Genomic DNA, 110,712 nt, shown 5'->3' on the forward strand with positions numbered 1-110,712 from the left:
CACCTACCCCTCCCCCCGCCGACTCCCCCCCCGCGCCCCCCCCCCCGGCCGCGCGGCGGGCCGCCCCCCGCCCCCGGGCGCGGCGCCCCCCCCCCGGGGGTTTGGGGGGTGGGCGGGCGTTCGCGGGGCAGGTGGGGACGTGCCGTAGGCTCACCTGAAATCGCTGCGCCGTAGCCGCGCGGACCACCAGCGTGGCGGGGAGTACCCAGAGCAGATGAGCACGGCATCGAGCACCGAGTCGTCCAGCACCGAGCCCGGCGCGCCCGCGGCGCCGGAGGCGGAGCGGCCCGCGGAGCGCTCCGAGGAGCGGGCGGGCCGGCGGCCCGGGCGGTTCGGCGCCCTGGTGGAGCGCTTCGCGCCCGCGCTCGGGGCGTACGCGGTGGTCAAGGCCATCGGCCTCACGGTCTTCATGCTGCTGCTGTCGCACACCGGGGACTACCTCAAGAAGAACCCGGGCCGCGGCGGCGGCGCCCAGCCGTGGGACGTGCTGGGCACCTGGGACGGCGTCTGGTACCAGCGGATCGCCGAGAACGGCTACGACCCGCAGCTGCTCCCGATGCACGGCTGGCCGCTGGCCTCCTACTACGAGAACTCGGCCGCCTTCTTCCCGCTCTACCCGTGGCTGATGCGGCTGGTCGGCGCGGTCACCGGGCTCGGCCCGTACGGCTCCGGGATCGCCGTCTCGGTGATCGCCTCGCTCGTCGCGGCGGCGGGGATCTTCGCGATCGCGGAGCGGCTCGGCGGTTTCCGGGCGGGCGTGATCGCCGCGGTGATCTGGGGCCTGTTCCCGGGTTCGGGGGTGGAGTGGGCGGTCTACTCGGACTCGCTGTTCGTCGCGCTGTCCGCCTGGGCCTGCTACTGCGTGATGACCCGCCACTGGCTGACGGCCGGCGTGCTGGCGCTGGTGGCGGGCCTCAACCGGCCGACCGCCGCCGCGCTGATCGCCGCGGTGTCGATCGCCGCGCTGGTGGCGCTGATCCGGCGCACCGACGGGGTGGCCCGGCCGCTGACCGCGATGCTGATCACCCCGTGGGGCCTGATCGGGTACGTCGTCTGGGTCGGCTACCGGATGGGCGACTGGGGCGGCTACTTCAAGCTCCAGCGGGGCGCCTGGAACCGTTACTTCGACGGCGGCGCCTCCACGGTCCGCACCGTCATGGACGTGATCACCGGGCACTGGAACTTCTGGCAGTCCAACCCCATCCCGGACCTGATCGCGATCGCCCTGCTGATCGCCCTGCCCGGACTGCTGGTGCTGCTGTGGCGCACCCGGCCGCCGCTGGTGCTGGTGGTCTACACGGTGCTCACCATCGCCACCGCGCTGAGCAGCAACCAGATCTTCGGCAACATCTCGCGCTACCTGCTGCCGGCCTTCCCGCTGTTCATCGGCCTGGCGGTGGCACTGCGCCGGGTACGGACGTCCTCGCTGGTCGGCCTGCTCGCGATGCCGGTGGTGGCGGCGGGCTGGTACGCGGGGTATGCGCTGTTCGAGTTGGGCATCCCGTAGACCCGGGGTTGGTTGCCAACGGGATCATCCGGCAGCGGACGGGCCGTTGCTAATCTCGGACGTATGACGACGACCCCGCCCGTGCGCCAGATCCGTGACATCTCCGGCCTGCTGGACCACGCGAGCCACGTGCTGGCGACCCGGATGGCGGCCGCCTTCACCGAACTCGGGATCACCCCCCGCGCGTACTCCGTGCTGTTCCACGCGCAGGAGACCGAGCGCACCCAGATCCAGCTGGCCGAGCTGTCGGACCTGGACAAGACCACCATGGTGGTCACCGTGGACGAGCTGGAGAAGGCGGGCCTGGCCGAGCGCCGCCCGTCCGCGACCGACCGCCGGGCCAGGATCATCTCCGTCACCGAGGCGGGCGAGCGCGCCGTCGAGCGGGGCACCGCGATCGCCGACCGGGTGCACCGGGAGGTGCTGGAGTCGCTGCCCGGCCCGGAGCGGGACGTGTTCGTGTCGGCGCTGACGCGCCTGGTGGACGGGCCGCTGGCGGAACCGGTGGAGAGCGAACGGGCGGTACGGCGGGCGCGCCGCGCCCGGACGAGCTGACGCGAGGTCATATCCCTTCGTCCCGGCCGCCGTTCGGCGGGCGGGACGAAGGATTCCGGGAAGTCCTACGGCCAGACCAGGCAGTACAGCTGGTGCCCGGCCTCGTGCAGGCGGTTGGCGAAGTCCTGCCACTCGTGCAGCATGCTGTAGATCACGAAGGCGTCGCGCGGTCCGCGCCGGTCGGGGACGGTGGACCAGATGAAGGCGGCGGCGCCGAGTTCGGTCTCGTCGGCCTTGCGGAGCGGTTCGACGACGTTCTGCGGGAGTTGGACGACGGCGTAGTCGGGGTGCAGCACGACGAGTTCCAGCGGCGGGACCTGGTGCAGCGGGACGCCCTGGATGCCGGTGAGGACCATGGCGCTCATGGTCTCCGGCTTGATCTTGGTGGAGAGGTGGCCGTTGGGGGAGCCGCTGGTCTCCATCAGGTCGCCGAGCCGCCCGAGCGAGCCGAGTTCGCCGGCGTCCAGGCCGAGCCCGCCCGGTCCGAGGGCGGTGGGGACTCTGGCGGCGGTGGCGCGGTCCGGTGCGCCGAAGTACTTGTACGTCACCCCCACGCGTCCCTCACCCCGCCTCTCGCCGCCGCGGCGGCCACGACCCGTGCCCGCTCCCTTACCCCCGCGTGCGGTTTCGGCGGGCCTGCGGGAGCCCCCCGCAGCCTCGTCGTAGCCGTCCTGCGCCTCGGACACTCGGACCATCCTCACCGGAATTCGCCGGAATCGACAGACCCCCGCACGTCCGGCGTCCCTCCGGACGTGCTCCTTACCCGTCATGCGCCGCCGTACCCACTCGCGGTACGCGGCAGTCCTCTCCACACCCCTGCACACAACCGGAACACTTGCGCACTCTGAGTGCACAGTCTGACTGGTCCGTGCTCCGGAGCAGTCAGCGGCCCCGTCTGTACGGACCACCGTACAGACAACGGTGCCCGGATCATCGTTCCAGATGATCGGGTCCGACATGCAGAGCTCAAGGACACGATTTGAGACCATGTCTCCCGTGAGCTACCCCTACGAAGCCCCCCAGTCCCAGTCGCTGTTCGACCGCGCCTCCGTCGTGACGCCCGGCGGCGTCAACTCCCCGGTGCGCGCCTTCCGCGCGGTCGGCGGCACGCCGCGCTTCATGGTGTCCGGCACCGGCCCCTACCTCACCGACGCCGACGGCCGCGAGTACGTCGACCTGGTGTGCTCGTGGGGCCCGATGATCCTCGGCCACGCGCACCCCGCGGTGATCGACGCCGTCCAGCAGGCGGTCACCCGCGGCACCTCCTTCGGCACGCCCGGCCAGGGCGAGGTCGAGCTGGCCGAGGAGATCGTCGGCCGGGTCGCCCCGGTCGAGCAGGTCCGCCTGGTCTCCTCCGGCACCGAGGCCACCATGTCCGCGATCCGGCTGGCCCGCGGCTTCACCGGGCGCGCGAAGGTGGTGAAGTTCGCCGGCTGCTACCACGGCCACGTGGACGCCCTGCTGGCCGCCGCCGGTTCGGGCGTGGCCACCTTCGGCCTGCCGGACACCCCGGGCGTCACCGGCGCCCAGGCCGGCGACACCATCGTGCTGCCCTACAACGACCTGGCCGCCGTCGAGCAGGCCTTCGCCGCCCACCCGGGCGAGATCGCCTGCGTGATCACCGAGGCCTCGCCCGGCAACATGGGCGTCGTCCCGCCGCTGCCCGGCTTCAACGCGGGCCTGGCCCGGCTCTGCCGGACGAACGGCGCGCTGTTCGTCTCGGACGAGGTGATGACCGGCTTCCGCGTCTCCAAGGCCGGCTGGTACGGCCTGGAGGCGGCGAACGAGGGCTGGGCGCCGGACCTGCTGACCTTCGGCAAGGTCATGGGCGGCGGCTTCCCGGCCGCGGCCTTCGGCGGGCGCGCCGACGTGATGGCCCACCTGGCCCCGGCCGGCCCGGTCTACCAGGCGGGCACCCTGTCCGGTAACCCGATCGCCACCGCGGCCGGCCTGGCCCAACTGCGCGGCTGCACCGACGAGGTGTACGCGACCGTGGACAAGGTCGCTGCCGAGATCTCCGGCCTGGTGTCGGAGGCGCTCACCAAGGAGGGCGTGACGCACCGGCTGCAGACCGCCGGGAACATGTTCTCGGTGTTCTTCACCGAGGCCGCCGTCACCAACTACGACGAGGCCAAGACCCAGGAGGCGTACCGTTTCACCGCCTTCTTCCACGCGATGCTCGCCGAGGGTGTCTACCTGCCGCCGTCCGCCTTCGAGTCCTGGTTCGTCTCGGCGGCCCACGACGAGCGGGCGATCGAGCGGATCGCCGCCGCCCTTCCGGCCGCCGCCCGCGCGGCCGCCGCGGCCACGGTCTAGGCCGGACAGGACCCAGGCCCCGATCCATCCCTGCGAGCCCCAGGAGTACTGAGAAGTGAGCGCCAAAGAGATCACCGTCGTCCATCTGATGCGGCACGGTGAGGTGCACAACCCGGAGGGCATCCTGTACGGGCGCCTGCCGGGCTACCGGCTGTCCGAGCTGGGCCGGGAGATGGCCGAGCGGGTCGCCGAGGACCTGGCCGGCCGGGACATCACCCACGTGGTGGCGTCCCCGCTGGAGCGGGCCCAGGAGACCGCCGGGCCGATCGCCAAGGCGCACGGCCTGGACGTCGCGGCGGACGAGCGGCTGATCGAGGCGGACAACATCTTCGAGGGCAAGACCTTCGGCGTCGGCGACGGCTCGCTGCGGAACCCGGGCTACTGGAAGTACCTCACCAACCCGTTCAAGCCCTCCTGGGGCGAGCCCTACCTCGACCAGGTGGTGCGGATGATGGGCGCGCTCGGCGCCGCCCGGGACGCCGCGCGCGGGCACGAGGCGGTCTGCGTCAGCCACCAGCTGCCGATCTGGATCGTCCGCTCCTTCGTCGAGCGCCGCCGGCTCTGGCACGACCCGCGCCGCCGGCAGTGCTCGCTGGCCTCGCTGACCAGCTTCACCTTCGAGGGCGACAAGATCGTCTCGGTCGGCTACCGCGAGCCGGCCCGCGACCTGCTGCCCGCGCACCTGATCGGCAAGGGCGGCAAGGACAAGCCGGTGGGCAAGAGCTTCGGCGCGTGAGCCCGCGGGGCCGTTGGTAAACCCCGCGTAAGTATGGGATCGGGCCGCCCGGCGAGAGCCGGGCGGCCCGACTCCGTCACAGGTCAGAGGGGGTGCGACGCGCTAGGGAGGACCCCGGCGAACCTGCCCGGAACTCCATGCGAAACTTTTCACATGTCTGCCATGGCGCGCCCCCGTCCCCGTGTCGCCGCAGCTGCCGCCACTGTCGCCGCCGCTGCGCTCGTCCTCACCGGCTGTTCGTCCTCGGGCTCGTCGGGCAGCGGCGAAGGCCAGGTCGGCTTCGTCACCGTCAAGGGGACCAACCTGTCGAAGGTGGACACCGGCAGGCGCGGGAGCGCACCGGACATCTCCGGGGAGACCCTGGACGGCGGCCAGACCAAGCTCTCGGACTACCACGGCAAGGTCGTGGTGCTGAACGTCTGGGGCTCCTGGTGCGGGCCGTGCCGGGCCGAGGCGAAGAGCCTCCAGGCCGTCTCGGAGAAGTACAAGGACCAGGGCGTCCAGTTCCTCGGCGTCAACACCCGGGACAGCGACAAGACCAACGCCGTCCGCTTCGAGCAGGAGCAGGGCGTCACCTACCCGAGCATCTTCGACCCGGCGGGCACCCAGCTGCTCAAGTTCCCCAAGGGCAGCCTCAGCCTGCAGTCGCTCCCGACCACCCTGATCGTCGACCGCGACGGCAAGCTGGCCGCCCGCGCCGTCGGCGGCACGACCCAGGACGCGCTGGAGTCGATCCTCCAGCCGGTGGTCGCGGAGCCGAAGCAGTGAGCCTGCCGCTACAGCTCGCCGACAACACCGGGACCCTCCAGAGCGGGGCACTGCTGGTGGCCGCGCCGATCGCGCTGGCGGCCGGGCTGGTGTCGTTCTTCTCGCCCTGCGTGCTGCCGCTCGTCCCCGGCTACCTGTCGTACGTGACCGGCTTCTCCGCCGCCGACCTCGCGGACGCCCGCGGTGCGCGGCGCGGCCGGATGCTGCTCGGGGCGACGCTGTTCATCCTCGGCTTCACCGCGGTGTTCGTCTCGGGCGGGGCGCTGTTCGGCCAGTTCGGCGACACCCTCCAGGCGCACAAGCGGGTCATCTCGATCGTGCTCGGCGCGCTGACCATCGTGATGGGCCTCGCCTTCATGGGCCTCGTCCCCGGCCTGAGCATGCGCGAGGTGCGCTCCCACCGCCGCCCGGCGGTCGGCCTGCTGGGCGCCCCGCTGCTCGGCATGGTGTTCGGCGTCGGCTGGACGCCCTGCATCGGCCCGACCCTGGCGACCGTCCAGAACCTGGCCCTGAACCAGGCCGACGCGGAGCGCGGCGCCCTGCTGATGACCTTCTACTGCCTGGGACTGGGCGTACCGTTCATCGTGGCCGCGCTGGCCTTCCGCCGGGCCCTGGGTGCCTTCGGCTGGGTCAAGCGGCACTACCCGCTCGTCATGCGGATCGGCGGCGGCATGCTCGTCGCAGTCGGTCTGCTGCTCGTCACCGGCATCTGGGACTCGACGATGAGCGAACTGCAGTCCTGGACCGCCGACTTCTCGATCGGAATCTGACCGTGAGCAAGACCACGACCGAGGCCGAGCTGCCCCCGGCGCCGGACGACGCGGCCGCCGAGCGGCTCAGCAGCGCGCCGGTCGAGTCCGAGGGCCCCACCGGCATAGGGGTCCTGGGCTGGGCGCGCTGGATGTGGCGCCAGCTGACCTCGATGCGGGTCGCGCTGATCCTGCTCTTCCTGCTGTCGCTGGCCGCCATCCCGGGCTCGCTGATCCCGCAGTACCAGAACGGCCAGGGCCTGCTCAAGGTCGAGGCGTGGAAGACGCACCACACCACGGTCGCGCCGATCTACGAGAAGCTCCAACTGTTCGACGTCTACAGCTCGGTCTGGTTCTCCGCGATCTACATCCTGCTGTTCGTCTCGCTGGCCGGCTGCATCGTCCCGCGCACCTGGCAGTTCGTCGGCGTGCTGCGGGCCCAGCCGCCGGCCGCGCCGCGCAACCTGACCCGGATGCCGGTCTACGCGGTCTGGCGCACCGAGGCGGACGCCGACGCGGTGAACGCCGCCGCCCACCGGCTGCTGCGCAAGCGCCGGTTCCGCGCCAACCTGGCCGGCGGCTCGGTGGCCGCCGAGAAGGGCTACCTGCGCGAGGTCGGCAACCTGCTCTTCCACATGTCGCTGTTCGCGCTGCTCGGCGGCTTCGCCTGGGCCAGCCTGGCGTCCGGCACCGGCGGCAAGCTGATGGTCGAGGGCGAGGGCTACTCCAACACCATCACCCAGCTCGACGACTTCAACGGCACGCGGTTCTACGGCACCGAGGACCTCGACCCCTTCTACCTGAAGCTGAACGGCTTCACCGCCAAGTTCCAGGACAAGGGCGACCAGATCGGCGCCGCCCGGCAGTTCACCGCGAACGTCGAGTACACGGCGGGCGAGGACACCTCGAAGCTCAAGCAGGGCACGATCGAGGTCAACCACCCGCTGGAGATCGGCGGCAGCAAGGTCTTCCTGATCGGCCACGGCTACGCCCCGGTCATCACCGTCAAGAACGGCAAGGGCGACGTCGTCTACCGGGGTGCCGTGCCGTTCCTGCCGCAGGACAGCAACCTGACCTCGACCGGTGTCGTGAAGGTCTCCGACTACGGCGCTGGCCCGGACGGCAACCCGACCCAGATGGGCTTCTCCGGCTTCTTCCTGCCGACCGCGCCGCTGAGCTTCGAGGGCACCGGCCCGGTCTCGCTCTACCCCGGCGACGCCGCCCCCGAGCTGGTGCTGAACGCCTTCGCGGGCGACCTGGGCACCGACTCCGGCCTGCCGCAGAACATCTACCAGCTCAACGACCGGAAGCTGACCCAGCTGACCCAGGACGGCCAGCCCGCCAAGGCCCGGCTCAAGCCCGGCCAGGCCTGGGACCTGCCGGACGGCTACGGCAGCGTCACCTTCGAGGGCTACAAGCAGTGGGCCAGCTTCAACGTCTCGCACCGCCCGGGCAACACGATCGCCCTGACCGGTGCGGTGCTGGCGATCCTCGGCCTGATCGGCTCGCTGTTCGTGCAGCGCCGCCGGATCTGGGTGCGCGCGGTCGCCCTGCCGGGCGGCGGCACCCAGGTGGAGCTGGCCGGTCTGGCCCGCAGTGAGTCGGCGAAGATCGCCGAGGAGCTGGCCGAACTCGCGGTGGACCTCCAGGACGACGCCCCGGCGTCGGAGGACGAGGACGACGCCGCACCCGAAGGCCCCGCGCCCGAGGATCCCGAAGCCGAGGACCCCGCAGCCGAGGCCCCCGGACCCGAGGCCGCCGCGGCTTCGGACGCACCCGCAGAACCCGCAGTCCCTGCCGACCAGAACTCCAAGGAGTAGACGGTGCATCTCGCCTCGGGGGTCGACCCACAGCTGGCCGACCTCTCCAACAAGCTGATCTATTCGGCGATGGTGGTCTACACGCTCGCCATGTTCGCCCACATGATCGAGTGGACTTTCGGCAGCAAGGGCGCCGTCGCCGTCCGCTCGACGGAGCAGTCGGGCAGCCTGTCCGAGACCGTCGCCGGCACCAAGGGCGCGAAGAAGGTCACCGTTACCGTGGCGGGGGCCGGCGGCGGCACCACCACGCTCACCCGCACCGCCCTGGCGGGCGAGGGCGCGACGGTGGTCACCAGCGGGCGCGGCGCGGACGAGGAGGACGGTCCGGGCGCGGCCGGCAACAGCACCCGGGCCGACCTGGCCGGCCGGATCGCGGTCTCGCTCACCGTGCTGGGTGCCCTGCTGCACGCCGGCGGCATCGTCACCCGCGGCCTCTCGGTCTCCCGCTGGCCGTGGGGCAACATGTACGAGTTCTCCTGCGCCTTCGCCTTCGCCATGACGGCGGCGTACCTGGTGCTGCTGGCCTCGAAGAAGAACGTCCGCTGGCTCGGCCTGCCGGTCGTGCTCGCGGGGCTGCTGACCCTCGGCATCGCCACCACGGTGCTCTACACCGACTCCGAGCAGCTCGTCCCGGCGCTGCACTCGCCGTGGCTGGCGATCCACGTCTCGACCGCGATCTTCTGCGGCGGCGCCTTCTACGCGGCGTTCATCGCCACGCTGCTGTACCTCGGCAAGGACTCCTTCGACAAGCGGATCGCGGCCGGCCTGACCACCGGCCCGCTGGGCACCCCGGCGTCGGTCTGGCGCCGGCTGCCCGCCGCGTCCACCTTCGACAAGCTGTCCTACCGGATCAACGCCCTGGTCTTCCCGCTCTGGACCTTCACCATCATCGCGGGCGCGATCTGGGCCGAGGCGGCCTGGGGCAAGTACTGGGAGTGGGACCCGAAGGAGACCTGGTCGTTCATCACCTGGGTCGCCTACGCCTGCTACCTGCACGCCCGCGCGACGGCCGGCTGGAAGGGCCGCAAGGCGGCCTACCTGGCGCTGGCGGCCTTCGCCTGCTGGCTCTTCAACTACTACGGCGTGAACATCTTCGTCACCGGCAAGCACTCCTACGCGGGGATCTGACCGGGGCACACAGTCACCCACCGGCCCGGCTCTCCGCAGAAGGTAGCCGGGCCGAGGTGCGACAGGGGTAGTTCGTGCCGGCCGCCGGCCGGCACGGGGAGGAACGAGGAGGAAATCGCGCAATGGAGTGCGACGAGGTCATGCTGACCGTCCGAATCACCGCCGCCGAGCGCACGTTGCTCCGCCGGCTCGCCCAGGGACACCGCAGCGACGTGTCCGAGGTGGTGGCCGACGGCCTGCTGGACATCATCCCCACGCTCAGCTCGCCGGTGGACGCCTACCGCCTGCTGGGCGCCCTGGCGGCGCCGGCGCCGTGCGCGTTGACGGTCTGGCTGCCGACCCCGCTGGCCGACCTGCTGGTGCCCGGCGCGGCACGGATCGCGCAGGTCACCGAGGTCCGGATCGAGTCGGCCAGCGCGATGCTGGGCGCGGCGCTGCGGCTCTGGCTGGCCCAGGACCCGGTCCGGCTGGCCACCAACCTCAGCGTGATGCACGCCGGTCGGCCGTCGGCGCTGGTCGCCGCCTAGCGGGCGGTCGAGGGAGCCCAGGGGGTGCTCAGGGGGCGCTCGGGGGAGGCCGGTTCAACTGGCCAGTGGCAGCCGGGGGCTGCCGATGCCCTGGCCGGCGGGGCGGTCGTCGAAGGCCTCCCGCCGGGCGGGCACCGTCGGCGGCTCGCCCGGTCTGTCGCCCGGTCTGTCACCCCGCCTGTCGGCCGGCCTGTCCGCCGATCCGTCGGCGGGCCCGTCGATCGGTTCGGTGAGCAGCCGGCAGTCGGCCGCCGTCCGCCCGTCCTGGACCAGCAGCACCCGGACGGGCAGCCGGCGGCCGTCCGGCGCCTGCTCGTGGACCGCCTGGACGAGGCAGGGCCGGTCCAGCTCGATGTAGTGGTCGAAGGACGTCACCAGCTCGACCGGCACCACCGGTTCGGGGTGGCGCAGCCGCTGGGCGGCCTGCCGGGCGGCCTCCAGCACCAGCATCCCGGGCACGTGGTCCAGCTCGTGGTCGAACAGCACCGGGTGCCCGGCGTCGGTGCGCAGCAGCCAGGTGTCGGGCCGCAGGGTGGGGCTGAGCACGACGTCCGTGGGCTGTGCGCGGCCGACCAGTTCGGGCGCGGTGGGCGCGGGCGGCCGGGGCAGGGTGGCGGCCCGCCGCTCGGGGCCGCGCAGCCGGGCGTAGGAGGCGGGGGAGACGACCCGCAACTGGCCGGAGCCGTGGCCGATCGGGTGGCCGTCCCGGGATATGTCGATGTGCACCCGCAGCGAGACCAGCCGCCCGTGCCGCATCCGGACGTCCTCGCAGCCGACCGCGAGCATCAGCGAGGCCGGTCCGGTGGTGACGGCCAGGCCGCGCAGGCCGTCCGGGCCGAGCGCGTAGGAGAGGTCCTCCATGACGAAGTGGTGGCCGCGCGGCACCCCGAAGCCGGCGTGGCCGATCAGCAGTCCGGCCTGCCGGATGGTCTCGGCCATCAGCACCGGGTCGTGGAAGCGGTCCCCGGGCAGGCGGTAGAAGGCGTGCAGCCGGGGCCACTGGGCGCCGAGCAGGAAGTCGTACGGACCGGTGGCCTGCCAGCCGGTGAGGAACACCTCGGACACCGAGGTGCGGTGCACCAGGTGGCGGGAGACGGTCCGCTCGTGGAAGTCGTAGCCGGGACCGGGGTGGGCGTACGGACCGTGGGCGTCCGGCTCTACGATCAATGGCATGACGGGCCCTACTCCAGGGTGGCGGTCGAGCGGCCGGTACGGCCGCCTGAAAGAAAACATACAGACCACCCGGTTTCTCTTCTGCGTCTGGGGTGGCCCCTGCCGCGCAGCCCGACGCGACCACGCTACCCGGCCTCTGGACTGGGGTAATGGCCGCCCAGGGGGTGGCAGGCCCGGGGCGGGGGTGCTCCCCACTGGACGGCGGGGTCGGCGAAGGAGCTAGATTAGATACCAACCATGCGGTTTCGGTCGGCGCCGTCCGCATGCGAGGCGTCGCCCCCAACGGCGGCGCGCTGACAGCAGCGGGGCGGGCGGGGGGAAACGCGTCCGGCCGAGTCCGGAGGGGCCCAGTGGTCAAGCAGGAACGCGCGGGGCGGACCAGGCGTGCCGTGCTGCTCGCCGCGGCGGACACGTTCGCCGGCGTGGGCTTCGAGGCCGCCAGCCTGGTCGACATCAGCCGCCGGGCCGGGGTGAGCAAGGGGGCCCTCTACTTCCACTTCGTCTCCAAGCAGGCCCTCGCCGACGGCGTGCGTGCCGCCGCCGGGCGCGAGATCGGCTCGGCCGCGCTGCGCGCCCTGCGCTCCGGCGGACCGGCCCTCCAGGGCCTGATCGACTTCTCGCACGAACTCGCCCGGCTGCTGCGCGAGGACGTGATGGTCCGGGCCGGCGTCCGGCTCGGCCGCCAGGGCCCACCCCGGGCCGACACCCCGGACGGCCCGCCCGGCGCGGACGCCGCCTGGCGCAGCCTCACCGCCGTCGTCCACCGGCTGCTGGACCGCGCCGCCGAGGCCGGCGAGCTGCGCCCCGGGCTGGACCGCCGGGCCGCCGCCGAACTGCTGACGACGATGGCGGCCGGCCAGGTGCTGCTCGCCGCCGAGGAGGCCGACCGGCCCGGGCCGGAGGCCGTCGGCCGGCTCTGGGCGGCCGCGCTGCCGGCCCTGGTGGCGGTGGAGCACTGCGCCGACTACCGGCTCCGAGCGGCCCTGGGCGGACAGCTCCGGCAAGCGCCCTGAGAAACGCCCGGGAGGCGTCGCGGGAGGTGCCCCGGAAGCGCCCGGCGTGATCCGGAGGAGAGCCCCTAGGAGGGCACGCGCTCGGCGACGCTCAGCCGGGCGAGCGCGTGCGGCTGGACCAGGCCGGGCAGCACCAGCGTCCACAGGTCGGACATCCGCTGGATCAGGTCCCGCCGGTCGGTCAGCACCTGGGAGCTCAGCTGGATCCCGGTGACGGCCCCGGTGATCACCCCGGCGGCGGCCGCCAGATCGATCCCCGGGTGGAGGTCCCCGGCGTCCCGGGCGCGTTCCAGCAGCCCGCGGGCCACGTCGGACCAGCCCTGGTAGGCGGCGATCTGCGGCTGGGTGAAGCTGCCGTGCTCGATCGTCAGCCGGATGCTGCCGCGCACCAGCGGGTCGTCCTGGAGGGCGTGGGCGAAGGCGTACCCGAGGTCGATCAGGGTCTGCACCGGGCTGTCCGAGGACGGCTGCCAGGTGCCCAGCCAGGCGCCCTGCCCCTCGATGACGGCGAGCGCCAGCTCCTCCTTGGAGCGGAAGTGGAAGTACAGCGCACCCTTGGTGACACCGGCCCGGTCCAGGATCTCGGACATCGTGGCGGCGGCGTAGCCCCGCTCGTCGAACACCTCGGCCGCCGCGAGGAGTACCGTCTGGCGGGTCGCCAGCGCGCGGGCCTGCCTGGCCATCGCAGCCTCCCTGGATAGTTCTGGTCCATCGGCAGCGGCCGATCCTATGGGGGCCGACGGGGCGGCGGGCCGCATACCGTCCAGTAGGTATTCTACCGAGCCGCGCCGGGGCGGAGCGGACACCCGGTGGTCGGACCGGCCGGGCCCGGTGGTCCGGGCCGCCGGGAAGGCCGGAAGGCCGGCCACCCGGGTGGGGTGACCGGCCGTCGCGGGAGGTTCCGGGCCGTCAGGCGGCCTGCTGCCAGCTGACCGGCGAGTAGTAGGCCGGGCGGCGCTCCAGGCGCTGCCAGTTGGCGATCGGCTCGACCTGCGCGGTCGCGGCGGCCTGCTGCGCGACGGCCGCCCGGGCCATCAGCACGGCGGTGAGGGCGGCCAGCTCCTCGTCGGAGAGCGAGCCGCGGACGATACGGACGAGGGGTTCGGCGGAAGCAGTCATGGTCTGGTTTTCTCCCCCGGTGGCTTGTGGTGTGTGGTGGTCGCTCGGAACTGCGTGCTGCGGGCCGCGCGTGGGCGCGGGCGTTACATCGGCGGGTTGCCGTGCTTGCGGCTGGGCAGGTCGGCGTGCTTGGTGCGGAGCATGGCCAGGGCGGAGGCGATCACCTGGCGGGTCTCGGCGGGGTCGATGACGTCGTCGACGAGGCCGCGTTCGGCCGCGTAGTACGGGTGCATCAGTTCGTTCTTGTATTCCTTGATCTTCTGGGCGCGCATGGCGTCGGGGTCTTCGGCGGCGTTGATGTCGCGGCGGAAGATGACGTTGGCGGCGCCTTCGGCGCCCATGACGGCGATCTCGTTGGTGGGCCAGGCGTAGGAGAGGTCGGCGCCGATGGAGCGGGAGTCCATGACGATGTAGGCGCCGCCGTAGGCCTTGCGCAGGATGAGCTGGATGCGGGGCACGGTGGCGTTGCAGTAGGCGTAGAGGAGTTTGGCGCCGTGGCGGATGATGCCGTCGTGCTCCTGGTCGACGCCGGGCAGGAAGCCGGGGACGTCGAGCATGGTGACGAGGGGGATGTTGAAGGCGTCGCACATCTGGACGAAGCGGGCGGCCTTCTCGCTGGCGTTGATGTCGAGGACGCCGGCGAGGGACTGGGGCTGGTTGGCGATGATGCCGGTGACGTGGCCGTCGATGCGGGCCAGGACGCACAGGACGTTGGTGGCCCAGCGTTCGTGGACTTCGAGGTATTCGCCGTGGTCGACGATCTCCTCGATGACCTTGCGCATGTCGTAGGGGCGGTTGCCGTCGGCGGGGACGAGGTCGAGGAGGGTGTCGTTGCGGCGCTCGACGGGGTCGTCGTTGACGGCGGGGGGCGGCATCTCGCGGTTGTTCTGGGGGAGCAGGGAGAGGAGGTAGCGGACTTCCTCGATGCAGGACTGCTCGTCGTCGTAGACGAAGTGGGAGACGCCGGAGACGCCGGCGTGGACGTCGGCGCCGCCGAGGCCGTTCTGGGTGATCTTCTCGCCGGTGACGGCCTGGACGACGTCGGGTCCGGTGATGAACATCTGGGAGGTCTCGCGGACCATGAAGACGAAGTCGGTCAGCGCGGGGGAGTAGGCGGCGCCGCCGGCGCAGGGGCCGAGCATGACGGAGATCTGCGGGATGACGCCGGAGGCCTTGGTGTTGCGCTGGAAGATGCCGCCGTAGCCGGCGAGGGCGGTGACGCCCTCCTGGATGCGGGCGCCGGCGCCGTCGTTGAGGGAGACCAGGGGGGCTCCGGCCGCGATGGCCATGTCCATGATCTTGTGGATCTTCTGCGCGTGGGCCTCGCCCAGCGCGCCGCCGAAGATCCGGAAGTCGTGCGCGTAGGTGAAGACGGTCCGCCCGTGCACGGTGCCCCAGCCGACGATCACACCGTCGGTGTGCGGCTTCTTCGCCTCCAGGCCGAAGCCCTGGGCGCGGTGCCGGCGCAGCGGCTCGACCTCGCGGAAGGAGCCCTCGTCCAGCAGCAGGTCGATGCGCTCGCGGGCGGTCAGCTTGCCCTTCGCGTGCTGGGCCTCGGTGGCCTTCTCGCTGGGGCCGCGCCGCACCTTCTCGCGCAGTTCGTGCAGCTCGGCGACCCGCCCGCGGGCGTCGGCCGCGACCTCGGGGACCTCGCCGTCGACTGGCGCCTCATGCACAACCGTCATCTCGAACCACTCCAAGGGTGAGGGAACTGTCCGACAGCCAACGTCTGCTGTGCCCCCGGCTGCGAATCACTTTCTTCACTTATGACTGTACGAGGGGCCGTGCGTTGGTTTCGGCGTCGATTCCGTACAAGGTCAGGTCCGTTTAGATGTCAGGCCTGCACAGAAGGGGTGGTGTCGAAGCCGGAGCGCTGGGTGTCTGTTCGAATACCGGGGGCTGTCGGTCAGGTGATGGCCCGATGATCTGAACATGAAGAAAAGTGCAGGTCAGGGCTGTTGTTCAGTAATGTAGGGCGGCCCTCTTGCGCCTTGCTCAAGCCCCGCTCAAGTCCGGTCGGGCGCCGGTTCGGATCCGTGCTAGACGGCGCCGAGTCGTAGGGAAGCGCCAAAAACACCACAGCCCACCCGATGCCGTCCGGGTGGGCTGTCCGGGGGATGCCCCCAGTGGCTCCGATCAGCTCTTTCGGCCGTCCTCGGGCTCGTCCTCGCCCCGCAGCTCCTGCTCGCGGCGGCGCAAATCGGCCTCCCACTGCTTCAGCATGTCCTCGTGATCCTTGTCGCTCTTCTTCAACGAGGCGAGGAATTCGGGGTCGTCGTCCGGTGCGAGCGGGCGGCCGTCGCGCCGGACCGGCTGCCCCGGACGGCCGTCGGCGTCGTCGGGCGCCCCGGTCCGCAGGAGGCCGCGCTGCTTGCCGGCCACCAGCCAGGCGATCGGGCCCACCGGCGGGAACAGCAGCACGATGAGCACCCACACCGGCTTGGGCAGGTGCTTCACCTGGTCCTCGGGGGTGGTCAGGCAGTCGATGAACGCCCACACCCAGAGCGCGAGCGGAAGGATGATGGTCAGAAGAATTCTCAGCACGGCGGCGATCTCCCTGCGGGGCGGTCGGGGCGGGTGCCTTCCCGGGGCCCTTGACGGAGCCAGGCTATCCGGTGGCGGATACTGACAGGCATGGCATACGACGATCTCCGCTCGTTCCTGCGGGCACTCGACCGTGAGGGCGACCTCAAGCGCATCAAGGCAGAGGTGGACCCGCACCTGGAGATCGGCGAGATCGTCGACCGGGTCCAGAAGGCCAAGGGCCCCGCGCTGCTCTTCGAGAACGTCAAGGGCTCGTCGATGCCGCTCGCGATGAACGTCTTCGGCACCGAGCGGCGCCTCGCCAAGGCGCTCGGCCTCAAGGGCCCGGACGACATCTCGGAGAAGATCGCCGGCCTGCTCAAGCCCGAGCTGCCGCAGGGCTTCACCGGCTTCCGGGACGCCTTCGGCAAGCTCGCCTCGATGGCGCACGTGCCGCCCCGGCACGTGAAGTCCGGTGACGCGCCGGTCCAGGAGGTCGTGCTCACCGGCGACGACGTCAACCTGGACGAGCTGCCCGCCCTGTTCACCTGGCCGATGGACGGCGGCTCCTTCTTCAACCTGGGCCTCACCCACACCAAGGACCCGGACAGCGGCATCCGCAACCTCGGGCTCTACCGGCTCCAGCGGCACGACCGCCGCACCATCGGCATGCACTGGCAGATCCACAAGGACAGCCGCAACCACTACGCGGTGGCCGCGAAGCGCGGCGAGCGGCTGCCGGTCGCGATCGCCTTCGGCTGCCCGCCCGCCGTGACCTACGCGGCCACCGCGCCGCTGCCCGGCGACATCGACGAGTACCTGTTCGCCGGCTTCGTCGCCGGGGAGCGGGTGAAGATGGTCGACTGCAAGACCGTCCCGCTCCAGGTCCCGGCCGACGCCGAGGTGGTGCTGGAGGGCTGGCTGGAGCCCGGCGAGATGCTCCCCGAGGGCCCGTTCGGCGACCACACCGGCTTCTACACCCCGCAGGAGCCGTTCCCGGCGCTGAAGATCGACTGCGTGACGATGCGCCGCCGTCCGATCCTCCAGTCCATCGTGGTCGGCCGCCCGCCGACCGAGGACGGCCCGTTGGGCAAGTTCACCGAGCGGTTCTTCCTGCCGCTGCTGAAGATCATCATCCCGGACATCGTCGACTACGACCTGCCCGAGGCCGGCGGCTTCCACAACTGTGTGATCGTCTCGATCGACAAGAAGTACCCCAAGCACGCCCAGAAGACGATGCACGCCATCTGGGGCGCCCACATGATGTCGCTGACCAAGCTGATCATCGTGGTGGACTCCGACTGCGACGTGCACGACTACCAGGAGGTCGCCTGGCGGGCCTTCGGCAACGTCGACTACAGCCGCGACCTCACCGTCGTCGAGGGCCCGGTCGACCACCTCGACCACGCCTCCTACCAGCAGTTCTGGGGCGGCAAGGCCGGCATCGACGCGACCCGCAAGCTCCCCGAGGAGGGGTACACCCGGGACGGCGGGTGGCCCGAGATGGTCTCCTCGGACCCGGCCACCGCCGAACGAGTGACCCGTCGCTGGAAGGAATACGGACTGTGAGGAGATACGGCACTATGGGGTCGGACCAGACGCAGGGGGCTGCCGCTCCCCGCACCGGCGGGGGTCTCCCGGAGTACGGACTGTGAGCACCGCTGCGGTCGAGACGCCCGGGCGCACGAAGGCCTTCCTGCGCCTGGTGATGATCGAGCACTCGGTCTTCGCCCTGCCCTTCGCCTACACCGCCGCACTGACGGCCATGTTCCTCGCCGACAAGCGGGTGCACTGGGGCGAGCTGTTCATCGTCACCGTCTGCATGGTCGGCCTGCGCACCTTCGCCATGGCCGCCAACCGGATCATCGACCGCGAGATCGACGCCCGGAACCCGCGCACGGCCTCGCGCGAACTCGTCACGGGTGCGGTGTCGCTGAAGACGGCGTACGCCGGCTCGGCCGTGGCACTGATCGTCTTCCTCGGCGCGGCGGCGATGCTCAACCCGCTCTGCCTGGCGCTCGCGCCGGTCGCCGTCGTGCCGATGGTGGTCTACCCGTACGGCAAGCGCTTCACCGACTTCCCGCAGGCCATCCTGGGCCTCGCCCAGGCCATGGGCCCGGTCGGCGCCTGGCTCGCGGTGACCGGCACCTGGTCGTGGGACGCCCTCGTACTGGGTGTCGCGGTCGGCGTGTGGATCGGCGGCTTCGACCTCATCTACGCCTGCCAGGACGTCGAGTCCGACCGGCACGGCAAGGTGCGGTCGGTACCGGCCCGCTTCGGCATCCCGGCGGCCATCCGGGGCGCGCGGGTGTGCCACCTCGTGACGACGCTCCTGCTGGGGTGGTTCGCGCTCCGGACCCACGCCGGCGCGGCGTTCTGGGTCGGCCTGGTCGTCGTCGCGGGGGCGTTCGTCTACGAGCACACCATCGTCAAGCCGAACGACCTGTCGAAGCTGAACCGGGCCTTCTTCCAGACCAACGGCTTCGTGGGCATCTCGCTGTTCGCCTTCGCCCTGCTGGACCTGATCATCCGTGGGCTCGGAGTCTGAGCCCCGCGGAGTCACTTGCGTGGACCCTGTCGCCTCGGGAGACCTGGATCAGGTGAGCGGCGGGGTCAACTGGCAGACGACGACGAGTTCGAGTCGGGGGACGATGTAGTAAGTGATCAGTCCTCCGGCGACGTCGAGGCACTGCATGGGCTCGCCACTGCCCTCGTACGTGATGCCATCCAGGTAGAGCGCTTCGGCTGCCCGAACCAGTTCGGCGGCCTTCTGCTCGACTGCCGAGAGGAAACTGGCCGGTGCCCCGCCGGTGACGTGCTCCTCGCTGGGCAGGTACTCCCAGCTCCAGCTCACCCGTTCACCGCCGAGAAGGCGGACCGGTACAGCACGGCGACCTCCGTGGCGTGTCGGCGGCACTCCTCAACGGTTGCGGCGTGGTTGGCCAGGTAGTTCTCCCGGTGGTAGGTCTGCGCCGTGGCCGGGACCCGCTCGATCTCCACTACGGTGGCCCAGTGGGCAACGAACGCGCGGATCGGGTTGACGCTGCCTGCCTCGATGGCCGCCGCCATGGCTCTGGTCTGCCCCTCCACCATCTCCGGAAGCCGGTCGGCAGCCACCACGGCGAGCGCGGCCTTGATCGCCGCGGGGGTCTTCTCAGGCCGAGGGATGAGTTCGGTTCCATTCGACACCGGCTGGCTCACAGGGCGCTCCTCTCGTCTCGTCCGAGCCTAGCCGGGTCAGCGGAACAGCGCGGCGTGATCCGTGGCCCAGGTGCGGAAGTTGCGGGGCGGGTGGCCGGTGAGGTCCTGGACCGTCGTGGTGGCCGGGTTCGGGGTGGTGATGCGGGCGTGGATGAAGTCCAGTGCGCTGTCGACGACCGCTCCGGGCCGGCCGGTGGCGGACATGCGGCGGCGGGCCGCCTCGCGGGGGATCTCCTGCCACTTCACCGGGCGGCCGGCGGCCTCGCCGATGATGTCCACCTGTTCCGCCTGGGTGGGGCACTCCGGGCCGGTGAGCAGATAGCGCGCGCCGTCGTGGCCGTCCTCGGTGAGGGCGCGGACGGCGACCGCCGCGATGTCCCGCTCGTCCACCGGGTTCAGTCCGGCCGCGCCGCCGTAGCCCTGCACGGCGCCCCCGGAGCGGATCTCCTCCGCCCACTGGAGCGCGGCGGTGAACCCGTGCGCCCGCAGCACCGTGTGCCGGACCCCGCTCCCGGCGAGCAGCGCCTCCACTTCGCCCTCGGCCCGGACGGCCGTCGAGGAGAGGAGCACGACCCGCCCGACCTCCCGGGCCAGCACCCCCACCGCGTCCGCCGCCTCGTCCGCCGTGGGGAACGGCCACCCCAGCAGCACCGCTCCCGCCCCCTGGACCGCCGCCTCCAGCGATGCCGGGTCGAGCAGGGCCCGCTGAGTCAGCGTCCGCACCCGCACCCCGGCGGCGGCGAGCTGCAGCCCGACGTGTCGCTCGACCGCTCCGGGGGCGCCGACCGCCAGCACAGGCGACGTGCCATCAACTCGCTTCTCTGTCATGTCTCGAACGTAGGCGAGAAGTATGAGACGCCCCATGCGTGCGGGTCTCCGGTTCATGCGCCATCGTCTACCAGGCGCGCGCCAACTCGCATGCGCCCCCGAGTGCTTCGCGCACCGACCTCGCCCTGGCCTCCGCCGACTGACCGGGTGCCGGCTGCGCACAGGAAGTCGGCGAGTCCGACTTCCTGTGCGCTCGGCCCGGGGCGGCTACTCCGAACGGTCGGAGATGAAGGCCTCGTACTGGGCGGCCGTGAGCAGCTGCTTCAGCTCGTCAGGCCTGGTGGCGGTGAGCTCGACGATCCAGCCGTCGCCGTACGGGTCCGTGTTGATCAGATCGGGCTCGTCGCTCAGGCTCTCGTTCACCGCGGTGACCGTTCCGGTGAGCGGCATGAAGAGCTCGCTCACCGACTTGACCGACTCCACCGTGCCGAACGCTTCGTCGGATTCGAGCTGCTTTCCCCCGGTGGGGATGTCGACGAAGACGATGTCACCGAGCTGCTTCTGCGCGAAATCGGTGATGCCCACCTGGGCCTTGTCCTTGCCGGTGGTCCGCACCCACTCGTGGTCCTTGGTGTACTTGAGGTCTTTCGGGACGTTGGCCATGGAGATCTCCGCGAGATCGAGGTGACTGCACTGACGGATCGTCAGTCATGCGGAGGAGCCTGCTACAGGTCCCCGCCCCTCACCGCGAAGCGCACCCGGTCGGGTGAAGGCGGGTGTCAGTTGTGCAGGAAGGACTCCAGTGAGGTGGCCAGCGCCACCGGCGTCTCGTACATCGGGTAGTGGCCGCTGCCGCCGAGCTCCTCCAGTTCGGCGTTGGGGTAGTGGGCGAGCCAGGTGCCGCGCATCACGTCGGCGGTCAGGGCGAGGTCGTGTGCGCCCACGATCACCTTGACGGGGACGGGGTTTCCGCTGATGCGGCGTTCCAGGTCGGCCGTCGCCCAGTCCCGCACGTACCCGCCGAAGGCCTCGGGCGTGGAGAGTCGGAGCGACTGGTCGACCATGCGGTCCAGCCAGACCCGGCCCGCCCGCTGCCCGGTGACCAGGTCGAGGATCGCGTACCGCTTCTCGCGGTCCTCGGCGGCGCCATAGAACAGCGCCTCGCCGTCCGCGTCCAGCGGGTAGGCCCCGGCGGGGACGGGTGCCAGGCCGACGAGCTTGCGCACCCGCAGCGGCGCCTCGGCCAGCACCTGCTGCGCGGCCTTGCCGCCCATCGAGTGGCCGATCAGCGAGAAGCGGTCCCAGCCGAGTTGGTCGGCCAGGGCGAGCGTGTCGGCGGCGATCTCGGCGAGCGTGTAGGAGCCGGTGACGTCCTTGCGTTCCCCGTAGCCCCGGTAGTCGAGGAACGCGTAGCTGAAGGCCCTGCCGTCGAGGTAGTCGAGGAAGGGCCCCCAGCCCGCGCTGGTGCCGAACCAGTCGTGCAGGACCAGGACGTGGTGGTCGCCGGTGCCGGTCGAGCGGTGAGGGATGGTCATGCCCTCGGTCCTTCCCCGGAAGCCTCCCGCCCGAACGGCCGGTCTCCGGCCCGTACGGCGGCCGGCTACGCCGTGGGCCGTCGGGCGAAGGCCGGGGCGTGTTCGGGGCGGGGGCCGAAGGCGATCAGGCGGGAGATGCCCAGCCGGACCGCCGGGACGTGGCGGACGAGCGCGGCGAATCCCATCGGCGGGCCGGACCGCCGGCCGGTGAGCGCCGGGACGAACATCACGCCGTGCAGAATCCGTTGCAGCCGCTGGATGACCACGGTCGGCATCTGGCGCCGCCGTTGCACCCGGGCGAGTGCGGCGGTGGTCGGGCGGCCGCGCAGCAGCGGTTCGGCGAGCAGGGTGGCGGCCGCGACGGCGTCCTGGATGGCGAGGTTGATGCCCACCCCGCCGGCCGGGGACATCGCGTGGGCGGCGTCGCCGATCAGCAGCAGGCCGTCGGTGTACCAGCGGTCCAGCCGGTTGAGCCGGGCGTCGAGCATGTGGACGTCGTCCATGCCCGCCAACTGGTCGACGCGGTCGGCGTACTGGGGCAGCAGCCGGGCGATCCGCTCGCGGAAGCGTTCCACGCCCTCGGCGCGCAGCTGCGGGTCGGAGCCCTTGGGCTTGAAGTAGGCGATCTGGAAGTAGCCGTCGCGGGCGATGCTGAGGGCCAGTTCGCCGTTGCCGAAGCCGGCGACGAGGCTGGGCGGCGCGGCCTGTTCCTCCGCGTGCCGGGGCAGGCGGAACCACCAGACGTCGAAGGGCACCGGGTACTCCTCGGCCACCAGACCGGCCGCCTTGCGCAGGGTCGAGTGTCGGCCGTCGGTGCCGACGGTGAGGTCGGCGCGGAGCTCGCCCTGCTCGCCGTCCCGGGTGCGGTAGCGCACGCCGGCCACCCGGCCGTTCTCCTGGATCAGCCCGGTGGCCTCGGTGTTCATCCGCAGGGTGAAGGTGGGTTCCTGCCGGGCTTCCTCGACCAGGAAGTTGAGCAGGTCCCACTGCGGCATCATCGCGATGTAGTTGTACGGCGCGGGCAGCCGGTCGTAGGCGCTCAGCGGGACTTGGCCGACGCCGGGCACCGGCACCACCAGGTTGCCGAGCCGGCTCTGCGGCAGCGCGGCGAACTTCCGGCCGAGGCCGAGTTCGTCCATCAGTCGCACGGTGGAGGCGTGGACGGTGTCGCCGCGGAAGTCCCGCAGGAAGTCCCCGTGCTTCTCCAGCACGGTCACCTCGACACCCGCCCGGGCCAGCAGCAGGCCCAACATCATTCCGGCCGGTCCGCCCCCGGAGATCACGACGCTCATGGCTCTCTCCCTTGCTGTGCTCGGTTGATCACCTTCCGTGTGGAACTTGCATTTACAGAGTCTCTGGAACTGTCTCAGGTGTCAAGTAGTATGCTGCTTCACATGAAGGATCTGGTGGCGGCCGCCCTCGCGGCGGCGAAGGACCGGGGCCAGGACGTCGCGGACGTTCCGCTGACGGCGATCGCCGCGACGGCCGGAATCTCCCGCAGCACCCTGCTGCGCAGGCTCGGCGGCTGCCGGGCACCGCTGGACGAGGCGGTCCGGCAGGCGGGCGTCGACCCGGGCGGACGGCCGCCGGTACGGGAGCGCGCGATCGCGGCGGCGGCCGGGCTGGTGGCCGAACGCGGCCTGGGCGGGGTCACCCTGGACGCCGTGGCGGACCGCGCCGAGTGCTCGCTGCCCAGCCTGCACACCGTCTTCGAGGGCCGGGACGGCCTGCTCACCGCCGTCTTCCTCCAGTACGGCCCGCTGCCGGACCTGGAAGCGCTCGCCGCGAACCCGCCGGAGTGCCTGGAGGACACCGTCCGGGCGCTCCACCGCGCCTTCGCCGCGGCCTTCGACCGCCGGCCCCGGGTCATGCCGGCGGTCTTCGCCGACCTGTTCGCCCGACCGGACGGCCCCGCCTCCCGGATGATGGCGGCCCACCTGCCGCGGCTGTTCGACGGCCTCGGCCGGCTGCTGCTGCCGTACATCGAGGCAGGACGGCTGCGTCCGCTGCCGCTCCCGGTGCTGGTCCAACTGCTGTTCGGCCCGCTGGTCAACCACATCCTGCTGCGGCCGGTCCTCGAACCGGCCCTCGGCGCCGGACTGCCCTCGCTGGAGGAGTCCATCGACCTCTTCGCCGAGACCTACCTGCGGGCGGTCGCCCTGCCGTAGCGGCGCCGGGAGACTGCCTGATCCGTTCCCAGGACGTCTCTCCCGGAAAGCGCCGAGCCCCGGCTCGTCGGGCGAAGCCGGGGAGCCGGGGCTCGGACGGGGGCGGTCAGGCGCTGCGGCGGCGGCGCGCGACGAAGAGCGCGCCGATGCCGCTGACGAGCAGGGCGGCGGCGCCCGCCGCGGTCCTGATGACGCCGTCCGACCCGGTGTGGGCGAGCTGGCCGCCCGCCAGCTGGGCGGCGGTGCCGGTGGTGCCCGTGGTGCCGGCGGTGTCGGTCTCGTCGGCGGTGCCGGTGGTGTAGGTGGTCCGGATGACGGGGCCGGTGTCGACGCCGGAGGTGTCGGCGGTCGCGGCGGTGAGCTGGATCGCGCTGCCCTGCGGGCCCGCGTCGGCGGCGTGGGCGGTGCCCTCGTTGATGAGGGCGGACGGGTTGACGGCGGTCTGGCCGACCTTGGCCTCGGCGGTGTAGGCGAGGCGGACGTGCTTGGTGATGGTCGCGCCTGCCGCGAGGCCGTCGTCGCTGAGGAGGTAGCGGGCGGGGCCGCCGGACTGGGGGCCCGGGGTGCCGGGCACGGTCTCCCAGGCGCCGTCGGCCTTCTGCATCTCCAGGACGCTGTGCGGGTCGACCCACAGGATGGTGGCGAGCTTGCCGAACCGGGAGGCGCTGGGGTTGTCGACGGTGACGTCGAACTCGACCGGGGCGCCGCCGACGACGGCGGTGGTCGGCGCGTTCCTGAGCTGGACGGCCAGCGACTTCACCGCGACGTCCTTGGTGGCCTCGGCGAGCACGGTGTCCTCGGCCGCCGGGTCGACGACGGCGGAGTAGAGCTTGGTCGGCTGGTTGTAGCCGCCCGCGTCGTTGTTGCCCACGGCGGCGAGCCGCAGCTGGACGGTCCTGGTGGCGCCGGCGGGGACGGTCAGGCCGGTGACCTTGCCGCTGAAGTTGAAGGTCTTGTCGCTCTGCTTGAAGGTCAGCTCGACCGGCTTCCAGGTGCCGTCGGCGTCGCGGTACTCGATGGCGAACGCGTCGCGCACCCGGGCGTGCACGTTGCTCACGTTGAGCTTCAGGGTGAACGGGGCCTCGGCGGTGCCCGGGTTGGTGACGGTCTCGGAGAACTCGACGGGCTCGCCGCCGAACCCGATCGAGGACGGCTCCTGGACGGTCAGCGCCGGCTTGGTGGCGACCAGAGCGGCGGTGACGTCGATCGCGACGAACTGGGGGCCGACGATCGCCTGCATGGCCCCGCTGCCCTGGTCGACCATCGCCCACGGGTGGATGTAGGCCGTGCCGAGCGGGGCGTCGGCGGTGAACGCGAAGCGGACGTGCCGGGTGTCGCTGCTACCGGCGGCGATGGTCCTGTCGTCGGTGAGGTGGTACGTGACCCGGTCGGAGCCCGGCTGGCTGCTGGGGGTGCCGGTGATGTTCTCCCAGGTGCCGTCGGCCTTCCGCACCTGGAGCGTGCTGTGCTTGTCCGCCTCCACGACCTTGTCGACGGTGGTGTAGCGCGAGGCGCTGGGGTTGGTCACGGTGACGTCGAACTCGACCGGGGCGCCGCCGGCGACGGCGGTGGTCGGCGCGTCCTTGACCTGCACGGTGAGGGCCTTGGCCGCGACCTGGTCGGTGCTCTCGGCGAGGACGGTGGTGCCGGTCGCATCGAGGACGGCGGAGCTGAGCGTGACGGTCGAGTCCTGGTTGGACCAGTAGGCGGCGAGCTCGGTGGTGAGGCGCAGCTGGACGGTCCTGGTGGCGCCGGCGGCGACGGTCAGGCCGGGGACGGTGTCGGCGACGGGCTTCCAGGTGCCGTCCGCGTCGCGGTAGTCGACCTTGATGGCGTGCGTCGCGATGGGGCCCGCGCCGCTCGTGCCGATCCTCAGGGTGAACGAGGCCTCGGTGGTGCCGGGGTTCGTGATGGTCTCGGTGAACTCGACCGGCTGTCCGCCGCGGCCGACCGTCGCCGGCGCGTTGACCTTCAACGACGGCTTGTCGGCCGTGGCCGGCGCGGCGGGGGCGGTCGCGGCGGCCGGTGCCTGGGAGGCGTACGCGGCGGGGGAGGACAGCACCGCGCCGGTGGCCAGCAGCACGCCGAGGGTGGCGGCGGTGAGGACGGTGGAGCGGGAACGACGGGCGCGGACAGCAGGCAAGGAAATACCCCCCGGGGTGTTCTGCCGTCGGTATTTCAGCCGCCGGCCGGTACATGTGGTGGAAGTCGGACCCGAAGTTCGAGGGCGTCGCCCCCAGCGCCTCTCGCGGTCCGGGTTCGGCGGGCTTCCCCGCCTCTCACTGACATAGACGTGCGGCGGCCGCTGGGGTTGCAGCTGATCCAGAAGTTTTTTCGAAAATCTCTGAGACCGTCCTGACCTGCGGTTCTTCTCCCCAGCTCCCGCCGGTCTCAGTGCAGCGCGAGCTCGTCGCCCACGCTCAGCCGCCCGGGGGCGGCGACCTCGGCGAGGGCGTCGAGCCGGCCGTCGTGGGCGTGCACGATCGCCTTGAGGATCTCGGGGGCGTGCGGCAGCCCCGGCTGCGGGGCGCCGGTCATCGCGCAGCGCTCGCTGGAGCGGACGAAGGCGAGGCGGGCGCCGGTGCCGCCGTGGCCCTCCCGGCCGAACCAGCGGTCCTCGACGAAGGGCGGGGTGCCCGGGGGCGTCCGCAGCAGGATGTTGGGGCGGAACCGGCGCTCGTCGACCACCGTGAAGGGGGCGGCCTCGCGGACCCAGTCCAGGGTGGCGGTGGTGAGCACGCTGACCGGCAGCTGGTCGAAGTGGGAGACGGCGTCCTCGCGGGCGAGTTCGACGTCCTCGCGCTGGAGGTAGGCGCGCAGGAACGCGGCCGGGTCGGCGACCGGGCGGCCGAGCGGGTCGAACAGTTCGGGGCCGTCGATCCGGTGGCCGAGGCGGGCGGAGAGGCGGAGCAGGCCGTCCATCCGGCGGAAGCGGCGGGTGTTCTTGCCCGAGCCGAGCTTGCCGTCCGCGTCGCGGACGGCGTAGAGGCGGTCGCCGGCCAGGCCGCGCTCGTCCACCTCGACGAAGTCGAGCCGTTCGCCGCCGGTGGACTTCACGGGGTAGCGCCAGAGTCGCTCGATCACTCCGATGATCTCTGCCATGGGCGGACAGCGTAGCGGCGGCGCCGGGGGATGGTCTAGACCAAGTCCCGTGCGGCGACTGGCCGGAACGGCCCAGGGCGTGTCTTCAAACCCCCGTCGGCGCGCGGGCGGGGGTTTGAAGACAGGTCCTAGCCCAGCCGTGCCACCGCCCGGACCGGCGCACCGTCCGCCGCCGCCAGCCGCAGCGGGAACAGTGACACCTCGACCGGCCGCCCGGCCTCCTGGGCGTCCAGCAGCGCCCGCAGATCGGTCAGGTTCTCGGCGATCACCCCGCCGCCGGGCGCCCCCAGCAGCACCCGGTGCGCGGCGAGGGTCGGCTCGTCGGCGCCGGGCTGGTCGTGCTCGTCGGTGAGGTCCGCGAGCAGCGCGGCGACCGCCGGGTCGCCCGGGCCCGGGTCGGGGGTGGGGTCGACGCTCAGCGCGTCCACCCCGACGGTCCGCACCCCGGCGGCGACGATCGCCTCGGCGGCGGCCGCGGTCAGGCTGGGGTGCGCGAGGTAGGCGTCGGTGCCCCAGTGCCGGGCCCAGCCGGTGGCGAGCAGCAGGACGGACCCCTCGCCGACGCGCGCCAGGGCGGGCGCGAGCAGCTCGGGGGTGACGGCGGCCCGGGGCTCCAGCCCGCGCAGGTCGGCGAGCACCGCGGGGCCGGTGAACCGCTCCAGCGGCAGCCCGTCCAGGGTCGGCCAGGTGACGTCCACGTGGTACGGCGCGTCCACGTGCGTCCCGGACTGCGAGCCGAGGTGCAGGGCCAGCACGTTCACCCCGGCGGTGGCGGTGGTGAGAGCGGGCTCCAACAGGACGGCCGGATCGCCGGGGTAGACCGGCATCGCGGTGGTCACCTGATGGGTGAGGTCGACGAGGGTCGCTGCCATGCCCCCATCCTTCCAGGGGAGCCCGCGGATGAGGCCCGACCGGGTGAGTCCGGATAGAAATGGGACATGGGAACAGTCAAGCGTCAGCCGTGGGTGGTCGGGGTCTCTGGTGCGTCGGGGACGCCGTACGCCGCCTCGGTGATCCGGGCGCTGCTCGCCGCCGGGGAGCCGGTGGACCTGATCGTCAGCCGAGCCGCCCGGCTCACCATCCTCGACGAGACCGGCATCTCCTTCCGGGACGCCCACTGGCGCGCCGACCTGGCCGCCTGGCTGGGCTCCGACGAGGGCCTGGACGACGTCCGCTACTGGCCCGCCGGGGACTTCGCGGCCGGCCCGTCCAGCGGCTCGTACCCGGCCAAGGGCATGCTGGTGGTGCCCGCGACCACCGGCGCGGTGGCCGGGATCGCGCTCGGCCTGAGCAAGGACCTGCTGCAGCGGGTGGCCAGCGTCACCCTCAAGGAGCGCCGCCCGCTGGTCGTGTGCGTGCGCGAGACGCCACTCAACGGGGTGACGTTGAAGCACCTGGTGGAGCTCGACGCGCAGGGCGCCGTCGTCCTCCCCGCCTCGCCCGGTTTCTACGCCGGCGGCTCGACCGTGCGGGAACTCGTCGACTTCGTGGCCGGCCGGGTGCTGGACGCGGTCGGCGTCCCGCATTCCCTGTACCTGCGCTGGGAAGGGGAGTTGGGGGCGGCGGCCCGCCGGGCCGACGAGAACGGCAGCGTGTCGACTGAGGGGGAGTGAGGAGGCCGGGGGCGGGAGAGTATCTTCTCTGCGATATCCGGGTTGTTCCGCGCATGGCGCCTTGGAATCCGGATAATGATCTGTGGGTCTGGTGAGGTTCGGAAGGACGCGGACGGTATATGGACACGGTGGACAGACAGCTCATCCAGGCGCTCCGGGAGAACGGCCGCGCGTCCTACGCCGAGCTGGGCCGGCTGGTCGGACTCTCCGGCCCGAGCGTCACGGACCGGATCAACCGACTGGAGCAGGCCGGCGTCATCACCGGCTACCGCGCGACGGTCAATCCGGCCTCGCTCGGCTTCGGCGTCACGGCCCTGATCGGCCTTCAGCTGACCGACGCCGCCGATCACGAGGACGTCGCGCACCGGCTCAAGGACCTCAACGAGGTCGAGGACTGCTGGTTCATCGCGGGTGACGACTCCTACATGCTCAAGGTCCGGGTGGCCGACGTGGCGGGCCTGGAGTCGGTGGTCAAGCGGATCTCGGGCACGAAAGGCGTGGCCCGCACCCGCACCACCGTCGTACTCTCCACGAAGTGGGAGAACCGGGTGAGCGAACTCCCTCCCGAAGGAGAGTGACGGATGGCACTGGTCGGTCTGGAGGAACTGCGCGCCGCTCGGCAGCGGATCGCGGGGGTGGCCGTGCGCACCCCGCTGGTTCCCGCCCCGTGGGCGGACGAGGGGGAGCGCCGGCTCTGGCTGAAGCCCGAGAACCTCCAGCCGACCGGGGCCTTCAAGACCCGCGGCGCCTACAACCGGCTGGCCGCGCTCACCGAGGCCGAGCGGGCCCGCGGCGTGGTCGCCCAGTCGAGCGGCAACCACGCGCAGGCGGTGGCGTACGCGGCGGCGCTGCTCGGCATCAAGGCCGTGATCGTGATGCCGGACACCTCGCCGGCGGTGAAGGTGGAGTCCACCCGGGGGTTCGGCGCCGAGGTGGTCCTGGTGTCGCCGGAGGAGCGGGACACCCTGCCCGCCGAGCTGGCCGAGCGGCATGGCTACGTCTGGGTGCCGCCGTACGACGACCCGTTCATCATCGCGGGCCAGGGCACGGTCGGCCTGGAGATCGCCGAGGACGCCCCGGCCGGGCTGGACACCGTCCTGGTGCCGGTCAGCGGCGGCGGCCTGATCTCCGGGACGGCGGCCGCGCTCAAGCTCACCCGCCCGGGCATCCGGGTGATCGGTGTGGAACCGGAGCTGGCCGCCGACGCCCAGGCCAGCTTCCGGGCCGGCCGCCGGCTGGCCTGGCCGGTCGCCGACACCTACCGGACCATCGCGGACGGCCTGCGCACCCCGTCGGTCGGCGAGCTGCCCTTCGAGCACCTGACCGCGTACGTGGACGACATCGTCACCGTCACCGAGGACGAGATCCGCGCCACCGTCGCCCTGCTGGCCCGTCGCGGCCGGCTGGTCGCCGAGCCCTCCGGCGCGGTGGCCCCGGCGGCCTACTTCCACCGCGCCGCCGAGACCGGGGGCCGGGCGGTCGCGGCCGTGGTCAGTGGTGGCAACATCGACCCTGCGCTGCTCGCTGAGCTGCTGTCGGACCGTCCCGAGCCGAAGGGCGCGCCGGTGCCGAAAGCGACGAGCGACTAGCGCCGGAGGAGCGCCGGAGCGAGGAGCGTCGGCACCGGGTCGGAGCGGCCCGGAGGCGAGCGGACGAGTGACGTAGTCTCGGTCCGGCAAGGAATCGAAGTCGGAGGAGGCGGGGCACCGCATGGACGCAGGGCTGAAGCGCGAGCTGGAGGCGAAGGTCTACGCGGGTGAGCGGCTGACCCGCGAGGACGGGATCGCGCTCTACGAGAGCGACGACCTGGCCTGGCTGGGCGGTCTGGCCCACCACGTGCGGACGCGGAAGAACGGCGACGTCGTCCACTTCAACGTCAACCGCCACCTCAACATGACCAACGTGTGCAGCGCGTCCTGCGCGTACTGCTCGTTCCAGCGCAAGCCGGGCGAGAAGGACGCCTACACGATGCGCATCGAGGAGGCCGTCCGGCTCGCCAAGGCGATGGAGGTCGACTCCCTCACCGAGCTGCACATCGTCAACGGCCTGCACCCGACCCTGCCCTGGCGCTACTACCCGCGCTCGCTGCGGGAGCTCAAGGCGGCCCTGCCGAACGTCTCGCTGAAGGCCTTCACCGCCACCGAGATCCACTGGTTCGAGAAGATCAGCGGCCTGCCCGCCGACGAGATCCTGGACGAGCTGATCGACGCCGGCCTGGAGTCGCTGACCGGCGGCGGCGCGGAGATCTTCGACTGGGAGGTCCGCCAGCACATCGTCGACCACGACACCCACTGGGAGGACTGGTCGCGGATCCACCGCCTCGCCCACAGCAAGGGCCTCAAGACGCCGGCCACCATGCTGTACGGCCACATCGAGGAGCCCCGCCACCGGGTGGACCACGTGCTGCGGCTGCGCGAGCTGCAGGACGAGACCGGCGGCTTCCAGGTCTTCATCCCGCTGCGCTACCAGCACGACTTCCACGACTCCAAGGACGGCGTCGTGCGCAACAAGCTGATGGCCCGCACCGAGATGGCCACCGGCGCCGAGGCGCTGAAGACCTTCGCGGTCTCCCGGCTGCTCTTCGACAACGTCCCGCACGTCAAGGTCTTCTGGGTGATGCACGGCGTCACCACCGCCCAGCTGGCGCTCAGCCACGGCGCGGACGACATGGACGGCTCGGTGGTCGAGTACAAGATCACCCACGACGCGGACAACTTCGGTACCCCGAACAAGCTGGGCCGCGACGACCTGCTCGACCTGATCCGCGACGCCGGTTTCCGCCCGGTCGAGCGCAACACCCGCTACGAGATCATCCGCGAGTACGAGGGCCCGGACCTGGGGCGCCGTGAGGCCCCGCAGGCGATGCGCCTCTGACCGTCGACCTCCCCGCCGCCCGGGCCCCGGCCCGGGCGGCGGCGTTTCTTCACCGCCCCCGCACCTGCCCCGGGTTTACCAACCGGTACACCGTTTGGCAGGATCGGCGGTATGTCCGGTTCTCATCGCGCCACCACGTACCCGTCGTACGAGCCGATACCGGAGCCGGTGTACGGGGTGCCGCAGCAGCCGTACGGGGCGGGTGAGCCGTACCAGCAGCCCGTCCGGCAGGACCACTACGGCGAGTACGGGCAGCTCCCGCAGGCCCCTGACGGGTACTTCGAGGCGTACGAGCAGCCGTTCCAGCCGTCCCAGCCGTACGCCCCCGGGCCGGCGTACGACGTCGAACCGGTGTACGCCCCCGGGCCGGTGTACGACGTCGAACCGGTGTACGCCCCCGGGCCGGTGTACGACGCCGAACCGGTGTACGCGTTCGAGCCGGAGCCCGTCCGGCAGCCCACGCCCCCGCCCGTGGCGGCGCCCGTGGGCGCCCGGGCGGCCGCCCGGGGTCACCGCCGGAAGGCGAAGAAGAAGCGCCACGGCAAGGCGGTGATGGCCGGCACCGCGCTGCTGGTCGCGGCCACCGCCGGCTGGTACACCGTCGGCCAGGACGACGCCAAGCCCGTCGCCGCGACCGCCGACGGCCCCGGCCCGGAGGGCGTCAGCACGCCCGACCAGCCGGCTCCCGCCGCCCGGGCCGCCGCCGACCGGCAGACCCAGCCCCCGGCCGCCGACCGCAGCCAGGTCCGTTCGGACGGCTCGGTCGCCGCGATACCCGGCCTCGGCGCCGACTTCGTCGCGAAGATCCCCGCCGAGACCACCCAGGTGGTGCTCGCCTCCGGCCAGGACAAGAACGGCAACAAGAACGCCGTCACCCTGTGGACCCGCACCCCCGAGGGCCGCTGGCTGGCCGGCGAGACCTGGCAGGGCCACAACGGCAACAACGGCTGGACCGCCGACCACAACGAGGGCGACCTGCGCAGCCCGATCGGCGTCTTCGCGCTCACCGACGCGGGCGGCCGCAAGGCCGACCCGGGCAGCAAGCTCCCGTACGACAAGGACCCGAGCTTCGTGGTCTCCGGGACGGGCTTCTTCGGCGACCAGCTGGCCGGCTCCTTCGACTACGTGGTCGCGATCAACTACAACCGGGTGCCCGGAAACTCCCCGCTGGACCCGCGCCGCCCGATGGGGGCGAAGAAGGGCGGCGGGATCTGGATCCACGTCGACCACGACGGCCCCACCCACGGCTGCGTCTCGATCCCCGAGGACAAGATGGCCGAGCTGATCCGCACCCTGGACCCGGCGGCCCACCCGGTCATCGTGATGGGCGACGCCACCTCGCTCTCCGTCTGACCCCGGCGTTCCGGCCCCGGCCCGGCCCCGGCCCCGGCCCCGGCCCGACACCGGCGTTCCGGCGGTGTCCGCGCGGCGTTCCGGGCGGTGCGGGGCCCGTCACCGGCGGCGGTGCCCGCCCCCTCGTCCGCCTCGGCGTCGACCCCGGCGCGTCCGGAGGCCAGTCGCCGCAACGCCCCTTGTGGGGCTCCTACAGATCGCGGGGGCGGATCCTGTAGCCGGGCGCGCCCCGCTGACCAGTGGGTAACCCGGTTCCATGGCACTATGAGCGGTTCGCGCATTGTGGCACTCGGCCACTACCAGCCCCCCAAGGTCCTCTCCAACGACGACCTGGAGGCGCTCGTCGACACCAACGACGAGTGGATCCGTAGCCGGGTGGGTGTCAGAACCCGGCACATCGCCGAGGGCGAGACCCTGGTCGACCTCGCCACCGAGGCCGCGCAGAAGGCGCTCGCCAAGAGCGGCCGGACGGCCGACGAGATCGACCTGATCGTGGTCGCCACCTGCACCGCGGTCGAGCGCAGCCCCAACACCGCCGCCGCCGTAGCCGCCCGGCTCGGCGTCCGGGCGCCCGCCGCGTACGACATCAACACGGTCTGCTCCGGCTTCTCGTACGCCCTGGCCACCGCCGACCACGCGATCCGGGCCGGCGCGGCCCGCCGCGCGCTGGTGATCGGCGCCGAGCGGATGTCCGACACGCTGGACTGGACCGACCGCACCACCTGCGTGATCTTCGGCGACGGCGCCGGCGCCGCGGTGGTCGAGGCCCAGGAGGACGGTGCCGAGCCCGGCATCGGCCCGGTGGTCTGGGGCTCCGAGCCGGAGAAGGGCGACGCCGTGGTGATCACCGGCTGGGACCCGGTGATCAGCCAGCAGGGCCAGTCGGTGTTCCGCTGGGCCACCACCCAGCTCGCCCCGCTGGCGCGCCGGGCCTGCGAGCAGGCCGGGATCGACCCGTCGGAGCTGAAGGGCTTCGTGCCGCACCAGGCCAACCTGCGGATCATCGACTCGATCGCCGCCAAGCTGGGCCTCACCGACGCGGTGGTGGCCCGGGACGTGGTCGACTCCGGCAACACCTCGGCCGCCTCGATCCCGCTGGCCTTCTCCAAGCTGGTCGAACGCGGCGAGCTGTCCCCGGGCGACCCGGTCCTGCTCTTCGGCTTCGGCGGCGGGCTCGCCTACGCCGGCCAGGTGGTCCGCTGCCCCTGACGGCGCGGAGCCGGGCGTCCGAGGGCCCCTGAGGGGCCGCAACGCGAACATGCCGGTGGGCGGGCACCCTGTGTGAGGGGTGCCCGCCCACCGGCATGTCTGGCGCGCGTGCGGTACGTCGGCGGACCTCCCCCGAGGACACGGCCGCCGTCCGTCGTACCCCGGACAGGAGGCCGGGGCTGCGCGCGGAGCGGATGGTCGGTTGAGCGGATGGTCTACTTGGGCGGCTTCTTGCCGGTGACGCCCAGGTACACCAGGGGAGCGAGGTTGGGCTTGAGGTCCTTGACCTTGACGCCCCAGGAGGTGAAGGCCTTCTGGTGCTCGGCCGCCGAGGCGAGCAGCGAGACCAGGGCCCCGGCGACGGCGTTCGGGTCGAGCGACTTGTCGGCCTGGCCCTTCGCCTGGAGTTCCTTGACGGCCTCCGCGAGCGGCTTGGCGACCGCGTTGAGGACCGTCATGCGGATCTTGAAGAACCGCTTGTCCCCTTCGGCGGCACCGAGCGTGACCACTCGGAGAATGGCGTCGTTCTTGCGCCAGAAGGCGAGGAATCCGTCGACCAGTTCTTCCGAAGTGGTCGGACCGGACTTCCCTGCCCAGGACTTTCCGGCCACCAGCTCTTTGAGGGTGTCGGCGTCCTTGGCCATTTCCTCGGCGATTTCGAGGACAGCGCCCTCGACATCCGGGAAGTACTGGTAGAAGGTCGCGGGGGAGGTACCCGCCATACGGGCGACGTCGATGACCTTGACGTCCCGGTACGGCGACGTGCTGAGCATCTCGCGGAGGCAGTCGAGCAGCTTCTGCCGCGTTTCCTGTCCGCGTCGCCCGGCGACGCGACCGTCGACGGTGCGAACTTGTCCTGTCATGCCGTCAGCTTACCGTGGCACGATCTTGGCGCGATTCGGTGATGCGACTATTACTCCGCACGGGGGGTTGCTATAGGGGCATGAACCACTTCGGACGGATATTCACCGCGCTCCGCAGGTGTCGTTGAAGCCCCCCCGTGTGCCTTTGACCCCACAGCGTGACGGCGAGTCCGCTGAGGGGTGGTCGAGTGACAGAGCGTGACGATCGGCGGCGTCGGAAGATCGGCGCCGAAGTGGAGGGTCCGGGCGTCCGGGTGCAAACCGCGGCCGGAACGGGCGTCAGAATCCGGCCGTTCCGTCATCACCGGCCGGACGGCGGCGCTCCCGGGGCCGCCGTCGGCTCTGGGCGGGGGAGGTTGGAGATGGGCCGGGCGGCATTGGAGAATCGGGTCCGGCACCACGCGGCGGGTGCGGAAAACGGGGAGGTGGCAGCGGAGTGGACCAGCTGACGGCGCACGATCCGAGGCGGATCGGGCCCTTCGAGGTGCTGGGGCGGCTCGGCGCGGGTGGGATGGGGCTGGTCTACCTGGCGCGCTCCGCCTCCGGCCGGCGGGTGGCCATCAAGACCGTCCGGGCGGAACTGGCCGAGGACGAGCTGTTCCGCGTCCGCTTCGCCCGCGAGATCGAGGCGGCCAAGACGGTCGGCGGTTTCTACACCGCGGCCGTGGTGGACGCCGACGCGGACGCCCGGGTGCCCTGGCTGGCCACCGCGTACATCCCGGCCCCCTCCCTGGAGGACCTGGTCGAGGAGTGCGGTCCGCTGCCGGTGGACGCCACCCGCTGGCTGATCGCGGGCATCGCCGAGGCGCTGCAGTCCATCCACGCGGCCGGGCTGATCCACCGGGACCTCAAGCCCTCCAACGTGCTGGTGGTCGAGGACGGCCCGAAGGTGATCGACTTCGGCATCGCCTCCGGCGTCTCCAGCACCCGGCTCACCATGACCAACGTCGCGGTCGGCACCCCCGCCTACATGTCCCCCGAGCAGGCCAAGGACAGCCGTAACGTCCGGGGCGCCAGCGACGTCTTCTCGCTCGGCTCGCTGATGGTGTTCTGCGCGACCGGGCACCCGCCCTTCGGCGGCTCCAACCCGGTCGAGACGGTGTTCCAGCTGCTGCGCGAGGAGCCGGACCTGTCCGGGATGCCGCGCGAGCTGATGGACCTGGTCCGCGCCTGCATGCGGCCCTCGCCCGAGCACCGGCCCAGCCCGGCGCAGATCCAGGCCGAACTGGCCCCGCACCTGTTCTCCCGGGACGACGCCGCCGGCGAGGTCGGCGACTGGCTCCCCGTGAACGCGCTGGAGCTGATCGAGCGCAAGCGCGGCCGCCGCCCGAGCGTGCCGCCCCGGGCCGTCCAGCTACCGGCCGGCGCGCCGCCGCCCCCGGCCGGGCCGCCGCAGGGCGGCCCGCTCCAGCCCCACCAGCCGCCGCAGCCGCACCAGCCGGTCCCGGTGCAGCGCCCCGGCCTGGACGACCCGCGCACCCACCCGGGCGGGGGGCACGCGCCGCCGCCGTCCGGGCCGGTGCACACGGGGCCGCGGCGGGGCCCGGTGTCCGACGGCGAGATCCCGACCGCGAAGATCGCCTCCCCCAACAAGCACCGCGCGCCGGGCGGCGGCGGGGCCGTCGAGGTGCGGCTGTCCGGAGCCACGGTGCGGATAGGCCCCGGGCCGCGGGCCGAGCACGAGCAGACCGGCCCGGGCACCGCCCCGGCCGAGACCGACTGGGTCCGCCGGGTCACCCCGCCGCCGGTGCCGGCCGCCCGCTGGCGCCCCTGGCGGTTCCGGATGTCCAACGACGTCTGGGGCACCCCCGTGGTCGCCGACGGCACGCTCTTCGTCTCCAGCTTCGAGGTGCACGCGCTGGACATCGCCTCCGGCGAGCGGCGCTACAAGACCCGGGACGTCGCCTGGGCGCTCGCGGTGGACGCCGGCCGGGTGCACGCGGCCGACGGCCCGCACCTGTACACCGTGGACGTCGCGGACGGCACCGAGCGCTGGCGCACCTCACTGGACGGCTGGGTCTACTCGCTCTCCGCCGCCGACGGGGTGCTGTGCTGCGGCGTCCGCGGCGGCGGCGTCCAGCTGCGCTCGGCCGCCAGCGGCGCCGAGCTGTGGCGGGCCGACGACGCCCAGCAGGACTACGAGAACCCGCAGTCCGGACCGGTCCTGGTGGCCGGCGCGGCCTACTACTACGGGGCCGGGCGGCTGCGCTGCATCGACCCGCACGGCGCCGGCCTGCGCTGGTCCTTCCCGGTCGGCGAGGACGTGCCCTCGCACCCGGTCGAGCGCGGCGGCGTGCTGTACGTGACGGCCGGCTCCAGGGTGTACGCGCTGGACGCGGCCAGCGGGGCCGAGCGCTGGCGCTTCGAGGCCCCGGTGGTGCTGTTCACCCCGCCCGCGCTGGACGCCGACGCGGTCTACGTGGCCGACTACCTCGGGACGGTGTACGCGCTGGACGCGGCCACCGGCCGGGACCGCTGGCGCGGGGTCACCGGCAACCGCCAGGGCGCCGAGCCGGTGGTGGTCGGGGACGGCATGGTGCTGGTCGGCAGCGGTGGGGTGCTGTACGCCTTCGAGGCGGCGAGCGGCCGGGAGCGCTGGCGCTACACGGCGCGCGGCGAGATCGTCGGCTCCCCGGCGGTGGCCGACGGCCTGGTGCACCTGGGCAGCCGGGACCACTCGCTGCACACCCTGGACCTGGCGAGCGGTCAGCTGCGCTGGGAGCTCGGCACCAAGGGCGAGCTGACCGGCTCGCCGGTCGCGGTCGGCGGCCGGGTCTTCGTCGGCTCCAAGGACCGCTGCGTGTACGCGCTGGACGCCTTCTACGGCACGGCCGTCCCGGCGCGCTGAACCGGCGCGGCGGCGGGGCGGGCGCCCCGCCGCCGTCGACGCGTCCGGTCAGGCCTTGCGGGCCCCGGGGTGGCGGCTGCACCAGCCGTCCCACGCGGAGGCCACCATCTCCGCCACGTCGTGGCGGGCGCCCCAGCCCAGCTCGCGGCGGATCAGGTCGGCCGAGGCCACCACCCGCGCGGGGTCGCCGGCGCGGCGCGGGGTCACCTCGGGGGTGGTGTCGTAACCGGTGACCTTGCCGATCACCTCCAGCATCTCCTTGACGCTGACGCCCTCGCCGCGGCCGATGTTGAGCACCAGCGAGGTCTCGCCGGCCGGGTCGGCGGCCAGCCGCTTGGCGGCGGCGACGTGGGCCGAGGCGATGTCGGAGACGTGGATGAAGTCGCGGACGCAGCTGCCGTCCTGGGTCGGGTAGTCGTCGCCGAAGACCCGCGGGGCCTCGCCGGCGGTGAGCCGCTCGAAGACCATCGGGATCAGGTTGAAGACCCCGGTGTCGGACAGCTCGGGGGAGGCCGCGCCGGCCACGTTGAAGTAGCGCAGCGCCACGGTGGAGATGCCGTGGGCCTTCCCGGCCGCGGCGACCAGCCACTCGCCGGCCAGCTTGGTCTCGCCGTACGGGCTCATCGGGGCGCACGGGGTCGACTCGGTGACCAGGTCGACGTCCGGCATGCCGTAGACGGCGGCGGAGGAGGAGAAGAGGAAGCGCTTGACCCCGCCCTCGGCGGCGGCCTCCAGGACGGTCTGCAGGCCGATCATGTTCTCCCGGTAGTAGAAGAACGGCTGCTCGACGGACTCGCCGACCTGCTTCTTGGCGGCGAAGTGCAGGATGCCCTCGATCGCGTGCTCGCGGATGGCGGCGTCCAGGACGGCCCGGTCCAGGGTGGAGCCCTCGACCAGGGCGACGCCCTCCGGCAGGCGGGAGGCGTCGCCGGTGCTGAGGTCGTCCAGGACGGCGACGCGCTCACCGGCGTCGAGCAGCTGGCGGACGACGTGCCCGCCGATGTATCCGGCACCGCCGGTGATCAACCAAGTCATGGGCCGATTCTAGGGTGTTCGGGTTCCCGTGGTGAGTGCCGGGCGAGTCGAACCGTCAAATCGGACAAATCGGTGAAATGCTGACAAAGATTTCCGTGCTCCCAGCGTGGTGACGAATCGGAGGCAGCCAGGTGAGCCGAAAGAAGGAACACGCCCGCCCCCTGCCGGCCGGGCCCCGGCCGACCGGACCCAGGACGGTCCACGGCCGGCTGCTCGTACCCGGCGCGGTGGCCGTACTGACCGCGCTGGCGCTGGCCGGGTGCAGCAGCGGCTCCTCCACGTCCGCCTCGTCGGCCGCGGGCTCCCCGTCGGGCTCCGGCTCGGCCAGGCCGGCCTCGTCGGCCCCCGCGCGGTCGGCCGACGGGAACCAGTTGCAGGACGACTACCAGCGGGTCATCGCCGACGTGCTGCCCTCGGTGGTGCAGATCACCACCGGCGACAGCCTCGGCTCCGGGATCGTCTACGACGACAAGGGCGACATCGTCACCAACGCCCACGTGGTGGGCACCGCGACCACCTTCACCGTCACCCTCGCCAACAGCACCAAGTCGCTGGACGCCACCCTGGTCGGCAGCTACCCCGACACCGACCTCGCGGTGATCAAGCTGAGCAGCCCGCCGAGCGGCCTCAAGCCGGCCGCCTTCGGTGACTCCGGCAAGGTCCAGCTCGGCCAGATCACCCTGGCCATGGGCAGCCCGCTCGGCCTCTCCAGCAGCGTCACCCAGGGCATCGTCTCGGCCACCGGACGGACCGTCTCCGAGCCCAGGGGCGGCGGCTCGCCCGGCGCCACCATCGGCAACATGGTGCAGACCTCGGCCGCGATCAACCCGGGCAACAGCGGCGGCGCGCTGGTCAACCTGGACAGCCAGGTGATCGGCATCAACACGCTCGCGGCGACGGAGCCCGAGGCCAACGGCGCGGCCGCGCCCGGCATCGGCTTCGCCATCCCGGCGTCCACCATCACCAACATCACCGACCAGCTGATCAAGCAGGGCAAGGTCACCAACTCCGGCCGGGCCGCGCTCGGCATCACCGCCCGGACCAGCTTCAACCAGCAGTTCAAGCCTGCCGGCGCCGTCATCGTGGCGGTCACCGCGGGCGGCCCGGCCGCCTCGGCGGGGATGCAGGCTGGCGACGTGATCACCAAGATCGGGGACGCCGCGGTCGACTCGCTGAACGCGCTCACCACCGCGCTCGCCTCGCTCACCCCGGGCGACAAGGCCACCGTCGCCTACACCAGGGACGGCAGCAGCCAGACCGCCGACGTCACCCTCGGCACCCTGGAGACCCCCTAGGCCCGTCGTACCGGACCGGCGCCGGGACCTCGTCACTGCCTCGACGAGGTCCCGGCGCCGTGCCGCGCTCCGGTTCAGCGGCGGGCGGTGCGGGTGCGCCAGGGAAGTTCGACGGTGATGCTGCTCGGGCCGCCCTCCGGGCTCTGCACCAGGAGCACGCCGTCCACCGCGCGGATCCGCTCGGTCAGCCCGGCCAGGCCGCTGCCCGGGTAGGGCGCGGCGCCGCCCTTGCCGTCGTCCTGGACCAGCACCATCAGCTGGTTGTCGGAGCGCCAGACGTCGACCGAGGCGGTGCGGGCCCCGGCGTGCTTGGAGACGTTGGTCAGCAGCTCGCTGACGGTGAAGTACGCGATGCCCTCGACCGCCGAGTCCGGGCGCTCGGCCTGGCCGTCCGGCCCCTTCAGGTCGACGTTCACCTTGACCCCGCCGGGGACGGTGCAGCGGGCGGCGACCGCGGACAGGGCCGCGTCCAGGCCGCGGTCGGTGAGCACCGCCGGGTGGATGCCCCGGGCCAGGTCGCGCAGCTCCTGGAGGGCCAGCTTCACCTCGCCGTGCGCGTTGTCGACCATCTTCGTGGCGGCCGCCACGTCGTCCTCGGTCTCGACCTCGCGCAGCCGCTCCTTGGCCATGCCCAGGTCCATGGCCAGCGCGACCAGGCGGGCCTGGGCGCCGTCGTGCAGGTCGCGCTCGATCCGGCGCAGGTCGGCGGCGGCGGTGTCGACCACCGTGCCTCGGTCGTCCTCCAGCTCGCGCACCCGCTCGGCCAGGGCACCCGGGAAGAGCAGCGACTCGATCAGGATCCGGTCGATCGCCGCCAGCGCCCGGATCACCCAGGGCAGCACCGGCCACATCACGGTGACCGCGACCAGGGTCACCGTGAAGCTCAGGATGCCCCAGGGCAGCATCAGCACGTTGTAGAGCGCCGAGCGCCAGTTCAGCAGGTCGGTCAGGTGGGCGATGGTGAAGCCCACCACCCCCGGCCGGCGCGGCTGCACCGGCTCCGGCTCGTGGATCGCGGAGTCGTACGCCGCCCGGGCCCGCCGGCGGCCCAGCCCGCCCAGGGCGCGGGAGACGGCCAGCCCGCCGGCCAGCAGCGGCAGGCCGACCACGGTGATCGACATCCCCAGCCCGGCCGTGAGCGTGATGGCGGTGAGCGCGAAGCCGGCGACGCCGAGCGGCAGGTTGAGCAGCAGCTGGCCGACCTGCCGCCACATCCGCGCACCGTACAGCGGCGAGCGGCCCATCTGAGCGTCCTGCTCCTTGATGGCGTCCACGGTGCGGCGGTGCAGCGGCTTCATCTGGATCTACCGTCCCTCTTGGTCGAGCTGGTGGACCAAGCTTCCCGAACCCGGGGCGGAAGATGCCATGGGGGTGATACATCTTCCGGGACGGGGGTTATCCCTACCCCCGTCCTGGTCGTCGGGCCACTGCCCGGTGCTCGCGGGAGTGTCCACCGGACGTCTTGCGGAGCGGGCAGGGTTCGGGCGGAGCGGAGCCGTCCCCTTAGACTCACGCATTGGCCATGATTATGACCGTGCGAGGAAACGTCGTAGAACTGCCTTGAGGGGCTGTTCACGGCCGAGGTGGAGGGCGAAGGCATGGAGGGGCAGCATGCGGCTGCCGTCGCGGCCGACCCGGCGGTCGGCGGCGGCTACTTCGACGCGTACGCCGCGATGGGCCTGCTGGCCGTCGTCGGGGTGCTCTTCGTCGCCGTGGCGTTCACGGCCAACCGACTGCTGCGGCCGGTGGTCTACTCGCCCGAGAAACTCCTCGCCTACGAGTGCGGGGTGGACCCGGTGGGCGAGGACTGGGCGCACACCCAGATCCGCTACTACGTGTACGCCTTCCTGTACGTGATCTTCGCGGTCGACGCGATCTACCTGTTCCCGTGGGCGACGGTCTTCGCCACCGCCGGGTACGGCGCCGGAACGCTGATCGAGATGTTCCTCTTCATCGGCTTCCTCGCGGTCGGCCTGCTCTACGCCTGGAAGAAGGGCGTTCTGGAATGGACGTGACGCACACCCACTCGCACGGCGCCCAGGGCGGCCCGGTCCCGCTCGGCCTCCCGGACCCGTCGCGCCCCGGCGCCGTCGAGCGCCGTGGCATCGGCCCGCTGGCCCGGCTCGCGCCCGACCCGGTCAAGGTCGTGCTCAACTGGGGCCGCCGCTACAGCCTCTGGTGCTTCAACTTCGGCCTGGCCTGTTGCGCGATCGAGTTCATCGCCGCGTCCATGGCCAAACACGACTTCATCCGGATGGGTGTCATTCCGTTCGCGCCCGGACCCCGTCAGGCCGACCTGATGATCGTCTCGGGGACGGTGACCGACAAGATGGCGCCCGCCGTCAAGCGCCTCTACGAGCAGATGCCCGAGCCGAAGTACGTCATCTCCTTCGGCGCCTGCTCCAACTCCGGCGGCCCGTACTGGGACTCCTACTCGGTGACCAAGGGCGTGGACCAGATCATCCCGGTCGACGTCTACGTGCCCGGCTGCCCGCCCCGGCCCGAGGCGCTGCTCCAGGGCATCCTCAAGCTCCAGGAGAAGATCGCCGCCGAGTCGCTGCCCGACCGCTACACCGCGCCCGCGGCGGCGCTGCGCCGCCCGCTGGTGACGGGGCCTTCGACCGAGGGAGGGGTCTCGTGACTTCCGCCGAGCAGTACGCGGCGTCGGTCGGGGAGTGGGCGACCGGCGCCGAGGCTTACGGGCTGGTCACCGTCGACGTCCCCGCCGAGCACTGGATCGAGGCGCTCACCAGTGCCCGCGACACGCTCGGCCTGGGCTACTTCGACTGGCTGAGCGCCGTCGACGAACTGGCCGAGGGCTTCTCCGTGGTCGCCCACCTCGCCTCCGCCGACGCCCCGGGCGTGCGCCACCTGGCGCTGCGCACCCGGGTGCCGCGGGACAAGGCCGCGCTGCCCACCGCCGTCCCGGTCTACGCGGGCGCCGCCTGGCACGAGCGCGAGACCCACGAGATGTTCGGCATCGACTTCCCCGGACACCCCTACCTCGCCACCCTGCTGCTGCCGGACGGCTTCGAGGGGTACCCGCTGCGCAAGGAGTTCGTGCTCGCGGCCCGGGTCGCCAAGGCCTGGCCGGGCGCCAAGGAGCCGGGCGAGTCGGACCACGGCGACGGGCCCGCCCGGCGCAAGATGCAGCCGGCCGGGGTGCCGGACCCGAACGAGTGGGGGCCGCTGAAGGGCACCCTGCCGCCGGTCGCCGAGCGGCCCGCGCGCGGTGCGCGGGCGGCGGGCGCGGCCGGGCGGACGCCCCGGGCTGCTGGTGCTGCTGGTGCTGGTGCTGGTGCTGCTGGTGCTGGGGCCGGTGCTGCTGCCGGTGCCGAGGGTGCGGCGGTGCGGGCGGACCGGCCGCGGCGGACCAGGACGGTGGCGGAGGGGTCGGCGAGTCAGGCGGGGGCCGAGGCTGCCGGTGCCGGTGCTCCGGCCGCTGCTTCGGCTGCTACTCCGAGCGCTGCTTCGGCCGCTGCTCCGGCCGCCGGCGAGGCGGCGCCCGTGGTGCGGGCGGACCGGCCGCGCCGGGTCAGGTCGGTGTCCGACGGATCGGTCAGCCAGGCTGCGGAGCCGGCGCCCGCCGAGGCCGCCGAGGCCGCTGCGCCTGCCGAGCCGAAGGCCGGGGGCTCGGCGTCGCCGCGGACCCGGTCCTCGGACGCGCCCTGGCACAACCCGGTGCCCGCGCACGACGAGCCCGCGAAGCCCGCCGAGGCGCAGGCCCCGGCCGAGCCCGCGAAGCCTGCGGAGGAGCCTGCGGAGGAGCCTGCCGAGGAGCAGGCGCCCGCCGAGCCGGCGAAGCCCGCCGCGCCTGCGGGCGGGCAGGACGAGACGTCGGCCGGACCGGCCGGCCAGGACGGAGACGGCGCGTGAACCTGCTCGACACGGTGCTGCGCTGCGTCGCCACCCTGGTCGTCTTCCTCACCTTCCCGCTGGTCATCGGCCAGACCGAGCACAAGGTCATGGCGCACATGCAGGGCCGGCTCGGCCCGATGTACGCGGGCGGCTTCCACGGCTGGGCGCAGCTCGTCGCGGACGGCGTGAAGTTCGCGCAGAAGGAGGACATCGTCCCGGCCGGGGCGGACCGCCGGATCTTCCAGCTGGCGCCCGCCGTCTCGCTGCTGCCGTACCTCTTCGTGCTGCTGGCGATCCCGGTCGGCCCGAACGGCTTCGTCGGCCAGGCGATCGACGCCGGCCTGTTCTTCGTGCTGGCCGTGATGGGCGTCGGCGTGATCGGCAAGCTGATGGCTGGCTGGGCCTCGGCGAACAAGTTCTCGCTGCTCGGCGGCCTGCGCACGGCCGCGCAGCTGATGTCGTACGAGCTGCCGATGGTGCTGGCGGCGGCCTCGGTGGCGATGGCCGCCGGCACGCTCTCACTGCCCGGGATCGTGGACGCCTGGGAGTGGTACTGGCTGCCCTGGCAGCTCATCGGCGCGTTCGTGTTCTTCACGGCCGGTCTGGCCGAGCTCCAGCGCCCGCCGTTCGACATGCCGGTCGCCGACTCGGAGATCATTTTCGGCGCGTACACCGAGTACACGGGCCTGCGCTTCGCACTGTTCCTGCTGTCCGAGTACGTGGGCATCCTGGTGGTGTCGGCGCTGACCGCGGTGCTCTTCCTGGGCGGCTGGCACGGCCCGCTGGCGGACCAGCTCGGCTGGCTCTGGATGATCCTGAAGACCTTCGCGCTGGCCTTCGTGGTCATCTGGTTGCGGGTCACCTACCCGCGTCTGCGCGAGGACCAGCTGATGCGCTTCGCGTGGACCGTGCTGATCCCGCTCGCCCTCGTCCAGCTGGCCCTGACCGGCGTCATCAAGGTGGCGATCTCATGAGTTTTCCCGGTGCCGGCCTGGCCAAGGGCCTGGCCGTGACCCTGCGGACGATGACGAAGAAGACCGTCACCGCGCAGTACCCCGATGTGCAGCCGGTGCTGCCGCCGCGTTCGCGCGGCGTCATCGCGCTGCTGGAGGAGAACTGCACGGTGTGCATGCTCTGCGCGCGCGAATGCCCGGACTGGTGCATCTACATCGACTCCCACAAGGAGACGCTGCCGGCCGCCGAGCCGAACGCGCGGGCCCGCACCCGTAACGTGCTGGACCGGTTCGCCATCGACTTCTCGCTCTGCATGTACTGCGGGATCTGCATCGAGGTGTGCCCCTTCGACGCGCTGTTCTGGTCGCCCGAGTTCGAGTACGCCGAGACCGACATCCTGGAGCTGACCCACGAGCGGGACAAGCTCCGCGAGTGGATGTGGACCGTCCCGGCGCCGCCGGCGCTGGACCCGGCGGCCGAGGAGCCCAAGGAGATCGCCACCGCGCGCAAGGCTGCGGACAAGCTGGCCGCCGCAGCCGCCGCAGCCGCCTCGGCGGCCTCGGATGAGGGGGAGGCCCAGTGAGCGCCGCCACCCTGCTCGCGGCGACCGGCTCGCTGGAGCCGGCCGCCCGTTCGTTCCTGTCCCCGACCGGGGTGGAGATCGTCTTCCTGCTGGTCGGCATCGCCGTGCTCGGCTCGGCCGTGGTCGCCGTCAGCACCAAGCAACTGGTGCACGCCGCGCTCTGGCTGGTGGTCGCGCTGGGCGGACTGGCGGTGGAGTTCCTGCTGCTCACCGCCGAGTTCATCGCCTGGGTGCAGGTGCTGATCTACCTCGGCTCGGTGATCGTCCTGGTGCTGTTCGGGCTGATGCTCACCAAGGCACCGATCGGGCGCTCGCCGGACGCCGACTCCAAGAACCGCTGGGTGGCCCTGGCCGTGGCGCTCGCCTCGGCCGGGACACTGGTGACGCTGGTCGTCGACGCCTTCCGGACCTCCTGGATCGACCTCGGCGCGGGGGGCGGCTCGGCCGCCGTCACCGGGGCGAGCCTGTTCCGCCACTGGGTGCTGCCCTTCGAAGCCCTCTCCGTGCTGCTGCTGGCGGCGCTGGTCGGCGCGATCGTGCTGTCGCGCGGGTCGAAGCGGCGGGTGCCGCCGCCCCGGGCGGGCCGGCTGCGCGCCGGCCGGCCGGTGGGCTCGAACGGGACCGTCGCCGCCACCGTGCCCCGGCCGGCGCCGGAGAGCCCGGCGGCCGCAGAGGCTGCGCCGTCCGCGTCGGAGGAGAGCTGATGCACCTCGCCTACCCCGTCGTCCTCGCCGCGCTGCTGTTCAGCGTCGGCGTGTACGGCGTGCTCGCCCGGCGCAACGCCGTCCTGGTCCTGATGTCCGTCGAGCTGATGCTCAATGCCGTCAACCTCAACCTGGTCGCCTTCGACACCTGGCTGCGCGACTCGCTGCACGCCGGCCAGGCGCTCACCCTGTTCACCATCACCGTCGCCGCCGCCGAGATCGGGCTGGGGCTCGCCATCGTCCTGCTGCTGTTCCGGGCCCGGGGCACCGCGGACATCGACCGGGCCACCGCGCTCGGCGATCCGGCGGAGCCGCTCGCCGAGGAGACGCCGGCCGGAGCCGAGGCGCTGAAGGGCCAGGCCGCCGCATGAACCTCGCCCTGCCCGCCCTCGTCCCCGTGCTGCCCGCACTCGGGGCCGCCGCGACCCTGGCCGTCGGCAAGAAGGCGCCCGGCCTGGCCCGGCCGCTGGCCATCGTGCCGGTCGCCGTCTCGGCCGTGCTCGCCCTGGTCGTCGCCCTCCAGCTCGGCACCGGCCACGCGCTGGACGCCGCCACCCGGCTCACCCCGACCGGCGGCCCGGACATCGCGCTCGCCCTCCACCTGGACGGCTTCAGCTCGCTGATCTCCGTGCTGGTCGGCCTGGTCGCCACCTGCGTGCAGGTCTACTCGACCGCGTACCTCAGGAAGGACCCGCGCTACCCGTCGTACGCCGCGCTGGTCTCGCTGTTCACCGCGGCGATGTTCCTGGTGGTCTACTCGGGCGACCTGATCGTGCTGCTGGTCGGCTGGGAGGTCATGGGCATCTGCTCGTACTTCCTGATCGGCCACCACTGGGAGACCGAGGACGCCCGCTCGGCCTCGCTCAAGGCCTTCCTGGTCACCAAGCTCGGCGACGTGCCGTTCCTGTTCGGGATCTTCCTGCTCGGCGCGGACGCCGGCAGCTTCCGGATCCCCGACGTGCTGGCCGCCGCGACCGACGGGCGGCTCGGCCACCCGACGCTGATCGCCCTGCTGCTGCTCGCCGGGGTGGCAGGCAAGAGCGCGCAGTTCCCGCTGCACACCTGGCTCCCGGACGCCATGGCCGGCCCGACGCCGGTCTCCGCGCTGATCCACGCCGCCACCATGGTCGCGGCCGGCATCTACCTGGTCGCCCGGCTGCTGCCGGTGTTCCTGCTGTCGGGTGCGGCGCTGGTCGTGCTGGCCGTGATGGCCGCCGTGACGATGATCGGCTCGGCACTCTGCGCGCTCGCCCAGGACGACCTCAAACGGGTGCTCGCCTACTCCACCGTCGGCCAGCTCGGCTACATGGCCGGGGCGCTGGCCGCCGGCGACCGCGAGGCCTCCGTCTTCCACCTGGTCAGCCACGGCGCCTTCAAGGCGCTGCTGTTCCTGGCCGCCGGCGTGGTGATCCACGCCGCGCACACCAACTCGATCTCCGCGATGTCCCGGATCCCCGGGCTGCGCAAGCGCGTCCCGGACGCCTACTGGACGATGGGCATCGCGCTCGTCGCCCTGGTCGGGCTGCCGCCGTTCTCCGGCTTCTTCAGCAAGGAGGCGGTGCTGACCGCCGCCGAGCACGCCGCCAACGGCGAGGCGCTCACCAACGGGCTCGGCCCGGCCTCGGCCGTGCCGGAGGCCGCCGGGTGGATCGTGCTGATCTCCGCCGGACTCACCGCGCTGCTCACCGCCGCGTACGCGACCCGGCTCTTCCTGGTCAGCTTCCACAGCCCGCAGGCTGCCGGGGCGCCGCAGGCCGCAGCGTCTCAGGCCGGAGCGTCGCAGGCCGTGGCGCCTGCGGCAGGGCACGAGGCGGACGCGCCGTACTCGCCCGAGCTCGACGAGGCCGACCCGGCCACCGCCGAGCCGCCCGCGATGCGCTGGCCGCTCTGGGTGCTGGCGATCCCGACCATGGGCTTCGGCGTCGCCGGGCTGCGCTCGGACTGGCTGCCCGCGCTGCTGGACGGCGGCTCGCTGCGCCCCTCGGCCGTCACCGCCGTCATCGGCACCGGGCTCGCCGTGGTCGGCGTGCTCGCGGCGTACGGCGCCTGGCGCTCGGCGACCGCGCGGCTGGCCACCGGCCGCCCGGCCCCGGCCGACGCCGGCCGGGTGCCCGAGCAGGCCGGAGCCCCGGCCGCCGAGGTGATCGTCGCCGACCCCGGGCGCACCCTGCTCGGCCCGCTGTTCGGCCCGGCCCGGCACGGCTTCGGCGTCGACCGGCTGTACCACGCGCTGTTCGTCCGCCCGGTGACCGCCGCCGCCCGGCTGGTCCGCTTCCTCGACCGCGAGGTCGTCGAGACCTACGTGCGAGGCAGCGGGGTCGGCGCCAACCTGCTCGGCCGGGCCGTCCGGCTCGCGCAGACCGGCAACGCGCAGACCTACCTCAGCGCGCTGCTCGCCGGCGTCGTCCTGCTGGCCGTCCTGGTGGCGGTGTAGCGGATGCCGTACCCCCTGTCCCCGGTTCCCCCGATTCCGACCGCCGCCCGTAGGAGCCCCCGATGAACGCAGTCCTCATCGCCCTCCTGGTGCTGCCGCTGCTCGGCGCCGCGCTCACCCTGGCGCCGGCGTTCGGCCGGGAGCCGGCCGCCGCCGACCGGCGGGCGCTGCGGCTGAACACCGTCGTCACCGGCGCGGTGCTGCTGCTCACCGTCGCCCTGGCGGCCGGATTCGACCACGACGAACCCGCCCGGATGCAGGCCACCACCGACGTGTCCTGGATCCCGGCCCTCAACGTGCGCCTCCACCTCGGCGTGGACGGCGTCTCGCTGCCGCTGATCGTGCTGACCGCACTGCTCACCTTCCTCTGCGCGCTGTACTCGGAGAAGCGGCTGCCGGGCGGGGACGCCCGGGGCGAGGCCGCTGATGGGCGCCGTCCGTCGGCGAAGGCCTTCGTCGGGCTGTTCCTCCTCCTCGAAGTCGGCATGCTCGCCACCTTCGCGGTGCTGGACCTCCTGCTCTTCTTCCTGGCCTTCGAGATCGTGCTGATCCCGATGTACTTCCTGATCGCCCGCTGGGGGAGCGGCGCGAAGGCCCCGGCCGCCAACCGGTTCATCCTGTACACGCTGCTCGGCTCGGCCGTGATGCTGCTCGGCTTCCTGCTGATCGGCAGCAAGGCCGGGACCTTCGACATGCAGGCCCTGGCCGCCGCGCACGGCAACGGCCTGAGCCACACCACCCAGGTGATCGCCGCCCTGGCGATCATGGTCGGGCTCGCGGTCAAGGCCCCCGCCTGGCCGCTGCACAGCTGGCTCCCGGACGCGCACACCGCCGCTCCGACGGTCGGCTCGGTGCTGCTCGCCGGCGTGCTGCTGAAGATGGGCACGTACGGTCTGGTCCGCGTCCTCCTCCCGGTCGTGCCCGACGGCACCGCGACGCTCGCCCCCTACCTGGGCGCGTTCGCCGCCGTCGGCATCGTCTACGGATCACTGGCCTGTCTGGCGCTGGCCCGCCCCGGCGCCAAGGGCGACCTCAAGCGCCTGATCGCGTACTCCTCCGTCGGCCACATGGGCTTCGTGCTGCTGGGCATCGCCTCCCTCACTCCGGTGGGCGTCAACGGCGCGCTGTTCGCCAACATCGCCCACGGTCTGATCACCGGTCTGCTGTTCTTCCTCGTCGGCGCCCTCAAGGACCGCTACGGCACGGCGGACCTCGACACCCTCTCCGGCGCCACCGGCGCCGCCCTGTACGGCCGCGCCCCGCGGATCGGCGCGCTGCTCGCCTTCGCCGCCGTCGCCAGCCTCGGCCTGCCAGGCCTGGCCGGCTTCTGGGGCGAGCTGCTCGCCATGTTCGGCGCGTTCGACCCGGCCGACGGCCTGTCGCGCCCCGCGTTCGTCACCTACATGGTCCTGGCCGGTCTCGGTACCCTCCTCACGGCCGCCTACCTGCTGATCGTGGTCAAGCGCGTCTGCATGGGCGACCCCAAGCAGCCCGCCCCGGTGGAGCAGGTCGCCGACATGCGCCCGTACGAGGCCGTCAGCTGGACGCCGCTGGCCGCCCTCACCCTGCTCGCCGGCCTCTGGCCCGCGCTCCTGCTCGGCCTCTCCGACCCCGCCGTCAAGCACCTCCTCGGGGGTGGCTGACCGTGCTCGGAGCCCAGATCGCCGCACTCGGACCTCACTCCACGGGGCAGCACACTGTGACCTCCCTCGCCGTAGCCAACCCGGGCAGCCTGATCCAGTCCGTGGACTGGGTGGCGATCGCGCCCCCGCTGATCGCCGCGGTGGCCGCCCTCGCCGTCCTGCTCACCGACCTGTTCCTGCCCGAGCGGCACCGGAAGTGGCTCGGCCGCCTCGCCGCGGCCGGACTCGCCCTCGCCCTCATCGCACTCCTCCCCCTCACCGGGGGATCACCCCGGGCGACCTTCTGTGTGCAGAACGTAGCAGGGGGGTCTGACAACGCGGGCTGCTCGTACGTCGCCGACCACTTCGCCCTGGTGTTCCAGCTGCTCGCCCTCGGCGGTGCGCTGATCGCCGCGCTGCTCTCCGCGCACACCGTCGAGGAGGAGAAGCTGCCCGGCGGCGAGTACTGGTTCCTGCTGCTCTCCAGCGCCACCGGTGCCGCGCTGCTGCCCGCCTCCCGCGACCTCGCCACCATGGTGATCGCGCTGGAGGTCGCCTCGCTGCCCGCCTTCGCCCTGGTCGCGCTGCGCCGGGACGGCCGGGGCGCCGAGGCCGCGCTCAAGTTCTTCGTCTCCTCCGTCACCGCCACGGCCGTGATGCTGCTCGGCGTCGGCTTCGTCTACGCGGCCAGCGGCAGCCTGCACCTCGGCGCCGTCGCCCAGGGCCTGGAACACGCCCCCGGGCAGCTCAAGCCGCTGGCCGAGGCGGGCGCCGTGCTGACTCTGGTCGGCTTCGCCTTCAAGGTCGCCGCCGTCCCGTTCCACTTCTGGGTGCCCGACACCTACACCGGCGCCCCGCTGCCGGTGGCCGGTTACCTCTCGGTGGTCGGCAAGGCGGCCGGCCTGTCCGGCCTCGCGCTCGCCACCACCATCGCCTTCCGCCCGTACGCGCACACCTGGGGCCTGGCGCTCGCCGTGCTGGCCGCCGTCACCATGACGGTGGGCAACGTCGGCGCGCTGCGCCAGCGCTTCGACACCCGCTACAGCGCGGTGCGGCTGCTCGCCTGGTCGTCCGTCGGCCAGGCCGGCTACCTGCTGGTGCCGCTCGCCGCCGCCGGCTACGCGCCCACCGGGGTCGATCCGCTCGGCGCCACCGCCGCGTACGCGCTGATCTACGGCGTGGTGAACCTCGGCGCGTTCGGCGTGGTCGCGGCGGTCGGCCGCCGGGCCGGGACCAGCGTGGACGACTTCCGCGGCCTGTTCGCCCGGCGCCGCTGGACGGCCCTCGCGCTCGCCTTCTTCCTGCTCTGCCTGGCTGGGCTGCCCCCGGGCGTGATCGGCCTGTTCGGCAAGGTCGTGGTGTTCCGCGCGGCCGTCGACGCCGGGCTGGGCTGGCTGGCCGTCGTGATGGCCGTCAACGTGGTCGTCGCGCTGTACTACTACCTGCTCTGGACGACCCGGCTGTTCGCCCCGGCGCCGGGTGCCGAGGAAGGTGCCGAACCGGGCGCCGCTTCGGTCGGCGGGGCCGGGGCCGAAGGCCGGCTGCCGGCCACCCTGACCGCCACGCTGGGGCTCACCGCCTCGGTGGCCGTGGTCCTCTCCTTCGCCCCGCAGCTGGTCCTCCAGGTCGCCGGCGGAAGCCTGTTCTGAGCGCGCGCCCGCCCGGCCGGCCGCCGCGGTCCGGCCCGGCGGGGTGCCGCGGTGGTGTCACGCCGGTCACAAGGGAACAAGGCCCAGGCCCCCACCCGTTGACCGGGCAAGAGGGACGAGGCAGAAAGGGCTTCCCCACCGCACCATTGGAGGGCCTGACGTGCACCGCCGGCACAACGGACTGAGGACCGCCGTCCTGCTCGGCGGCCTCTCGGCGCTCATCTTGGTGATCGGCGGATTCTTCGGCCGAACCGGCTTGGTGATCGCCCTGCTGGTCGCCCTCGGCACCAACGCCTACGCCTACTGGAACAGCGACAAGCTCGCGCTGCGGGCCATGCGGGCCCGGCCGGTCAGCGAGATCGAGGCGCCACGGCTCTACCGGATCGTCCGCGAGCTCTCCACCGCGGCCCGCCAGCCGATGCCGCGCCTCTACATCTCCCCGACCCCCGCGCCGAACGCCTTCGCCACCGGCCGCAACCCGCGCAACGCGGCCGTCTGCTGCACCGACGGCATCCTGCAGCTGCTGGACGAACGCGAGCTGCGGGGTGTGCTCGGGCACGAGCTGAGCCACGTCTACAACCGGGACATCCTGATCTCCTCGGTCGCCGGGGCGCTCGCCTCGGTGGTGATGTTCCTGGTGAACTTCGCCTGGCTGATCCCCTTCGGTCGCAGCGACGACGACGACGGGCCCGGCCTCTTCGGCATGCTCGCCATCATGATCCTCGGCCCGCTGGCGGCCGGGCTCATCCAGCTGGCCGTCAGCCGCTCCCGCGAGTACCAGGCCGATGCCGACGGCGCCCGGATCACCGGCGACCCGCTCGCCCTGGCCGGCGCCCTGCGCAAGCTCGACGCCGGCACCCGCCGGCTGCCCCTCCCGCCGGAGCCGCAGATCCAGACCGCCAGCCACATGATGATCGCCAGCCCCTTCCGCCCCGGCGAGGCCGGCGCCCGGCTCTTCTCCACCCACCCGCCGATGGCGGAGCGCATCGCCCGGTTGGAGCGGATGGCGGGCTACGGGCGCTGAGGCCCGCGCTCCGCGCGGGGCCGGAGGTCAGGCCGGCAGGTCCTCGTAGGCCCGGCGGAGGCGGTGGATCCCCTCGGCGGTGTGCGCGGAGCTCTCGGCGGCCGCGTAGCTGAGGCGCAGGTGCGGGGCCGGGGGTTCGGCCGCGTGGTACGGGCGGCCGGGGGTGACCTGGACGCCGGCGCGCAGGGCGGCGGCGGTGAGGGCGCCGTCGTCGACGCCGTCCGGGAGCCGCAGCCACAGGTGGTAGCCGCCGGGCCGGTAGGTGCCGAGCAGACCGGGCAGTTCGCGCTGCAGGGCGGCGACGGTGGCGGTGCGGCGGGTCCGCAGTTCCGCCCCGAGGGCGCGCAGGTGCCGGGCCCAGCCGGGGTCGGCGACCAGTTCCAGCGTCGCCTCCTGGAGCGGCCGGGGCACGAAGAAGCTGTCCACCACCTGGGTGGCCCGCAGCCGGGCCAGGGCCGGGCCGCGCGCGGTGAGCGCGCCGACCCGAAGATTGGGCGAGGCGGCCTTGGTCAGCGACCGCAGGTGCACCACGACCCCGTCCTGGTCGTCGGCGGCGAGCGGGCGCGGCAGCGCGGGGGCGTCCGCGTGGACGAGCAGGCGGGCGAAGTCGTCCTCGACGACGAACGCGCCGGCCGCCCGGGCGATCCGCAGCACCTCGGAGCGCCGGGTGGGGGAGAGCACCGCGCCGGTCGGGTTCTGGAACAGCGGCTGGCAGACGAAGACCCGCGCCCGGGTGGCCTCGAAGGCGTCGGCCAGCAGGTCGGTGCGCACGCCGTCGGCGTCGACCGGGACGGGGACGGGCCGCAGCCCGGCCGCGCGGACGACCGCCAGGATGCCCGAGTAGGTCGGCGACTCCACCAGGACGGGCGCGCCGGGCGCGGCGAGCGAGCGCATGGCCACGGTGAGCCCGCCCTGGCCGCCGGAGGTGATCAGGACGTCCCCGGCGCCGATCGGCCCGCCGGTGCCGCCGATGTCGCGGGCGAACCAGCCGCGCAACTCGGTGAGGCCGTCGGTGGGCGGCCGGTTCCAGGCGCCCGGGCGCCGTCCGGCCCGGGCGAGGGCGGTGGCCAGCAGGCGTTCGGGCAGCAGCGAGGCGTGCGGGTAGCCGCTGTTGAGGTCGATGACGTCGGGCGGGGGCACGCGGAGGGTGGCGAACACCGGGGCGGCCAGCAGGTCACGGGGGTCGGAGTCGGCGCTGAGCGCGACCTCCTGCCAGGAGAGGTCGCCGGGACGGGCGGCGGGCGCGGCGGTGCCGGCCGGGCGCCCGGCGAAGGCCGCCGCCCGGAACACCCCGGCGCCCGGCCGGGAGACCACCAAGCCCTCGGCCGCGAGGACCGCGATGGCCCGGGAGACCGTCACCGGGCTGACCTGGTGGCGCTCCACCAGCACCCGGCTGGACGGCAGCTTTCGCCCCTCCGGGTAGCGCTCGACCTCCCGTCGCAGCCTGTCGGCGAGTTCGGTCACACTGCTACGCTCGTTCATGACGGCACAAGATAGCGCTACCCGCCCGTCGGCGGTAGCACCGCGAAGCCCCGCCTCCGGCACCGCCCTGGCCGCCCTCGGGGTGGCCTCCTTCTCCCTCAGCTTCCCCGCCACCGCGTGGGCCCTGACCGGCTTCGGGCCGTGGACCGCGACCGGGCTGCGCGGCGCGCTGGCGGGGGTGCTGGCCGCGCTCTACCTGGCGGCCGTCGGCGCCCCGCTGCCGAAGCGGCGGCACTGGCCCGGCCTGCTGGTGGTGTCGGGAGGCTGTGTGCTGGGCTTCCCGCTGCTGACCACGCTCGCCCTGCGGACCTCCTCGACCGCCCACTCGGCTGTCGTCATCGGTGTCCTGCCGCTGGCCACCGCGGTGGTCGCGGCGCTGCGCACCGGCCGTCGGCCGTCCCGGGCGTTCTGGGCGGCGGCGGTGGCGGGGGCGGCGGCCGTCCTCGGCTTCACCCTGCTGCAGAGCCACGGTCGGCCGACCGTCGCGGACCTGCTCCTGTTCGTCGGGGTAGCGATCTGCGCGGCCGGGTACGCGGAGGGCGGGCGGCTCTCCCGGGACCTGCCGGGCGCCCAGGTGATCGCCTGGGCGGTGGTGGCCGCGCTGCCGGTGACGCTGCTGACCACCGCCCTCGCGCTGCCCGCCGAGCCGGTCCACCTCGGGGCGAAGGCGCTGACCGGGCTGGCGTACACGGCGGCGGTGTCGCAGTTCGGCGGGTTCGTGCTCTGGTACCGGGGGATGGCGGAGATCGGGGTGCCGAGGGCCAGCCAACTGCAACTCGCACAGCCGCTGTTGACCCTGGTCTGGTCGGTGCTGCTGCTGGGCGAGGACCTGCCCGCGGCCGCACCGGTCACGGCGGTGGTGGTGCTGGTCTGCATCGCGGTCACCCAGCGGGCCCGGACCTGAGGCGGGCCCGGAGCTGAGACGGTACGGGCGCGCGGGCCACCGGGTCGTCAGAGCGGGGTGCCCTCCTGGGGGCGGTAGACGCAGAGCGCGCAGATGATGAAGACGTCCAGTGCGATCACCACGAGCGACCAGAGCGGGAAGTACGGCAGGACCAGGAAGCTGTCGAGGGCACTCAGCGAGGTGAGGAGGATACCGGCGTAGCGGGCCCAGGCGGCGCCCTTGAGCAGGAACGCGCCGGTCACCGCGACCAGCACGCCGACGATGATGTGGACCCAGCCCCAGCCGGTGAGGTCGAACCGGAAGACGTAGCGGGGGGTGTGGACGAAGAGGTCGTCGTTGGAGACCGCCATGATGCCCCGGAAGGCCTCCATGATGCCGTTGATCAGCATCAGCACACCGGCGAACATCACCAGGCCGGGCGCCCAGTCGCTGAACTGGTTGCCCGGCGTCGGCTGCGGCGTGCCGGGGCCGGTGCGCCAGGTCTGCCCGGGCTGCTCAGGGTCGGTGCGCCGGGTCTGCCCGGGCTGCTCGGGGCCGGTGCGCGGGGGCTGCTCCGGCTGCTCGGGGTCGGGCGACGGGCTGCTCATGGACTCCTCCAGGGGCCGAACAGGCCTACGGGCGGACCGTACGGACTTCGACCGTCCGTCGGGCCGGGGCGCCGGGCAACCGGGCCGGGGCCGTTCGGGCGACGCGTCGTGCGGGCCCCGCGGTACGCCCGGAGCCCCGGCCCGGCGAGCGTGACGGGGGTCCGGGGCCGGGGTCCGGGAGCGGGGGTCGAGGGCGGTGGGGGCGGGAAGCCCGGCGCGAACCGGTTCGCGCCGGGCCCGCGCTCGTTAGGATGAGCGGGTGCCCCGCCGGCTCCGGGGCGCGGCATCCGGAGGGAGTGGGCCGTCATGGCAGACGAGAGGCACGCCTCGGCGGCCGCGGAAGCGCCCGTCCGAAGGCGCGGCCAGGGCGAGTTGGAGGCACAGGTACTCGCGGTGCTCCAACGGGCGCCCGGCCCGGCCACCGCGGGGTGGGTCCAGGAACGCCTGGAGGGCGACCTGGCGTACACCACCGTGATGACCATCCTGTCCCGGCTGCACGCCAAGAGCGCCGTCTCGCGGTCCCGTTCGGGCCGCTCCTACCTGTGGCAGGCCTCCTCCGACGCGGCCGGGCTGGCGGCCCTGCGGATGCGCCGGATGCTCGACGGAGAAGCGGACCGGGACGCCGTCCTGGCCAGCTTCGTGAGCGCGCTGCTCCCGCACGACGAGGACCTGCTGCGGGCGCTGCTGGACGCCGCGTCCGTCGATCCGGCAGCGGCCGACCGTGAGAGCTGACCCGTGGGCTTCTTCGTCTTCCTCCCGCTCATCCTGCCGCTGACCGCGGTGCCGATCGCGCGTCTCACCGAGCAGCACCTGCACCCGCGCGGTGCGGCCCGGCTGATGACCGTGATCAGCGCGGTGATGGCGGTGTGCAGTGTGCTCTGCCTCGGCCTGATCGGCGTGGTGGGCACCGCGCAGATCCCCGGCAACCCGCTGCCGGACAGCTGGTCCGACCCGGAGGTGCGGGCCGCGCTGCCGTACCACGAGACGTTCGGGACGGCCGCGATGTGGCTGCTGGTCCTGGTGGCCGCGGCCTGTGCCCGGACGGTAGGCCGGCATCTGCGGGTGCGCTCCCGGGCCCGGCGGGCGCTGACCGGGTTGCCGGCGGGGCCGGAGTTGGCCGGCGACCTCGCGGTGCTGCCGGACCGCAGCCCGTACGCGTACGCGCTGCCCGGTTCGCCGGGGCGGGTGGTGGTCTCCACCGGGATGCTGGCCGGGCTGCCCGAGGACGAGCGGGAGGCGCTGCTCGCGCACGAGCGGGCACACCTGCGCCACCGCCACCACCGGTACCTGCTGACCACCCAACTGGCCGCCTGCGTCAACCCGTTCCTGCGGCCGCTGCAGTACGCGGTGGCGTTCAGCGCGGAGCGCTGGGCGGACGAGGAGTCGGCGCAGGAGGTGGGGGACCGCCGGATCACCGCCCGGGCGGTGGCCCGGGCGGCCCTGGTGTCGCACGCGGCGCCGGCGCCCGGCTTCGCGGCCTTCGCCGCCCCGGCGCCCGCGCCCGGCCCGGTGCCGCGCCGGGTCGCCGCACTGCTCGGCCCGGTGCCGACGTCCCGCAACTGGCCCCCGGCGAAGACCCGGGCGGGCCTGGCCGCGATGGTCGCCGCGGCCGGTACGGCGGCGTCGGCGCTGTGCGCGCTCAACGCCGCCGTGGCCCTGCTGGTGGTGCTGAAGGCCGTCACCCCGCTGTAGACCGGGTGGATCAGGCAGATCAGGCAGTGGCGAGCGCGTCCAGGGCGGCCTCGGCGTCGGCCAGGGACTTCGCGGCGATCGGCTGCAGCCCGGCCAGGGCGGGGATGTCGTCGGCGCGGGTGAGTTCGGCCGGGACGATGTGCAGGTGCTCGGCCGGGACGCCGAGCCTGGCGAAGTAGGCCCGCAGGTACGGGGTCTGGAAGTCGAAGGCCTCACGCGGGGTGCCGGGGCCGTAGCCGCCGCCGCGGGCGGCCGCGACGACGACCCGGGTGCGGCGCAGCAGGCTCTCGCCGGTGGCCGGGTCGGTGTAGACGCCGGGGAAGCTGATCCGGTCGATCCAGGCCTTGAACACGGCCGGGACGGTGAGGTTGTACATCGGCACGCCGAGCAGCACGGTGTCGGCGGCGAGCAGCCGGTCGACCAGCGGGTGGGTGAGGGACCACTCGTGTTCCTCGTCCGGGCCTTCGGCGAGGGCGGCGATGTCGGAGGCCGGGATGGTCCCCTTGCGTTCGACGCGGCGGCCGAGCATGGCGTACCCGGCGCCGATCGTGGCGACCGGCTCGGCGGCGAGGTCCCGGTAGACGTACCGGCCGGCGGAGCCGTGCCGGGCGCGCCAGGCGGCGGCGAACCGGGCGGTCAGCGCGCGGCTGACCGAGTCGCCGAGGCTGATGCTGGAGTCCAGGTGCAGCAGGGTGGTGGTGGTCACAGCGTTCTCCCGTCACTTCGGTGGTGGGTGGATCGTCATCGGTGTGACGGGCGGGGCCGAGGAAAGGTGACCGATGGACCGGGACGAGGTGCTGGCGGCGCGGTTCGAGGCCGAGCGGGGGAGGCTGCGGGCGGTCGCCCAGCGGATGCTCGGGTCGACGGGCGAGGCGGAGGAGGCCGTCCAGGAGGCGTGGCTGCGGCTGGACCGGGCCGGCCCGGACGAGGTGGACAACCTGTCGGGCTGGCTGACCACGGTGGTGTCGCGGATCTGCCTGGACGTGCTGCGGGCCCGCGCGGTGCGCCGCGAGGAGCCGACCGGTGACGCGTTGCCGGCCGGTCTGCCGGACCCGGCGGCCGGGGCGGGGGCCGAGGGCGCGGACCCGGAGCGGGAGGCGCTGCTGGTCGACTCGGTGGGCCGGGCGCTGCTGGTGGTGCTGGACCGGCTGGGGCCGGCCGAGCGGGTCGCCTTCGTGCTGCACGACGGTTTCGCGGTGCCGTTCGAGCAGATCGCGCCGATCGTCGGCCGGACCCCGGTGGCCGCCAAGAAGCTGGCCAGCCGGGCCCGGCAGCGGGTGCGCGGGGCGGCCGTGCTGCCGCCGGAGCGGCTGGCCGGGCACCGGCGGGTGGTGGAGGCGTTCCTGTCCGCCGCCCGGGGCGGGGACCTGGCCGCGCTGCTGGCGGTGCTGGCGCCGGACGTGGTGCGCCGGGCCGATCCGGCCGCGCTGCCGGCCGGGCGTTCCCCGGTGGCCCGGGGCGCGGAGACGGTGGCCCGGGAGACGACGGTGTTCGGCCGGCGGGCCCGGTTCGGCGCGGTGGCGCTGGTGGACGGGGTGCCGGGGATCGTGATCGCCCCGGGCGGGCGGTTGCTGCTGGTGCTGCGGGTGGCGGTGGCGGACGGCCTGGTGGCCGGCTACGAGGTGGTCGCCGACCCGGAGCGGCTGGCCGCCCTGGAGCTGGCCGTGCTGCCGGAGTGACCGGGTCGCGCCACCGGATCCGGCGGCCCCCAGCCTCAGCCGTCAGCCGTCCAGCGCGTCCCGGAGCCGGCGGAACTCGGCGGCCAGCCCGTCCAGCGTGTAGTGCGCGTTGAGCCCGCTCGGGTTGGGCAGCACCCACACCTCGGTGTCGCCGATGCCCTCCGGCTGGCGGCCGATCGCGGCCCGCCGCTGCCCGAAGGCCGTCCGGTAGGCGCCGATGCCGAGCACGGCCAGGACGCGCGGGCGCAGCCGCAGCACGCGTTCGGTGAGCGCGGCGCCGCCCTCGCGCAGTTCCTCGGCGGTCAGTTCGTCGGCCTTGGCGGTGGTGCGCGGGGCGACGTTGGTGATGCCCAGGCCGAGCGCGGGCAGTTCGCCCTGCTCGTCCGGGCGGAACTGGCGGGTGGTGAAGCCGGAGCGGTGCAGGGCGGGCCAGAAGCGGTTTCCGGGGCGGGCGAAGTGGTGCCCGGTGGCGCCGGACCACAGGCCCGGGTTGATGCCGCAGAACAGCACCCGCAGTCCGGGCCCGGTGACGTCCGGGATGGTGGTGTCCTTGGCCGCCTGGAGCTGTTCGGCGGTGGGCTTCACGGGAGGGAGGGGCTGGTTCGGCACCCGGCCAAGTCTGCCCGTTCCCTGATGAGCCGGGTACGCCGGTTCCGTAGCCAGCGGAGGCCGAACACCACCAGCGCCGCGTACGCCCAGCCCGCGAAGATGTCCACGATGAAGTGCTCGGCGCCGTACACCAGGGTGAACGCCATCGCGAGCGGATAGGCGACCAGCAGCGCCCGCAGCCAGGGGCGGGCCGTCGGCCAGAAGAAGAACAGCAGCATCGCCGGGTAGGCGGAGTGCAGCGAGGGCATCGCGGCGACGTCGTTGGCGAACTGGCTGCCGTTCTCGACCAGCGAGTTGGCCTGCGGCAGCCCGCTCGTGGAGATCACGTCCCATACGACCCGGGTGAGCCCCGGCAGGTGGCCCTCCTGGGCGACCAGCCACGGCGGGTCGGCCGGGTAGAGCAGGTACGTGGCGAAGCCGGCGAAGGTGAGCCGCAGGTAGCAGGCGAGCAGTTGCCGGAACCGCTCGTGCCGGCGCCGCCAGAGCACCGCGAGCAGGACGAAGACCAGGAAGAAGTGCGAGAGGTAGATGACGGTCGCCGCGTAGTCGTACCAGTGCGGCGAGCCGGGCGTCCACAGCGCGTGCTGGAGCCGGACGGTCCAGGTCTCGCCGAAGCCGAGCACCTCGTCGGCGCGCAGTTGCGGCAGCCAGTGCGGGGCCCACGGGGTGTGCGCGCCGTAGCCGCGCAGCAGCGAGTACGTCCAGACCGCGGCCATCACCGGCACCCAGTCGCGCAGTACCAGCAGGAAGCCGCGTCGGCCGTGCCCGCTGTGCACGGCCGCCGTCAGCAGGGCGCCGATCAGCCACAGGAACACCACGTCGTTGGCGAAGGCCATGCCCTGGGTGCGCAGGTACCAGACGAGCGCGGTCAGGTAGACCGGCCAGGCCAGCAGCCGGAGTCTCGACAGACCGGTACGGCGGGGGCGGGCGGTCACGGGTCGCAGTCGCCCGGCCCGCGCCGGGGTGGGCGGGGCCGGGCTGAGCAGCTTCGTCATGCTCACCGAAACTACCAACGCAAACTTGGAGGACTCTGGGTGAACCATGACCGCCTCGTAAGAAAGTCGCACAGTCGGACCGCCGTTCTGGCGGCGGAGCAGCGGGGTGACGGCCCCGTCATGAGACGAAGCCCAGCTCGTGCGGGGTGTTGTTGAGCCGGCGGCCGCCGGTGGGGGTGACGGTGACGATGTCCTCGATCCGCACCCCGAAGCGGCCGGGCAGGTAGACGCCGGGCTCGATGGAGAAGCACATGCCGGACACCAGCGGCCGCTCCTCGCCCTCGACCAGGTACGGCGGTTCGTGCGTGGTGATGCCGATGCCGTGCCCGGTGCGGTGGATGAAGTACTCGCCGAAGCCGGCCTCGGTGATCACCCGGCGGGCGATCCGGTCGATCTCCTGGCAGCTGACCCCGGGTCGGACCGCCTCGAACGCGGTCTGCTGGGCGAGCCGGACCACGTCGTGCACCTTCTGGACCTCCGCCGGCACCTCGGTGCCGACGTGCACGGTGCGGGTGGTGTCGGAGCCGTAGCCGTCCTTGAGCCCGCCGAAGTCCAGCACCACGGTGTCGCCGGGCCGGATCACCCGGTCGCCGGCCTCGTGGTGCGGGTCGGCGCCGTTCGGGCCGGAGCCGACCACGGTGAAGTCGACCTGGCTGTGCCCGTACTTGATGAGCAGTGCGCCGAGGTCGGCGGCGACGTCGGTCTCCCGGCGGCCGGCGAACTCGACCTCCAGGATGCCCCGGTAGGCGGCGTCCGCGGCGCCGCCGGCCGCGGCCAGCCGCTCCAGCTCCTCGGTGCCCTTGACCGCGCGCAGCATCGGCAGGGTCTCGGTGAGCGAGGTGAAGCCGGTGCCGGGCAGCGCGGCCTGGAGGCCGAGCAGGTGCATCGCCCAGGCGTTGTCGGAGATGCCGTACCGCCCGGCCGGGTCGAGCAGCGGGCGGACGGTGGCGTACGGGTCTTCGCCGTCGGTCCAGTCGAGCAGCCGCAGGGCCGGGGCGCCGGCCGCCCTCTTGGCGTCCGGGCGCTCCAACCTGGGGACGATCAGCGCGGGTGCGCGTCCGGCGGTGATCACCAGGGCGGTGAGCCGCTCGGTGATCGCGGTGGGCTGGTAGCCGCACAGGTAGACCAGGTCGGGGCCGGGGGCGACGACCAGGCCGGACAGTCCGGCGGCGGTCGCTTCGGCGGCGGCCCGGGCCGTCCGGGCGGTGTAGTCCTCGGTGGTGAAGGGTCGAGGCACGGTCGGGTCCTCCTCGAAGGCCGGGCGGGCTACTTGCGGACGGTGTCCTGCAAGTTGAGGTCGTCGATCTTGTCCTGGATCTCGGCGAGCCTGCCCGGGCAGTACACCGAGAGCACGATCGCCTCGGCCCGCACCGCGTCGCGGTCGGACAGCACCGGCCGTTGGCCCGGCCCGTCGGCGCCGTTGGACATGCCGGACGTCCACTGCGCCTGGGTCAGGGCGTTCGACGGGTTCGCGCAGACGGCGCCGCCGTCCTCGCCCAGGGTGTGCACGATCTGGTCCCGCGCGGGCACCGGATAGCCGGCCGAACCCAGCGCCCGGGCGAGCTGCCCGGCCTTGCGGTCGGCCTGGTCGGTGGCGTGCAGTTGGGTGAACGAGAGCAGGCCGGTGATCAGCATCGCGACCAGCAGCCCGATCGCCCCGAGATAGATCCAGCGGTGCCGGGAGGCCATCAGGCTGGTGGTCATGCCGCACCGCCCGCGGCGCCGCGCAGCTCGGCCGACTCCTGCGCGGCCAGCTCCGCCGCCGCCTCCGGGGAGCGCCAGCCGGGCTTGCGCAGCCGTAGGAACAGGTACGGGACCAGCAGGCCGAGGACCAACAGGCCGCCGCCGACGATCCCGATGTACGTCCAGACGCTGCCGCTGCCGAACTGGGACGACGGTACGAAGCCGATCGCCATCGCGCACGCCGAGGCGAGCAGCCCGACCACGCAGATCGGTACCAGCGCCGGGGCCCGGTAGCCGCGCGGGTGGTCCGGCCGGGTGCGCCGCAGCCGGATCGCGGCGGTGAACATCAGCAGGTAGACGATCAGGTACACCTGCGTGGTGATCACCGAGAAGATCCAGTACGCGCTGGAGACGTTCGGGATCAGCGCGTACAGCAGGGCGATCGCCGTGGTGACCACGCCCTGGGCGACCAGCAGGTTCTGCTGGACGCCCTCCCGGTTCAGCCTCTGCAGGAACGGCGGCAGGTAGCCCTCCTGCCGGGAGATCATCAACAGGCCCTTGGACGGCCCGGCCAGCCAGGTCAGCATGCCGCCGAGCGAGGCCGCGATCAGCGCCACCGCGATCACCGGGGTGAGCCAGCCGATGTCGAAGTACTGGAAGAAGGCGTCGAAGGCCTGCATCACGCCGGCCGTCAGGCTCAGCTCGCTGGACGGCACCACCCAACTGATCGCCAGCGCTGGCAGGATGAAGATCAGCAGCACCATCGCCGACGCGGTGAACATCGAGCGCGGGAACTCCCGCGCCGGATTGCGCAGCGAGGAGACGTGCACCGCGTTCATCTCCATGCCGGAGTAGCTGAGGAAGTTGTTGACGATCAGCACCAGGCTGGCCAGGCCGGTCCACTGCGGCAGCAGGTGCGCGGAGTCCATCGGCGCGGCGGAGCCGTTGCCCTGGCCGAGGAAGACGAAGCCGAGCACCACCAGCAGTGTGCCGGGGATCAGCGTGCCGATCACCAGGCCCATCGAGGACAGGCCGGCCACGGCCTTCGTCCCGCGCGAGGAGACCCAGACGCCGGTCCAGTACAGCACCATGATCACCACGGCGGTGTACGGGCCGTTGCTGGCCAGCCTCGGGTTCACCACGTACGCGATCGTCGATGCCACGTACGCCAGCAGCGACGGGTAGTAGAAGATCGTCATCGCGAACTGGCACCAGACGGCGAGGAAGCCCAGCGGCTTTGACAGGCCCTCCGAGACCCAGCGGTAGACGCCGCCCTCCCAGCCGGACGCCAGCTCGGCGGAGACCAGCGCGGTCGGCAGCAGGAACACCAGCGCCGGGACGAGGTAGAGGAAGACGCAGGCCAGGCCGTAGACGGCCATGGTCGGGGCGGAGCGCAGACTGGCCACCGAACTCGTGGTCATCAGGGCGAGCGTCAGCCAGGACATCCGGGGTGCGGTGACCACCCGGGCGGCCACCGCGCCGGTCCGCTCGCGGGTGGTCGGGCCGTCGGGGCTCCTCGGGCCGTCGGGGCTCCTCGGGCCGTCGGGGCTCCTCCGGTCACCGGGGCCTCCCCGGCCGCCGGGGTCGCCCTGGTCACCGGGGCTGCTCGGGTCACCGGACCTGCTGGGACCGTCGGGGGCGGCGGCCTCGCCGGGGCCGCCCCGGCCGGGCGAGGGCGCGTCCGTGGAACCCATCTGTCCTCCTCCGGTACGGCCCCGGCCGGCTGCGCGACGTCCGGGCGCGCGGCGCCGCGGGCGCGGACGCCGCCCGGGAGGGGCCCCGGGGCGGGCCGTACCCGGCCAGTTCACCCGGTTGCCGAGGCCGCCGCATGCGGCGTGCACCCGCGCGGGTGAGCGACTGTCAGGGGCGGGCCGCCGGATCCTGCGGCGCCGGCCAGGCGGCGCGGCGCAGCGTACGGCTCGCGGTCGCGGGCAGCAGGGCGGCCGCGAGCAGGACGCTGATCGCGGCCAGCGCGACGGCGGGGGAGAGGTGGTCCAGCAGCAGGCCGCTGCCGAGCGTCCCGGCCGGCATGCCCGCGGTCAGCAGCGTCATGGTCGCCGCGATCACCCGGCCGCGGAGCTCGTCCGGCACCTGCTGGAACACCAGCAGGTCCAGCATCACCCGCAGGGCCGGAACGCCGATCCCCACCACGAACAGCGCGGCGAACACGGTGGCCACCCCGCCCGGCAGCAGCGGCGCCAGCGTCACCGGCACGGCGGTCCAGGCCACCACCAGCAGCAGGACGCCCGGCCCGGCCAACCGGTGCAGCCGGGACACCAGGACCGCTCCGGCCAGCGCCCCCACCGCCTCGCCGGCCAGCGCCAGGCCGATCCCGGCGCTGCTCGTGCCCCCGTCCCGCAGCAGCACCATCACCGGCAGCATCAGGGCCGTCCCGGCGAAGTTGACCACCAGCAGGACGGCCAGGGCGGAGCGCAGCAGGGGGGCGGCGGCGAGCAGGCGGAACCCGGCCAGGGCGCCGCCGGACTCGGGGGCCGGTTCCGTGCCGCCCGGTTCGCGGTTCGGCTGTGTGGCGGTTTCGCCGCTCGGCTGTGCGTCGGCGGGGCGGCCGGGGAAGCGCACCACGAGCGCGGCCACCAGCGCGAGCAGGGAGGCGAGCGCGGTGCCGAGGAACGGCACCGCGCTGCCGAGCCCGTACAGGAAGCCGGCCAGCGGCGGACCGGCCAGCGAGGCCCCGGTCATCCGGGCCTCGTCCTGGGCGAGTGCCTGCGGCAGCTGCTCCGGCGCCACCACCGAGCGCAGCGCCAGCAGCCGGATCGGGCCGCTGTACGCGATGGTCGCCCCTACGGCGGCGGCGACGAGCAGCAGGTGGGCCAGGGTCAGCCGGTCGAAGGCCATGGCCACCGGGACGGTCGCCGTGACGAGCAGCCGGGCGGCGTCGGAGGCGATCAGCACCCGGCGGCGGTCGAGGCGGTCGGCGACCACGCCGCCGTGGACGCCCAGCAGCAGGGTCGTGATCATCTGTACGGCCCCGAAGGCCCCGGCGGCGGTGGAGGAACCGGTGAGCGCGAGGACCAGCAGCGGGAAGGCGGTGTCGCCGACCCGCATGCCGAGCGTCGCGGCGGCCTGGCCGGCCCAGAGCGCCTGGAAGCGGAAGTTCCGTCGCAGCGGGACGGGCGGCGTGGCCGTCGCGGCCTTCGCTGCCGTCTCCCCTGCCCCCGCTGCCGCCTCTCCTGCCCCCGCTGCCGTCCTCGACTCGTCAGCCGCCGTTCTGTTCCCCGCCATGGCCCACCCCGCTGTTCGCGCTTCCGACATCATTCACGTTGTCGTGAATGATGTCGGAAGCATGATTGGTTGCGCAAGGGTGAGCGCTCACCAGAGCGTGATTGCGTGCGGCGCGGCCGATCTGCCAAGGTGGTGCCCGTGGCCGAGCACGATCTGGAACCCGCCGACGGCGGCGAGCAACCCACCACCTGGGTCAAGGAACGCCAGGTGGCCGACGTCGCCGTGCTCAAGGCGCTGGCCGACCCGCTGCGGCTGGCCATCCTCGGCGCCCTGAAGTCCGGCGAGGAGCGCCCGCTCACCGCCAAGGAGATCGCCGCCGCGCTCGGCGAACCGCAGACCAAGCTCTACCGCCACATCAAGCAGTTGGAGAAGGCGGGGCTGGTCATCGTGGCCGGCACCCGGCTGGTCTCCGGGATCGTCGAGAGCCGCTACGCCGCCGCCCAGGAGTCGATCCGGCTCGCCCCGGAGATGTTCACCGCGGACTCCCCGGGCCGCTCCGAGGCGTACGACGCCATCCTGGCCGCCATGGACCGGGTCCGCGGCGACTTCCGCGCCCAGGTCCTCGGCGGGCGGCTGGACTTCAGCTCGCCCCGGGACGGATCGGTCGGGCCGCCCGGACTGTTCGTGCACTCGACGCTGCGGCTCAGCCCGGACCGGCTGATCCGGCTGCGGACCCAACTCGCCGCAGTCATCGACGAGCTGAACGAGGAAGCGCCCAGCACGGCCGAGGACGCGGTGGACGTGACGGTCTTCACCCTGCTCTACGGACTCCAGCCGGGCACGGAATCATAAACTCCGCGCCGACTGTCGGTGCGGTGGGACACGATGACCGGCATGTCCTATGAACTCCAGGCCCTGATAGGAACATTCGAGCTGTTGGCGGTGGCCGCGGCGGAAACCTCGACGGCCCGGGTGGTGCCACTGGCGCAGGGTCTGGCCCTGATACCGGTCACCCCCGCGGTGCTCTCCGCCCTCCAGACCGACGACGGCTCGACGAAGCCCGCCGAGGGGGCCGGCTTCGGCTGGCACCCGGGCGGCTTCGAACTCCGGCTGGCCGCCTGGTCCAAGGCCGGCCCGATCGCCTGCGTCGAGGCCGAGTACTTCGGCGGCAGCGGCACCCAGCGCGCCGCCGTCTGGGAGGACGGCCGGATCGTCCTCGGACCGCTCACCAAGGGAGAGTTCGAACCCTTCCCGCCCGAGGGCTCCCCGATCTCCCGCGCCCTGCGGCGGATCGGCGCCCGCACCGAGGCCGGCCGGGTGGACGAGTTCGAGTCCGTCGGCCTGTCCGCCCACCGCGGCACCAGCGGCTGGGCAGCCGCCGACTGACCCGCCGCCGACTGACCCGTCGACGACTGAGATGCCGACGACTGAGATGCCGTCGGATGACTCGCCGTCGGGCGGCCCATCGCCGGATGGCTCATCGTCGGCCGGCCGTCGCGCGTCGTTCGGCGTAGCTGCGGTGGCTGCGTCAGGAGTGCTGCCCCACCGTGTGAAGCAGGCGATCCCGCCTGACTCGCACTTGAGAGGGAGCAGCACCCATGCGTGCCACCCGGATGGTCGCCGCGCTGATCGCGGCCCTCGCGCTGACCGTGGTCACCACGGCGTTCGCCACCGCCGCCGACCGCCAAGCCGAGGCCCCGCGCACCACCCTCGCCTCCGCCCCGAACCCCGCCGCCATCCCGGCGCCCGCCGACCTGGTGGTTGCCGCCCCGCTCCTGCCCCCGGACCTGGCCCTGCCGACCGTTCCGGTGCCCGCCGCCCCGGCCCCGCCCGCCGTCCCGGCCCTGCCCGCGACCCCGGACCCGAGTGCGGCCCTCGGGGCTCTCGGCGACGTCATCAACCAGATCGCCGGCCTGCTCTCGGAGGCCACGTCCACCACCCCCGACCCCGCGGCCGTCCAACAGCTCGTCGCCACCCTGCAGGCCACCCTGCAGAGCCTGATCGCCCAGCTCCCGGCCGCCCCGGCGGTGACCGCCCCGACCCTGTCCAAGACCTCCGGCCCGGCCACCCTGCTGGACCAGCTCGCCACCCTGCGCGCCCAGGCCCAAGCCCTCGCCACGGCCACCCACCCCCGCCCCGCCGCCGGCTGACCCCACCCACGCGAAAGGCCCCGCCCCCTGGAGCTCAAGCTCCCGGGAGCGGGGCCCTGCCGCACAACCCTCCGGGGGTCAGCGGTAGTTCACGTACTGGATCGCGAAGTCCAGGTCCTTGCCCTTGAGCAGTGCCTGTACGGTCTGCAGGTCGTCGCGGCTCTTCGAGCTGACCCGCAGCTCGTCGCCCTGGACCTGCGCCTTGACGCCCTTCGGGCCCTCGTCGCGGATGATCTTCGCGACCTTCTTGGCATCCTCCGTGGAGATGCCCTCCTTGATGTCCGCGAAGATCTTGTACTCCTTGCCGGACAGCTGCGGCTCGCCGGCGTCCAGGGCCTTGAGCGACAGTCCGCGCTTGATGAACTTGCCCTGTAGGACGTCCAGGATGGCCTTCACGCGCTCCTCGCCGTTGGCCTTCATCTCGATCTTCTCGCCGGAGCGGCTGATCTCGCCGCCGACGCCCTTGAAGTCGAAACGGGTGGCGATCTCACGGGAGGTCTGGTTGATCGCGTTGTCGACCTCCTGCCACTCGACCTTCGAGACGATGTCGAAACTGGAGTCGGCCATGGGTGTTGGTCTCCTTGATGTTCTGGCTTCACTGGCACGGCCTGCCCCACCGGGCGTCCGCCTCCCCAGCCTATCCAGCGGTACCCCGCCCCCGCCCCCGACAGCCACGCCGTGGCCCTTGATCATCACGTGACCTATCGAGTGGCGGAGCACCCCCTGGCATCAGGTATTGTTTACGACGTCGAACGGGGCGGACGCCCCGGGGGACAAGATCCTGGCTGGTTGCCCGAGCGGCCAAAGGGAGCAGACTGTAAATCTGCCGCGTAAGCTACGCAGGTTCGAACCCTGCACCAGCCACAGGGATACGAAAGAGCCCCTGATCAGCGGAAACGCTGATCAGGGGCTCTTTCGCTGTACTCGAACACTCAGCTAGATCGGGTGCTCGTTATGGGTGGTTTGTCTCACCTGGTTCCGCCTGAATCCCGGCCCTGACCAGGGCATCCGGACCAGCTACGGACCAGAATCCGGGGTCGGCGGCGCCGGACGGTTGCGGTTAAGCCGCTTCGAGATCAGCTCGTTCGCGTACTCGACGGTGCCGTGCAGACACTTCGCGTAGACCCGCAGCAGGACGGCCACACTGTGCCCCGCCCGCCGGGCGACCTCCGTCGGGTCGACCCCGGAGTTCAACCCGAGCGAGATCCCGGCGTGCCGCAGGTCGTACGGCCGCTTGCCGAGCTTCGTCGCGCAGTCGGCCGGCGACAGCACCTCCGTACGGGCCCGCTGCCAGACGACCCCGTACCCGCTCTCCTGCACCATCCCGCCCCGGGAGGTCCGGAACAGCCGCCCGTCCGGCGCGGCGCCGAAGGCGGCGACGTGCTCCCGCAGGATCGCCACCAGCTCGGGCGGGATCGGCACGCGGCGGGTCGCCTTCTCGGCCCGGTGCTTCAACCCGCGCTTGTCGTGCGACGTCCCGTCGTCCGTCCATGACGACCCGACCCGCGGCCGCGTCTCGTCCAGCACCACGTACCCCCACCCCTCGACCGGGAGGTGGCAGCGCGCGAGCGTGAGGAACACGGCTTCGGCGGGCCGAAGCCACCCGTAGTAGAGGCAAGCGAAGAAGGCCCGGAGGTGGGCCCCGCGCTTCCCCTGCCGTCCGGCCGCCGCGATGAGCGCGGCGGCCTGGTCCTCGTTGACCACCACACCGGGGTCAACCTCCTCCTCGGCCTCCGGCGGCTGCCACTGGACGGTCGGAAGGGGGTTGGCGGCCAGGAAGCCCTCCTCCACGGCGTAGCCGAAGAGGTGTCCCAGGATGCGGCGCTTGCGCAGGATGACGGACGGGGCCGCCTTCTTGCCGTCGAGCTTCACCGCGAGGGCGTTCAGCAACCGGCGCACCATCGGCGGCTCCTCGAAGGCGGAGACCGCCACGGACTGCTTCTGCACCCACGCCAACGCCTTGGCCCACTCCGCCGGCGGCTCCTCCGCCCACGCGTTGACGTTGAACGCCCAGCTGTAGAGCGCCCGTCGGACAAGCCGCTTGTCCGGCATCCCAGCCTTCGACTTCACCAACTCGAAGGTGACGGTGGCGAGGGCGTCCGCCCATGTCGTACGGGTCTTGGCCGGAGCCCCTTCCCACCGGGCCTCGACGTATCGCCGGCCGAGCTCGTACCAGGTGATCTGCTTCTCCTTGCGCAGCTCGGAGAGCGGCAGGCCCCGGTCGACGTCGAACGGCTGCCCGTCGCGGAGGGCGGAGATCAGCTCGGACTTCCGGCCGTCGGCGGCGGTCTTGGTCAGGAAGGACTCGGAGAACTCCTTTCCGGCGACGGTCCAGCGGACCATCCAGGGCGCCCGGCGGTCCGGGCGGTGCCGGTGGTCCCAGAACTTCACCTTGTAGGAGGTGGCCATCAGGCGGCCGCCCCAAGGTCGTTGGTCATGCGGTGCCTCTCCGGATCAGCCGTTGAAGTGGAGATCGACGACCACGACGGTGGCGTTGTCGGCTCCGGCGGGGTCGGCCTCCACGGCGAGGTCGGTGAGGCGCCGGGCGACGATTGCGGGTGCCCCGGTGAGGACGGGAGCCGGAAGGTCGGGCCCGCTGCGGTGCCGGTGGGAGCCGTCCGCGCTGGGCGAGGGCAGGGCGTCGGCGTTCTCGTGCGGCAGGTAGGCGCCGTCCGAAGCGAGCACCAGCCGCCGGGGGCGAGCGTAGGGCGAGAAGTGCACGCCACCGGCCTCGACGACGCCGGTGAGGAAGCACAGTGACGACGTCAGGTGGTCGTGCGCGTCGGGCTCGGGTTCGCGTCCCTCACGGCGCTGCCGGGTGGCCTCGTTGTGGTCGGTGGTGAGGAGGCGGGCGCGGCCGTTCTCAGCGAGGTAGGCGCGGCAGTCTCCGGCCCAGGCGAGGTGCAGGGCGCCGAGGGGGTCGAGGACGGCGACGATTGCGGCGGCGTCCGGCGGCCAGTCGGTCGGGTAGTCCAGGGTGGCTCGTTCGGCGTGGAGGACGGGCCGGATCTGCTGGATTGCGGCGCGGGGGTCGCCGAGGCGGGCCGCCCTCTGGGCGAGCGCGGGGGCGGCGGTGCGGACCCAGGCGGCGGTGTGGACGCGGTCGCCGATGCCGTCGAGCAGGACCCACGCCCGGTGTCCGGTGTTGGGGTCGTGGTGGTGGGCGGTGGCGTCGGCCTGGTGGTTGCGGCTCCCGATGTGCTGGGAGGTCGTGTGGCGGGTTGTGAACACCGGTGGTGTCTCCTTGTGCCGGTGGGCTGGACGGTCCAGCTCCCCTCACCACCCACCCGCGAGGGTGGGTGGATCGGGCAACCGCCGTACGGGCGGCACGGGCAGGCGTCAGTCCGGCTGGCCGGTCTGGTGGACGACGTAGCCGGGGCAGTACGAGTCGTCGCAGTCGCAGCCGCCGCACTCGTTGCAGATCTCTTCGCCGCACTCCTCGCACCACTCGTGGCCGGTGCAGTACTCGGACGCGCAGTCGTCGCAGTAGGACATGGGGCCTCTCCGGTCAGGCGGCCCGGCGCGGGCCCGCGCCGGGGAACTGGGGGATGGCGGCGGGCATCAGGCGGCGACCTCGCAGGCGTCGAGCCACGCGTTCAGGTCGGCCCGGTCGATCCGGACCTGGCCGTTGGGGAGCTTGATGAGGCGCGGGGCCTTGCCCCGGGCGCGCAGGCGGTAGAAGGCGGCGCGGGACATGCCGAGTTCGGCGAGCACGACGGGGAGCTTGAGCAGTTCGCGCTTGGGCATGGCGAAATCTCCTGCTGGGGTGTGAGTGAAGGTCGCGAAGCCGTGCGGGCCCTCTCGCCGACGGACGCGGAGGGCGGCGAGCGTCAGGGGAGTCAGGGGAACTCACTGACCTGCGGAGATGGCGCCTGCCGACGCGTCAGGGGTTGTCAGGGCTGTCAGGGGATCTCGGTTATCCCTGACAGCCCTGACGTTCCCTGACAGGGCGTCCGGCGGCGTTGTGGCTGGTCAGGGCTTTGCCCTGACACCCCTGACGGTCACGTGATCGTTTCCGTGGGGCTGTGTCCTCTGGCGGGTGATTCTGACCGGTCAGGGCAGGTAGGGGTACAGCTCCACCTTGTCCGCTTCGACGCCGATCTCCACCCAGACGCTGCTGGCGGGCGGTGGCGGTGAGCCGACCTCGAACAGCACCAGCGAGTCACCCAACTCAAGGACAGCGGCGCCGTCTTCGGCGAGCTGGAGCCGTCCTCGCAGGACGACCTGGTCGGCCTCCTCGCGCACTCCCGGTTCGGCGAGTGCGGCCGCCCGCGTGTTGTGACCCCAGAGGAGGTCCACGTCGACGGTCCATTCGATGTGGTGCTGGCCAACCGCGTCGTCCGGGCTGCCCCGCCACACCGCCATGGCGCTGCCGATGGGCGTGTGGACCCGAACCATCGGCAACTCCGACGGGCCCAGCGGCAGCAACTCGGTACGCACCAGCACACCCCGATCATCCACCACCGGGGCGATGCCGCTGAGGGCAGGGCGGTCAAGATCTCTTGGCAATCGGTCAAGAGCACTCGTCGGAGGACAAGCTGCTCGCGGCCGGGCGGACGCGGTAGGTGACGGCCTGCGGGCGGCCTCGCTGGCCGGCTGTCGGAGGCTGGTCGGCGCGGAGCCAGCCGTGCTGTTCGAGCAGCTGCAGCGCGGGCTCGACGTCGGCGACCTTCTTGAAGCGGCGGCTGCTGGCGACGGCGTCGTGGGCCTTGATGTGGGTGCGGTGGGTGCCGTCCTTCTTCGGCCGCTGGAGCCACTGGAGGAGCAGGTGGGCGTCCTCGGTGGCGGGGTCGGCGGCGATTAGGTCGAAGACGGCGAGGGTGTGGGCGGTGTAGTACTCCGCGATCTCGGCGGCGCGCTCGACGAAGGCGGCCTCGACGGGCGCGCGCCAGTCGCCGGCGCCATGGTCGGCGAGGTGGAGCAGGACCGCGATCCGGGCGATGTGGCCGACGAGTTTGCCCGCCCAGTCCTTGATGTGGGCGAGTGGCTCGTCCGGCCGGAGCTGGACCTCGAACTTCTCCTGCAGCTTCTCCACGGCCAGGTCGGCGGCCTCGGTCAGCTTCACAGTGACCGGCTCGTCGAGGCCGGTGAGGGCCCGCAGGAGCGTGGAGAGGCGGCCGTCGTAGGCGGCGGCGACGGCGTCGGGCACCGGGGTCGTACGGATCTTGCGGTAGCCGAGGTTGGACGGCGGGAGGGAGTAGAGGAACCGGGCCAGCAGCCCCCGGTCCCGGGCCCCGGGAGCGGCGCCCAGCTCCTGGAGGACGGTGGGCTGCGGCGTCACACCGATGGTGAGCGCGGGCTTGTCGACGGTCGGCTGTTCGCGGGTGATCCGGTCGGCCTGGAGTCGCTCGCCCTTGTGCGCCTGGAGGAACACCCCGAGGTTGGGCTTGCTGCTGTAGCGGCCCACGATGCTGTCGAACAGGTCGCCCTCCGGCGAGAGCGCGGCCAGGCAGCGGTGCACGCCGAGCTGGTGGGTGACGGTCTCGGGGGTGATGTCCCCGGACAGGGTCAGCCGCGGGCTCGGGGGGACGGCGATCTCGTCCGCCAGCATCCGGGCGGCGGAGATCTCGGCGACCAGGTGGGCGCGATCGAGGTCCGGGTTCTTGCGGGCCTTCGCCATGAGCGCCTCGACCTCGGCGAGCGCGGCCTCCTTGGCGGTCTCGGCCTCGATGATCCGGGCGCGGGCCTCGGCCCGGAGCTCGTCCTCGATCCGGTAGACCGGTGCGGTCATGAACGCGAAGACATCGGACTTCCGGCTGGCGGGCGGCATCGCGCACACCAGGTAGAGGTTCGACTGCTCACGCCAGCCGGGCCGGATCTCCACGTTCACCCGCCCGCCGGCGGCGGTCGACAGCGCGGCCAGGGCCATGGTAGCGGCCATGTCGGGCGGGGTCTGCGTGAACTCGGCGACTGCCTCCACGTACGCGCCGACCCACTTCGGGAGCGCGTGCACAGGGAAGCCCGGGAGCGCGCCATGGGAGCCGAGGGGAACGGGGTCGAGCCAGGTCTCGCCCGACGCGAGGTCCGCGAGGGCGGACAACGCGGCGGTGCGGACGGCCTCCAGGTCGGTCTGGTCGTCGCCGGCCATGTGGGCCAGGCGGCTGGTGGCGGTGTTGATGCGGCGCCGTTCGGCGGCCACGCGCACGATCTCGGCGTAGTACTCGCCGTTGGCGGAGGTGGGAGTGGCTTCGATGCAGGCGTGCAGGTAGCCGGGGCCGCCGACGCGGACCAAGTCGCCCTGGGCGCGCAGGACTTCGGCCAGCAGCATCGGGTCCACCGGCCGGTCCCCGCCGGCCATGCGGGTGATGGCGCGCCAGATCGTCTCGTGCGCGGGGTGGTAGAAGGCGCCGGGGTCGCCGAGCTGGGCGGCGAGCACGGGGACCTGGACGGGGTCGAGCAGGGCGGCGCCGATGACGGCCTGCTCGGCAGCCTTCACCTCGGAGGGCTCCGGCCGGAACGGGATCACGTTCGGGGCGTACTCGCTCACCGCTCCTCCCCGTTGGGCACCTGGTGGCGGTCGAGCCAGGCGAACGCGGGGGTGGTCTGGGCGCGGTGGCGGACCTCGATGGCAGCGTCGGGGACGCTGCCGGGGAGGACGTGGGGGCCGATGAGGCTGGCGTACAGGCGGGCTCCGTGGTGCACGCAGGCCTCGGCGGAGTCGCTGTGGCGGTCGAGGACGGTCACGGCGTCGCACGGGCCCTCGCAGGGGCTGGCGTCGTCGACGTGGGCGGCCTCGCAGCGGGGCTGCGGGAAGGTGGTGTTTCCAGGCATGCTGGAGTCCTCTGGTCTCTGAGAGGGGATCGGATTGGCCCCGCAGCAACCGCTGTCACCCGGCAAGGTCGACGGTTGCTGTGGGGCTTCGTGCTGGGCGGTCAGGACAGAGCGCGGGGGTGGGTGTGCATCCGGTCGTCAGCGCAGTCCTCGGCCCAGTACTGATGGGTCCAGCAGGTGCGACGGTCGTCGGCGTGCATGCCGGCGTCCTCGGCGTCGTCGTCCTCGGCAAGGGCGGCGGCGAGGTTCGGGTCCATTCCGTTCTCCTTGAACAGGCAGGCGGAGAGGGGGGTAGGGCAGTAGGTAGGAGCCGGTAGGGAAGGCGGTAGGCGTGCGCTGACCTGCGGTTCCTACCGCCCTACCGGCGTCCAGGAGTGGGCGGCGAGCGGGGCCGGGGGAGCGGGGTCACGCAGCCTTCTGGGCCACCGTCGGGACGGTGCCGGGGGCGCTCTCCGGGAGGGCGTCCAGCAGCACCGCGAGGCGGTTGCGCTGACGCCCGTTGAAGGTGAGCTTCTTGCCCTCGACCAGGGCCACCCCCAGGTCCTCCAAGTGGGCCTTCAGATCGGGGACCTTCCAGCCGCCGAAGAGGGCCCGCGCCTGGCCCTCCTTCAGGACGTGGGAGAGGTGGGCGGCGGTGCCCTGGTCGGACATGCCGGCGACGTACCGGATGAGGGCGAACAGATCGGCGTCAACGGGGGCGTCCTGCAACTCGTCACCCTGGTCCTCGCCGTCGTCCGGTCCGGCCTCGGTGGAGACGTCGGCGAGCGCCTGGTCGTCGACGGCCGAGTCGGCGTCAGGGGAGGCGTTGCCCACCACGACCGCCACGACGACCCACAGCACCAGGGCGACGGTGATCACGGTCGGTGCGTACCGGGCGGCGGGGCGGGCCAGCGCGGGGGAGAGGAACGCCAACACGGCGACAGCTACCCCGACTTGCTGCTTGGTGAGTCGTACCTTCCCGATGTGCGGCCGGACAGTCCGGATGATCCGGCGGTTGCCCGCCCCGAACGCGGTGAGGCTCACACCTTCGAGGTACCGGTGCAGCTTCATCAGGCACCGACCAGGCCCTTGAGGACGGAGCCGATCACGGTCAGCGGCAGTGCCCAGATCCCACCGGCGGCGGCGTAGACGGAGGGCACCGTCGAGGCGAGGATGCTGTCCTTCCAGGGGCCCGGCTTGGTTCCGAACAGGACGAGGGTCAGGACGGCGGCGACCGCACCCGCGCCGACGTTGCCGAACGCCTGGCTCTGCGAGGTGAAGGCGTGGGTCAGCGCGTCGCCGACCGTGCCCGGGGCGCTGAACGCCTGGCCGGCGCCCGCCGCGAAGATCCCGAAGACGATCATCAGCCAGGCGGTGTGCTCGTCCTTGTGCTTCTTGGCGAGCTTGCCCTGCTTGTCGGCCTTGCGGCTGCCGAGGATGATCCACACGGCGATGGCCAGGCAGAGACCGCCGGAGCCGAACGAGCCGAGCAACTGGGTGTCCATGGTGGGCTCCTGGGGTCAGTGGTGGCTGGTCGAGAGGAGGGTGATCAGCGGGGCCAGCCCGAGCGCTCCGACCAGGGCGGAGGCGAGCGGCACCCGGACGAGGACCAGGACGGTCAAGGCGCCGGCGCCCCGGACCTCGGACACCCGGACTTGGCCCCACCCGCGCATCCGCAGGTCGAAGAACCAGGCACCGCCGGCGGCGAGCGCGGCGACGGCGATGGGCACGTGGGCGACCAGCTGGACGGCGCCGACGCTGTAACCGACCACGGCGGAGGCGGTGGTGAGGATGCACCAGCGTCGGAACCGGCGGGCGCGCTCGGACTGCGGCTGGCGCCAGGCCGCAGAGGCCTGACGGCGTACGGCGAGCCGCTCGGACCGGTGCCGGGCCTCGCGCTGGGCGGGGGTCTCGCCCTGCCGCTCGTGCCAGTCCTCGCGCTCGGCGCGCATCCGCTCGGCGCGCTCCTCCGGCGTCTCGCTGATCAGCAGGCCGAGGCGCTCGACGACGTCGTTCAGGTCGTAGGCCGGAGTCGTGCGGGGCTGCTCGTCGGCGTCGTCCTCGGCGTCGTCGAGGTCCTCGGCCTGGTCCCCGTCCTTGTGGAGGACGGGGACGGCGCCGACGGCGCGCTGCTTCGGCGGCCAACTCCTGCGCCACCACTCGACGACCTCGGTCGCGTCCGGCTGGGGCGGGGGAACGGTCACCGGTACCACCCCCGGCGGGCAAACTCCTGCAGGGCCCAGAGGCCGATCCCGGCGTCGGCCAGGATCAGCAGCAGAACCAGGTACATCACTGTGTTCTCCGTTGGCAGATCGGGGGCCCGGCCACGTGGGGCCGGGCCCCACGGCGGGTCAGGAGGAGCGCCGCGAACCGTCCGACGCCCGCCACCAGTTCGTGATGGAGCGGCTGGTGGGGAGCGCGTCGATCGCGGCGTGCCCGGCGCGGTCGGCCTCGCGGACCGCCTTCGCCCGGCGCTGCTGGCGGGACGGCGGCTGGGCGGGCTGCTTCTTGCCGATGCCGAACATCAGGAGTCCGCTCCGATCCGGCCAACGAGGACGAACGGGTCGCCGTCCACCTCGCAGATCGCGCGGAACTGGGCGGGCCGCTGCCCGTCGCTGGAGGCGTCGGAGACCTCCAGACGGCGGCACCACGACTCGCGGGCCAGGCCGCTGACCTCGTCGATCGTCAGCGGGTCGGCCAGGCGGTACGCGAGGCCGCCGCCGTCGAGCCGGGCGATGCCCAGCCCGGGCACGTCCTTGTGCGGGTTCATCGGGCACCGTCCTTGGCCTCGGAGAGGCGGGCGAGCAGGCGAGCGGCGGCGCCGGCGGCGCGGGCGCGGTCCTCGCTGGTGATCGGGGGGATGGGGAGTGCGGCCTTGGTCAGGGCCATGACACTGCCTTCCATGTGGCGGGGTGGAGCTGAGGAATTCGAGCTGGTCAGGCAGCGCTCAGGGCGTAACCGGAGGCGAGCAGCTCGGCGGCCTCGGCGCGGCGTCCGGAGGCGGTGGCGAGGGAGACGTCGAGGGCGTCAGCGATGGACTGGAGGGTGACGGCCTCGGGGTTCCCGCCGGCCGCGAGGATCATCCGGGCGACCCGGCGGGTCGCCCGGGCGGCGGGCGTCAGCTTCGCCGAGTCCTCCGCTTCGACCGCGCGGAGTTCGGTTTCAGCAGCCCGCGCGCGGGTTTCAGCGGCACGCAACCGGGCCGCCTCGGTGGCCTCCCCGGCGTCGGCCCGGGCGCGCTGAGCGGCCTGCTCGTCCTCGGCCTGGGCCCGCTCGACGGCCGCCGTCTCGCGGTCCGTTTCAGCGGCGCGGCGCCGGGTTGCAGCGGCGGTCTGCTCCGTTTCAGCGGCAGCCCGATCGGTTTCAGCGGCGCGGCGCCGGGCTTCGGCGGCGTCCTGCTCGGCAGCGGCGGCGGCCAGTTCCTCCGTCGCCTGGTCGAGCCGCTCAGCGGCCTCAGCCTCCCGGCCGGCGGCGAGCGTACGGGCCTGAGCCTGGGCGCGGGCGGCGGCCGTCTCGGCGCCGACCTCGTATTCGGCGGCCTCGATGCGGCCTGCCGTACGCAGGCTGGAGATCCGGGCGTCCGCAGCTCGGGCCTCCGCCCGTGCGCTGGCCTCGGCCTCGAAGGAGGCCATGCGCTCGGCTCGGCGCCGAGCTTTCTCCTCAGCCTCCATCGGCAGGGCCAGGGCCTCGTCCACGGAGAGCCCGAAGCGCTCCATCGTGAGCGGAAGCCGCTGGTCAGCGGGGGCTTTCAGTGCGTCGCCCCCGTGCTGACGCTCCAGCATGACCCGGTACATGAGCCGCTCGCGCTCCAGCTCCACCGCGCGGTCGTAGGAGGCGATGCCGTTCAGCCGCATCCGCCGGTACATCAGGAAAGACGGCCACGGGGCCAGCAGCCAGCGGTGCACCGGTACGCCGTCGCGCTGGTGTCCGGCCTCGGTCCGGGTGATCCGGATGACCAGGCGCCGCCCGGCCTCGACGGCTGCGACGAACATCACCGGGATCACGGCGTGCAGGGCGGAGCCGGTCGGATCGGCGGTGATCGGGCCGTTGGAGGCGGCGTTGAAGTAGATCGTCGCGCTGGTGAAGCCGTGGGCCAGCAGCCGCAGCAGCGGCCACGGGGTGCGCTGGCGGATCAGGTAGAGGTCCAGGGCGAGGAGGACCACGATTCCGGCGTCCAGCCCGATCGGGTAGACGTGGCTGAAGTCCCCGAAGCCGTGCCTGAAACCGAGCTTCACCAGGGCCGAGTACGAGCCGGTGAAGCCGATCCCGGCCAGCACCATGCCACCCACGAGGGCGAGCACCGCCAGCCCGATCAGCACCGGACTGGACGTCGGAGACGATGTGGTTGAAGCAGCCGCCCGCGTGGTTGAAGCGGTGGCGGCCGGGGCCGAAACTCCCGCCGGCGCGGCCATCGTCGTCACGCGGCCACCCGCTCGAAGCGCGCCGTGCGGCGGACGACCACCGGGCGCCGCAGCGGCACCGGCGCCACGCTCAGCAGCTGCTCGGCGTAGGCGGCGAGCACCGGGTCCTCGCGGCGGAGGTCCGCCAGGACGTCGCCCGCGGCGTCCGTACGGACCTCTCGCTCGATCTCGCTTTCGCCGACCACCCCGGTGAACAGCCGGCTGAAATCCGACTCCACACCGAGTGTAAGATCGGCGAACTCGCCCTCCGTCAGGGCGGTTTGACCTGCAACAATCGACCTCACGGGTCTACCTCGTTTCTCGTCGGGAGGGGCCCGGGGCCGCCGCGCGCCCGGCCAAGGAATGCGCGGCGGCCCGCTCGACGGGCCCGAGGACAGCAGCGGCCGGCGCGCGATGCGCGGCGTGCTGCACGTGGACGGGGAGGGAGTCGCACCCTCACCCCCGCAGGAGCCCACTTCGGGCCGTCCGCTCGGTCTGCCTCCGCCTCTCCCCAGACACCTCCTATCGCGGGGTTCTCGGCGGGACCTATGGAGTTGTGAAGGAACGAGCGCTGCCTTCGGGGGGCTGTCACCCCACCCCTCCGGGCGCGTTTGCGCAGCTCAGAGCAGCCCAAAGAAGACCCCTCTGCGTCACCCCTGTCTCACTCGGTGCGACACTCACAACATAGGCAACCTGCCTAGGCAGGTCAAGAGGGTTGGGTTTCTCGCCCCTCTTGGGTGTCTGCCCTAGCATGGGGAGATGGCCTTGGACCCGGATGACTCACGCCCCCCGTATCAGCAGGTCGGCAGCATCCTGCGGGCCTCGATCCTCACCAAGAAGCCGGGCTTCGAGACCGGTGACAAGCTCCCTTCCGGCCCCGAACTGGCGAAGCACTTCGGCGTGGCGCGCGGCACGGTGGACAAGGCGCTCGACCTGCTCCGCACCGAGGGGCTGATCGTCACCCGCCAGGGGAGCGGCTCTTTCGTGCGCGAGCGCACCTCCCGCCCGGTCGGGCTGCGGCCGCACCTGGAAGCGGCCTTCGAGCAGCAGCAGGTGACGCTCGACTTCGCCGGCTTCTCCAGCGAGACGCTCCACAACGCGCTCCAGGAGCCGCTGGACAAGGTCCGCTCCGGCCGGCTGGCGCCCGAATCCATCACGGTCCGCTTGCTGCTGCCGGACACCACGGCACCGATGGCCGTGCCGGTCCTGGTCGACGGCCTCCAGGATGAGGCGGCCCTCCGCCAGCGCGCCCGCAACATCGCCCTGACGAACGCCGGCGGGATCGCCCACTCGGTGGAGATGCTGGCCGAGCTGGGCCTGGTCCAGAAGGCGAGCGTCCAGGTCAAGGTCCACCGGGCGTCCAGCCTGTTCAAGCTCTACATCCTGAACCGGTCGGAGGCGTTCTTCGGCTTCTACCCGCTCCGCGAGCGCACCGTGACGATCGACGACGCCGCCCACACCTTCTACGACGTGACCGGCAAGGACACCACTCTGTTCCACCACGCCGCCGGCCCGGACGACGCCTCGCTCGGATCGCAGTACGTCCAGCAGGCCCAGATGTGGTTCGACAGCGTGTGGAGCACGATCGCCTACGAGCGGCAGCCATGACGGCCACCCCTCAGCAACTCGCCGACGTGCTGCGGCCGGTGAAGCACGTGCTCCTCGACTTCGACGGCCCGGTGTGCTCGGTCTTCGCCGGCTTCCCCGCTCCGGAGGTCGCGCGTCGGCTCCGTGAGGGCTTGCTCGCCACCGGCGAGCAAGCCCCGGCCGGGGTGGAGGAGGAGAACGACCCGCTCGCCCTGCTCCGGCTGGTCGCGGACGCTCGCCCCGACCTCACGGCGAGCACGGACATCGCGCTGGCCATGCTGGAGACCGAAGCTGTCCGGGTCGCTCGCCCGACCCCAGGCGGCGAATCGGTTCTGCACGCTGCTGCCCTCTCCGGTCGGCTGGTCTCGGTGGTCAGTAACAACGCGGGCGCGGCCATCGAGGCTTACCTCGCCGCTCATGGCCTCAGCCACTACGTGGCCAGCGTCTTCGGACGCGCCCCGGGCGACCCCTCGTCCATGAAGCCGAACCCGCGCCTCCTGCTCGAAGCGATGGAAGCCGCGGGTGCCGGGCCGGAGCACTGCATCTTCATCGGCGACGCGGCCCGCGACGTCGAGGCCGGGGAGGCCGCCGGTATCCCGACGATCGGCTACGCCAACAAGTCGGGGAAGGGGATCAAGCTGGCCGCCGCCGGCGCAGTGGTGATCGTGGACTCGATGCAGCTCATCGCCGATGCCCTCGTCTGAGCGGCGATGTTGGCTCGTCCTTCGCCTGACTCCCGGAAATGAGGCAAGCAAGCCTGGATCAGGTGAAAGATGTTCCTGTTTGGAGACTTGATCGAGTGTTTGCGGATGGGACGGCCGGACCGCTTGCGCCCAGCTAGAGCGCTGGGCATAGAGCAGCTACGCGTGTAGTCGCAAGGCCTAGAACTAGTGGCTGCAGTCCTCACTGTGCCCAGTATTAGTGGTCACGTCGCATGATCAGCTTGCCGTGGGCGGGGTGCGCGATCGTAAACTCAATCTGACGCAAGCGCAGAGAACCTCCGTGGTCACCAGAGTCGGACGGACCGTCATGTCCGTGCCCTGGCGGCTTGAACGGCCGCCACCCCTGGCCAGTGGAGGTCATCTTGTCCCGCTCGCGTCGTTCCCGCCGTCGTAAGACGGTACGCACCGCCCCGGTCACCAAGCGCATGTCCCGCAAGATGCCTCGGCTCGCTCCGACGACCGTCACCCTGCTCGTGCAGATCGTGGTGGCCGTGATCGCGGCCGTGTTCGGCGTTGACAACCACATGGGGCCCGGCCCCATGTAGCAGGACCAGGCCCCAACTGACTGGTTGAAGAAGGTCGTCCGGCTTGCCCTAGGAAAGTGGGCCGGGCGACTTTCGCGTGCTGGCCTCGCATCTGAAGGCGGACCTGCCCCCACTCTAAGGGAGGTCGGCGCCCAGTGCATAACCTGTCGCCGAGCCGATCTTCAGCAACTTGACGTTGAGGGGAGCAGTCCCCAAAGCGCCTTGGTCGGCTGGGTGTTGAGCCGTTCGGCAGCATCTCGGCTGGTCGCGAAGTTGGCGGAGGGAATGATGCATTTCCTTGCTCCGACGGGAAGATCGATACCACATCAAACACATCAATCCTGGTATCGTCGATGGAGACGCAACGCTTGACAGCGGTGAAAGCACAAGTGGATGCACGAGGGAGGGCCCGCCCCGCCTGGTGCTATGAACACCAGGGGTTCCGAGACGGACCCTCCGTACCTACGGTGTGGCTCTACAGTCGCACTGGTGATGGCCTGGCCGTTGGCGCGGCTGGGCCATCGTGCTAAGCAGCTAGTTCCAAAGGTCCTGGAACAACTGCCAGATTTCGTACGCCATCTTCACTCCCCGCCATACGGCAAGCAGCCGGCGCACCCCATCCCTGTGGGGCCTCCCCGCGTTCTTCGGCTCTACATCCGGACCCTCGTCGGCCGGCTGCTGCTGATTGAGCGCGGTCATGCTCCACCCCTTCGCACTGCCCCGGCCGCGCCTTGCGGTCGGGATCGCGACGCCCGCGCTGAGCGGGCGCCGAGAATCCGCCCGCACCTTGCGGCCGGGATTGCTGACGAACACTCACGCGCTCGTCTGTGAAGGGATTTCGAACTGCTGCAAGGTTACGTGCACGACGGGGCCCCGGACGAATCCGTCCGGGGCCCCGGCATCCCTGGCGTGTCAGCCTGAGTTGACCGCCCACCGTGCGGAGGCCTGTTGAGGTGCGGCTGCTGATCCCCCAGGTGTTCGTTCTCGGAGCTGGTGGGCGGCACGTCGCGGCCCGGGGCGAAGCGTGACCTACTCCGCGCGTCCGTCGAACGCGACGGCCTCGCGGCGGCCTGGAAGTAGGGGGTGTCCTTCCTGGAGTTGACGGCGCTCGGTAGGTTCTGGGCGGTGATTACTCAGATCGTCACGCTGGTGGGCGTCTTGCTGGGGGCGCTCACCTCGTTCGTGGCCACGGGGTGGGCGGAGCGGACCAAGCACCGCCGGCTGATGGCCGCGCGGTGGGATGAGCGGAAGCTCGACACCTACGTGCAGTACGCGACCTGCGTGAAGGAGATCGACGCCGTCGCGAAGCGGGCCAGGCAGGCCGAAGCGGGGTCGACGGCGCGGGCGGAGTTCCTGGCGACGATGGAGCGCGCTGAGATCCAGCGGTCGGCGCTCTTCGAGACGCTCGTCCTGCTCGCCAGTCCGGCCGCGGTGGAGGCGGCGGGGGCGGTGAACGTCGTGCTGTGGGAGTCAGAGATAGCCGCTCGCGAGCACACCGAGGTGTCGAACGGAGCGGCCCTGATCGAGTTGCTCAACGCCTACCACGCGCAGGCCCGGCTCGACCTCGGCGTCGGTGGTCCGGCCAGCGGGGCGTGAGGTGAGACACAGAAGGGCCGCGTCGGGTAGCGGAGATCGCTGCCCGACGCGGCCCGCAGGTGCTTGCGGAGGTGGGCTGGTAGGGGTCGCCGAGAGCATGATCCGGACCAGGCGCGGACCAGATCCGGTCCGCGATCAAGAGTCCGCAGGTCAGAGCGTGCCTGGTCAGCGGCCTGTAAATCTGCCGCGTAAGCTACGCAGGTTCGAACCCTGCACCAGCCACAGGACAGAGAACGGCCCCCGATCTGCGGAGACGCGGATCGGGGGCCGTTGTCGTTTTCCCGCCGCGTGATCGTCGCGTGGGCGCCGCGGCGCTGCCGTGCCGGCGGCGAGGACACTTATTGCGCATTGCTTGCAATTACGGTCAGCAGGCAGCAGAGTGGGTGCGGGGGTGGGTGGGGCCGTTCAGCGTGATTGTGGTGGTGTCCCGGGTGTGCGTAGGGCGCGCCGGGGGTTCTTCGCAAGAGCTGGTCGTCTTCCCAACCGGCGCCCGCCGGGACAGCGGCCCACCCATCCCCGCCACCCCCCCGCCATGAGCTCTCCCGCGGTGCGTCAAGGGCCCGTCAATGGTTCCTGGGACGGCGTCAGGAACGCGTAGGGGTCGGGGGGAGGGCGGGGGTGCGGCCCGCAGGATCGGAGGAACAACCGATCGCGGAGGTTCCGTCCGATGCCCAGCGCCATCACCACCCAGGCCGTCACGGCCGAACCCGAACCGCCGGACACCGGCGCGGGCGACGAGCGGCACCGGCTGAGTGCGCTGGGCGGTCTGGCGGCGCTGTCGTTGGACGCCATGGCCTCGGTCGCGTACGGGCCGGAGTCGATCGTGCTGGTGCTGGCCGCGGCCGGGGCGTACGGGCTGGGCTTCACACTGCCGGTGACGGTGGCGATCGCGGTGCTGCTGGGCGTGCTGGTGGCGTCGTACCGGCAGGTGATCGCGGCGTTCCCGGACGGCGGCGGCTCGTACGCGGTGGCGAAGGAGCACCTGGGCCGACGGACGGCGCTGACCGCGGCCGCCTCGCTGGTGATCGACTACATCCTGAACGTGGCGGTCTCGGTGACCGCGGGGGTGGCGGCGCTGACCTCGGCGGTGCCGAGCCTGTACGACGACCGGGTCTGGCTGTGCCTGGGCGTGCTGGCCCTGGTGACGGCGGTGAACCTGCGCGGGATCGCCGAGTCGGCGCGCTGGTTCATGGCGCCGACGGCCGTCTTCGTGGTGTCGATCCTGGCGATCATCGTGGTCGGCCTGTTCCGGGACGGCCCGGCGAGCACCGCGGCCGCCGCGGGCCACGCCTCGACGCTGGCCGAGAACGCCACGACCGTCGGCGCGCTGCTGCTGCTCAAGGCGTTCGCGGCCGGGTGCTCGGCGCTGACCGGGGTGGAGGCGGTGGCGAACGCCGTCCCGTCGTTCCGGACCCCGCGGGTGAAGCGGGCGCAGCACACCGAGGTGGTGCTCGGCGCCCTGCTCGGCGTGATGCTGATCGGGCTGGCCGTGCTGATCGGCCGTTTCCACCTCCAGCCGGTGGAGGGCGTCACGGTGCTGGCCCAGCTCGCCGACGCCTCGCTCGGCCACGGCGCCGCCTTCTACGTCGTCCAGTTCGCCACCGTGGTGCTGCTCGGGCTGGCCGCGAACACCTCCTTCGGCGGGCTGCCGGTGCTGCTGCACCTGCTCGCCCGGGACAACCACCTGCCGCACGTGTTCGCGCTGCGGGCCGACCGCCAGGTGCACCGGCACGGGGTGCTGTTCCTCGCCCTGGTGTCGGCGGCGCTGCTGGTCGGCTCGGGCGGGGACGTGAACAGCCTGGTGCCGCTGTTCTCGATCGGCGTGTTCGTCGGGTTCACGATCTGTCAGGTCGGCATGGTCCGGCACTGGTCCGTGCACCGGCCGGCCGGCTGGGTGCGGAAGGCCGTGCTGAACGGGTTCGGCGCGCTGCTCACCGGGGTCGCGACGGTGGTGGTGACCGGCACCAAGTTCACCGAGGGCGCCTGGGGCATCGTGGTGGCGCTGCCGCTGCTGGTGGTGCTGTTCGAGGCGGTGCACCGCAGCTACGGACTGATCGGGGAGCGGCTGGAGCTGGGCCGGGTGCCGGGCGCGGTGACCCGCCAGCGCAGCCTGGTGGTCGTGCCGGTGACGGCCATCACCCGGCTCACCCGGGACGGCCTGTCGGCGGCGCTGTCGCTCGGGGACGAGGTGCTGGCGGTGACGGTGGTGCACGAGCAGGCCGAGGCGGAGGCGCTGCGGCGGGACTGGGAGCTGTGGCAGCCGGGCGTGCCGCTGGTGGAGATCCCGGAGGACCGCCGCCGGCTGGGCCAGCCGATCGCCGCGTTCGTGAACCGGCTCGGCGAGGAGCACGCCTACGACCGGCTGACGGTGCTGATCCCGGAGGTGGAGCCGGCCCGCTGGTGGCAGCGGGCGCTGCAGAACCGGCGCGGCGCCGTGATCGACCGCGCGCTGCGCCGGCACACCGACGCGGTGGTCTGCCGGCTGCGGATGCGGATGTGACCCGGGCCGCCACCGCTGAGGTGCTGGGCGTCCACAGCCTGGACGCCCGATAACAACCCGGTATCTTGACGCGGTCTTAACGGGGCGGCCCTGACGCCCTCGATACGCCCGGCACGTGCCCGCCCGCAGTGGCCCTGACCTGCGGGAAGTCCATGAGGGCGGGACGTGCCGGGCCGGCGCCGCAACGGATTCCGTCGTGTCCGACCGAACTTACGCTCGCCAACGTGTTCAACGTGCCCCAGGCGCTCAAGCGCCTCGTCATCGGCCGGGCCATGCGCAGCGAGGAGCTCGGCGAGACGCTGCTGCCCAAGCGGCTGGCGCTGCCGATCTTCGCCTCCGACCCGCTCTCCTCGGTCGCCTACGCGACCCAGGAGATCCTGCTGGTGCTCACCGTCGGTGGCGCCGCCTTCCTCTACCTGACCCCGTGGGTCGCGGCCGGCGTGGTCGCGCTGATGGCGGTCGTGGTGATGTCCTACCGCCAGGTGGTGCACGCCTACCCGAGCGGCGGCGGCTCGTACGAGGTGGTGTCCCGCAACCTCGGCGCCAACTCCGGTCTGGTGGTGGCCGCCTCGCTGCTGGTCGACTACGTGATGACGGTCGCGGTGTCGGTGGCCTCCGGGGTGGACAACATCATCTCGGCGCTGCCCTCGCTGGCCGGTCACCGGGTCTGGCTGGCGCTGGGCTTCGTGCTGCTGCTGATGGCGGTGAACCTGCGCGGCGTCCGGGAGTCCGGCAAGGCCTTCGCCGCGCCGACGTACCTGTTCATCGGCGGCATCCTGCTGATGGTGGTCACCGGGCTGGTCCGGGTCGCGCTCGGCGACGCGCCGGTGGCGTCCAGCGCCTCGTACGGGATCCTCCCGGAGGACGGCAAGGACACGGTGGCCGGCCTCGGCCTGCTGATGCTGGGCCTGCGGGCGTTCGCCTCCGGCTGTACGGCGCTGACCGGGGTGGAGGCGATCTCCAACGGAGTCCCGGCCTTCCGGGCGCCGAAGGCGAGGAACGCCGCGCGCACCATGGCCGTGATGGGCACCACGGCCGTGGTGATGTTCGCCGGCATCACCGCCCTCGCGCTGATCGCCAAGGTGCACATCACCGAGGGCGGCGCCTGCCGGCTGTCCGGCTTCCCCGGCGACTGCGCGAGCACGCCCCAGCAGACCGTGATCGCCCAGCTCGCGGCGGCGATCTTCGGCGGCGACCACAGCGTGCTGTTCTACGCGATCCAGGCGGTCACCGCGCTGGTGCTGATCCTGGCCGCCAACACCGCCTTCAACGGCTTCCCGCTGCTGGCCTCGATCCTGGCCGAGCACCGCTACCTGCCCCGGCAGATGCACACCCGCGGGGACCGGCTGGCCTTCTCCAACGGCATCATCGCGCTCGCGGTGGTGGCCGGCGGGCTGCTCTGGCTGTACGACGCGAACGTCACCAGCCTGATCCACCTGTACATCCTGGGCGTCTTCACCTCCTTCACGCTGTCCCAGATCGGCATGGTCCGGCACTGGAACCGGGCGCTGGCCACCGAGACCGACCCGGCGGTGCGCCGCTCGGCGCTGCGCTCCCGGGTGATCAACGCCTTCGGCGCGGTCGTCACCGCGCTGGTGCTGGTGATCGTGCTGCTCACCAAGTTCACCCAGGGCGCCTGGCTGGCCGTGGTCGCCGCGCTGGTGCTGTGGCTGATGATGCGCGGCATCCGCCGGCACTACGACGGCGTCGCCGCCGAGCTGGCGGTGGACGACCCGGAGGCCGAGTCGGCGCGGCCCGCCCGGGTGCACGGGATCGTGCTGGTGTCCAAGCTGCACAAGCCGACGCTGCGGGCGCTCGGCTACGCGGAGGCGTTCCGGCCGGACTCGCTGGAGGCGCTGACCGTGGCGGTGGAGCCGGAGGCGACCGGCGAGTTGGAGCGGCAGTGGACGGAGGCCGGCGTCCGGGTGCCGCTGAAGGTGCTGGACTCGCCGTACCGGGAGATCACCAAGCCGGTGCTGGCGTACGTGCGGGAGCACCGCCGGGACAGCCCCCGGGAGGCGGTCGCCGTGTTCATCCCGGAGTACGTGGTCGGCCACTGGTGGGAGCACCTGCTGCACAACCAGTCGGCGCTGTGGCTGAAGAGCCGGCTGCTGTTCACGGCGGGCGTGATGGTGATCAGCGTGCCGTGGCAGCTGACCTCCTCCGGGCGCGCGGGCGGTCCGTCGCGCCGGGCGCCCGGCGCGGTGCGCCGGGGCGAGCCGGCCCCGGGGAGCGGGTACGAGCGGCTCCCGGCGCCGGAGAAGGTCTGACCGGAGCAGTAGCCGGCCCCCCGGGCCTCCGTCGGCCCCGCCCGCACGAAGCCCGTACCAACCCGCACCCCCACCCGTACGGAAGCCCCGGAATCCCGGGGCTTCCGGCGTTCCGGCGCCGGGCCGATCACGGCCTGATGACGACGGTCACGGCCCGGTGAAGCGGGCGTCAAGGTCGCGTCAACGTCCCGCAGTCACCCGTATGGAGGGCGTCAGGGAGCCATAACGCGCCTCTGACGGCTGCTTTGCTGCATCTGCCGGTCGTCCGCCGGCGCCGCGCGAAGCCCCCGGCCCGCCCGCGGCAGTCTCCCGAACCGCTCTGGTGGAGCCCATGTCCGATCTCATCTACGTCGGTGTCACGGTCGCCGTGTTCGCCGTCATCGCCCTGATCGCGCGGGGGGTGGAGAAGCTGTGAGCGCGGAGAACATCGCAGGTCTGATCGTGGCCGTCGCGCTCGTCGGCTATCTCGTCGTGGCGCTGATCTTCCCGGAGAAGTTCTGACATGGGATCCACTCTCGCGGGCTGGCTGCAGGCCCTGGCCCTGGTCGGGGCACTGGCCCTGTGCTACCGCCCCCTTGGCGACTACATCGCCAAGCTCCTCACCACCACCAAGCACCTCAGAGTCGAGCGCGGCATCTACAAGGTGATCGGCGTCGACGGCGACGCCGATCAGCGCTGGCCGGTGTACCTCCGCTCGGTGCTGGCCTTCTCGGCCGTCTCCGTCCTCTTCCTCTACGGCCTGATCCGCCTCCAGGGCTACCTGCTGCTGAACCTGGGCGTTCCGCAGATGGAGGGCCACCAGGCCTGGAACACCGCGATCTCGTTCGTCGCCAACACCAACTGGCAGTCCTACGCCGGTGAGTCCGCGATGGGCCACCTGGCGCAGATGGCGGGCCTGGCGGTGCAGAACTTCGTCTCCGCGGCCGTCGGCATCGCCGTCGTCGGCGCGCTGATCCGGGGCTTCACCCGCAACCGGACCGACCGGGTCGGCAACTTCTGGGTGGACCTCACCCGGATCAACCTGCGCCTGCTGCTGCCGATCTCGATCGTCTTCGCCCTGGTCCTGGCCGCCTCCGGCGTGATCCAGAACTTCCACGGCTTCCACGAGGTGGCCACGCTCAGCGGCGAGGTGCAGAAGATCCCGGGCGGCCCGGTGGCCTCCCAGGAGGTCATCAAGCTGCTCGGCACCAACGGCGGCGGCTTCTTCAACGCCAACTCCGCGCACCCGTTCGAGAACCCGACCGGCTTCTCCAACCTGGTCGAGATCTTCCTGATCCTGCTGATCCCGTTCGCGCTGCCGCGGGCCTTCGGTCGGATGGTGGGGGACAACCGCCAGGGCTACGCGATCCTCGCCGTGATGGGCCTGTTCTGGGTCGCCTCGGTCGCCCTGCTCACCTTCGCCGAGTCGCAGCACCAGGGCACCGCCCTCCAGGCCGCGGGCGCCGCGATGGAGGGCAAGGAGCAGCGCTTCGGCATCGCCGCCTCCGGCCTGTTCGCCGCCTCGACCACGCTGACCTCGACCGGCGCGGTGAACTCCTTCCACGACTCGTACACGCCGTTCGGCGGCGGGCTGACGGTCTTCAACATGATGCTGGGCGAGATCGCGCCCGGCGGTGTGGGCTCCGGCCTGTACGGCATGCTCGTGCTGGCGATCGTCGCGGTGTTCGTCGCCGGTCTGATGGTCGGCCGCACCCCCGAGTACCTGGGCAAGAAGCTCGGCGGCCGGGAGATGAAGTTCGCCTCGCTGTACATCCTCACCACGCCGACCCTGGTGCTGGTCGGCACGGGCCTGGCGATGGCCCTGCCGGGGGAGCGGGCCGGGATGCTCAACTCGGGCGCCCACGGCTTCTCCGAGGTGCTGTACGCCTTCACCTCGGCCGCCAACAACAACGGCTCGGCCTTCGGCGGCATCACCGTCAACACCGACTGGTACGACACGGCGCTCGGCCTGGCGATGATCTTCGGCCGCCTCCTGCCGATCGTCTTCGTCCTGGCGCTGTCCGGTTCGCTCGCCCAGCAGCAGCCGGTCCCGGCCACCCCGGGCACCCTGCCCACCCACAAGCCGCTGTTCGTGGGCCTGCTGTCGGGCGTCATCCTGATCGTCGTCGGCCTCACCTACTTCCCGGCCCTGGCTCTCGGGCCGATCGCGGAAGGTCTCTCCTGATGTCCACCCCTACGCTCAACCCCGCACCGGCCGACAAGGCTGAGCCCGCCGCGCAGCACAGAGTGGCCAGCGGCCTGCTCGACCCGAAGCTGATCGTCGCGTCCCTGCCGGACGCGGTGAAGAAGCTCGACCCCCGGGTGATGGTCAAGAACCCGGTCATGTTCGTGGTCGAGGTCGGCTCGGTGGTCACCACCGTCTCCGCGATCGCCAGCCCGTCCGTGTTCGCCTGGGCCATCACCGTCTGGCTCTGGCTCACCACGATCTTCGCCAACCTGGCCGAGGCCGTCGCCGAGGGCCGCGGCAAGGCCCAGGCCGACACCCTGCGCAAGACCAAGACCGAGAGCGTCGCCCGCCGGCTCACCGACTGGCCCGCCACGCAGGCCGAGGAGGAGGTGCCGGGCACCGCGCTGCGGCTCGGCGACCACGTGGTGGTCGAGGCCGGTCAGATCATCCCCGGCGACGGCGACGTCGTCGAGGGCGTCGCGAGCGTCGACGAGTCGGCGATCACCGGCGAGTCCGCGCCGGTCATCCGCGAGTCCGGCGGTGACCGCTCGGCGGTGACCGGCGGCACCAAGGTGCTGTCCGACCGGATCGTGGTGAAGATCGCCTCGGAGCCCGGCAAGTCGTTCATCGACCGGATGATCGCCCTGGTCGAGGGCGCCGCCCGGCAGAAGACGCCGAACGAGATCGCGCTGAACATCCTGCTCGCCTCGCTGACCATCGTCTTCCTGGTCGCCGTGGTGACCCTGCAGCCGATGGCCACCTACGCGGGCGCGCCGCAGTCGATGATCGTCCTGGTCGCCCTGATCGTGGCGCTCATCCCGACCACCATCGGCGCGCTGCTCTCCGCGATCGGCATCGCCGGCATGGACCGGCTGGTGCAGCGCAACGTGCTGGCGATGTCCGGCCGGGCCGTCGAGGCGGCCGGCGACGTCAACACCCTGCTGCTGGACAAGACCGGCACCATCACCCTGGGCAACCGCCAGGCCGCCGAGTTCCTGCCCGCCCCGGGCGTGTCCACCGAGGAACTGGCCAGCGCCGCGCAGCTGTCCTCCCTCGCGGACGAGACCCCGGAGGGCCGCTCGATCGTGGTCCTCGCCAAGACCGAGTACGGCCTGCGGGCCCGCGCCCAGGGCGAGCTGACGCACGCCACCTGGGTCCCGTTCACCGCCCAGACCCGGATGTCCGGCGTCGACCTGGACGAGGCCGAGGCGGTCCACCAGGTCCGCAAGGGCGCGGCCGGCGCGGTCACCAACTGGGTGACCGAGAACGGCGGTTCGGTCGGCAACGAGGTCTCCGCCCTGGTCGACGGGATCTCCGCGGCCGGCGGCACCCCGCTGGTGGTGGCCACCAAGGTCGGCGCCAAGCCGGCCCGCGTCCTCGGGGTGATCCACCTCAAGGACGTGGTCAAGGAGGGCATGCGGGAGCGCTTCGACGAGCTCCGCCGGATGGGCATCAAGACCATCATGATCACGGGCGACAACCCGCTGACCGCCAAGGCGATCGCGGAGGAGGCGGGCGTGGACGACTTCCTCGCCGAGGCCACCCCCGAGGACAAGATGGCGCTGATCAAGAAGGAGCAGGAGGGCGGCAAGCTGGTCGCGATGACCGGCGACGGCACCAACGACGCCCCCGCGCTCGCCCAGGCCGACGTCGGCGTGGCCATGAACACCGGGACCATGGCGGCCAAGGAGGCCGGCAACATGGTCGACCTGGACTCCAACCCGACCAAGCTGATCGAGATCGTCGAGATCGGCAAGCAGCTGCTGATCACCCGTGGCGCGCTGACCACCTTCTCGATCGCCAACGACGTGGCCAAGTACTTCGCGATCATCCCCGCGATGTTCGCCGGGGTCTACCCGGGCCTGAGCCACCTCAACATCATGGGCCTGCACAGCCCGCAGTCCGCGATCACCTCGGCGATCATCTTCAACGCCCTGGTCATCATCGGCCTGATCCCGCTCGCCCTGCGCGGCGTGCGCTACCGCCCGTCCGACGCCAGCTCCCTGCTGCGCCGCAACATCGGGGTCTACGGCTTCGGCGGTCTGGTGGTGCCGTTCGTCGGCATCAAGCTGATCGACCTGATCGTCCAGTTCATCCCCGGCCTGAGCTGAGAGAGGAGAATCCGATGTCCAAGCCCCTGCCGACGACCGTCCGCACCCACTTCACCGCACTGCGGGCGCTGCTGGTGCTCACCGCGATCCTCGGGATCGCCTACCCGCTGCTGGTCACCGGGATCAGCCAGGTCGCCTTCACCGAGAAGGCCAACGGCTCGCTCGTGAAGTCCGACGGCAAGGAGGTCGGTTCCAGCCTGATCGGCCAGAACTTCAACCTCCCGAAGAAGAACCCCGACGACCCGAAGGAGGAGGCGCAGCCGGACCCGAAGTGGTTCCAGCCCCGCCCCTCCGCGGCCGGGACCGGCTACGACTCGTCCTCGTCCGGCGCCTCCAACCTCGGCCCGAACAGTGACGACCTGCTGAAGGCCGTCAACGACCGCCGCGCCGCCGCCGCCGAGTTCGACGGCGTCGCCCCGGAGAGCGTCCCGGCCGACGCGCTGACCGCCTCCGGCTCCGGCCTCGACCCGTACATCTCGGTCGCCTACGCCGAGGAGCAGGTGAACCGGGTCGCCAAGACCCGGAACCTGTCGGCGGACGCGGTGCACAAGCTGGTCGAGAAGTACACCGAAGGCCGCTCGCTCGGCTTCCTCGGGCAGGAGGGCGTCAACGTCCTCCTGCTGAACCGGGCACTCGCGGAACAGAAGTGACCGGCGGAACAGGAATGACCGGCGGAGCAGAAGTGACAGGTCAACGGCTGGATCCGTGAAACAGGCCGACCCGGGCCGGGGCACCACCCCCGCGCCCGGGTCGGCCGCCGTACGTCCCGACCCCGGCCCGAGGACGCCCTGGCGGCAGCCCTCGCAGGAACGAAAGAGCAGTGCCCATGGCCCGCGACCTCACCCCCGGCACCGGCGTCCGCAAGGGCCGGCTGAGGGTGTACCTCGGTTCCGCCCCGGGGGTCGGCAAGACCTACCGGATGCTGGACGAGGCCCGGCGCAGACAGGAGCGCGGGGCCGACGTCGCGGTCGGGTACATCGAGTGCCACGGCCGCCGCCACACCGAGGGCATGCTGGACGGCCTGGAGGTCCTGCCGCGTGTCCAACGCTCCTACCGCGACGCCGAGTTCGACGAGATGGACCTCGACGCGGTGCTCACCCGCCGTCCGTCCGTCGTGCTGGTCGACGAACTGGCGCACACCAACATCCCCGGCGGCCGCCACGCCAAGCGCTGGCAGGACGTCGAGGAACTGCTGGCCGCCGGGATCGACGTCATCACCACCGTCAACATCCAGCACCTGGAATCGCTGAACGACGTCGTCCAGAAGATCACCGGCATCCCGCAGCGCGAGACCGTCCCGGACGAGGTGGTCCGCCGGGCCGACCAGATCGAACTCGTCGACATGGCCCCGCAGGCGCTGCGCCGCCGGATGGCCCACGGCAACGTCTACAGGGCGGAGAAGGTGGACGCCGCGCTCTCCAACTACTTCCGGGTCGGCAACCTCACCGCCCTGCGCGAACTCGCCCTGCTCTGGGTGGCCGGGCGGGTCGACGAGGGCCTGCGCGACTACCGGGCCAGCCACAACATCGACCGCGTCTGGGAGACCCGCGAACGCGTCGTGGTCGCCCTCACCGGCGGCCCCGAGGGCGAGACCCTGATCCGCCGCGCCGCCCGGATCGCCGACCGCACCGCCGGCGGCGACCTGCTGGCCGTCCACGTCACCCGCAGCGACGGCCTGGCCGGCGCCTCCTCCGGCGCGCTCGCCCAGCAGCGCCAGCTGGTCGAGACCCTCGGCGGCAGCTACCACGTGGTGGTCGGCGACGACATCCCCACCGCGCTGCTCACCTTCGCCCGCGCCCACGACGCCACCCAGCTGGTGCTCGGCACCAGCCGCCGCGGCCGGATCAACCGCTTCCTCACCGGACCCGGCATCGGCGAGACCACCGTGGACGACTCCGAGGACATCGACGTCCACATGGTCACCCACGAGTTCACCGGCCGCGGCCGGCTGCCCTCGCTCGGCCGCCGCCACTCCAAGCGCCGCACCATCGCCGGCTACGCGGCCGGCCTCGTGGTGCCCTGGCTGCTGACCGCGGTCCTGTCCCAGGCGCACGAGAGCATCAACCTCACCACCGACGCGCTGATCTTCCAGCTCGGCGTGGTCATCGTCGCCCTGCTCGGCGGCGCCACCTCCGCCCTGCTGGCCTCGGTCACCGCCTCGCTGCTGCTCAACTACTACTTCATCCCGCCGATACACGCCCTGACCATCGGCGAGACCAACAACATCGTCGCCCTGGTCGTCTTCGCCACCGTCGCGCTCGCCGTCGCCACCATCGTCGACCACGCCAGCCGGCTCACCAGTCGCGCCGCCCGGGCCACCGCCGAGGCCGAGACCCTCTCCACCCTGGCCGGCAGCGTGCTGCGCGGCGCCGACGCCCTGTCCGCCCTGATGGAGAAGTCCCGGACGGCCTTCGGCATGCAGGCCGTCGCCCTGCTCTCCCGGGTCGACGACGAGGTGCTCGCCCACTCCGAGGCCGAGCACCAGGACGACCCCGACGGGCAGAGCGAGACCACCGAGGTGCCGGTCGGCGCGGACGCCGTCCTGGTCCTCACCGGCCGCCGGCTGCCGGCCGCCGACCAGCGCGTCCTCACCGCCTTCGCCGCGCACGTCGCCGTCGCCCTGGAACGCGACCGGCTCGCCGTGGTCGCCGCCGAGGTCGAGCCGATCAAGGCCGCCGACCGGATGCGCACCGCCCTGCTCGCCGCCGTCAGCCACGACCTGCGCACCCCGCTCGCCGCCGCGCTCGCCTCGGTCGGCTCGCTGCGCAGCCCCGACGTCGAGTTCTCGCCCGAGGACCAGGCCGAACTGCTCGCCACCGCCGACGAGTCGCTGGTCAAGCTCACCCGCCTGGTCGACAACCTGCTCGACATGAGCCGCCTCCAGGCCGGCGCGCTCACCCTGCACCTCGCCGAGACCCACCTCGACGAGATCCTGCCCCGGGCGCTCGACAGCCTCCCCGACCCGTACGCCCCGATCCAGCCGCTCGACCTGGACACCGCGCCGCCGGTGCTCGCCGACCCGCCGCTGCTGGAGCGGGTGCTCGCCAACGTGATCACCAACGCGCTGCGCTACAACGCGCCCGGCGCGCCCGTCCTGGTCACCGCCAGCCACCACGCCGACCAGGTCGAGATCCGGGTGATCGACCGCGGCCCCGGCATCGCCCCCGAGGAGCGCGACCGGGTCTTCCTGCCCTTCCAGCGCCTCGGCGACACCGACAACACCACCGGTGTCGGCCTCGGCCTCGCGCTCTCCCGCGGTCTGGCCGAGGCCATGGGCGGAAGCCTGGAGGTCGAGGACACCCCCGGGGGCGGCACCACCATGCTGCTCACCCTGCCCGCCGCCACTCGGGAGGAGCCCGTTCATGAGTGGACGAACTGAACGAACCGCGGAAAGGCGCGTGTCCCGCGAAGTGACCGCCGGGCGGAGCGAGGTGGCCGCATGAGCGAGATCCTGATCGTCGACGACGAACCGGCCCTGCTGCGCACGCTGCGGATCAACCTCAGCGCCCGGCAGTACGCCGTGCGGACGGCCGCCAGCGGTGGCGAGGCGCTGGACCGCGCCGCGCACTCCGCCCCGGACGCCGTGCTGCTCGACCTCGGCCTGCCGGACCTGGACGGCATGGACGTGCTGCGCGGCCTGCGCACCCGCAGCGCGATGCCGATCATCGTGCTCTCCGGCCGGTCCGGTGCCGCCGACAAGGTGGGCGCCCTCGACGCGGGCGCCGACGACTACCTCACCAAGCCGTTCCTGATGGAGGAACTGCTGGCCCGGCTGCGCGCCGTGCTGCGCCGGCCGCTGGGCGGTGCCCCGCTGGGGCGGCCGGTGATAGGCGACCACACCGTCGACCTGACGGCCACCACGGTGACCGGCCCGCGGGGCCCGGTGCGGCTCACCCCGACCGAGTGGCGGATCCTCGCCCTGCTGGTGGCCAACCCGGGCCGGCTGGTGCCCGGGCGGCAGATCCTGCGCGAGGTGTGGGGACCGGCCCAGGAGGCGCGCGGCAACTACCTGCGGGTCTACCTGGCCGGGCTGCGGCGCAAGTTGGAGCGCGACCCGGGCCGCCCGCGGCACCTGATCACCGAACCGGGGATCGGGTACCGGTACGAGCCCTGAACGCCGCCCCGGCAGCCGCCGCGTCAACGACCCGTCAAGAGCGGGCCGGAGACCGACAGGGGAGCGTCAAGGCAGGCCCGGAGCGGTGTTCCGTGGGCGTAGCGTCAGTGCTGACCGAGCGGGCCCGGCTCCAATGTGGGGGAGGCCCGGGACCGCTCCAGCCGCCGTCGAACGGCGGCCAGCAGGTGGGGGAGGGGCGCGCGACATCCGTCGCGCGCCCCTTGAACTTTCTGGGGGGGGCTGTTCAGCCCCCGCCGGTGCTCCCGGACTGCCGGGGCAGCGCCAGCGCCACGGTGTCCGCGAACTCCCGCACCGCGCTCGTCCGGCTGACCACCCGGCCGCTGTGCACCACCAGCCGGCTGTGGCCGCCCGCGAGCGCCCCCGCCAGGCTGTCCCCGCGCACCGCCAGCAGCTCCGCCGGGAACCCGGCGTCCACCCGGACCGGCGGCAGCCCGAGCACCGCCCGGGCCTGGTTCGCCACCGCGTCGTACGCCGCCTCCAGGCCCAGCTCCCCGCCGGCCGCCAGCAGGTACGCCGACTCCAGCGGATCCGCCCGGCCGACCGGGTTGGACTGGTCCCGCAGCGCGCCGCTGCCGGCCGCCAACGGCACCCGGGCCTCCGTCAACTCCCGCAGCAGGCCCGGCCGCAGCCCCGGCGACCGGCCCTCCAGCCCGGTGCAGCCGCCGTTCTGTGGCAGGCAGACCACCCGCACCCCGCCGGTCGCCAGCACCGTGGACGCGCCCCGGGCCAGCGCCCCGCACGGCCCGAGCGTCACCCGCGGCCGCAGCGGGGCCAACGCGCCGACCAGCCGGGAGAGTTGGGCCGGATCGCCGGCCGTGGTGTGCAGGTCCACCGAGCAGTCCGCCTCCCGGGCGGCCTCCAGCAGCACCTGGACGTACCCGGCCGGATCCGGGTCCAGCTCCGGGCAGCCGCCGGCCGCGGTGGCGCCCAGCTTGAGCGCCTCGCGCAGTTGTGCCCGGCCGTCGGCGCCGGCCCGGCCGGTGAGCAGCCGGGGCATCGCCACCGCCTGGAGTTCGGCCAGGCCGCGCAGCGCCTGCCGGGCGGTGAGCACCGCCTCCAGCCGGCGCAGCCCGTGCACGTCGCCGATCCGGACGTGGGTGCGCTGGGCGGTGGCGCCGTAGCCGAGCGAGGCGAGCGCGGCCTCGGTGACCCGCCGGGTGAGGTCGGAGGGGCTCTCCGGCGGCGGGGCGGACAGGGCGGCGGAGAAGGCGGTGTCGTAGTGGGCGTGCGCCTCGGCGGGGGCCGGCAGCAGCAGGTAGCCCTTGAGGTCGATCCTGGCGCCGGTGGTGATCGTGGGCGCGCCGGGCAGGGCGGGCAGCGGGCCGAGGCTGCCGACGGTGCCGACGGCCTGGATCCGGTCGCCGCTGATCCGGACGTCCACCACCCGCCCGTCGGCCAGCCGGGCGCCGGTGAGCAGGAGGACCGGTCCGTGCCCGAGCGGGTTGGCTGTCGGGCCGGAGCCGGAGTGCGGTCCGTCGGCGGCTGCGCTGTCCATCGCAGGCTCCTTCCCGCGCTGGCCCGTCCGGTCGGCCGGACCGTCCTGATCCCGGGTCGTCCTGACGCCCCGGGCCGTCCCCGTCAATGAGGGTCGAGCCTATGGCGCGTGGGGGCGGGGCGCTCGGAGGCGGGCAATAGTCGTATCGGGTCGGGCCGTGCGGCTGGTGGGCCGATCGAACGCGGGGCCTTGGATCGTCCGTCCGTTCACCTCGCCGACCTGCGGTCTTCGCGTCGGGATACGGATTTCACCTCTGGGCGCGGAACGTGTAATCTCTTCCTCGTTCGCCCCTATAGCTCAGTCGGTAGAGCGTCTCCATGGTAAGGAGAAGGTCTGCGGTTCGATTCCGCATGGGGGCTCTGGTGAAAAGCAGTCGGCTTCGGTTGTGCTGCGGATCACTGTGGCGGTGTAGCTCAGTTGGTAGAGCAAGCGGCTCATAATCGCTGTGTCACCGGTTCAAGTCCGGTCACCGCTACCCCGCGTAGTCGGTCGGGAGATCGCACTCCCGGTCGGCTACTCTTGTTGTGTTCTTATTCGTTGTCCCAGGAAGGCACTCCCGTGGCTGCCACCGACGTCCGCCCGAAGATCACGCTGGCCTGCGTGGAGTGCAAGGAGCGGAACTACATCACCAAGAAGAACCGGCGTAACGACCCGGACCGTCTTGAGATGAAGAAGCACTGCCCCCGCTGCAACTCGCACACCGCGCACCGCGAGACCCGCTGACCCTCTCGCAGGGCATCGGGCCTGTGTGACACAGGTCTTGAGCTCCGGGCCGCATCCCTCAGGGGGTGCGGCCCGGAGTTTTTCGCGTATGCACCCATGCGCGCCCCGCCGGCGGCAACGGCCGCCGGATCCACCGTGCTTCCGAGGAGTTGCCCCATGGCACTCGACCCCTCCTTCATCGGGCGGACCTACCCGCCCACCGAGCCGTACGAGGTCGGCCGGGAGAAGATCCGCGAGTTCGCGATCGCGATCGGGGACACCAATCCGGCGTTCACCGATCCGGCGGTGGCGAAGGCGCTGGGCCACCCCGATGTGATCGCCCCGACGACCTTCCCGTTCGTGATCACCTACCAGGCGGCCTCCCAGGTGGTCGAGGACCCGGAGCTGGGCCTGGACTACAGCCGCGTGGTGCACGGGGACCAGAAGTTCTCCTACTCCCGCCCGGTGCTGGCCGGCGACCGGCTGACGGTCGCGGTCACCATCGACAACATCAAGTCGCTGGCGGGCAACGACGTGCTCACCGTGCGTGGCGAGGTGTCGGACGCGATCGGCGAGCACGTGGTGACGTCGGTCATGACGCTGGTGGCCCGGGCCGCCGACGAGACGGGGAAGTGAACACGATGGCGATCAGCTACGACGAGGTCGAGGTCGGCACCCAGCTGCCGGCGCAGTCCTTCCCGGTGACCCGCGACACCCTGGTGCGGTACGCGGGCGCCTCCGGCGACTTCAACCCGATCCACTGGAACGAGAAGTTCGCCGTGGAGGTCGGCCTGCCGGACGTCATCGCGCACGGAATGTTCACCATGGCCGCGGCCATTCGGGTGGTCACCGACTGGGTCGGCGACCCGGCCGCGGTGGTCGAGTACGGCGTCCGATTCACCCGCCCCGTCCCGGTGCCGAACGACGGCGTCGGTGCGGTGGTCGAGGTGTCGGCCAAGGTCGCCAAGCTGCTGGACGACCGCAAGGTGCAGGTCGACCTGCTGGCCACCACCGGCGGGCAGAAGGTGCTCGGGATGTCCAGGGCGGTCGTCCGGCTCGCCTGAAGGCACCTCGGCCCCAGGTGTGTCCGGCCGCGGCGGGGCCCGTCCGACGGGATTCCCGCCGTGCCCGTCGGCCTTGCGAAGATAGTGATTGGCCACTAACTTGACTCCTATGGCGAGGACGAGCATGCGGATGAGCGCCGAGGAGCGGCGCGAGAGCGTCGTTCGTGCCGCGGTGATCGAATTCGCCAGGAGCGGCTACCGGGGGACGTCCACCGAGGCGATCGCCCGCCGGGTGGGTGTCTCGCAGCCGTACCTGTTCCGGCTGTTCCCCGGCAAGCAGGCGATCTTCACGGCCGCCGCCGAGCGCTGCATCGAGGAGACCTGGAAGGTCTTCGACGAGGCCTCGGTCGGGCTGACCGGGCCGGCGGCCGCCGAAGCGATGTCCGAGGCGTACCTGGGCCTGGTCGCGGACAGCGAGCAGCTCATGATGCAGATGCAGCTCTACGTCTCGGTGTTCGCGGCCCGGACGACCGGCGAGGACGAGATCGGGGAGACCGCCCGGAGGCTCTGGGAGGAGCTGTTCGAGCGGGTCAGGGGCCGGATCGGCGGTGACGTGCAGGGCGCCGCGGAGTTCTTCGCGTACGGGATGCTGATCAACACGCTGGTGGCACTGGGGTACCCCCGGGACCACCGGATCTGGAGCGGCCTGGGCTTCGGAGAGCACGGAGAGCACGGCGAGGGCGGGGAGTAGCGGGCCGCACGGTGGAGTCCGTGCGGCCTTTTTTCGGGCCTCGAAAGTTAGTGATCAATAACTATCTAAGACCCCTGGGGGGAAGTCATGACGGAGAGAACGGAAGAACAGGGCCTGGGACGGCTCGGTGTCTGGACCCTGGTGATCACCAGCGTCGCGGGCTTCATGGCCAGCCTGGACAACCTGGTCGTCACCACCGCGCTGCCGTCCATCCGCGAGGACCTCGGCGGCGGGCTGTCCGACCTGGAGTGGACGGTCAGCGCCTACACCCTGTCCTTCGCCGTCCTGCTGATGTTCGGCGCCGCGCTCGGCGACCGGTTCGGCCGCCGCCGGATCTTCCTGGTCGGGCTCACGCTCTTCACCGTCGGCTCCGCCGCCGCCGCCCTCTCGCCGGGCATCGGCGCGCTGATCGCCGCCCGCGCCGTCCAGGGCGCCGGCGCCGCGGTCTCCATGCCGCTCACCCTCACCCTGCTCACCGCCGCGGTGCCGGCGGCCAGGCGGGGTCTGGCCTTCGGCATCTGGGCGGGCGTCAACGGCCTGGCCGTCGCCACCGGACCGCTGGTCGGCGGGACGCTCACCGAGCACTTCTCCTGGCAGTGGATCTTCTGGGTGAACGTCCCGGTCGGCCTCGTCCTGATCCCGCTCGCCGCCCTCAAGCTCCGCGAGAGCCGGGGCGCCAACCCGGCGCTGGACGTGGTCGGCACGATCCTGGTCAGCCTGGGCCTGTTCGGCGTCGTCCTCGGCCTGATCCGCGGCAACCCGAACGGCTGGACCAGCCCGCTGGTGCTCGGCTCCCTGATCGGCGGCGTCGCGCTGCTCACCGCCTTCGTGCTGTACGAGCAGCGCTGGGCCGAGCACCCGATGCTCCCGATGCGGCTGTTCCGCAGCCGGGCCTTCTCCGCCGTCAACGCCTCCGGCCTGCTGATGTTCCTCGGGATGTTCGGCTCGATCTTCCTGATCAGCCAGCACCTGCAGAGCGTGGGCGGCTACAGCCCGCAGGAGGCCGGCATCCGGATGCTCCCGTGGACCGGCATGCCGCTGATCGTCGCCCCGATCGCGGGCATCCTGGCCGACCGCTTCGGCGGCCGCCCCATCGTGGTCACCGGGCTGCTGCTGCAGGGCGCCGGCCTGGCGATGTACGCGGCGATCACCGGCGGCAGCACCGGCTACGACTACGCCGCCGAGATCCCCGCCGTGGTGATCTGCGGCATCGGCATGTCGCTGTACTTCGCCCCGACCGCCGCCCTGGTGATGGACAGCGTCCGGCCGGAGGAGCAGGGCATCGCCTCCGGCGCCAACAACGCGCTGCGCGAGGTCGGCGGCGCGCTCGGCGTGGCCGTCCTCTCGGCGGTGTTCTCGGCGCAGGGCGGGTACACGTCGGAGCAGTCCTTCATCGACGGGCTGGTGCCCGCGCTGTACGTCGGCGCCGGGGTGGTGGCGGTCGCGGCGGTCTGCGCGTTCTTCCTCCCGCGCCGGGTGAAGCCCGTGGTCGTCGCCGACGAGCCGGCGGCCGTGGAGCCGGAGCAGGCCGGTGCCGAGCGGGCCGAGGACACGGCGCCCGTCCACGCCGAGGCCTCGAAGGCCTGACCGGCCGATCCGGGTGCGGGGGCGGCCGGGCGGCCGCCCCCGCACCCGTACGCTGGTGGGCGTGCTGGTAGAAAACGACGCCCCCCTCGCCCCGCTGACCACGCTCCGGCTCGGCGGCCCGGCCCGCCGCCTGGTGACCGCCCACACCGACGACGAGGTGATCGCCGCCGTCCGCGCGGCCGACGAGGCCGGCGAGCCGCTGCTGGTCCTCGGCGGCGGCTCCAACCTGGTGATCGGCGACGCCGGCTTCCCCGGCACCGTGCTGCGGATCGCGACCACCGGCTTCGCCCTGGACGGCACCGTGCTGGAGCTGGCGGCCGGCGAGGTCTGGTCGGAGGCGGTCGCCCGCGCGGTGCGCGAGCACGGCCTGGCGGGCGTCGAGTTCCTGGCCGGCATCCCCGGCTCGGCCGGTGCCACCCCGGTGCAGAACGTCGGCGCGTACGGCCAGGAGGTCGCCCAGTCGATCACCGAGGTGGTCGCCTACGACCGCACGGCCGGCGAGGTGGTCACGCTCCCCAACGCCGAGTGCGCGTTCTCCTACCGGCACAGCCGTTTCAAGGCCGAGCCGGACCGCTACGTGGTGCTGCGGGTGCGGTTCGCCCTGGCCGACCACGCGGGGCTCTCCACTCCGGTCAAGTACGCCGAGGTGGCCAGGCACTTCGGCGTCGAGCAGGGCGCGCGGGTGCTGCTGGAGCGGGCGCACGACGCGGTGCTGGGGCTGCGCTCCGGCAAGGGCATGGTGCTGGACCCGGCGGACCACGACACCTGGTCGGCCGGCTCCTTCTTCACCAACCCGGTGCTCACCGCCGCCCAGTACGAGTCCTTCCGGACCCGCCCGGGCACCGAGAACGCCCCCGCCTACCCGGCGCCGGAGGGCTGCACCAAGACCTCGGCCGCCTGGCTGATCGACCGGGCCGGCTTCGGCAAGGGCTACGGCAGCGGCCCGGCGACGCTCTCCACCAAGCACACCCTGGCGCTCACCAACCGCGGCGCGGCCACCGCCGAGGACCTGCTGGCGCTGGCCCGGGAGATCCGGGACGGCGTCCGCGAGGCCTTCGGGGTCGAGCTGGTGAACGAGCCGGTGATGATCGGCGTCAAGCTCTAGGCCCGGTCCACAGGGCACGCCTCAGGTGCCGCTGACCAGCCAGGTGTCGATGTCCGCCAGCAGCTCCTTGCGGACGGCCTCCGGCGCACGTGAGCCGCGGACGGACTGCCGTGCCAGCTCGGCGAGTTCGGCGTCGCCGAAGCCGAGGACGTCGCGGGCCAGGTCGTACTGGGCGGCCAGCCGGCTGCCGAACAGCAGCGGGTCGTCCGCGCCCAGGGCCAGCGGCACGCCGGCGTCGAACAGCCGCCGCAGCGGGACGTCCTCGGGTCGCTCGTAGACGCCGAGCGAGACGTTCGAGGACGGGCAGACCTCGCAGGTGATCTGGCGGTCCGCCAGCCGTTCCATCAGCCGGGGGTCCTCGGCGGCGCGGACGCCGTGGCCGATCCGGCCGGCGCCCAGGTCGTCCAGGCAGTCCCGGACGGATTCGGGCCCGGCCAGCTCGCCGCCGTGCGGGGCGGCCAGCAGCCCGCCCTTGCGGGCGATCTCGAAGGCCCGGTCGAAGTCCCGGGCGAGGCCGCGCCGCTCGTCGTTGGAGAGGCCGAAGCCGACCACGCCCTGGTCGGCGTACCGGACGGCGAGCCGGGCCAGCGTCCGGGCGTCCATCGGGGACTTCATCCGGTTCGCCGCGACCAGCACCCGGATGCCCACCCCGGTGGCCGTGGCGGCGTGCTCCACGGCGTCCAGGATCAGCTCCAGCGCGGGGATCAGCCCGCCCAGCCGGGGCGCGTACGAGGTCGGGTCGACCTGGATCTCCAGCCAGCGGGAGCCGTCCCGCCGCTCGTCCTGGGCGGTCTCCAGGACCAGCCGGCGGATGTCCTCCTCGTCCCGCAGCACCGAGCGGGCGGTGTCGTACAGGCGCTGGAAGCGGAACCAGCCGCGTTCGTCGGTGGCCCGCAGTCGCGGCGGCTCGCCGGAGCTGAGCGCCTCCGGCAGTCGGACGCCGTGCTTGTCGGCCAGCTCCAGCAGGGTGGCGGGCCGCATCGAGCCGGTGAAGTGCAGGTGCAGGTGGGCCTTCGGGAGGTCCCTGACGTCTCGCGGATTCAACAGGCGTTCCATTCGCCGATACTGCCGCATCGGACCCCCAAACGGGAACCGCCCTCCTTCCGTCCCCCGAAGGGGTGAAAGAGGGCGGTACCCGACGTGAAGCGCGGGTGTCAGCGGGCGTCAGCGGGCGCCGACGGGTGTCAGTCGCGGGCCTCGCCGAGCAGCTTCTGCAGCCGGCCGATGCCCTCGGCCAGGTCGGCGTCGCCGAGCGCGTAGGAGAACCGCAGGTAGCCGGGGGTGCCGAAGGCCTCGCCCGGGACGGCCGCGACCTCGGCCTCGTCCAGGATCAGCGACGCCAGCTCGCCGGAGCTCTCCGGGCGCCGGCCGCGGATCTCCTTGCCCAGCAGGCCCTTGACGGACGGGTACACGTAGAACGCGCCCTCCGGCTCGGGGCAGTACACGCCCTCGATCTCGTTGAGCATCCGCACGATGGTCTTGCGGCGGCGGTCGAAGGCGGTGCGCATCTCGTGCACCGCGGCCAGGTCGCCGCTGACGGCGGCGATCGCGGCGCGCTGGGCGACGTTGGAGACGTTCGAGGTGGCGTGCGACTGCAGGTTGGTCGCGGCCTTGATGACGTCCTTGGGGCCGATCACCCAGCCCACCCGCCAGCCGGTCATCGCGTAGGTCTTGGCGACGCCGTTGACCACGACGCACTTGTCGGCCAGCTCGGGCAGCAGGGCCGGCAGCGAGGTGAAGGAGGCGTCGCCGTACACCAGGTGCTCGTAGATCTCGTCGGTGAGCACCCAGAGGCCGTGCTCCAGCGCCCAGCGGCCGATCGCCTCGGCCTCGGCCTCGGTGTACACCGCGCCGGTCGGGTTGGACGGCGAGACGAAGAGCACCACCTTGGTGTTCTCGGTGCGGGCGGCCTCCAGCTGCTCGACCGAGACCTTGTAACCGGTGGTCTCGTCGGTCACGACCTCCACCGGGACGCCGCCGGCGAGCTGGACCGACTCCGGGTAGGTGGTCCAGTACGGGGCCGGGACGATGACCTCGTCGCCCGGGTCCAGGATCGCGGCGAACGCCTCGTAGATCGCCTGCTTGCCGCCGTTGGTGACCAGCACCTGGGAGGCGTCCACCTCGTAGCCGGAGTCGCGCAGCGTCTTGGCGGCGATCGCGGACTTCAGCTCGGGCAGGCCACCCGCCGGGGTGTAGCGGTGGTTCTTCGGGTCGCGGCAGGCCTCGACGGCCGCCTCGACGATGTAGTCCGGGGTGGGGAAGTCGGGCTCGCCGGCTCCGAAGCCGATCACCGGACGGCCGGCCGCCTTGAGGGCCTTGGCCTTGGCGTCCACGGCGAGGGTCGCGGACTCGGCGATCGCGCCGACCCGGGCGGAGACCCGGCGGTCGGCGGGGCGGATGGAACGGTCGGGCTGCGGGGTGGAAGCGCTCATGCCTGCATCGTCGCAGAACCGGGACGGACCGGGCATCGCGGTTTCACCATCCGTACCGGACCGTCCACATGGCGGCGCCCGCCGATCCGCCGGTGATCATGCGGGCATGCCGGACATATGCCGGACAACCGGTGCTCCCGGAAGAAGAGGTTCGACCAAACACCCCTCGACCACGTATGCTCACTGCTCGACGGCCCGCCGAAAAAGAACCGGAGCTTCACCAGCTGTGCAGACAGCCGGGGGAGATGCGGTAGGTTGGTCGCTACGGAGTCGCGAGACCCCGTAGGGCAATAGCTCAATTGGTAGAGCACCGGTCTCCAAAACCGGCGGTTGGGGGTTCAAGTCCCTCTTGCCCTGCTGCTTGATCCGTTTTCAGCCCGTTCGCTCCACAGAGCGAGCGGGCTTGATGCGGAGAGGGCGCCGAATCAGCACCGCTTGTAGCCGGCCGTTCGTGCCCCATCGGGCGCGAGCCGCTCGGCCGGACCCGGATTCAGGTGAGGACGAGTGACGGAGACCACGGGCTCCACCGCAACGCCTGAGAGCGGCAACCCCGAGGGGGCCGACGGCGCTGCCGACACCACGCCCGCCGAGGGCGAGGAGAAGTCGCTCTCGCGCCGCGAGCGCAAGCGCGCCGCCCGCGCCGGTGACAAGAAGTCCGGCAAGCGCGGCAAGATGGGCCCGTTCGCCCGAATCGGCCTGTTCTACCGCCAGATCATCGCCGAACTGCGCAAGGTCGTCTGGCCCACCCGCAGCGAGCTCACCCAGTACACGACCGTCGTCGTCGTGTTCGTGGTGGTCGTGATGGGCTTCGTGGCCGGCCTCGACTACGGCCTCTCCAAGCTGAGCCTCCTGGTCTTCGGCTGACCTGGCCGTCCCACCTCCGTAGCAGTCTCCCGACCCGGGCCGAATCATCGGCCCGGGTCGTGCTGTCTGCGCCGGACGTACGAGGCCGCTACCGTGGACTCGGTACTGTTGAAGTCTCCGAGTCCTCTCCTGGCGCCCGCGCGAGCGGCAGCCCGCCGGAGCCGGCCCCGGAGCGCGCCACCTTCACCATCTCCAGGAAAGAAGCAGCCACCGTGTCTGAGTCCCCCCTGTACGACGCCGACGAGACCGTCCGCGAGGCGGATGTCGCCGCCGAGCTGGACGCGGCCGAGCTGGCTGACGAAGCCGAGTCCGCCGAGCAGATCGTTGACGCCGTGGACGGCGACGAGGACGAGGTCGACGCGCACGACGAGGCCGAGGCCGGCGAGCCCGCCGAGGAGGCGGCGCTGCACGTGGAGGACGACGTGGAGCCCGCCGCCGAGGAGACCGAGGCCGACGCCGACGCCGAGGAGGCCGAGGCTGAGGAGGCCGTCGAGGTCGACCCGGTCGCCAAGTTCCGCGAGGACCTGCGCTTCATGCCGGGCGAGTGGTACGTGATCCACACCTACGCCGGCTACGAGAACCGGGTGAAGCAGAACCTGGAGCAGCGCGCCGTCTCGCTGAACGTCGAGGAGTACATCTTCCAGGCCGAGGTGCCGCAGGAGGAGGTCGTCCAGATCAAGAACGGCGACCGCAAGACCATCCGCCAGAACAAGCTCCCCGGCTACGTCCTGGTGCGCATGGACCTCACCCCCGAGTCCTGGGGCGTCGTGCGCAACACCCCCGGTGTCACCGGCTTCGTCGGCAACGCCTACGACCCGTACCCGCTGACCCTGGACGAGGTCGTCAAGATGCTCGCCCCGGACGTCGAGCGCCAGGCGGCCAAGGATGCCGGCAAGCCCTCGCCGATCAAGCCGAGCGAGATCCAGGTGCTGGACTTCGAGGTCGGCGACTCGGTCACCGTCACCGACGGTCCGTTCGCGACGCTGCAGGCGACCATCAACGAGATCAACCCCGACTCGAAGAAGGTCAAGGGCCTGGTCGAGATCTTCGGCCGGGAGACCCCGGTCGAGCTCTCCTTCGACCAGATCCAGAAGAACTAGTCCCACGGTCTTCGGATCCGGGGCGGGGCCGAGGGCCCTGCCCCGGATCCGTTTTGGTCCAGCGGCGCTAAGGCGTTAGCCTGGTTCGATGTGTGTGTTGGCGGCCGGGTGTCGCCCCGGTTCCGCACACACCAGCACTCACCTCTCGGAAGGACCCGGAGAGACATGCCTCCCAAGAAGAAGAAGGTCACGGGGCTTATCAAGCTCCAGATCAACGCCGGTGCGGCCAACCCGGCGCCGCCGGTCGGCCCCGCGCTGGGCCAGCACGGCGTCAACATCATGGAGTTCTGCAAGGCCTACAACGCTGCGACCGAGTCGCAGCGCGGCATGATCGTGCCGGTGGAGATCACGGTCTACGACGACCGTTCCTTCACCTTCATCACGAAGACGCCGCCGGCCGCGCGCCTCATCCTGAAGGCCGCCGGTGTGGACAAGGGCTCCAGCGAGCCGCACAAGACCAAGGTCGCCAAGCTCACCAGCGCCCAGGTCCGCGACATCGCCACCACCAAGATGCCCGACCTGAACGCCAACGACCTGGACGCGGCGGAGAAGATCATCGCCGGCACCGCCCGGTCGATGGGCATCACCGTCGAGGGCTGACCAGCTCTTTTCGTCCCTGTGGTAGGGCCTGCGCAGGCCCGTGATACCACGACTCCCATCACCATTCAGGAGCAGCAGTGAAGCGCAGCAAGGCTCTGAAGGCCGCGGACGCTCAGGTCGACCGCGACCGCCTCTACGCCCCCCTCGAGGCCATCCGCCTCGCCAAGGCCACCAGCACCACCAAGTTCGACGGCACCGTCGAGGTCGCCATGCGTCTGGGCGTCGACCCGCGCAAGGCCGACCAGATGGTCCGCAGCACCGTGATCCTCCCGCACGGCACCGGTAAGACCGCTCGGGTCCTGGTCTTCGCGACCGGTGACCGTGCCGAGGCCGCGCGTGCTGCGGGCGCCGACATCGTCGGCTCCGACGAGCTGATCGACGAGGTCGCCAAGGGCCGTCTGGACTTCGACGCCGTCGTCGCCACCCCGGACCTCATGGGCAAGGTCGGCCGCCTCGGCCGCGTGCTCGGTCCCCGTGGTCTGATGCCGAACCCGAAGACCGGCACCGTGACCCCGGATGTCGCCAAGGCTGTCAACGACATCAAGGGCGGCAAGATCGAGTTCCGCGTCGACAAGCACTCGAACCTGCACTTCATCATCGGTAAGGCCTCCTTCACCGACGAGCAGCTGGTCGAGAACTACGCCGCCGCGCTGGACGAGGTGCTCCGCGCCAAGCCGTCCGCCGCCAAGGGCCGCTACATCAAGAAGACCGCCATCAGCACCACGATCGGCCCCGGCATCCCCGTGGACCCGAACCGCACCCGCAACCTCTTCGTCGAAGAGGACCCGGCCGCGGTCTGAGCCGATCGGCTCTGAAGCAGTCCGTACTGCGGGCCCGTACCCCCTTCACCGGGGGTGCGGGCCCGCAGTCGTTTCCGGATCGGGACGGGGGTGGATGGGAACGGTTGCCCGAAGCGTCGTACGCTCTGCCGGTCAGATCATGTGCAGAACGTGTGACCGTCGGAGCGTGCCGTGCCGCCCACCCTTCGCCCCGCCGTCGCGGTGGCCACCCTGCTGCTGATCGGTGCCACCACCGGGTGCAGCCTGCTGGCCGCCCCGGGAACCCGCACCCCCGACGGCGATCCCGCGCCCGTACCGCCCCGCCAGGTGGTGCTCGCCGCCGCCCAGGCGCTGGACGACGCCGGCGGCGCCCGGATCGACGTGGTCGAGGAGGGCCCGGCCGGCCGCCGCACCGCGAGCGGCACCCTGACCTGGGGCACCCGGGACGAGGGCGCCCTGACCGTCACCGACGAGCAGGGCACCGGGCAGCTGACTCTGAGGGACGGTGCACTCGACCTCAGCTACCAGGGCGCCCCGCCCAAGCACGCGGACCGGGACGGCGCCGAGTCGCTCGATCCGCGGGCGACCACCGGCCCGGGCGGCTACGCGGGTGGCTGGATGACCGCCCTGGTCACCAACCCGGGCAGCCGCGCGTACGAGATCGCGCAGACCGGGAAGCTCGGCTCGCTCGGCGGCGAACAGCTGGCCGGGACGACCGTGGCGCACTACCAGGGCACCACGCCGGTGGCCGAATACTTCGGCGCGGACCAGGAGTTGACCCCCGCGCGACTCGCTGCGGTGGTCGACTGGTACCGCCGGCGGGGGGTGACGGCGATCGGTTACGACGTCTGGGTCGGGCCCGGCGAGCGGCTGCTGAGACTGCGTGAGACGGCCCGGGGGAGCGACGGCACCACGGTGACCACGACGGATGTCTCGACCCCCGGAGAAGGCGACGCGCCCCCTGTCGAAGCCGGGTGACGGGAGGGGGCTGTCCGGCGCGTGGGACATCTGGCGATCCGTTAGAGTCCGCGTGAGAAGAAGCCGAAAATCGGTTCTTCATCGGATCGTTCGGATCTCACGGGGGACTCCATGCGCGCTGCGCGCCTCGCCTCGACCGTCGTCACCGCGGCCGTGCTGCTCGGTGCCGCCACCGCCTGCGGCAGCAAGGGCGGCGACGCCAAGAGCGGCGACGCGGCGCCGGCCGGAGACCCCAAGGCCGCGCTGGCCGCCTCCGCCCTGGTGATGCAGAAGGCCGGCAACGGCAAGGTCACCATGGTCTCCCCGGACGGCTCGACCCACACCGCGGGCAGCGGCGACGCCGACTGGAAGGACCCGAACCGGACGGCCGTCGACCTGACGGGCGAGGTGGAGACCAAGAAGATCCGGTTCCGGGTGATCGGCACCGACGGCTACCTCGGCGGCGGCGACACCGAGGCCGCCGCCATGGGCGGCAAGCACTGGATCAAGCTGCCCGCCTCGAACGAACTCGGCGACGGCGTCCTGCTGATGAGCCAGCTGCTCAACCCGGTCGCCCAGCTCGGGCTCGCCGCGCAGAGCGGCAAGCCCGCCAAGGTCGGCCAGGAGAGCCTCGACGGCGTCCAGGTCACCCACCTGCGGGTGGTCGAGGAGGCCTCCGCCATGGTGGCCGGCATGCCGGCGCTCACGGCCGACCAGCGCACGGCCGTCCAGAAGTCCCTGGAAGAGGACGGCAGGACCCTCACCATCGACTTCTGGCTCAACGGCCGGCAGGAACTCGTCCAGTACCAGGAGTACGGCGACAAGAACGGCGAGCACGACGCCGTCACCGTCAAGTACGCGGACCTCGGCAAGGCCGCGAAGATCGACGCCCCCGCCGCCACCGACCTCGGCAGCGAGACCGATCTCCTCAAACTGCTCGGCTGATCCGCCGAGCCCGCGCACCGGAGCCGACACGGCTCCCTC

Annotated in this window: 111 protein-coding genes and 4 tRNA genes; 67 read left to right on the forward strand and 48 right to left on the reverse strand. The window is 72.4% G+C overall.

The window, feature by feature from the left end:
* Positions 1 to 214: 214 nt before the first annotated feature.
* Entirely contained in the window at positions 215 to 1,507 is a 1,293-nt protein-coding gene (locus AB0O82_RS03535) for a glycosyltransferase family 39 protein (RefSeq protein WP_363579937.1), read from the forward strand.
* A gap of 63 nt (positions 1,508 to 1,570) precedes the next feature.
* Positions 1,571 to 2,062 (forward strand): MarR family transcriptional regulator, encoded by a 492-nt coding sequence (locus AB0O82_RS03540; protein ID WP_363579938.1) that lies wholly within the window; start codon positions 1,571 to 1,573, stop codon positions 2,060 to 2,062.
* A 65-nt stretch (positions 2,063 to 2,127) separates the two neighbouring features.
* Here the strand turns inward: AB0O82_RS03540 and AB0O82_RS03545 are convergent, their stop codons facing one another.
* Positions 2,128 to 2,616: a hypothetical protein gene (locus AB0O82_RS03545; protein WP_063348869.1), complete on the reverse strand. Its 489-nt coding sequence runs from the start codon at positions 2,614 to 2,616 to the stop codon at positions 2,128 to 2,130.
* Between the two features lie 433 nt (positions 2,617 to 3,049).
* Here AB0O82_RS03545 and hemL point away from each other — a divergent pair, with 433 nt between their 5' ends.
* The 7 genes from hemL to AB0O82_RS03580 all read left to right on the forward strand — a co-directional run bounded on the left by hemL (position 3,050) and on the right by AB0O82_RS03580 (position 10,106).
* Positions 3,050 to 4,378, forward strand: a complete 1,329-nt coding sequence (gene hemL, locus AB0O82_RS03550) for a glutamate-1-semialdehyde 2,1-aminomutase (protein WP_363579939.1) — start codon at positions 3,050 to 3,052, stop codon at positions 4,376 to 4,378.
* 88 nt (positions 4,379 to 4,466) lie between these two features.
* On the forward strand, positions 4,467 to 5,114 hold the full coding sequence (locus AB0O82_RS03555) for a histidine phosphatase family protein (protein ID WP_079136296.1): 648 nt from the start codon (positions 4,467 to 4,469) through the stop codon (positions 5,112 to 5,114).
* A 162-nt stretch (positions 5,115 to 5,276) separates the two neighbouring features.
* Positions 5,277 to 5,882, forward strand: coding sequence for a TlpA disulfide reductase family protein (locus tag AB0O82_RS03560; protein ID WP_363579940.1), 606 nt, complete (start codon positions 5,277 to 5,279; stop codon positions 5,880 to 5,882).
* On the forward strand, positions 5,879 to 6,652 hold the full coding sequence (locus AB0O82_RS03565; RefSeq protein WP_363579941.1) for a cytochrome c biogenesis protein CcdA: 774 nt from the start codon (positions 5,879 to 5,881) through the stop codon (positions 6,650 to 6,652). Before AB0O82_RS03560 ends, AB0O82_RS03565 begins: the two co-directional genes overlap by 4 nt.
* A 2-nt stretch (positions 6,653 to 6,654) precedes the next feature.
* Positions 6,655 to 8,451 carry a cytochrome c biogenesis protein ResB gene (locus tag AB0O82_RS03570; RefSeq protein ID WP_363579942.1) on the forward strand — a complete coding sequence of 599 codons (1,797 nt, stop codon included), beginning with the start codon at positions 6,655 to 6,657 and terminating at the stop codon, positions 8,449 to 8,451.
* A 3-nt stretch (positions 8,452 to 8,454) separates the two neighbouring features.
* The gene (ccsB, locus tag AB0O82_RS03575; protein ID WP_063348874.1) at positions 8,455 to 9,579 is read left to right on the forward strand and encodes a c-type cytochrome biogenesis protein CcsB; all 1,125 of its coding nucleotides are present in this window, start codon (positions 8,455 to 8,457) and stop codon (positions 9,577 to 9,579) included.
* A 140-nt stretch (positions 9,580 to 9,719) separates the two neighbouring features.
* The gene (locus AB0O82_RS03580) at positions 9,720 to 10,106 is read left to right on the forward strand and encodes a hypothetical protein (protein ID WP_363579943.1); all 387 of its coding nucleotides are present in this window, start codon (positions 9,720 to 9,722) and stop codon (positions 10,104 to 10,106) included.
* 54 nt (positions 10,107 to 10,160) lie between these two features.
* Here AB0O82_RS03580 and AB0O82_RS03585 read toward each other — a convergent pair whose 3' ends face one another.
* The gene (locus AB0O82_RS03585; RefSeq protein WP_363579944.1) at positions 10,161 to 11,279 is read right to left on the reverse strand and encodes a ScbA/BarX family gamma-butyrolactone biosynthesis protein; all 1,119 of its coding nucleotides are present in this window, start codon (positions 11,277 to 11,279) and stop codon (positions 10,161 to 10,163) included.
* Between the two features lie 350 nt (positions 11,280 to 11,629).
* Here AB0O82_RS03585 and AB0O82_RS03590 point away from each other — a divergent pair, with 350 nt between their 5' ends.
* Complete coding sequence (locus AB0O82_RS03590) at positions 11,630 to 12,292, forward strand: ScbR family autoregulator-binding transcription factor (RefSeq protein ID WP_363579945.1); 663 nt, start codon at positions 11,630 to 11,632, stop codon at positions 12,290 to 12,292.
* Positions 12,293 to 12,357: 65 nt separating this feature from the next.
* Here AB0O82_RS03590 and AB0O82_RS03595 read toward each other — a convergent pair whose 3' ends face one another.
* The 4 genes from AB0O82_RS03595 to AB0O82_RS03610 all read right to left on the reverse strand — a co-directional run bounded on the left by AB0O82_RS03595 (position 12,358) and on the right by AB0O82_RS03610 (position 15,955).
* Positions 12,358 to 12,975, reverse strand: a complete 618-nt coding sequence (locus AB0O82_RS03595; RefSeq protein ID WP_350878465.1) for a ScbR family autoregulator-binding transcription factor — start codon at positions 12,973 to 12,975, stop codon at positions 12,358 to 12,360.
* Positions 12,976 to 13,201: 226 nt separating this feature from the next.
* Positions 13,202 to 13,411 (reverse strand): acyl-CoA carboxylase subunit epsilon, encoded by a 210-nt coding sequence (locus tag AB0O82_RS03600; protein WP_063348879.1) that lies wholly within the window; start codon positions 13,409 to 13,411, stop codon positions 13,202 to 13,204.
* Positions 13,412 to 13,494: 83 nt separating this feature from the next.
* Positions 13,495 to 15,096: an acyl-CoA carboxylase subunit beta gene (locus tag AB0O82_RS03605; protein WP_063348880.1), complete on the reverse strand. Its 1,602-nt coding sequence runs from the start codon at positions 15,094 to 15,096 to the stop codon at positions 13,495 to 13,497.
* Positions 15,097 to 15,547: 451 nt separating this feature from the next.
* Positions 15,548 to 15,955 (reverse strand): PLD nuclease N-terminal domain-containing protein, encoded by a 408-nt coding sequence (locus tag AB0O82_RS03610; protein ID WP_363579946.1) that lies wholly within the window; start codon positions 15,953 to 15,955, stop codon positions 15,548 to 15,550.
* 90 nt (positions 15,956 to 16,045) lie between these two features.
* Here AB0O82_RS03610 and AB0O82_RS03615 point away from each other — a divergent pair, with 90 nt between their 5' ends.
* Together AB0O82_RS03615 and mqnP are read left to right on the forward strand one after the other, a co-directional pair.
* Positions 16,046 to 17,503, forward strand: coding sequence for a menaquinone biosynthesis decarboxylase (locus AB0O82_RS03615; protein ID WP_363579947.1), 1,458 nt, complete (start codon positions 16,046 to 16,048; stop codon positions 17,501 to 17,503).
* A gap of 82 nt (positions 17,504 to 17,585) precedes the next feature.
* A complete protein-coding gene (gene mqnP, locus AB0O82_RS03620) occupies positions 17,586 to 18,482 on the forward strand; it encodes a menaquinone biosynthesis prenyltransferase MqnP (protein ID WP_363579948.1) in 897 nt (298 codons plus the stop codon).
* A 48-nt stretch (positions 18,483 to 18,530) separates the two neighbouring features.
* On the opposite strand, the gene AB0O82_RS03625 is transcribed toward mqnP, so the two are convergent.
* The 6 genes from AB0O82_RS03625 to AB0O82_RS03650 form a co-directional block, all read right to left on the reverse strand.
* Positions 18,531 to 18,788 (reverse strand): hypothetical protein, encoded by a 258-nt coding sequence (locus AB0O82_RS03625; protein WP_363579949.1) that lies wholly within the window; start codon positions 18,786 to 18,788, stop codon positions 18,531 to 18,533.
* Positions 18,785 to 19,135 carry a hypothetical protein gene (locus tag AB0O82_RS03630; RefSeq protein ID WP_363579950.1) on the reverse strand — a complete coding sequence of 117 codons (351 nt, stop codon included), beginning with the start codon at positions 19,133 to 19,135 and terminating at the stop codon, positions 18,785 to 18,787. The genes AB0O82_RS03625 and AB0O82_RS03630 overlap by 4 nt, the downstream gene beginning before the upstream one ends.
* Before the next feature lie 36 nt (positions 19,136 to 19,171).
* Complete coding sequence (locus AB0O82_RS03635) at positions 19,172 to 19,963, reverse strand: hypothetical protein (protein WP_363579951.1); 792 nt, start codon at positions 19,961 to 19,963, stop codon at positions 19,172 to 19,174.
* Between the two features lie 207 nt (positions 19,964 to 20,170).
* A complete protein-coding gene (gene gcvH, locus AB0O82_RS03640; RefSeq protein ID WP_363579952.1) occupies positions 20,171 to 20,566 on the reverse strand; it encodes a glycine cleavage system protein GcvH in 396 nt (131 codons plus the stop codon).
* Positions 20,567 to 20,682: 116 nt separating this feature from the next.
* Positions 20,683 to 21,438 carry an alpha/beta hydrolase gene (locus tag AB0O82_RS03645; RefSeq protein WP_363579953.1) on the reverse strand — a complete coding sequence of 252 codons (756 nt, stop codon included), beginning with the start codon at positions 21,436 to 21,438 and terminating at the stop codon, positions 20,683 to 20,685.
* A gap of 65 nt (positions 21,439 to 21,503) precedes the next feature.
* Positions 21,504 to 22,730 (reverse strand): FAD-dependent oxidoreductase, encoded by a 1,227-nt coding sequence (locus AB0O82_RS03650; RefSeq protein WP_363579954.1) that lies wholly within the window; start codon positions 22,728 to 22,730, stop codon positions 21,504 to 21,506.
* Between the two features lie 102 nt (positions 22,731 to 22,832).
* On the opposite strand from AB0O82_RS03650, the gene AB0O82_RS03655 reads away from it, so the two are divergent.
* Entirely contained in the window at positions 22,833 to 23,606 is a 774-nt protein-coding gene (locus AB0O82_RS03655; protein WP_363579955.1) for a TetR/AcrR family transcriptional regulator, read from the forward strand.
* Positions 23,607 to 23,712: 106 nt separating this feature from the next.
* On the opposite strand, the gene AB0O82_RS03660 is transcribed toward AB0O82_RS03655, so the two are convergent.
* From AB0O82_RS03660 to AB0O82_RS03670, 3 genes are all read right to left on the reverse strand, one after another.
* The gene (locus tag AB0O82_RS03660; protein WP_363579956.1) at positions 23,713 to 25,749 is read right to left on the reverse strand and encodes a hypothetical protein; all 2,037 of its coding nucleotides are present in this window, start codon (positions 25,747 to 25,749) and stop codon (positions 23,713 to 23,715) included.
* A 248-nt stretch (positions 25,750 to 25,997) separates the two neighbouring features.
* Complete coding sequence (locus tag AB0O82_RS03665; RefSeq protein WP_363579957.1) at positions 25,998 to 26,708, reverse strand: MOSC N-terminal beta barrel domain-containing protein; 711 nt, start codon at positions 26,706 to 26,708, stop codon at positions 25,998 to 26,000.
* Positions 26,709 to 26,836: 128 nt separating this feature from the next.
* On the reverse strand, positions 26,837 to 27,580 hold the full coding sequence (locus tag AB0O82_RS03670) for a cyclase family protein (RefSeq protein WP_063348889.1): 744 nt from the start codon (positions 27,578 to 27,580) through the stop codon (positions 26,837 to 26,839).
* A gap of 66 nt (positions 27,581 to 27,646) precedes the next feature.
* Here AB0O82_RS03670 and AB0O82_RS03675 point away from each other — a divergent pair, with 66 nt between their 5' ends.
* The 6 genes from AB0O82_RS03675 (at position 27,647) to AB0O82_RS03700 (ending at position 33,757) form a co-directional block, all read left to right on the forward strand.
* On the forward strand, positions 27,647 to 28,321 hold the full coding sequence (locus AB0O82_RS03675) for a UbiX family flavin prenyltransferase (protein WP_350878478.1): 675 nt from the start codon (positions 27,647 to 27,649) through the stop codon (positions 28,319 to 28,321).
* A 119-nt stretch (positions 28,322 to 28,440) separates the two neighbouring features.
* Positions 28,441 to 28,899 (forward strand): Lrp/AsnC family transcriptional regulator, encoded by a 459-nt coding sequence (locus tag AB0O82_RS03680; protein ID WP_063348891.1) that lies wholly within the window; start codon positions 28,441 to 28,443, stop codon positions 28,897 to 28,899.
* Between the two features lie 3 nt (positions 28,900 to 28,902).
* Positions 28,903 to 29,910, forward strand: a complete 1,008-nt coding sequence (locus AB0O82_RS03685; protein ID WP_363579958.1) for a threonine/serine dehydratase — start codon at positions 28,903 to 28,905, stop codon at positions 29,908 to 29,910.
* Positions 29,911 to 30,031: 121 nt separating this feature from the next.
* The gene (gene mqnE, locus AB0O82_RS03690; RefSeq protein WP_063348893.1) at positions 30,032 to 31,195 is read left to right on the forward strand and encodes an aminofutalosine synthase MqnE; all 1,164 of its coding nucleotides are present in this window, start codon (positions 30,032 to 30,034) and stop codon (positions 31,193 to 31,195) included.
* Positions 31,196 to 31,306: 111 nt separating this feature from the next.
* Positions 31,307 to 32,548, forward strand: a complete 1,242-nt coding sequence (locus AB0O82_RS03695; RefSeq protein ID WP_363579959.1) for a L,D-transpeptidase family protein — start codon at positions 31,307 to 31,309, stop codon at positions 32,546 to 32,548.
* Positions 32,549 to 32,812: 264 nt separating this feature from the next.
* A complete protein-coding gene (locus AB0O82_RS03700) occupies positions 32,813 to 33,757 on the forward strand; it encodes a beta-ketoacyl-ACP synthase III (protein ID WP_363579960.1) in 945 nt (314 codons plus the stop codon).
* Between the two features lie 215 nt (positions 33,758 to 33,972).
* Here the strand turns inward: AB0O82_RS03700 and AB0O82_RS03705 are convergent, their stop codons facing one another.
* Positions 33,973 to 34,620, reverse strand: a complete 648-nt coding sequence (locus AB0O82_RS03705) for a TetR family transcriptional regulator (protein WP_030055725.1) — start codon at positions 34,618 to 34,620, stop codon at positions 33,973 to 33,975.
* A 436-nt stretch (positions 34,621 to 35,056) separates the two neighbouring features.
* Here AB0O82_RS03705 and AB0O82_RS03710 point away from each other — a divergent pair, with 436 nt between their 5' ends.
* Entirely contained in the window at positions 35,057 to 37,468 is a 2,412-nt protein-coding gene (locus AB0O82_RS03710) for a PQQ-binding-like beta-propeller repeat protein (RefSeq protein WP_363579961.1), read from the forward strand.
* 48 nt (positions 37,469 to 37,516) lie between these two features.
* Here AB0O82_RS03710 and galE read toward each other — a convergent pair whose 3' ends face one another.
* A complete protein-coding gene (gene galE, locus AB0O82_RS03715; RefSeq protein ID WP_350876964.1) occupies positions 37,517 to 38,503 on the reverse strand; it encodes a UDP-glucose 4-epimerase GalE in 987 nt (328 codons plus the stop codon).
* A 245-nt stretch (positions 38,504 to 38,748) separates the two neighbouring features.
* Between galE and AB0O82_RS03720 the strand changes: the two genes are divergently transcribed.
* The gene (locus tag AB0O82_RS03720) at positions 38,749 to 39,798 is read left to right on the forward strand and encodes a trypsin-like peptidase domain-containing protein (protein ID WP_363580286.1); all 1,050 of its coding nucleotides are present in this window, start codon (positions 38,749 to 38,751) and stop codon (positions 39,796 to 39,798) included.
* Positions 39,799 to 39,872: 74 nt separating this feature from the next.
* Here the strand turns inward: AB0O82_RS03720 and AB0O82_RS03725 are convergent, their stop codons facing one another.
* Positions 39,873 to 41,042 (reverse strand): sensor domain-containing protein, encoded by a 1,170-nt coding sequence (locus tag AB0O82_RS03725; RefSeq protein ID WP_363580288.1) that lies wholly within the window; start codon positions 41,040 to 41,042, stop codon positions 39,873 to 39,875.
* A gap of 354 nt (positions 41,043 to 41,396) precedes the next feature.
* Here AB0O82_RS03725 and AB0O82_RS03730 point away from each other — a divergent pair, with 354 nt between their 5' ends.
* The 11 genes from AB0O82_RS03730 (at position 41,397) to htpX (ending at position 52,626) form a co-directional block, all read left to right on the forward strand.
* Positions 41,397 to 41,813, forward strand: a complete 417-nt coding sequence (locus AB0O82_RS03730; protein ID WP_280675333.1) for an NADH-quinone oxidoreductase subunit A — start codon at positions 41,397 to 41,399, stop codon at positions 41,811 to 41,813.
* Complete coding sequence (locus tag AB0O82_RS03735) at positions 41,804 to 42,439, forward strand: NADH-quinone oxidoreductase subunit B family protein (protein WP_363579962.1); 636 nt, start codon at positions 41,804 to 41,806, stop codon at positions 42,437 to 42,439. Before AB0O82_RS03730 ends, AB0O82_RS03735 begins: the two co-directional genes overlap by 10 nt.
* Positions 42,436 to 43,674, forward strand: coding sequence for an NADH-quinone oxidoreductase subunit C (locus AB0O82_RS03740; protein ID WP_363579963.1), 1,239 nt, complete (start codon positions 42,436 to 42,438; stop codon positions 43,672 to 43,674). Before AB0O82_RS03735 ends, AB0O82_RS03740 begins: the two co-directional genes overlap by 4 nt.
* A gap of 2 nt (positions 43,675 to 43,676) precedes the next feature.
* Positions 43,677 to 44,630, forward strand: a complete 954-nt coding sequence (gene nuoH, locus AB0O82_RS03745; protein ID WP_350877389.1) for an NADH-quinone oxidoreductase subunit NuoH — start codon at positions 43,677 to 43,679, stop codon at positions 44,628 to 44,630.
* Positions 44,627 to 45,193 carry an NADH-quinone oxidoreductase subunit I gene (locus AB0O82_RS03750; RefSeq protein WP_363579964.1) on the forward strand — a complete coding sequence of 189 codons (567 nt, stop codon included), beginning with the start codon at positions 44,627 to 44,629 and terminating at the stop codon, positions 45,191 to 45,193. The genes nuoH and AB0O82_RS03750 overlap by 4 nt, the downstream gene beginning before the upstream one ends.
* Positions 45,190 to 45,897, forward strand: coding sequence for an NADH-quinone oxidoreductase subunit J (locus AB0O82_RS03755; protein ID WP_363579965.1), 708 nt, complete (start codon positions 45,190 to 45,192; stop codon positions 45,895 to 45,897). The genes AB0O82_RS03750 and AB0O82_RS03755 overlap by 4 nt, the downstream gene beginning before the upstream one ends.
* Positions 45,897 to 46,268, forward strand: coding sequence for an NADH-quinone oxidoreductase subunit NuoK (gene nuoK / locus AB0O82_RS03760; RefSeq protein ID WP_350876976.1), 372 nt, complete (start codon positions 45,897 to 45,899; stop codon positions 46,266 to 46,268). The genes AB0O82_RS03755 and nuoK overlap by 1 nt, the downstream gene beginning before the upstream one ends.
* Entirely contained in the window at positions 46,265 to 48,331 is a 2,067-nt protein-coding gene (locus tag AB0O82_RS03765) for an NADH-quinone oxidoreductase subunit L (protein WP_363579966.1), read from the forward strand. The genes nuoK and AB0O82_RS03765 overlap by 4 nt, the downstream gene beginning before the upstream one ends.
* Positions 48,332 to 48,393: 62 nt before the next feature.
* Positions 48,394 to 49,974, forward strand: a complete 1,581-nt coding sequence (locus tag AB0O82_RS03770) for an NADH-quinone oxidoreductase subunit M (RefSeq protein WP_363579967.1) — start codon at positions 48,394 to 48,396, stop codon at positions 49,972 to 49,974.
* 56 nt (positions 49,975 to 50,030) lie between these two features.
* Positions 50,031 to 51,602 carry an NADH-quinone oxidoreductase subunit N gene (locus AB0O82_RS03775; RefSeq protein WP_363579968.1) on the forward strand — a complete coding sequence of 524 codons (1,572 nt, stop codon included), beginning with the start codon at positions 50,031 to 50,033 and terminating at the stop codon, positions 51,600 to 51,602.
* 160 nt (positions 51,603 to 51,762) lie between these two features.
* Positions 51,763 to 52,626 (forward strand): zinc metalloprotease HtpX, encoded by an 864-nt coding sequence (gene htpX / locus AB0O82_RS03780; protein ID WP_350876984.1) that lies wholly within the window; start codon positions 51,763 to 51,765, stop codon positions 52,624 to 52,626.
* Positions 52,627 to 52,653: 27 nt separating this feature from the next.
* Here htpX and AB0O82_RS03785 read toward each other — a convergent pair whose 3' ends face one another.
* Positions 52,654 to 54,108: a PLP-dependent aminotransferase family protein gene (locus AB0O82_RS03785; protein ID WP_363579969.1), complete on the reverse strand. Its 1,455-nt coding sequence runs from the start codon at positions 54,106 to 54,108 to the stop codon at positions 52,654 to 52,656.
* Between AB0O82_RS03785 and AB0O82_RS03790 the strand changes: the two genes are divergently transcribed.
* On the forward strand, positions 54,107 to 55,012 hold the full coding sequence (locus tag AB0O82_RS03790; protein ID WP_363579970.1) for a DMT family transporter: 906 nt from the start codon (positions 54,107 to 54,109) through the stop codon (positions 55,010 to 55,012). The two genes, AB0O82_RS03785 and AB0O82_RS03790, sit on opposite strands and share 2 nt — an antisense overlap.
* A gap of 47 nt (positions 55,013 to 55,059) precedes the next feature.
* On the opposite strand, the gene AB0O82_RS03795 is transcribed toward AB0O82_RS03790, so the two are convergent.
* Positions 55,060 to 55,599: a hypothetical protein gene (locus tag AB0O82_RS03795; protein ID WP_363579971.1), complete on the reverse strand. Its 540-nt coding sequence runs from the start codon at positions 55,597 to 55,599 to the stop codon at positions 55,060 to 55,062.
* Between the two features lie 306 nt (positions 55,600 to 55,905).
* Between AB0O82_RS03795 and AB0O82_RS03800 the strand changes: the two genes are divergently transcribed.
* Positions 55,906 to 56,331 carry a BlaI/MecI/CopY family transcriptional regulator gene (locus tag AB0O82_RS03800; RefSeq protein ID WP_363579972.1) on the forward strand — a complete coding sequence of 142 codons (426 nt, stop codon included), beginning with the start codon at positions 55,906 to 55,908 and terminating at the stop codon, positions 56,329 to 56,331.
* A 3-nt stretch (positions 56,332 to 56,334) separates the two neighbouring features.
* Positions 56,335 to 57,291, forward strand: coding sequence for a M48 family metalloprotease (locus tag AB0O82_RS03805; RefSeq protein ID WP_363579973.1), 957 nt, complete (start codon positions 56,335 to 56,337; stop codon positions 57,289 to 57,291).
* Positions 57,292 to 57,310: 19 nt separating this feature from the next.
* On the opposite strand, the gene AB0O82_RS03810 is transcribed toward AB0O82_RS03805, so the two are convergent.
* Positions 57,311 to 57,997, reverse strand: coding sequence for an NAD(P)H-dependent oxidoreductase (locus AB0O82_RS03810; RefSeq protein ID WP_363579974.1), 687 nt, complete (start codon positions 57,995 to 57,997; stop codon positions 57,311 to 57,313).
* 73 nt (positions 57,998 to 58,070) lie between these two features.
* On the opposite strand from AB0O82_RS03810, the gene AB0O82_RS03815 reads away from it, so the two are divergent.
* A complete protein-coding gene (locus AB0O82_RS03815) occupies positions 58,071 to 58,970 on the forward strand; it encodes a sigma-70 family RNA polymerase sigma factor (RefSeq protein WP_363579975.1) in 900 nt (299 codons plus the stop codon).
* Positions 58,971 to 59,012: 42 nt separating this feature from the next.
* On the opposite strand, the gene mug is transcribed toward AB0O82_RS03815, so the two are convergent.
* The 6 genes from mug to AB0O82_RS03845 all read right to left on the reverse strand — a co-directional run bounded on the left by mug (position 59,013) and on the right by AB0O82_RS03845 (position 65,500).
* A complete protein-coding gene (gene mug, locus AB0O82_RS03820; RefSeq protein ID WP_363579976.1) occupies positions 59,013 to 59,555 on the reverse strand; it encodes a G/U mismatch-specific DNA glycosylase in 543 nt (180 codons plus the stop codon).
* Positions 59,552 to 60,574 (reverse strand): phosphatase PAP2 family protein, encoded by a 1,023-nt coding sequence (locus AB0O82_RS03825; protein ID WP_363579978.1) that lies wholly within the window; start codon positions 60,572 to 60,574, stop codon positions 59,552 to 59,554. The genes mug and AB0O82_RS03825 overlap by 4 nt, the downstream gene beginning before the upstream one ends.
* Positions 60,575 to 60,692: 118 nt before the next feature.
* Complete coding sequence (locus tag AB0O82_RS03830; protein ID WP_363579980.1) at positions 60,693 to 61,811, reverse strand: aminopeptidase P family protein; 1,119 nt, start codon at positions 61,809 to 61,811, stop codon at positions 60,693 to 60,695.
* Positions 61,812 to 61,840: 29 nt separating this feature from the next.
* Positions 61,841 to 62,278 (reverse strand): hypothetical protein, encoded by a 438-nt coding sequence (locus tag AB0O82_RS03835; protein WP_363579982.1) that lies wholly within the window; start codon positions 62,276 to 62,278, stop codon positions 61,841 to 61,843.
* Entirely contained in the window at positions 62,275 to 63,702 is a 1,428-nt protein-coding gene (locus AB0O82_RS03840) for an APC family permease (protein ID WP_363580291.1), read from the reverse strand. Before AB0O82_RS03840 ends, AB0O82_RS03835 begins: the two co-directional genes overlap by 4 nt.
* A gap of 415 nt (positions 63,703 to 64,117) precedes the next feature.
* Positions 64,118 to 65,500: an MFS transporter gene (locus AB0O82_RS03845; protein ID WP_363579984.1), complete on the reverse strand. Its 1,383-nt coding sequence runs from the start codon at positions 65,498 to 65,500 to the stop codon at positions 64,118 to 64,120.
* Positions 65,501 to 65,638: 138 nt separating this feature from the next.
* Between AB0O82_RS03845 and AB0O82_RS03850 the strand changes: the two genes are divergently transcribed.
* From AB0O82_RS03850 to AB0O82_RS03860, 3 genes are all read left to right on the forward strand, one after another.
* Positions 65,639 to 66,292 carry a helix-turn-helix domain-containing protein gene (locus tag AB0O82_RS03850; protein ID WP_363579986.1) on the forward strand — a complete coding sequence of 218 codons (654 nt, stop codon included), beginning with the start codon at positions 65,639 to 65,641 and terminating at the stop codon, positions 66,290 to 66,292.
* A 42-nt stretch (positions 66,293 to 66,334) separates the two neighbouring features.
* The gene (locus AB0O82_RS03855) at positions 66,335 to 66,826 is read left to right on the forward strand and encodes a hypothetical protein (protein WP_363579988.1); all 492 of its coding nucleotides are present in this window, start codon (positions 66,335 to 66,337) and stop codon (positions 66,824 to 66,826) included.
* Between the two features lie 212 nt (positions 66,827 to 67,038).
* Entirely contained in the window at positions 67,039 to 67,590 is a 552-nt protein-coding gene (locus AB0O82_RS03860; protein WP_363579990.1) for a hypothetical protein, read from the forward strand.
* Between the two features lie 78 nt (positions 67,591 to 67,668).
* On the opposite strand, the gene AB0O82_RS03865 is transcribed toward AB0O82_RS03860, so the two are convergent.
* Entirely contained in the window at positions 67,669 to 68,157 is a 489-nt protein-coding gene (locus AB0O82_RS03865; protein ID WP_063348915.1) for a YajQ family cyclic di-GMP-binding protein, read from the reverse strand.
* A gap of 216 nt (positions 68,158 to 68,373) precedes the next feature.
* On the opposite strand from AB0O82_RS03865, the gene AB0O82_RS03870 reads away from it, so the two are divergent.
* Positions 68,374 to 68,454 (forward strand) — tRNA-Tyr (locus AB0O82_RS03870).
* Positions 68,455 to 68,607: 153 nt separating this feature from the next.
* On the opposite strand, the gene AB0O82_RS03875 is transcribed toward AB0O82_RS03870, so the two are convergent.
* The 16 genes from AB0O82_RS03875 to AB0O82_RS03950 form a co-directional block, all read right to left on the reverse strand.
* A complete protein-coding gene (locus AB0O82_RS03875) occupies positions 68,608 to 69,999 on the reverse strand; it encodes a site-specific integrase (protein ID WP_363579992.1) in 1,392 nt (463 codons plus the stop codon).
* Between the two features lie 45 nt (positions 70,000 to 70,044).
* Complete coding sequence (locus tag AB0O82_RS03880; RefSeq protein WP_363579994.1) at positions 70,045 to 70,821, reverse strand: mucin-2; 777 nt, start codon at positions 70,819 to 70,821, stop codon at positions 70,045 to 70,047.
* Between the two features lie 108 nt (positions 70,822 to 70,929).
* The gene (locus AB0O82_RS03885) at positions 70,930 to 71,085 is read right to left on the reverse strand and encodes a hypothetical protein (RefSeq protein WP_363579996.1); all 156 of its coding nucleotides are present in this window, start codon (positions 71,083 to 71,085) and stop codon (positions 70,930 to 70,932) included.
* A gap of 66 nt (positions 71,086 to 71,151) precedes the next feature.
* Positions 71,152 to 71,337, reverse strand: coding sequence for a helix-turn-helix domain-containing protein (locus AB0O82_RS03890; protein WP_363579998.1), 186 nt, complete (start codon positions 71,335 to 71,337; stop codon positions 71,152 to 71,154).
* A gap of 306 nt (positions 71,338 to 71,643) precedes the next feature.
* Complete coding sequence (locus AB0O82_RS03895; protein WP_363580000.1) at positions 71,644 to 72,036, reverse strand: hypothetical protein; 393 nt, start codon at positions 72,034 to 72,036, stop codon at positions 71,644 to 71,646.
* A 67-nt stretch (positions 72,037 to 72,103) separates the two neighbouring features.
* Complete coding sequence (locus tag AB0O82_RS03900) at positions 72,104 to 74,077, reverse strand: DUF3987 domain-containing protein (RefSeq protein ID WP_363580002.1); 1,974 nt, start codon at positions 74,075 to 74,077, stop codon at positions 72,104 to 72,106.
* On the reverse strand, positions 74,074 to 74,361 hold the full coding sequence (locus AB0O82_RS03905) for a hypothetical protein (protein ID WP_363580004.1): 288 nt from the start codon (positions 74,359 to 74,361) through the stop codon (positions 74,074 to 74,076). The genes AB0O82_RS03900 and AB0O82_RS03905 overlap by 4 nt, the downstream gene beginning before the upstream one ends.
* Positions 74,362 to 74,462: 101 nt before the next feature.
* Positions 74,463 to 74,618 carry a hypothetical protein gene (locus AB0O82_RS03910; RefSeq protein WP_363580006.1) on the reverse strand — a complete coding sequence of 52 codons (156 nt, stop codon included), beginning with the start codon at positions 74,616 to 74,618 and terminating at the stop codon, positions 74,463 to 74,465.
* A 148-nt stretch (positions 74,619 to 74,766) separates the two neighbouring features.
* Entirely contained in the window at positions 74,767 to 75,411 is a 645-nt protein-coding gene (locus AB0O82_RS03915) for a hypothetical protein (RefSeq protein ID WP_363580008.1), read from the reverse strand.
* A complete protein-coding gene (locus tag AB0O82_RS03920) occupies positions 75,411 to 75,845 on the reverse strand; it encodes a hypothetical protein (RefSeq protein ID WP_363580010.1) in 435 nt (144 codons plus the stop codon). The genes AB0O82_RS03915 and AB0O82_RS03920 overlap by 1 nt, the downstream gene beginning before the upstream one ends.
* A 15-nt stretch (positions 75,846 to 75,860) precedes the next feature.
* Positions 75,861 to 76,544, reverse strand: a complete 684-nt coding sequence (locus AB0O82_RS03925; RefSeq protein WP_363580012.1) for a hypothetical protein — start codon at positions 76,542 to 76,544, stop codon at positions 75,861 to 75,863.
* 147 nt (positions 76,545 to 76,691) lie between these two features.
* Positions 76,692 to 76,865 (reverse strand): hypothetical protein, encoded by a 174-nt coding sequence (locus AB0O82_RS03930; RefSeq protein WP_363580014.1) that lies wholly within the window; start codon positions 76,863 to 76,865, stop codon positions 76,692 to 76,694.
* Positions 76,865 to 77,110, reverse strand: a complete 246-nt coding sequence (locus AB0O82_RS03935) for a hypothetical protein (RefSeq protein ID WP_363580016.1) — start codon at positions 77,108 to 77,110, stop codon at positions 76,865 to 76,867. The genes AB0O82_RS03930 and AB0O82_RS03935 overlap by 1 nt, the downstream gene beginning before the upstream one ends.
* The gene (locus tag AB0O82_RS03940; RefSeq protein WP_363580018.1) at positions 77,107 to 77,229 is read right to left on the reverse strand and encodes a hypothetical protein; all 123 of its coding nucleotides are present in this window, start codon (positions 77,227 to 77,229) and stop codon (positions 77,107 to 77,109) included. Before AB0O82_RS03940 ends, AB0O82_RS03935 begins: the two co-directional genes overlap by 4 nt.
* A gap of 47 nt (positions 77,230 to 77,276) precedes the next feature.
* The gene (locus AB0O82_RS03945) at positions 77,277 to 78,659 is read right to left on the reverse strand and encodes a DUF2637 domain-containing protein (protein ID WP_363580020.1); all 1,383 of its coding nucleotides are present in this window, start codon (positions 78,657 to 78,659) and stop codon (positions 77,277 to 77,279) included.
* A 98-nt stretch (positions 78,660 to 78,757) separates the two neighbouring features.
* A complete protein-coding gene (locus tag AB0O82_RS03950) occupies positions 78,758 to 78,979 on the reverse strand; it encodes a hypothetical protein (protein WP_363580022.1) in 222 nt (73 codons plus the stop codon).
* A gap of 520 nt (positions 78,980 to 79,499) precedes the next feature.
* Between AB0O82_RS03950 and AB0O82_RS03955 the strand changes: the two genes are divergently transcribed.
* From AB0O82_RS03955 to AB0O82_RS03965, 3 genes are all read left to right on the forward strand, one after another.
* Positions 79,500 to 80,348 carry a GntR family transcriptional regulator gene (locus AB0O82_RS03955; RefSeq protein ID WP_363580024.1) on the forward strand — a complete coding sequence of 283 codons (849 nt, stop codon included), beginning with the start codon at positions 79,500 to 79,502 and terminating at the stop codon, positions 80,346 to 80,348.
* Entirely contained in the window at positions 80,345 to 81,031 is a 687-nt protein-coding gene (locus tag AB0O82_RS03960) for an HAD-IA family hydrolase (RefSeq protein WP_363580026.1), read from the forward strand. The genes AB0O82_RS03955 and AB0O82_RS03960 overlap by 4 nt, the downstream gene beginning before the upstream one ends.
* A 380-nt stretch (positions 81,032 to 81,411) precedes the next feature.
* Positions 81,412 to 81,594: a hypothetical protein gene (locus tag AB0O82_RS03965; RefSeq protein WP_363580028.1), complete on the forward strand. Its 183-nt coding sequence runs from the start codon at positions 81,412 to 81,414 to the stop codon at positions 81,592 to 81,594.
* Between the two features lie 513 nt (positions 81,595 to 82,107).
* On the opposite strand, the gene AB0O82_RS03970 is transcribed toward AB0O82_RS03965, so the two are convergent.
* Positions 82,108 to 82,272 (reverse strand): hypothetical protein, encoded by a 165-nt coding sequence (locus AB0O82_RS03970; RefSeq protein ID WP_363580030.1) that lies wholly within the window; start codon positions 82,270 to 82,272, stop codon positions 82,108 to 82,110.
* Positions 82,273 to 82,656: 384 nt separating this feature from the next.
* On the opposite strand from AB0O82_RS03970, the gene AB0O82_RS03975 reads away from it, so the two are divergent.
* The 9 genes from AB0O82_RS03975 to AB0O82_RS04015 all read left to right on the forward strand — a co-directional run bounded on the left by AB0O82_RS03975 (position 82,657) and on the right by AB0O82_RS04015 (position 96,331).
* Positions 82,657 to 83,169, forward strand: coding sequence for a hypothetical protein (locus AB0O82_RS03975; protein WP_363580032.1), 513 nt, complete (start codon positions 82,657 to 82,659; stop codon positions 83,167 to 83,169).
* Positions 83,170 to 83,836: 667 nt separating this feature from the next.
* On the forward strand, positions 83,837 to 85,669 hold the full coding sequence (locus AB0O82_RS03980; RefSeq protein ID WP_363580034.1) for an APC family permease: 1,833 nt from the start codon (positions 83,837 to 83,839) through the stop codon (positions 85,667 to 85,669).
* A gap of 272 nt (positions 85,670 to 85,941) precedes the next feature.
* The gene (locus AB0O82_RS03985) at positions 85,942 to 87,939 is read left to right on the forward strand and encodes an APC family permease (protein ID WP_363580293.1); all 1,998 of its coding nucleotides are present in this window, start codon (positions 85,942 to 85,944) and stop codon (positions 87,937 to 87,939) included.
* A 411-nt stretch (positions 87,940 to 88,350) separates the two neighbouring features.
* Positions 88,351 to 88,440: a K(+)-transporting ATPase subunit F gene (gene kdpF / locus AB0O82_RS03990; RefSeq protein WP_037971201.1), complete on the forward strand. Its 90-nt coding sequence runs from the start codon at positions 88,351 to 88,353 to the stop codon at positions 88,438 to 88,440.
* A 1-nt stretch (position 88,441) separates the two neighbouring features.
* Positions 88,442 to 90,103: a potassium-transporting ATPase subunit KdpA gene (kdpA, locus tag AB0O82_RS03995; protein ID WP_363580036.1), complete on the forward strand. Its 1,662-nt coding sequence runs from the start codon at positions 88,442 to 88,444 to the stop codon at positions 90,101 to 90,103.
* Positions 90,103 to 92,217 (forward strand): potassium-transporting ATPase subunit KdpB, encoded by a 2,115-nt coding sequence (gene kdpB, locus AB0O82_RS04000; protein ID WP_363580038.1) that lies wholly within the window; start codon positions 90,103 to 90,105, stop codon positions 92,215 to 92,217. The genes kdpA and kdpB overlap by 1 nt, the downstream gene beginning before the upstream one ends.
* Before the next feature lie 14 nt (positions 92,218 to 92,231).
* On the forward strand, positions 92,232 to 92,867 hold the full coding sequence (gene kdpC / locus AB0O82_RS04005) for a potassium-transporting ATPase subunit KdpC (RefSeq protein WP_363580040.1): 636 nt from the start codon (positions 92,232 to 92,234) through the stop codon (positions 92,865 to 92,867).
* A gap of 176 nt (positions 92,868 to 93,043) precedes the next feature.
* Positions 93,044 to 95,596 carry a sensor histidine kinase KdpD gene (locus tag AB0O82_RS04010; protein ID WP_363580042.1) on the forward strand — a complete coding sequence of 851 codons (2,553 nt, stop codon included), beginning with the start codon at positions 93,044 to 93,046 and terminating at the stop codon, positions 95,594 to 95,596.
* Between the two features lie 60 nt (positions 95,597 to 95,656).
* On the forward strand, positions 95,657 to 96,331 hold the full coding sequence (locus AB0O82_RS04015) for a response regulator (RefSeq protein ID WP_363580044.1): 675 nt from the start codon (positions 95,657 to 95,659) through the stop codon (positions 96,329 to 96,331).
* Between the two features lie 244 nt (positions 96,332 to 96,575).
* Here the strand turns inward: AB0O82_RS04015 and AB0O82_RS04020 are convergent, their stop codons facing one another.
* The gene (locus tag AB0O82_RS04020; protein ID WP_363580045.1) at positions 96,576 to 97,847 is read right to left on the reverse strand and encodes a hydrolase; all 1,272 of its coding nucleotides are present in this window, start codon (positions 97,845 to 97,847) and stop codon (positions 96,576 to 96,578) included.
* Positions 97,848 to 98,133: 286 nt separating this feature from the next.
* On the opposite strand from AB0O82_RS04020, the gene AB0O82_RS04025 reads away from it, so the two are divergent.
* The 8 genes from AB0O82_RS04025 (at position 98,134) to AB0O82_RS04060 (ending at position 102,996) form a co-directional block, all read left to right on the forward strand.
* Positions 98,134 to 98,206, forward strand: a tRNA-Thr gene (locus tag AB0O82_RS04025).
* 43 nt (positions 98,207 to 98,249) lie between these two features.
* Positions 98,250 to 98,322: transfer RNA gene (locus AB0O82_RS04030), tRNA-Met, on the forward strand.
* An 83-nt stretch (positions 98,323 to 98,405) separates the two neighbouring features.
* On the forward strand, positions 98,406 to 98,570 hold the full coding sequence (gene rpmG / locus AB0O82_RS04035) for a 50S ribosomal protein L33 (protein ID WP_006604855.1): 165 nt from the start codon (positions 98,406 to 98,408) through the stop codon (positions 98,568 to 98,570).
* Between the two features lie 156 nt (positions 98,571 to 98,726).
* A complete protein-coding gene (locus AB0O82_RS04040) occupies positions 98,727 to 99,185 on the forward strand; it encodes a MaoC family dehydratase N-terminal domain-containing protein (RefSeq protein ID WP_363369376.1) in 459 nt (152 codons plus the stop codon).
* Between the two features lie 5 nt (positions 99,186 to 99,190).
* Complete coding sequence (locus AB0O82_RS04045) at positions 99,191 to 99,613, forward strand: MaoC family dehydratase (RefSeq protein WP_063351327.1); 423 nt, start codon at positions 99,191 to 99,193, stop codon at positions 99,611 to 99,613.
* A 109-nt stretch (positions 99,614 to 99,722) separates the two neighbouring features.
* Entirely contained in the window at positions 99,723 to 100,304 is a 582-nt protein-coding gene (locus AB0O82_RS04050) for a TetR/AcrR family transcriptional regulator (RefSeq protein ID WP_363580047.1), read from the forward strand.
* Positions 100,305 to 100,391: 87 nt separating this feature from the next.
* Positions 100,392 to 101,891 carry an MFS transporter gene (locus AB0O82_RS04055; protein WP_363580049.1) on the forward strand — a complete coding sequence of 500 codons (1,500 nt, stop codon included), beginning with the start codon at positions 100,392 to 100,394 and terminating at the stop codon, positions 101,889 to 101,891.
* Between the two features lie 61 nt (positions 101,892 to 101,952).
* Positions 101,953 to 102,996, forward strand: coding sequence for a UDP-N-acetylmuramate dehydrogenase (locus tag AB0O82_RS04060; RefSeq protein WP_363580051.1), 1,044 nt, complete (start codon positions 101,953 to 101,955; stop codon positions 102,994 to 102,996).
* 21 nt (positions 102,997 to 103,017) lie between these two features.
* Here the strand turns inward: AB0O82_RS04060 and AB0O82_RS04065 are convergent, their stop codons facing one another.
* On the reverse strand, positions 103,018 to 104,052 hold the full coding sequence (locus AB0O82_RS04065) for an adenosine deaminase (protein WP_350877043.1): 1,035 nt from the start codon (positions 104,050 to 104,052) through the stop codon (positions 103,018 to 103,020).
* Positions 104,053 to 104,180: 128 nt separating this feature from the next.
* The gene (locus AB0O82_RS04070) at positions 104,181 to 105,428 is read right to left on the reverse strand and encodes a pyridoxal phosphate-dependent aminotransferase (protein WP_363580053.1); all 1,248 of its coding nucleotides are present in this window, start codon (positions 105,426 to 105,428) and stop codon (positions 104,181 to 104,183) included.
* 284 nt (positions 105,429 to 105,712) lie between these two features.
* Between AB0O82_RS04070 and AB0O82_RS04075 the strand changes: the two genes are divergently transcribed.
* From AB0O82_RS04075 to AB0O82_RS04105, 7 genes are all read left to right on the forward strand, one after another.
* Positions 105,713 to 105,785: transfer RNA gene (locus AB0O82_RS04075), tRNA-Trp, on the forward strand.
* Positions 105,786 to 105,932: 147 nt separating this feature from the next.
* The gene (gene secE / locus AB0O82_RS04080) at positions 105,933 to 106,292 is read left to right on the forward strand and encodes a preprotein translocase subunit SecE (RefSeq protein ID WP_350877047.1); all 360 of its coding nucleotides are present in this window, start codon (positions 105,933 to 105,935) and stop codon (positions 106,290 to 106,292) included.
* 212 nt (positions 106,293 to 106,504) lie between these two features.
* Positions 106,505 to 107,392 (forward strand): transcription termination/antitermination protein NusG, encoded by an 888-nt coding sequence (nusG, locus tag AB0O82_RS04085; RefSeq protein ID WP_363580055.1) that lies wholly within the window; start codon positions 106,505 to 106,507, stop codon positions 107,390 to 107,392.
* 165 nt (positions 107,393 to 107,557) lie between these two features.
* Positions 107,558 to 107,992 (forward strand): 50S ribosomal protein L11, encoded by a 435-nt coding sequence (rplK, locus tag AB0O82_RS04090; protein WP_063348931.1) that lies wholly within the window; start codon positions 107,558 to 107,560, stop codon positions 107,990 to 107,992.
* Positions 107,993 to 108,069: 77 nt separating this feature from the next.
* Positions 108,070 to 108,792, forward strand: coding sequence for a 50S ribosomal protein L1 (gene rplA, locus AB0O82_RS04095; RefSeq protein ID WP_363580057.1), 723 nt, complete (start codon positions 108,070 to 108,072; stop codon positions 108,790 to 108,792).
* A gap of 171 nt (positions 108,793 to 108,963) precedes the next feature.
* Positions 108,964 to 109,749, forward strand: a complete 786-nt coding sequence (locus AB0O82_RS04100; protein ID WP_363580059.1) for a hypothetical protein — start codon at positions 108,964 to 108,966, stop codon at positions 109,747 to 109,749.
* 111 nt (positions 109,750 to 109,860) lie between these two features.
* Complete coding sequence (locus AB0O82_RS04105; RefSeq protein WP_363580061.1) at positions 109,861 to 110,673, forward strand: hypothetical protein; 813 nt, start codon at positions 109,861 to 109,863, stop codon at positions 110,671 to 110,673.
* The last annotated feature ends 39 nt before the right edge of the window (positions 110,674 to 110,712 follow it).

Source organism: Kitasatospora sp. NPDC088264 (assembly GCF_040685715.1).
Lineage (GTDB): Bacteria > Actinomycetota > Actinomycetes > Streptomycetales > Streptomycetaceae > Kitasatospora.

Bases quoted from the DNA above. Each gene is read 5' to 3' on its own strand.
- AB0O82_RS03700 (WP_363579960.1), top strand. From the start codon at position 32,813: ATGAGCGGTTCGCGCATTGTGGCACTCGGCCACTACCAGCCCCCCAAG.
- AB0O82_RS03725 (WP_363580288.1), bottom strand. From the start codon at position 41,042: ATGGGCCGCTCGCCGCTGTACGGTGCGCGGATGTGGCGGCAGGTCGGC.
- AB0O82_RS03615 (WP_363579947.1), top strand. From the start codon at position 16,046: ATGGCATACGACGATCTCCGCTCGTTCCTGCGGGCACTCGACCGTGAG.
- AB0O82_RS03840 (WP_363580291.1), bottom strand. From the start codon at position 63,702: ATGTCCTGGCTGACGCTCGCCCTGATGACCACGAGTTCGGTGGCCAGT.
- AB0O82_RS03930 (WP_363580014.1), bottom strand. From the start codon at position 76,865: ATGTTCGGCATCGGCAAGAAGCAGCCCGCCCAGCCGCCGTCCCGCCAG.
- AB0O82_RS03815 (WP_363579975.1), top strand. From the start codon at position 58,071: ATGGACCGGGACGAGGTGCTGGCGGCGCGGTTCGAGGCCGAGCGGGGG.
- AB0O82_RS03580 (WP_363579943.1), top strand. From the start codon at position 9,720: ATGCTGACCGTCCGAATCACCGCCGCCGAGCGCACGTTGCTCCGCCGG.
- AB0O82_RS03825 (WP_363579978.1), bottom strand. From the start codon at position 60,574: ATGACGAAGCTGCTCAGCCCGGCCCCGCCCACCCCGGCGCGGGCCGGG.
- AB0O82_RS04015 (WP_363580044.1), top strand. From the start codon at position 95,657: ATGAGCGAGATCCTGATCGTCGACGACGAACCGGCCCTGCTGCGCACG.
- AB0O82_RS04055 (WP_363580049.1), top strand. From the start codon at position 100,392: ATGACGGAGAGAACGGAAGAACAGGGCCTGGGACGGCTCGGTGTCTGG.
- AB0O82_RS03695 (WP_363579959.1), top strand. From the start codon at position 31,307: ATGTCCGGTTCTCATCGCGCCACCACGTACCCGTCGTACGAGCCGATA.
- kdpA (WP_363580036.1), top strand. From the start codon at position 88,442: ATGGGATCCACTCTCGCGGGCTGGCTGCAGGCCCTGGCCCTGGTCGGG.
- AB0O82_RS03885 (WP_363579996.1), bottom strand. From the start codon at position 71,085: ATGTCCTACTGCGACGACTGCGCGTCCGAGTACTGCACCGGCCACGAG.
- AB0O82_RS04020 (WP_363580045.1), bottom strand. From the start codon at position 97,847: ATGGACAGCGCAGCCGCCGACGGACCGCACTCCGGCTCCGGCCCGACA.
- AB0O82_RS03920 (WP_363580010.1), bottom strand. From the start codon at position 75,845: ATGGACACCCAGTTGCTCGGCTCGTTCGGCTCCGGCGGTCTCTGCCTG.
- AB0O82_RS03585 (WP_363579944.1), bottom strand. From the start codon at position 11,279: ATGCCATTGATCGTAGAGCCGGACGCCCACGGTCCGTACGCCCACCCC.
- AB0O82_RS03555 (WP_079136296.1), top strand. From the start codon at position 4,467: ATGCGGCACGGTGAGGTGCACAACCCGGAGGGCATCCTGTACGGGCGC.
- AB0O82_RS03685 (WP_363579958.1), top strand. From the start codon at position 28,903: ATGGCACTGGTCGGTCTGGAGGAACTGCGCGCCGCTCGGCAGCGGATC.
- nuoK (WP_350876976.1), top strand. From the start codon at position 45,897: ATGCACCTCGCCTACCCCGTCGTCCTCGCCGCGCTGCTGTTCAGCGTC.
- AB0O82_RS03795 (WP_363579971.1), bottom strand. From the start codon at position 55,599: ATGAGCAGCCCGTCGCCCGACCCCGAGCAGCCGGAGCAGCCCCCGCGC.
- galE (WP_350876964.1), bottom strand. From the start codon at position 38,503: ATGACTTGGTTGATCACCGGCGGTGCCGGATACATCGGCGGGCACGTC.
- AB0O82_RS03605 (WP_063348880.1), bottom strand. From the start codon at position 15,096: ATGACGGTTGTGCATGAGGCGCCAGTCGACGGCGAGGTCCCCGAGGTC.
- AB0O82_RS03730 (WP_280675333.1), top strand. From the start codon at position 41,397: ATGGAGGGGCAGCATGCGGCTGCCGTCGCGGCCGACCCGGCGGTCGGC.
- AB0O82_RS03985 (WP_363580293.1), top strand. From the start codon at position 85,942: ATGCGCAGCGAGGAGCTCGGCGAGACGCTGCTGCCCAAGCGGCTGGCG.
- AB0O82_RS03750 (WP_363579964.1), top strand. From the start codon at position 44,627: ATGAGTTTTCCCGGTGCCGGCCTGGCCAAGGGCCTGGCCGTGACCCTG.
- AB0O82_RS03645 (WP_363579953.1), bottom strand. From the start codon at position 21,438: ATGACCATCCCTCACCGCTCGACCGGCACCGGCGACCACCACGTCCTG.
- AB0O82_RS03600 (WP_063348879.1), bottom strand. From the start codon at position 13,411: ATGACTGCTTCCGCCGAACCCCTCGTCCGTATCGTCCGCGGCTCGCTC.
- AB0O82_RS03540 (WP_363579938.1), top strand. From the start codon at position 1,571: ATGACGACGACCCCGCCCGTGCGCCAGATCCGTGACATCTCCGGCCTG.
- AB0O82_RS03705 (WP_030055725.1), bottom strand. From the start codon at position 34,620: ATGACAGGACAAGTTCGCACCGTCGACGGTCGCGTCGCCGGGCGACGC.
- AB0O82_RS04050 (WP_363580047.1), top strand. From the start codon at position 99,723: ATGGCGAGGACGAGCATGCGGATGAGCGCCGAGGAGCGGCGCGAGAGC.
- kdpC (WP_363580040.1), top strand. From the start codon at position 92,232: ATGTCCAAGCCCCTGCCGACGACCGTCCGCACCCACTTCACCGCACTG.
- AB0O82_RS03800 (WP_363579972.1), top strand. From the start codon at position 55,906: ATGGCAGACGAGAGGCACGCCTCGGCGGCCGCGGAAGCGCCCGTCCGA.
- AB0O82_RS04010 (WP_363580042.1), top strand. From the start codon at position 93,044: ATGGCCCGCGACCTCACCCCCGGCACCGGCGTCCGCAAGGGCCGGCTG.
- AB0O82_RS03670 (WP_063348889.1), bottom strand. From the start codon at position 27,580: ATGGCAGCGACCCTCGTCGACCTCACCCATCAGGTGACCACCGCGATG.
- AB0O82_RS04045 (WP_063351327.1), top strand. From the start codon at position 99,191: ATGGCGATCAGCTACGACGAGGTCGAGGTCGGCACCCAGCTGCCGGCG.
- AB0O82_RS03835 (WP_363579982.1), bottom strand. From the start codon at position 62,278: ATGACCACCAGCCTGATGGCCTCCCGGCACCGCTGGATCTATCTCGGG.
- AB0O82_RS03535 (WP_363579937.1), top strand. From the start codon at position 215: ATGAGCACGGCATCGAGCACCGAGTCGTCCAGCACCGAGCCCGGCGCG.
- AB0O82_RS04040 (WP_363369376.1), top strand. From the start codon at position 98,727: ATGGCACTCGACCCCTCCTTCATCGGGCGGACCTACCCGCCCACCGAG.
- AB0O82_RS03650 (WP_363579954.1), bottom strand. From the start codon at position 22,730: ATGAGCGTCGTGATCTCCGGGGGCGGACCGGCCGGAATGATGTTGGGC.
- AB0O82_RS03635 (WP_363579951.1), bottom strand. From the start codon at position 19,963: ATGACAGAGAAGCGAGTTGATGGCACGTCGCCTGTGCTGGCGGTCGGC.
- AB0O82_RS03940 (WP_363580018.1), bottom strand. From the start codon at position 77,229: ATGGCCCTGACCAAGGCCGCACTCCCCATCCCCCCGATCACCAGCGAG.
- AB0O82_RS03855 (WP_363579988.1), top strand. From the start codon at position 66,335: ATGTCCTATGAACTCCAGGCCCTGATAGGAACATTCGAGCTGTTGGCG.
- AB0O82_RS03955 (WP_363580024.1), top strand. From the start codon at position 79,500: ATGGCCTTGGACCCGGATGACTCACGCCCCCCGTATCAGCAGGTCGGC.
- rplK (WP_063348931.1), top strand. From the start codon at position 107,558: ATGCCTCCCAAGAAGAAGAAGGTCACGGGGCTTATCAAGCTCCAGATC.
- AB0O82_RS03560 (WP_363579940.1), top strand. From the start codon at position 5,277: ATGGCGCGCCCCCGTCCCCGTGTCGCCGCAGCTGCCGCCACTGTCGCC.
- AB0O82_RS03845 (WP_363579984.1), bottom strand. From the start codon at position 65,500: ATGGCGGGGAACAGAACGGCGGCTGACGAGTCGAGGACGGCAGCGGGG.
- AB0O82_RS03875 (WP_363579992.1), bottom strand. From the start codon at position 69,999: ATGGCCACCTCCTACAAGGTGAAGTTCTGGGACCACCGGCACCGCCCG.
- AB0O82_RS03865 (WP_063348915.1), bottom strand. From the start codon at position 68,157: ATGGCCGACTCCAGTTTCGACATCGTCTCGAAGGTCGAGTGGCAGGAG.
- gcvH (WP_363579952.1), bottom strand. From the start codon at position 20,566: ATGGCCAACGTCCCGAAAGACCTCAAGTACACCAAGGACCACGAGTGG.
- AB0O82_RS03675 (WP_350878478.1), top strand. From the start codon at position 27,647: ATGGGAACAGTCAAGCGTCAGCCGTGGGTGGTCGGGGTCTCTGGTGCG.
- AB0O82_RS03905 (WP_363580004.1), bottom strand. From the start codon at position 74,361: ATGCCTGGAAACACCACCTTCCCGCAGCCCCGCTGCGAGGCCGCCCAC.
- AB0O82_RS04070 (WP_363580053.1), bottom strand. From the start codon at position 105,428: ATGAGCGCTTCCACCCCGCAGCCCGACCGTTCCATCCGCCCCGCCGAC.
- mqnE (WP_063348893.1), top strand. From the start codon at position 30,032: ATGGACGCAGGGCTGAAGCGCGAGCTGGAGGCGAAGGTCTACGCGGGT.
- AB0O82_RS03935 (WP_363580016.1), bottom strand. From the start codon at position 77,110: ATGAACCCGCACAAGGACGTGCCCGGGCTGGGCATCGCCCGGCTCGAC.
- AB0O82_RS03595 (WP_350878465.1), bottom strand. From the start codon at position 12,975: ATGGCCAGGCAGGCCCGCGCGCTGGCGACCCGCCAGACGGTACTCCTC.
- AB0O82_RS03980 (WP_363580034.1), top strand. From the start codon at position 83,837: ATGCCCAGCGCCATCACCACCCAGGCCGTCACGGCCGAACCCGAACCG.
- AB0O82_RS03910 (WP_363580006.1), bottom strand. From the start codon at position 74,618: ATGGACCCGAACCTCGCCGCCGCCCTTGCCGAGGACGACGACGCCGAG.
- hemL (WP_363579939.1), top strand. From the start codon at position 3,050: ATGTCTCCCGTGAGCTACCCCTACGAAGCCCCCCAGTCCCAGTCGCTG.
- kdpB (WP_363580038.1), top strand. From the start codon at position 90,103: ATGTCCACCCCTACGCTCAACCCCGCACCGGCCGACAAGGCTGAGCCC.
- AB0O82_RS04105 (WP_363580061.1), top strand. From the start codon at position 109,861: ATGCGCGCTGCGCGCCTCGCCTCGACCGTCGTCACCGCGGCCGTGCTG.
- AB0O82_RS04065 (WP_350877043.1), bottom strand. From the start codon at position 104,052: ATGGAACGCCTGTTGAATCCGCGAGACGTCAGGGACCTCCCGAAGGCC.
- AB0O82_RS03770 (WP_363579967.1), top strand. From the start codon at position 48,394: ATGAACGCAGTCCTCATCGCCCTCCTGGTGCTGCCGCTGCTCGGCGCC.
- AB0O82_RS03680 (WP_063348891.1), top strand. From the start codon at position 28,441: ATGGACACGGTGGACAGACAGCTCATCCAGGCGCTCCGGGAGAACGGC.
- AB0O82_RS03655 (WP_363579955.1), top strand. From the start codon at position 22,833: ATGAAGGATCTGGTGGCGGCCGCCCTCGCGGCGGCGAAGGACCGGGGC.
- AB0O82_RS03765 (WP_363579966.1), top strand. From the start codon at position 46,265: ATGAACCTCGCCCTGCCCGCCCTCGTCCCCGTGCTGCCCGCACTCGGG.
- AB0O82_RS03890 (WP_363579998.1), bottom strand. From the start codon at position 71,337: ATGCCCAAGCGCGAACTGCTCAAGCTCCCCGTCGTGCTCGCCGAACTC.
- AB0O82_RS03790 (WP_363579970.1), top strand. From the start codon at position 54,107: ATGACGGCACAAGATAGCGCTACCCGCCCGTCGGCGGTAGCACCGCGA.
- AB0O82_RS03915 (WP_363580008.1), bottom strand. From the start codon at position 75,411: ATGAAGCTGCACCGGTACCTCGAAGGTGTGAGCCTCACCGCGTTCGGG.
- AB0O82_RS03860 (WP_363579990.1), top strand. From the start codon at position 67,039: ATGCGTGCCACCCGGATGGTCGCCGCGCTGATCGCGGCCCTCGCGCTG.
- AB0O82_RS03970 (WP_363580030.1), bottom strand. From the start codon at position 82,272: ATGACCGCGCTCAATCAGCAGCAGCCGGCCGACGAGGGTCCGGATGTA.
- AB0O82_RS03785 (WP_363579969.1), bottom strand. From the start codon at position 54,108: ATGAACGAGCGTAGCAGTGTGACCGAACTCGCCGACAGGCTGCGACGG.
- AB0O82_RS03665 (WP_363579957.1), bottom strand. From the start codon at position 26,708: ATGGCAGAGATCATCGGAGTGATCGAGCGACTCTGGCGCTACCCCGTG.
- AB0O82_RS03960 (WP_363580026.1), top strand. From the start codon at position 80,345: ATGACGGCCACCCCTCAGCAACTCGCCGACGTGCTGCGGCCGGTGAAG.
- AB0O82_RS03735 (WP_363579962.1), top strand. From the start codon at position 41,804: ATGGACGTGACGCACACCCACTCGCACGGCGCCCAGGGCGGCCCGGTC.